This is a genomic window from Streptomyces sp. R818, assembly GCF_056172735.1.
Map to the genome: position 1 here is coordinate 374,612 of NZ_JAOCNE010000004.1, position 90,281 is coordinate 464,892.

67 protein-coding genes, 2 tRNA genes and 4 pseudogenes (1 of these 73 cut by a window edge) are annotated in these 90,281 nt (G+C 72.4%); 31 read left to right on the forward strand and 42 right to left on the reverse strand.

Annotated elements, in window-relative coordinates; all coding sequences use genetic code 11:
* Both N5I75_RS14660 and N5I75_RS14665 read left to right on the forward strand, forming a co-directional pair.
* A protein-coding gene (locus N5I75_RS14660; protein ID WP_476677616.1) for an MGH1-like glycoside hydrolase domain-containing protein crosses the window boundary here: on the forward strand, positions 1-2,584 show its 3' portion. Its footprint begins 116 nt before the window's first position; only the last 2,584 of its 2,700 coding nucleotides appear in the window; the start codon falls outside the window, past its left edge; the stop codon is at positions 2,582-2,584.
* Entirely contained in the window at positions 2,581-4,068 is a 1,488-nt protein-coding gene (locus N5I75_RS14665; protein WP_476677618.1) for an alpha-amylase, read from the forward strand. The genes N5I75_RS14660 and N5I75_RS14665 overlap by 4 nt, the downstream gene beginning before the upstream one ends.
* On the opposite strand, the gene N5I75_RS14670 is transcribed toward N5I75_RS14665, so the two are convergent.
* The 4 genes and pseudogenes from N5I75_RS14670 to N5I75_RS14685 form a co-directional block, all read right to left on the reverse strand.
* Positions 4,065-5,759 (reverse strand): SulP family inorganic anion transporter, encoded by a 1,695-nt coding sequence (locus N5I75_RS14670; protein WP_476677620.1) that lies wholly within the window; start codon positions 5,757-5,759, stop codon positions 4,065-4,067. The two genes, N5I75_RS14665 and N5I75_RS14670, sit on opposite strands and share 4 nt — an antisense overlap.
* Before the next feature lie 133 nt (positions 5,760-5,892).
* A pseudogene (locus N5I75_RS14675) lies at positions 5,893-8,457 on the reverse strand (cation-translocating P-type ATPase); the annotation flags it as partial.
* Positions 8,454-9,407: a polyphosphate kinase 2 family protein gene (locus tag N5I75_RS14680; RefSeq protein ID WP_476677622.1), complete on the reverse strand. Its 954-nt coding sequence runs from the start codon at positions 9,405-9,407 to the stop codon at positions 8,454-8,456. The gene N5I75_RS14680 and the pseudogene N5I75_RS14675, both read right to left, overlap by 4 nt.
* A 51-nt stretch (positions 9,408-9,458) precedes the next feature.
* The gene (locus tag N5I75_RS14685; RefSeq protein WP_476677624.1) at positions 9,459-9,878 is read right to left on the reverse strand and encodes a DUF7144 family membrane protein; all 420 of its coding nucleotides are present in this window, start codon (positions 9,876-9,878) and stop codon (positions 9,459-9,461) included.
* 159 nt (positions 9,879-10,037) lie between these two features.
* On the opposite strand from N5I75_RS14685, the gene N5I75_RS14690 reads away from it, so the two are divergent.
* Positions 10,038-11,417 (forward strand): MFS transporter, encoded by a 1,380-nt coding sequence (locus N5I75_RS14690; protein ID WP_476677909.1) that lies wholly within the window; start codon positions 10,038-10,040, stop codon positions 11,415-11,417.
* Between the two features lie 88 nt (positions 11,418-11,505).
* Here the strand turns inward: N5I75_RS14690 and N5I75_RS14695 are convergent, their stop codons facing one another.
* The 5 genes from N5I75_RS14695 to N5I75_RS14715 all read right to left on the reverse strand — a co-directional run bounded on the left by N5I75_RS14695 (position 11,506) and on the right by N5I75_RS14715 (position 18,353).
* Positions 11,506-12,123, reverse strand: a complete 618-nt coding sequence (locus N5I75_RS14695) for an RDD family protein (protein ID WP_476677626.1) — start codon at positions 12,121-12,123, stop codon at positions 11,506-11,508.
* Complete coding sequence (locus N5I75_RS14700) at positions 12,120-12,794, reverse strand: hypothetical protein (protein ID WP_476677628.1); 675 nt, start codon at positions 12,792-12,794, stop codon at positions 12,120-12,122. The genes N5I75_RS14695 and N5I75_RS14700 overlap by 4 nt, the downstream gene beginning before the upstream one ends.
* A 28-nt stretch (positions 12,795-12,822) precedes the next feature.
* A complete protein-coding gene (locus N5I75_RS14705) occupies positions 12,823-13,251 on the reverse strand; it encodes an STAS domain-containing protein (protein ID WP_476677630.1) in 429 nt (142 codons plus the stop codon).
* Positions 13,252-13,647: 396 nt separating this feature from the next.
* Positions 13,648-16,401 carry an AAA family ATPase gene (locus N5I75_RS14710; RefSeq protein WP_476677632.1) on the reverse strand — a complete coding sequence of 918 codons (2,754 nt, stop codon included), beginning with the start codon at positions 16,399-16,401 and terminating at the stop codon, positions 13,648-13,650.
* 65 nt (positions 16,402-16,466) lie between these two features.
* Positions 16,467-18,353 carry an ABC transporter ATP-binding protein gene (locus N5I75_RS14715; RefSeq protein WP_476677911.1) on the reverse strand — a complete coding sequence of 629 codons (1,887 nt, stop codon included), beginning with the start codon at positions 18,351-18,353 and terminating at the stop codon, positions 16,467-16,469.
* A gap of 104 nt (positions 18,354-18,457) precedes the next feature.
* Between N5I75_RS14715 and N5I75_RS14720 the strand changes: the two genes are divergently transcribed.
* The 3 genes from N5I75_RS14720 (at position 18,458) to N5I75_RS14730 (ending at position 20,447) form a co-directional block, all read left to right on the forward strand.
* Positions 18,458-19,234 (forward strand): crotonase/enoyl-CoA hydratase family protein, encoded by a 777-nt coding sequence (locus tag N5I75_RS14720; protein ID WP_476677633.1) that lies wholly within the window; start codon positions 18,458-18,460, stop codon positions 19,232-19,234.
* Positions 19,235-19,342: 108 nt separating this feature from the next.
* Positions 19,343-20,155: an SAM-dependent methyltransferase gene (locus N5I75_RS14725; protein ID WP_476677635.1), complete on the forward strand. Its 813-nt coding sequence runs from the start codon at positions 19,343-19,345 to the stop codon at positions 20,153-20,155.
* Between the two features lie 115 nt (positions 20,156-20,270).
* Positions 20,271-20,447 (forward strand): hypothetical protein, encoded by a 177-nt coding sequence (locus tag N5I75_RS14730; protein ID WP_394428759.1) that lies wholly within the window; start codon positions 20,271-20,273, stop codon positions 20,445-20,447.
* Between the two features lie 12 nt (positions 20,448-20,459).
* On the opposite strand, the gene N5I75_RS14735 is transcribed toward N5I75_RS14730, so the two are convergent.
* Both N5I75_RS14735 and N5I75_RS14740 read right to left on the reverse strand, forming a co-directional pair.
* The gene (locus tag N5I75_RS14735; RefSeq protein ID WP_476677638.1) at positions 20,460-20,603 is read right to left on the reverse strand and encodes a hypothetical protein; all 144 of its coding nucleotides are present in this window, start codon (positions 20,601-20,603) and stop codon (positions 20,460-20,462) included.
* A gap of 77 nt (positions 20,604-20,680) precedes the next feature.
* On the reverse strand, positions 20,681-21,592 hold the full coding sequence (locus N5I75_RS14740) for a YceI family protein (RefSeq protein ID WP_476677640.1): 912 nt from the start codon (positions 21,590-21,592) through the stop codon (positions 20,681-20,683).
* A gap of 374 nt (positions 21,593-21,966) precedes the next feature.
* Between N5I75_RS14740 and N5I75_RS14745 the strand changes: the two genes are divergently transcribed.
* The 9 genes from N5I75_RS14745 (at position 21,967) to N5I75_RS14785 (ending at position 32,279) form a co-directional block, all read left to right on the forward strand.
* The gene (locus tag N5I75_RS14745) at positions 21,967-23,193 is read left to right on the forward strand and encodes a hypothetical protein (protein ID WP_476677641.1); all 1,227 of its coding nucleotides are present in this window, start codon (positions 21,967-21,969) and stop codon (positions 23,191-23,193) included.
* On the forward strand, positions 23,190-24,428 hold the full coding sequence (locus N5I75_RS14750; protein WP_476677643.1) for a hypothetical protein: 1,239 nt from the start codon (positions 23,190-23,192) through the stop codon (positions 24,426-24,428). Before N5I75_RS14745 ends, N5I75_RS14750 begins: the two co-directional genes overlap by 4 nt.
* 217 nt (positions 24,429-24,645) lie before the next feature.
* Positions 24,646-25,809: an ROK family transcriptional regulator gene (locus tag N5I75_RS14755; protein WP_476677644.1), complete on the forward strand. Its 1,164-nt coding sequence runs from the start codon at positions 24,646-24,648 to the stop codon at positions 25,807-25,809.
* A 52-nt stretch (positions 25,810-25,861) separates the two neighbouring features.
* Entirely contained in the window at positions 25,862-27,127 is a 1,266-nt protein-coding gene (locus N5I75_RS14760; protein ID WP_476677646.1) for an ABC transporter substrate-binding protein, read from the forward strand.
* The gene (locus tag N5I75_RS14765) at positions 27,127-28,095 is read left to right on the forward strand and encodes a carbohydrate ABC transporter permease (RefSeq protein ID WP_476677647.1); all 969 of its coding nucleotides are present in this window, start codon (positions 27,127-27,129) and stop codon (positions 28,093-28,095) included. The genes N5I75_RS14760 and N5I75_RS14765 overlap by 1 nt, the downstream gene beginning before the upstream one ends.
* Entirely contained in the window at positions 28,088-28,924 is an 837-nt protein-coding gene (locus N5I75_RS14770) for a carbohydrate ABC transporter permease (protein ID WP_476677649.1), read from the forward strand. Before N5I75_RS14765 ends, N5I75_RS14770 begins: the two co-directional genes overlap by 8 nt.
* A 28-nt stretch (positions 28,925-28,952) precedes the next feature.
* On the forward strand, positions 28,953-29,969 hold the full coding sequence (locus N5I75_RS14775) for a Gfo/Idh/MocA family protein (RefSeq protein WP_476677651.1): 1,017 nt from the start codon (positions 28,953-28,955) through the stop codon (positions 29,967-29,969).
* Positions 29,966-30,988, forward strand: coding sequence for a Gfo/Idh/MocA family protein (locus tag N5I75_RS14780; RefSeq protein ID WP_476677653.1), 1,023 nt, complete (start codon positions 29,966-29,968; stop codon positions 30,986-30,988). Before N5I75_RS14775 ends, N5I75_RS14780 begins: the two co-directional genes overlap by 4 nt.
* 193 nt (positions 30,989-31,181) lie before the next feature.
* A complete protein-coding gene (locus tag N5I75_RS14785) occupies positions 31,182-32,279 on the forward strand; it encodes a mechanosensitive ion channel family protein (protein WP_476677655.1) in 1,098 nt (365 codons plus the stop codon).
* 85 nt (positions 32,280-32,364) lie between these two features.
* Here the strand turns inward: N5I75_RS14785 and N5I75_RS14790 are convergent, their stop codons facing one another.
* The gene (locus tag N5I75_RS14790; RefSeq protein ID WP_476677657.1) at positions 32,365-33,258 is read right to left on the reverse strand and encodes an aminoglycoside phosphotransferase family protein; all 894 of its coding nucleotides are present in this window, start codon (positions 33,256-33,258) and stop codon (positions 32,365-32,367) included.
* Between the two features lie 117 nt (positions 33,259-33,375).
* Here N5I75_RS14790 and N5I75_RS14795 point away from each other — a divergent pair, with 117 nt between their 5' ends.
* Positions 33,376-33,828, forward strand: a complete 453-nt coding sequence (locus N5I75_RS14795) for a hemerythrin domain-containing protein (RefSeq protein WP_476677658.1) — start codon at positions 33,376-33,378, stop codon at positions 33,826-33,828.
* Positions 33,829-33,901: 73 nt separating this feature from the next.
* On the opposite strand, the gene N5I75_RS14800 is transcribed toward N5I75_RS14795, so the two are convergent.
* Positions 33,902-33,975: transfer RNA gene (locus N5I75_RS14800), tRNA-Pro, on the reverse strand.
* A gap of 121 nt (positions 33,976-34,096) precedes the next feature.
* Here N5I75_RS14800 and N5I75_RS14805 point away from each other — a divergent pair.
* Positions 34,097-34,591 carry a DUF309 domain-containing protein gene (locus N5I75_RS14805; RefSeq protein ID WP_476677660.1) on the forward strand — a complete coding sequence of 165 codons (495 nt, stop codon included), beginning with the start codon at positions 34,097-34,099 and terminating at the stop codon, positions 34,589-34,591.
* Positions 34,592-34,726: 135 nt separating this feature from the next.
* Complete coding sequence (locus N5I75_RS14810) at positions 34,727-36,793, forward strand: MDR family MFS transporter (RefSeq protein ID WP_476677662.1); 2,067 nt, start codon at positions 34,727-34,729, stop codon at positions 36,791-36,793.
* Positions 36,794-36,803: 10 nt separating this feature from the next.
* On the opposite strand, the gene N5I75_RS14815 is transcribed toward N5I75_RS14810, so the two are convergent.
* The 5 genes from N5I75_RS14815 to N5I75_RS14835 form a co-directional block, all read right to left on the reverse strand.
* A complete protein-coding gene (locus tag N5I75_RS14815; RefSeq protein WP_476677664.1) occupies positions 36,804-37,595 on the reverse strand; it encodes a sulfite exporter TauE/SafE family protein in 792 nt (263 codons plus the stop codon).
* A gap of 39 nt (positions 37,596-37,634) precedes the next feature.
* Positions 37,635-39,152 (reverse strand): long-chain-fatty-acid--CoA ligase, encoded by a 1,518-nt coding sequence (locus tag N5I75_RS14820; protein WP_476677665.1) that lies wholly within the window; start codon positions 39,150-39,152, stop codon positions 37,635-37,637.
* A 77-nt stretch (positions 39,153-39,229) separates the two neighbouring features.
* On the reverse strand, positions 39,230-40,417 hold the full coding sequence (locus tag N5I75_RS14825) for a thiolase family protein (RefSeq protein ID WP_476677666.1): 1,188 nt from the start codon (positions 40,415-40,417) through the stop codon (positions 39,230-39,232).
* A gap of 329 nt (positions 40,418-40,746) precedes the next feature.
* Complete coding sequence (locus tag N5I75_RS14830) at positions 40,747-41,385, reverse strand: LuxR C-terminal-related transcriptional regulator (RefSeq protein ID WP_476677913.1); 639 nt, start codon at positions 41,383-41,385, stop codon at positions 40,747-40,749.
* Entirely contained in the window at positions 41,382-43,136 is a 1,755-nt protein-coding gene (locus tag N5I75_RS14835; protein WP_476677668.1) for a sensor histidine kinase, read from the reverse strand. Before N5I75_RS14835 ends, N5I75_RS14830 begins: the two co-directional genes overlap by 4 nt.
* 89 nt (positions 43,137-43,225) lie before the next feature.
* Between N5I75_RS14835 and N5I75_RS14840 the strand changes: the two genes are divergently transcribed.
* On the forward strand, positions 43,226-46,267 hold the full coding sequence (locus tag N5I75_RS14840) for an NACHT domain-containing protein (protein WP_476677670.1): 3,042 nt from the start codon (positions 43,226-43,228) through the stop codon (positions 46,265-46,267).
* Here the strand turns inward: N5I75_RS14840 and N5I75_RS14845 are convergent.
* From N5I75_RS14845 to N5I75_RS14860, 4 genes are read right to left on the reverse strand one after another with little or no spacing between them, the layout of a single operon-like run.
* Entirely contained in the window at positions 46,243-47,025 is a 783-nt protein-coding gene (locus N5I75_RS14845; protein ID WP_476677672.1) for an ABC transporter ATP-binding protein, read from the reverse strand. The genes N5I75_RS14840 and N5I75_RS14845 overlap by 25 nt on opposite strands.
* On the reverse strand, positions 47,018-47,827 hold the full coding sequence (locus N5I75_RS14850) for an ABC transporter permease (protein WP_476677674.1): 810 nt from the start codon (positions 47,825-47,827) through the stop codon (positions 47,018-47,020). Before N5I75_RS14850 ends, N5I75_RS14845 begins: the two co-directional genes overlap by 8 nt.
* On the reverse strand, positions 47,824-48,582 hold the full coding sequence (locus N5I75_RS14855) for an ABC transporter permease (RefSeq protein ID WP_476677915.1): 759 nt from the start codon (positions 48,580-48,582) through the stop codon (positions 47,824-47,826). Before N5I75_RS14855 ends, N5I75_RS14850 begins: the two co-directional genes overlap by 4 nt.
* A complete protein-coding gene (locus N5I75_RS14860; protein WP_476677675.1) occupies positions 48,582-49,568 on the reverse strand; it encodes an ABC transporter substrate-binding protein in 987 nt (328 codons plus the stop codon). The genes N5I75_RS14855 and N5I75_RS14860 overlap by 1 nt, the downstream gene beginning before the upstream one ends.
* Before the next feature lie 195 nt (positions 49,569-49,763).
* Between N5I75_RS14860 and N5I75_RS14865 the strand changes: the two genes are divergently transcribed.
* The 4 genes from N5I75_RS14865 (at position 49,764) to N5I75_RS14880 (ending at position 53,076) form a co-directional block, all read left to right on the forward strand.
* A complete protein-coding gene (locus tag N5I75_RS14865) occupies positions 49,764-50,621 on the forward strand; it encodes a TetR/AcrR family transcriptional regulator (protein ID WP_476677677.1) in 858 nt (285 codons plus the stop codon).
* A gap of 96 nt (positions 50,622-50,717) precedes the next feature.
* On the forward strand, positions 50,718-51,638 hold the full coding sequence (locus N5I75_RS14870; RefSeq protein ID WP_476677678.1) for a beta-keto acid cleavage family enzyme: 921 nt from the start codon (positions 50,718-50,720) through the stop codon (positions 51,636-51,638).
* Positions 51,638-52,606 carry a 3-hydroxyacyl-CoA dehydrogenase NAD-binding domain-containing protein gene (locus N5I75_RS14875; protein ID WP_476677680.1) on the forward strand — a complete coding sequence of 323 codons (969 nt, stop codon included), beginning with the start codon at positions 51,638-51,640 and terminating at the stop codon, positions 52,604-52,606. Before N5I75_RS14870 ends, N5I75_RS14875 begins: the two co-directional genes overlap by 1 nt.
* On the forward strand, positions 52,603-53,076 hold the full coding sequence (locus tag N5I75_RS14880; protein ID WP_476677681.1) for a thioesterase family protein: 474 nt from the start codon (positions 52,603-52,605) through the stop codon (positions 53,074-53,076). Before N5I75_RS14875 ends, N5I75_RS14880 begins: the two co-directional genes overlap by 4 nt.
* 70 nt (positions 53,077-53,146) lie before the next feature.
* On the opposite strand, the gene N5I75_RS14885 is transcribed toward N5I75_RS14880, so the two are convergent.
* The 7 genes from N5I75_RS14885 to N5I75_RS14915 all read right to left on the reverse strand — a co-directional run bounded on the left by N5I75_RS14885 (position 53,147) and on the right by N5I75_RS14915 (position 62,011).
* Positions 53,147-55,255 carry an MMPL family transporter gene (locus N5I75_RS14885; RefSeq protein ID WP_476677683.1) on the reverse strand — a complete coding sequence of 703 codons (2,109 nt, stop codon included), beginning with the start codon at positions 55,253-55,255 and terminating at the stop codon, positions 53,147-53,149.
* Positions 55,256-55,464: 209 nt separating this feature from the next.
* On the reverse strand, positions 55,465-56,121 hold the full coding sequence (locus N5I75_RS14890) for a response regulator (RefSeq protein WP_476677685.1): 657 nt from the start codon (positions 56,119-56,121) through the stop codon (positions 55,465-55,467).
* A 10-nt stretch (positions 56,122-56,131) separates the two neighbouring features.
* Positions 56,132-57,322: a sensor histidine kinase gene (locus N5I75_RS14895; protein ID WP_476677687.1), complete on the reverse strand. Its 1,191-nt coding sequence runs from the start codon at positions 57,320-57,322 to the stop codon at positions 56,132-56,134.
* Positions 57,323-57,440: 118 nt separating this feature from the next.
* Positions 57,441-58,391, reverse strand: a complete 951-nt coding sequence (locus tag N5I75_RS14900) for a TauD/TfdA dioxygenase family protein (protein ID WP_476677688.1) — start codon at positions 58,389-58,391, stop codon at positions 57,441-57,443.
* Between the two features lie 318 nt (positions 58,392-58,709).
* Positions 58,710-60,170 carry a glyceraldehyde-3-phosphate dehydrogenase gene (locus N5I75_RS14905; protein ID WP_476677690.1) on the reverse strand — a complete coding sequence of 487 codons (1,461 nt, stop codon included), beginning with the start codon at positions 60,168-60,170 and terminating at the stop codon, positions 58,710-58,712.
* Positions 60,171-60,204: 34 nt separating this feature from the next.
* Positions 60,205-61,401 (reverse strand): GDSL-type esterase/lipase family protein, encoded by a 1,197-nt coding sequence (locus N5I75_RS14910; protein ID WP_476677692.1) that lies wholly within the window; start codon positions 61,399-61,401, stop codon positions 60,205-60,207.
* Positions 61,402-61,405: 4 nt separating this feature from the next.
* On the reverse strand, positions 61,406-62,011 hold the full coding sequence (locus tag N5I75_RS14915; protein ID WP_476677694.1) for a TetR/AcrR family transcriptional regulator: 606 nt from the start codon (positions 62,009-62,011) through the stop codon (positions 61,406-61,408).
* A 76-nt stretch (positions 62,012-62,087) separates the two neighbouring features.
* Between N5I75_RS14915 and N5I75_RS14920 the strand changes: the two genes are divergently transcribed.
* Positions 62,088-62,579 (forward strand): FBP domain-containing protein, encoded by a 492-nt coding sequence (locus tag N5I75_RS14920; protein WP_476677696.1) that lies wholly within the window; start codon positions 62,088-62,090, stop codon positions 62,577-62,579.
* 157 nt (positions 62,580-62,736) lie between these two features.
* A pseudogene (locus N5I75_RS14925) lies at positions 62,737-63,852 on the forward strand (pectate lyase family protein); the annotation flags it as partial.
* Between the two features lie 23 nt (positions 63,853-63,875).
* On the opposite strand, the gene N5I75_RS14930 reads toward N5I75_RS14925, so the two are convergent.
* The 3 genes from N5I75_RS14930 to N5I75_RS14940 form a co-directional block, all read right to left on the reverse strand.
* Positions 63,876-64,667 carry a DeoR/GlpR family DNA-binding transcription regulator gene (locus N5I75_RS14930; RefSeq protein WP_476677698.1) on the reverse strand — a complete coding sequence of 264 codons (792 nt, stop codon included), beginning with the start codon at positions 64,665-64,667 and terminating at the stop codon, positions 63,876-63,878.
* Between the two features lie 100 nt (positions 64,668-64,767).
* Positions 64,768-66,126 (reverse strand): GntT/GntP/DsdX family permease, encoded by a 1,359-nt coding sequence (locus N5I75_RS14935; RefSeq protein ID WP_476677700.1) that lies wholly within the window; start codon positions 66,124-66,126, stop codon positions 64,768-64,770.
* On the reverse strand, positions 66,123-67,514 hold the full coding sequence (locus N5I75_RS14940) for a homoserine dehydrogenase (protein ID WP_476677701.1): 1,392 nt from the start codon (positions 67,512-67,514) through the stop codon (positions 66,123-66,125). Before N5I75_RS14940 ends, N5I75_RS14935 begins: the two co-directional genes overlap by 4 nt.
* 179 nt (positions 67,515-67,693) lie before the next feature.
* On the opposite strand from N5I75_RS14940, the gene otnK reads away from it, so the two are divergent.
* The gene (gene otnK / locus N5I75_RS14945; protein WP_476677703.1) at positions 67,694-68,980 is read left to right on the forward strand and encodes a 3-oxo-tetronate kinase; all 1,287 of its coding nucleotides are present in this window, start codon (positions 67,694-67,696) and stop codon (positions 68,978-68,980) included.
* 5 nt (positions 68,981-68,985) lie between these two features.
* Positions 68,986-69,618, forward strand: a complete 633-nt coding sequence (locus tag N5I75_RS14950; protein ID WP_476677917.1) for a class II aldolase/adducin family protein — start codon at positions 68,986-68,988, stop codon at positions 69,616-69,618.
* Here the strand turns inward: N5I75_RS14950 and N5I75_RS14955 are convergent.
* Complete coding sequence (locus tag N5I75_RS14955; protein ID WP_476677705.1) at positions 69,560-70,066, reverse strand: ATP-binding protein; 507 nt, start codon at positions 70,064-70,066, stop codon at positions 69,560-69,562. The two genes, N5I75_RS14950 and N5I75_RS14955, sit on opposite strands and share 59 nt — an antisense overlap.
* Positions 70,067-70,231: 165 nt before the next feature.
* Here N5I75_RS14955 and N5I75_RS14960 point away from each other — a divergent pair, with 165 nt between their 5' ends.
* Together N5I75_RS14960 and N5I75_RS14965 are read left to right on the forward strand one after the other, a co-directional pair.
* Complete coding sequence (locus tag N5I75_RS14960) at positions 70,232-71,077, forward strand: helix-turn-helix domain-containing protein (protein WP_476677707.1); 846 nt, start codon at positions 70,232-70,234, stop codon at positions 71,075-71,077.
* Positions 71,074-71,280 (forward strand): DUF397 domain-containing protein, encoded by a 207-nt coding sequence (locus N5I75_RS14965; RefSeq protein ID WP_476677709.1) that lies wholly within the window; start codon positions 71,074-71,076, stop codon positions 71,278-71,280. Before N5I75_RS14960 ends, N5I75_RS14965 begins: the two co-directional genes overlap by 4 nt.
* A 20-nt stretch (positions 71,281-71,300) precedes the next feature.
* Here N5I75_RS14965 and N5I75_RS14970 read toward each other — a convergent pair whose 3' ends face one another.
* Positions 71,301-78,062, reverse strand: a complete 6,762-nt coding sequence (locus N5I75_RS14970; RefSeq protein WP_476677710.1) for a glycoside hydrolase domain-containing protein — start codon at positions 78,060-78,062, stop codon at positions 71,301-71,303.
* A 525-nt stretch (positions 78,063-78,587) separates the two neighbouring features.
* Here N5I75_RS14970 and N5I75_RS14975 point away from each other — a divergent pair.
* Both N5I75_RS14975 and N5I75_RS14980 read left to right on the forward strand, forming a co-directional pair.
* A complete protein-coding gene (locus N5I75_RS14975; protein WP_476677712.1) occupies positions 78,588-79,232 on the forward strand; it encodes a mycothiol-dependent nitroreductase Rv2466c family protein in 645 nt (214 codons plus the stop codon).
* 213 nt (positions 79,233-79,445) lie between these two features.
* Positions 79,446-81,467: a GxGYxYP domain-containing protein gene (locus N5I75_RS14980; RefSeq protein WP_476677714.1), complete on the forward strand. Its 2,022-nt coding sequence runs from the start codon at positions 79,446-79,448 to the stop codon at positions 81,465-81,467.
* A gap of 27 nt (positions 81,468-81,494) precedes the next feature.
* Here the strand turns inward: N5I75_RS14980 and N5I75_RS14985 are convergent.
* From N5I75_RS14985 to N5I75_RS15020, 8 genes and pseudogenes are all read right to left on the reverse strand, one after another.
* Positions 81,495-81,569: transfer RNA gene (locus N5I75_RS14985), tRNA-Trp, on the reverse strand.
* A gap of 12 nt (positions 81,570-81,581) precedes the next feature.
* A complete protein-coding gene (gene mycP, locus N5I75_RS14990) occupies positions 81,582-82,925 on the reverse strand; it encodes a type VII secretion-associated serine protease mycosin (RefSeq protein ID WP_476677716.1) in 1,344 nt (447 codons plus the stop codon).
* 2 nt (positions 82,926-82,927) lie between these two features.
* A complete protein-coding gene (locus tag N5I75_RS14995; protein WP_476677718.1) occupies positions 82,928-84,598 on the reverse strand; it encodes a hypothetical protein in 1,671 nt (556 codons plus the stop codon).
* A gap of 58 nt (positions 84,599-84,656) precedes the next feature.
* Positions 84,657-85,124: a DUF2563 family protein gene (locus N5I75_RS15000; RefSeq protein ID WP_476677720.1), complete on the reverse strand. Its 468-nt coding sequence runs from the start codon at positions 85,122-85,124 to the stop codon at positions 84,657-84,659.
* Positions 85,125-85,314: 190 nt separating this feature from the next.
* Positions 85,315-86,600: pseudogene (locus N5I75_RS15005) on the reverse strand (GNAT family N-acetyltransferase).
* A 142-nt stretch (positions 86,601-86,742) separates the two neighbouring features.
* Positions 86,743-87,807 (reverse strand): peptidase C39 family protein, encoded by a 1,065-nt coding sequence (locus N5I75_RS15010; protein ID WP_476677918.1) that lies wholly within the window; start codon positions 87,805-87,807, stop codon positions 86,743-86,745.
* 14 nt (positions 87,808-87,821) lie between these two features.
* Positions 87,822-89,927, reverse strand: coding sequence for an iron ABC transporter permease (locus tag N5I75_RS15015; RefSeq protein ID WP_476677722.1), 2,106 nt, complete (start codon positions 89,925-89,927; stop codon positions 87,822-87,824).
* 83 nt (positions 89,928-90,010) lie between these two features.
* Positions 90,011-90,281: pseudogene (locus N5I75_RS15020) on the reverse strand (Fe3+-hydroxamate ABC transporter); the annotation flags it as partial.

Consider the following 90,281-nt stretch of genomic DNA (forward strand, 5'->3'; position numbering starts at 1 on the left):
CAGCCCCGGCGGGGACGCGTGGTCGTACTTCCCGCACGACCACGCGCGCTCGCGCGCGTACCGGTGGGGCGAGGACGGGCTCGGCGGCATCAGCGACGACAAGCAGCGGCTGTGCCTGGCGCTCGCCCTGTGGAACGGCCACGACCCGATCCTCAAGGAGCGCGCGTTCGGCCTGACCAACGGCGAGGGCAACCACGGCGAGGACGTCAAGGAGTACTACTTCTACCTCGACAGCACGCCGAGCCACTCGTACCTGCGCTACCTGTACAAGTACCCGCAGGCCGCCTACCCCTACGAGGACCTGCTCGCCGTCAACCGCTCGCGCGGGCGCCAGGAGTTCGAGTACGAGCTGCTCGACACCGGGATCTTCGACGACGATGCGTACTTCGACGTGACGGTGGAGTACGCCAAGGCGGACCACGACGACATTCTCATGCGGATCACCGTCGAGAACCGGGGCCCGCGCGAGGCCGCCCTGCACGTCCTGCCGACGCTGTGGTTCCGCAACACCTGGTCGTGGCAGGACCACCACGACGGCGACGCCAAGCCGCGCCTGTGGGCGGTCGACAGCCCGAGCCGCACCAGCGGCGTCCGGGTCGACCACCCCGAGCTGGGCTCCTACGACCTGCGGTGCGCGGGCGCGCCCCGGGTCCTGTTCACCGAGAACGAGACGCACAACGAGCGCCTGTTCGGCGTACCGAGCGCCTCCCCGTACGTGAAGGACGGCATCGGCCGGTACATCGTCGAGGGCGACGGGACGGCCGTGAACCCGGCCCGGGAGGGCACCAAGGCGGCGGCCCACTACTCGCTGGTGGTCGCCCCAGGGGGGTCCGAGACGGTGCGGCTGCGCCTCGGGCCCGCCGGCGGCAAGCTGTCGGTGGGGCGCGGCTTCGAGTCGGTGTTCAAGCAGCGCATCGCCGAGGCCGACGCGTTCTACCGCGAGCTGACGCCGCCGCGCGCGAGCGAGGACGAGGCACGGGTCCTCCGCCAGGCCGTGGCGGGACTGCTGTGGTCCAAGCAGTACTACGCCTTCGACCTGGAGACCTGGCTCGCCGAGCACGACCTCTCGCCGTGGAGCATGCCGCGCCCCGGCATCCGCAACCGCGAATGGTTCCACATGGTCAACGACGACATCGTCTCGATGCCGGACAAGTGGGAGTACCCGTGGTACGCCGCCTGGGACCTCGCGTTCCACACGGTGGCGTTCTCCGTCGTCGACCTCGACTTCGCCAAGCAGCAGCTCGAACTCCTGCTGCGCGACTCCTACTTGCACCCCAACGGCCAGATCCCGGCCTACGAGTGGAACTTCGGCGACGTGAACCCGCCGGTGCACGCCTGGGCCGCCTACTTCGTCTACATGATGGAGGAGCGGAACACCGGCCACGGCGACCACGCGTTCCTGGAGCGCACCTTCCAGAAGCTGCTCACCAACTTCACCTGGTGGGTCAACCGCAAGGACCCCTCGGGCCGCAATGTCTTCCAGGGCGGCTTCCTCGGCCTGGACAACATCGGCGTCTTCGACCGCAGCGCTCCCCTGCCCACCGGCGGCACCCTCGAACAGGCCGACGGCACGGCCTGGATGGCGCTGTACTGCCAGTCCATGCTCCAGATCGCCCTCGAACTCGTGCAGCACAACGACGCGTACGAGGAACTGGTCCTGAAGTTCGTCGAGCACTATCTGTGGATCGCCGCCTCGATGGACCGCATCGGCGACCTCGGCGACGAGCTGTGGGACGAGGAGGACGGCTTCTTCTACGACGTCCTGCGCCTCCCCGACGGCGAGGCCGTCCGCCTGAAGGTCCGCTCCATGGTGGGTCTGCTCCCGCTGTGCGCCTCGACCGTCTTCCAGCCCGACCAGCTCGCCCGCCTCTCCGGCCTCGGCGAACGGCTCCAGCGCTTCGCGACCCGCCACCCCTCGCTGTCGGTGACGCTCACCGCGGCGACGGCCGGCAAGGCGGGCGGGCCCCGGCTCCTCTCCGTCCTGGACGAGAAGAAGCTCGTACGGGTCCTCGGCCACGTCCTGTCGGAGGACGAGTTCCTCTCCCCGTACGGGATCAGGGCGCTCTCCCGGCACCACGCCGAGCACCCCTACCGGTTCTGGGTCCAGGGCCAGGAGTTCGGGGTCGGCTATCTGCCCGCCGAGTCCGACTCGGGCATGTTCGGCGGCAACTCCAACTGGCGCGGCCCCGTCTGGCTGCCGATGAACACGCTGCTCATCCGCGCGCTGCTCAACCTCTACAGCTTCTACGGCGACGACCTCACCGTCGAATGCCCGACCGGGTCCGGCGTGCACAAGAACCTGTACGAGGTCGCCGAGGAGATCAGCTCGCGCCTCACCCGCATCTTCCTGCGCGACGAGGAAGGGCACCGGCCCGTCTACGGCGGCCAGGCCAAGTTCCAGGGCGACCCGCACTGGCGGGACCTGATCAGCTTCTACGAGTACTTCCACGGGGACAACGGCGCCGGTCTCGGCGCCTCCCACCAGACCGGCTGGACCGGACTGATCGCCCCCCTCATGCAGCTCTTCGGCAGGCTGGGACCCGACGACTTCCGCTCCGGCACGGCGAGGAGGCAGAGCCGATGACCGCACTGCCCGCGCAACCCGTCATCCACGAGATCAACACCCGCGTCTGGCTGCGGGAGACCGGGGCCCGGGCAGGCCGCCCCGTGACCCTGGCCGACGTGCCGAAGAACGTGTGGGACGAGATCACCCCCGCCGGGGTCGACGCCGTCTGGCTGATGGGCGTCTGGGAGCGCAGCCCGCTCGGCCGCTCCATCGCCCTGGAGAACGCGTCGCTGCGCTCGGCGTTCACCGCGGCCGTCCCGGACATCGGCGAGGAGGACATCGCCGGGTCGCCGTACTGCATCCGCAGGTACGTGGCGGACGAGGCGCTCGGCGGCCCGGCCGGGATCGCCGCCGCCCGCTCGGCGCTCAACGACCGGGGCGTCGGCCTGCTGCTCGACTACGTGCCGAACCATGTGGCCCCTGACAGCCCCTGGGTCGCGGAGCACCCCGAGTTCTTCGTGCGCGGCGACGCGGCGGACGTCCGGCGCGACCCGGCGGCCTTCCTCGACACCGGCGGCTCCGTGCTCGCCCGGGGCCGTGACCCGTTCTTCGCCCCGTGGCCCGACGTCGTCCAGCTCAACGCGTTCGCACCGGAGCTGCGGCGGGCGACGGCCGACACCCTGCGCGGCATCGGCGACGTCTGCGACGGCGTCCGCTGCGACATGGCGATGCTGCTGCTCAACGACGTCTTCGCCCGGACCTGGGGCGAGCGCGCGGGCGCCGTGCCCGAGCGGGACTTCTGGACGCAGGTCATCGGGGACGTCCACGAGCACCACCCCGGGATGGTCTTCGCGGCGGAGGCGTACTGGGACCTCGAGTACGCGCTCCAGGAGCAGGGCTTCGACTTCTGCTACGACAAACGGCTCTACGACCGGGTGCTGCACGAGAGCGCCGCGTCCGTGCGCGGGCATCTGCACGCCGATGAGCGGTACCAGCGCCGGCTCGTCCGCTTCCTGGAGAACCACGACGAGCCGCGCGCCGCGCAGACCCTCCCGCCGGACAAGGAGCGCGCGGCGGCCGTCCTGATCGCGACGCTGCCAGGGGCGACCCTGTGGCACGAGGGCGAGTTCACGGGGCGCCGCGTGCACCTGCCGGTGTTCCTCGACCGCCGCCCCGACGAACCCCCGGACAACGCGCTGCGCTCCTTCCACGAGCAACTGCTCGCCCGCGTCCACCGCAGCGGCATGCGGACCGGCGCCTGGCGGCTCCTGGAGTGCGCGGGCTGGCCCGACAACCGCTCCTCGGACGATCTGATCGCCTCCTGCTGGACCGGCGACGCGGGACGCTTCCTGACCGTGGTCAACCTCTCCGGCCACCCGGCGCAGGCCCGCATCCCGCTGCCGTGGCACGAACTGGGCCCCGACACGTGGGAGTTGACGGAGCTGCTCACCGCCGCCGACCACTACGGGCGCTCCGGCTCGGAGCTGCTCTCCAGCGGGCTCTACGTCGACCTGCCGCCCTGGGGCACGCACGTGTTCTCGGTCGAGTCCAGCGGCCTTTAGGCCTCCCACCGCGCGCCGCTGGAGGCCCGGTACGCGGCGACCGCGGCCTCCAGCGTCGGGTGGAAGCGGCCGGGGTCGAAGGTACGGGTCAGGCCGTAGCGCTCGATCTTGCGGCGGGCCGGGTCCTTCAGCTCGGCGAAGACGAGGGTGACGCCGCGCTCCTGGAGCGCGGCGTCCAGCTCCTCCAGGATGTCGGCGGCCGTCGTGTCGACGTCGGTGACCGGTTCGGCCGCGAGGACCACCCGGCGCGGGGGCGGGCTGGTGTGCGCAGCGTGCAGCACCTCGTCGCGGAACGTCTTGGCGTTGGCGAAGAACAGGGGCGCGTCGAAACGCAGGATGACCAGGCCCGGCAGGTGCTCGGCGGTCGGGTAGGAGCGCACGTCGTGGAAGCCCTCGAGGCCCGGCACCCGGCCCAGCTCGGTGCTGTAGGGCCACCAGGAGCGCCGGAACACGTTCAGGATCGACAGGCCGACGGCGATCGCGATGCCCTGGAGCACGCCGAGCAGGGCGACCCCGAGGAACGCGGCGACCGACAGGCAGCACTCCGCCTTGCGCTGCCGCCACAGCCTCCGCACACCGGGCAGGTCGGCGAGGGACAGTGACGCGGTGATGACGACGGCGGCGAGCGCGGGCTGCGGCAGGTCGCGGAAGAGGCCGGGCAGCAGGACCAGCATCAGGAGGATGAGGACGGCGCCGACGACACCGGTCAACTGGGTTTTGGCGCCCGCGCGTTCGGCGACCGCGGTGCGTGAGCCGCTGGTGCTGACGGGGAAGCCCTGGAAGAGTCCGGCGGCGGCGTTGGCGGCGCCGATGGCGATCATCTCGTCGTTGCCGCGCACCTCCTGCCCCGTACGGGCGGCGAACGCGGAGGCGTTGGAGATGGTGTCGGCGAGCGAGACCAGGGCGATGCCGAGCGCGCCGACGCACAGCGGCCCGAGGTCGTCCCACCGGATGTCCGGGACCGTGAACGGCGGGAGCCCCTCGGGCAGCCGGCCGACGGTGCGCACGCCGTGGTCGCCGAGGTCGAAGGCGAGGGACGCCGTGATCGCGACGACGACCATGACGAGGACCGCGGGCACCTTCGGCAGCCACCGCTGCAGCAGCAGGATCAGGGCGATGCAGCCGATGCCGACCGTCACGGCGGCGGGGACCGTCTCGCCGTCGCCGAGCGCGCCCGCGAAGGCGCCGATCTCGTCGATGAGCCCGTCCGCGTCGGTGGAGAAGCCGAACAGCTTGGGCAACTGGCCGATGAGGATGGTCAGGGCGAGCCCGTTCATGTAGCCGATCATGGTCGGTTTGGAGATCAGGTCGGCGACGAACCCGAGCCGCGCCACGCCCGCGAGGAGCGTGATGCCGCCGACCATCAGGGCCAGGACGGAGGCGAGCGCGACCGCCCGGTCCGGATCGCCGTCCGCCGCGACCAGCGGCACCACCGTGGCGGCGATCATCGGCCCGAGGGAGGAGTCCGGGCCGAGGACGAGGATCCGGGACGGGCCGGCCACCGCGTACGCGAGGAGGCAGAGCACCGAGGTGTAGAGCCCGGTGATCGGCGGGAGCCCGGCCAGCTCCGCGTAGGCCATGCCCTGCGGCACGAGCAGCGTGCTCAGGACGATGCCCGCGACGACGTCCTTGACCAGCCACGCCCGCCGGTACTCCCGCACGGCCCGCACCCCGGGCGGCGTCCAGCCCATCCGCCTCACCCGGCGAGCCGGCGGCGGGCGAGCAGCTTGCCCAGCTCCCACAGGCCGAGCAGGGCGAGCGGGGCAGCAGGGCCCAGCCGAACTGGCCGAGGTGGAGCGGTGTCGTGTCGAGGAGGCGGTTGAAGACGTCGGTCTGGATGACGAGGATCGCGAGCACGAACTCGCCGAACACGGTCCAGTTGAGCTGCTTGCTGTCGAAGGTGTCGACCGTGAGGGCGGTCCGCGTCTGGTTGCGGCATTCGAGCGCGGCGACGATCAGGCAGAGCGCGAACGCGGTGAAGGCGATGGAGTTGCCGATCTCCGTGCTGTCGTAGCGCGCCCTGCCGAGTGCGAGCAGGGCGAGCAGCGAGGCGGCGATCACGACGCCGACGAGGCCGACGGTGAGCATCAGGCCGCCGGTCATGACGGGTTCGCCGCGCGGGCGCGGGCGGCGGTCCATGAGCCCGGCGCTGATCCGGTCGAAGCCGAGGGAGAAGCCGAAGGCCGCGTTGACGAAGAAGTGGATCCAGAGCACCTGGGCGGGGGTGAACGGTTCGCCGCCCGCGATGTCGAAGAGCGTCGCGCCGAGGAAGGTGAGCACGAAGACGACGAGGAGGACGAGGACGAACCGGATGTACTTGGTGAGGTTGTCGTAGATCTTCCGGCCCTGCTCGACGGCGTGGACGATCGTGGCGAAGTTGTCGTCGGAGAGGATCATGCGTCCGGCGTTCTTGGCGACCTCGGTGCCCGATCCCATGGCGATGCCGATGTCGGCGGCCTTGATGGCGGGCGCGTCGTTGACACCGTCGCCGGTCATGGCGACCACGTCGCCCTTCTCCTTGAGCACCTCGGCGAGCAGCACCTTGTGCTCGGGGGCGACCCGGCCTACGACCCCGATCCGGTCGATGCGGGCGAGGCGCTCCTCGGGCGGCAGGGCGGCGAAGTCGGCGCCGAGGATCGCCTCGCCCTCGATCCCGACCTGCTCGGCGACGGCCGCGCCGGTGACGACGTCGTCCCCGGTCACCATCCGTACGCGGATGTGGGCGGCCTGCGCGGCGGCCACGGCGGCGCGGGACTCCTCGCGCGGCGGGTCGACCATGCCGACGAGGCTGGTGACGCTCAAGTCCCGGACCAGGGCGAGGAGGTCGCCGTCCGGCGCGAAGAGCGCCGGGTCGATGTCGCGGGTGGCGGCGGCCATCACCCGGCGGCCCGCGCGGCTGATGCGGTCGATCTCGTCCTGGGCGCGGTCGCGCAGCGCGTCGTCGAAGGGGACGGCCTCGCCCCGGGACAGGGCGGTCGTGGTGCGCGCGAGGACGGCGGGCGCCGCTCCCTTCACGAAGCAGCGCACGACCTCCTCGCCTCCGCTGCCGCGGGCCGTGTGGAAGGTCGCCATCAGCTTGTACGCCGGGTCGAACGGCAGGGTGGCGAGGCGCGGGAGCCGTTCCCGGGTGGCGGTGACGTCGAGGCCCGCCTTGTGGCCGAGGACGAGCAGGGCGCCCTCGGTGGGATCGCCGACGACGTGCCCGTCGACGAGGGCCGCGTCACTGGCGACGAGGTAGGGCAGGATCGCCTCCTCGATGCTCGGCGTGGACCCGGCGGCGTGGTGGACGCGGCCCTCCAGGGAATAGCCGGTGCCGGAGACCGTGTACCGGTCGTAGGGGTCGACGACCTCGACGACGGTCATCTGGTTCATGGTGAGCGTGCCGGTCTTGTCGGAGTTGATCGCCGAGGTGAAGCCGAGTGTCTCCACCGACGGGAGGTCCTTGACGATGGCGTGCCTGCGGGCCAGGTCGAGTCCGCCGAGGGAGAGGATCGTCTGGGTGACCGTGGGCAGCGCCTCGGGGACGGCCGCGATGGCGAGGGAGACGGCGCTGACGAACAGCGCGTCCCACGCCTCGTCCCGCGAGCGCCCCAGGGCGAACATCACGACCATGGTGAGTCCGGCGGCGCCGACGATCCACAGCGTCAGCCGGTTCAGCTCGGTGGTCAGCGGCGACGGCTCCGGCCTGGTGGTCGTCAACATGCCGGAGATGCGGCCGAGTTCGGTGCCGGAGCCGGTGGCGGTGACGACGAGGACGGCGCTGCCGTGCGTGACCGGCGTGGTCATGAACGCCATGTCCGTCTGGTCGGCGGGCCCGAGCCCGTCCCCCCGCACGGGCGCGGCGTCCTTGGCGGCGGGCACGCTCTCCCCGGTGAGCGCGGACTCGTCGATCTGGAGGGCGCTCGCGCTCAGCAGGCGTCCGTCGGCCGGGACTTCGTCGCCCGCCGTGAGCAGCACGATGTCGCCGACGACGACCTCCTCGGCCGGAATCTCGGCCTCGGCGCCGTCGCGGCGCACGCGCGCGGTGGCCTTCGTCATCTCCTTCAGGGCGTTCATGGCGCTCTCCGCCTTGCCCTCCTGGCGGAGCCCGATCACCGCGTTGACGACGGTGAGGACGAGCAGCACGACCGCCGTCCCCCACTCCTGGATGGCCAGCGACACCACGGCGGAGGCGAGCAGGATGATCTGCATGTGCGAGGTGTACTGGCCGAGGAACCGGGACAGCGCGGACCTCGTGCGCTCCTGCGGCAGCGCGTTGGGCCCGTCCTCGCGCAGCCGCGTGGCCGCCGCCTGTGAGCTGAGACCCGTGGCCGGGTCGACCCCGAGCTCCCCGGCCACGGTCTCGGCGGGCCGCGCGTACCAGACGCGGGCCTCGGCTTGTGCGGTCATCGTCCGCCCCTCCGCCCGCCCCGGCCGCCGGGCGCCTCCTGCTCCAGGCGCCCCCGCTCCCGGGCGAGGGCGGCGCGGCTCTTGTCGTCGACCTCCGGGTAGCGCGGGTCGATCTCCATGAGCGTGTGGGCGAGGACGGCGGCCGCGCAGATCCGCGCGAACCACTTGCGGTCGGCGGGGATCACGTACCAGGGCGCCCACGGGGTGCTGGTGGCGGAGAGCATCTCGGCGAACGCGTCCTGGTAGGAGTCCCAGAACGCGCGCTCGCGGACGTCGGCGGCGGAGAACTTCCAGTTGCGCTCCGGCACGTCGATGCGTTTGAGGAAACGGGTGCGCTGCTCCTCCTTGGAGAGGTTCAGGAAGAGCTTCACGACGTGGAAGCCGTTCTCGGTGAGGTAGCGCTCCCAGTCGTTGATCTGGCGGTAGCGGCGCTGCCAGATCCTCTTGTCCGTGGCCTCGTCCGGCAGCCCCTGCCGGGTGAGGTGCTCCGGGTGCACGCGGACGACCAGGACCTCCTCGTAGTGCGAGCGGTTGAAGATGCCGATCTCGCCCCGGCGCGGGAGGTCGCGGGCGTAGCGCCAGAGGTAGTCGTGGCTGAGTTCGTCGGTGGAGGGCACCTTGAACCCGGCCACCCGCACGCCCTGCGGGTTGACGCCGCTCATCACGTGGCGGATGGTGCCGTCCTTGCCGCCCGCGTCGAGCGCCTGGAGACAGAGCAGGACGCCGTGGCTGCCCTCGGCCGCGAGGCGCCGCTGGTACTCCGCGAGCAGCGTGACGCCGGAGCGCAGCAGCTCCTCGCCGGCCTTCTTGTTCTTGACGCCCGCCTTGTACGCGGGGTCGTAGTCCTTGGCCAGGCGGACCCGGGTGCCGGGTTCCACCCGCAGCGGCGCGATGAACCCGGCGATCCGCTCGGCCCTCTCGTCCGTCGTCCGTGCCGGTCCGTCGCGCATGCGTCACCTCGCCTGGTCAAGGAGTTCTTCCGGTCGGACACGGGTGTCCCGTCAGATGAGGGTGTCCCGACGCACCACGCAGAGCGCCCAGATGATGAACGCGTTCAGGGCGATCAGCGTGATGGACCAGAACGGGTAGTACGGGATGGAGAGGAAGTTGGCGATGATCAGGAGTCCGGCGAGGGCGACGCCGAGGACGCGGGCCCATTTGACGGCGGCGAAGAGGCCGAGGCTCACGGCGACCGCGACCGCGCCGATCAGCATGTGGATCCAGCCCCAGGCCGTCAGGTCGAACTGGAAGACGTAGTCGCGTGTCGTCAGGAAGACGTTGTCCTCCAGGACGCCCATGAGACCGCGGCAGAAGCCCAGGATGCCGGAGATGAAGAGCATCACCGCCGCGAAGACGGTCAGTCCGCCGGCCGCCGCCTCCTTCGCGCTGGTGCGGTGGTGCGGGGTCGTCGAGGTGGCCATGACAGGACCTCCGTGCGTGTGGAGGGTGCCCGATGCACCGCTGCGGAACGAGTGTTGCTCCCGGTGGGCCCCCTCGGTCGTCACCCTCCGAGGGTGACGACCGGGCGGAGGGCGGCCACGACCCTGGCGGTCGTCCCGCCCCCGATCGGAGGCAAGCCGATGACCGTGCCGTCCCGTCCGAGCGGAGCGGGCGCCGAGCGCGCGTGGCCGCGCCGGCTCCTCGCGCCGCTCGCCCTCGCGCAGTTCATCTGCAGCTTCGCCGGGTCGAACATGAACGTGATGATCAAGGACATCAGCGAGGACCTGGACACCACGGTGCAGGGCGTGCAGACCGCGATCACCGTGTTCCTGCTGGTCATGGCCGCGCTGATGATCCCCGGCGGTATCCTCACCGACCGCTACGGCCGCAAGCGCTGCCTCATCGCCGGTCTGCTGATCTACGGGGTCGGGGCCCTGCTCAGCGCGGCCGCGCCCGGCCTCGGCATCCTCATCCTGGGCAACTCGATCCTGGAGGGCATCGGCACGGCGCTGCTCATCCCGCCCGTCTACATCCTCACCACCCTGCTGTTCACCGAGGTCTCCGACCGGGCCCGCGCGTTCGGGGCGATCATGGCGCTGGGCGGCGTAGGCGCGGCGGCCGGTCCGCTGATCGGCGGCCTCATCACCTCGGCGATCAGCTGGCGGGCGTCCTTCGTCTTCCAGGCCCTGGTCATCGCGGTCATCATCCTGCTGACCCGCAAGCTGGAGGATCCGCTGCCGCCGGACCCGCACTGTCACTTCGACACGGTCGGCGCGGTGCTCTCGGCCGGGGGCCTGGTCCTGCTCGTCACCGGCATCCTCGTCACGGACGACAACGGCTGGCTGGCGCTCGGTCTGCTGGCCGTCGGCGCCCTGATCCTGGTGGCGTTCTTCGGCTGGGTCCGCTCGAAGGAGCGCAAGGGCCAGAAGGCGCTGCTGCCGACGTCCCTGTTCCACAACCGCACCTCCAACCTCGGCCTGATCACGCAGCACGTGCAGTGGCTGGTGCTGATGGGCGTCTCGTTCGTGGCGGCCACGTACCTCCAGGTCGTACGGGGCTACGACGCGATCAGCACCGGCGTCATCTTCACCGCGTCGACCGTGGGCCTGCTCGCGTCGTCGCTCGGCGCGGAGCGCTTCGCGAAGCGGCGGGCGCAGCGCACGCTCGTCATGGCGGGCTTCCTCACGACGGTCACCGGCATCGGTGTCCTGATCGCCCTCGCCGAGGTCACCAACAAGGCGTGGGCGTTCACCCCCGGTCTGCTCCTGATCGGCCTGGGCCTCGGCCTGATGCTGACCCCGTCGGTGAACGTCGTCCAGTCCGCCTTCCCCGACGATCTCCAGGGCGAGATCTCGGGCCTCTCCCGCTCGATCTCCAACCTCGGCTCCTCGGTCGGCACGGCGGTGGCAGGCACGATCCTGGTGGCGAACCCGGCGACGGGCCCGTACGTCACGGCGCTGGTGGTCCTCGGCGCGATCGGCCTGGGCGGCCTGGCGGCGGGAGCGCTGCTGCCCCGCTGATCAAGGCCCTCCGGCGATTTCGGAGCCGGGTCCGGGGCGGAGCCCCGCGGTCTCCGCGACAGCCCGGCCCCGCGGACGCGGCAGCGTCTCAGCGCCCGTCGTACCGCACGCCGCTCCGGACCACCAGATCGGGCACCGACGCCCGCCGCCTGCTGCACGGCACCCACAGCAGCCCGAGCGGGAACAGCAGGCTGACCAGGGCCCGTAGCAAGGAGCGCGGCGCGCCGAGCCGGCCGCCCGCGCGGTCCCCCACCCGCACCCCCATCAGGCGCGCCCCCACGGTCTGCCCGGTCGTGGCCCACGAGCCGCCGAGATAGCAGAGGGCAAAGGCCCACCCGAGCACCCCCGACAACCACCCGGGCACCTCCGGCACCCGGAACGGCGGCCCCGAGACGAGCAGCAGCGTGCAGGCGGCGCCCAACTGCACGACGACGGCGGTGAGTGCGACGACGACCGCGTCGACGAGCGCGGCGACCCCGCGCGACACGATCCCGGCGATCTCCGTCCCGGGGGCGGGCGCGATGGCGCGGGCCCCGCCGTCCCGGTGGACGGCCGGACCGCTGCCCCGGTGGACAGCCCGCCCGCTGTCCCTCCCCGGCGCACGACCACCGCACCACCCCTCGCCGTCCCGGTCGGCGACCGGATCGCCGTTCCTCCCCTGGGCACGACCGCCGTGCCATGCCCCGCTGTCCCGGGCGGCGGTCACGGAGGCCCGCCGTTCCCGCGCGGGGCACTGTTGTCCGCCCGCCCGGCCGGAGGCCCCCCGTTCCGTCCGAAGGCCCGGTCCGCCAGCCGGTTCACGGCGTGGTCGCCGCGCCTGCCGAGGACGCGGATCGCCGCCCCGGTGTCGGCGGCCATCCCGCCGCCGGTCTCCCGTACGATCCGCCCGAGATCGATCTCCCGCAGCACGTCACGGGTGAGCCCGACGAGATCGATCCGGGCGATGACCCGGTCGATGTCGACCTGGTCGGCGACCCGGTCCACGTCGACCCGGTCGGCGACCGCCGCCACGTCGATCCGGGCCGCGACCCGGTCCACGTCGACCTGATCCGCGATCCGGTCCACATCCACGCGGGCCACGATCCGCGCCACGTCGACCCGGTCGGCCACCCGGTCCACGTCGATGCGGGCCGCGACCCGCTCCACGTCCACCCGATCGGCCACCCGGTCCACATCCACCCGATCCGCAACCCGGTCCACATCCACCCGCCCGGCGACCCGCTGGACGTCCACGCGGTCCGCGACCCGGTTCACGTCCACCCGGGCCACCACCGCGTCCAGGTCGATCCGGTCGAGCACCGAGTCGACCACCACCCGTACGGCGGCGCTCGCCACCCGGTCGACGGCCCCGAGGGCGCATCGCGCCGGCCACGTCATCAGAGCCGTCCACCCGTACCCGTCCGCGTCATGTCCCAGCCTCATCACCAGACCGCAGCAGCCGGTCGGGCGCGGGGCATCCTCCGTTGCGGGTGAGCCGGGACGGCGGCGGCGCCAACTCCGCCACCCACCGCGGGAGTTCGGGCACGCTCTCCTCCCGGACCACGGCGAACGCCAGCCCGTGCCGGTCCGCCAGGACCCGCGCCAGGCTCAGCGCGCTGAGCCCGCCGGGTCCGACATTCCCCACGCGCCGCAGGTCGAGGAGGACGGCGCTGCTGCCGGGGCGGATGACGCCGTGCAGCAGACGCCCGAGGGACGCCTCGGCGGCGGGCCCCAGCTCCGCCCGCAGTTCGATCACCAGGCACCCGGCGACGTACCGCACGGCGACCGGCGACGGACGGTCCGAGAGCCGTGCGGTCCGCAGGCGGCGCAGCCGCAGCGCGGGCGTCCATGCCATGGTGGCCCCCCTGAGAGCCGGTCCCCGAAACACGAGGCGAACACGAAAGGCGAACACGAACGGCCACGAAGCGCGCGGCGGACGCACACCGTGGCGCCCTGGCCACAGGCGGGGCAGGGGCCGTTCGGCCCTCACCCGCAGGGCCGTTCGGCCCCGCTCCCCCGCCCTCCGGCGCGTACAGCAACCGCCGTACGCCCCTGGTCCGCGATCCCAGGGTTTTCACCGTGGCCCGCAAGGCCGCCCGGGTCCATCGTGGAGACACGGAAGCGCACGGGGCTTTCGACCGCGGGGGGATCTACGGGGGTCTCAACGGGGGACAATCGGGGGACGGGGGTGCCCATCAGGGCACCCCCGCTGTTCTGTGCCGAGGCGTCTTCGCCAGGACGAGAACGCGGTTCACGCCTCACTGGAATGGCTCAGCAACCGCACGAGCTGCGCTCTGCGATGCACCCCGTCCAGCTTCCGGTAGATGTTGCCCAGGTGGAACTCGACCGTCTTGACGCTGAGGAAGAGCTGTTCGGCGGCCTCGTGGTTGGTGACGCCACGGCCGACGGCAAGGGCGACGCGCAGCTCCTGCGGGGTGAGGCCGTCCAGCGGCGCGGGGCCCGTACGGACCTGGTCGCCACCGGCCGCGTGCAGCTCGGCCGCCGCCCGCGCCGCCCACCCGGCCGCCCCGAGCCGCTCGAACGTGGCGAGCCCGCGCCGCAACCACCGCCGCGCCTCGTCACGACGCCCCTGCCGCCGCAGCAGCTCCCCCCGCGTGAACTCGGTGCGCCCCCGCTCGAACGGCGCCACCACTCCCCCGAGATGGAGCAGCGCCCGGTCCAGGTGCCGCTCGGCGTCGCCCGGTTCGAGCATGGCCCGGCAGCGCGCGGCAGCCGCGGCGGCGATGGGGCGGTGCCCGCGCCCCGCCTCGTGCTCCAGGACGCGCAGCACGTCGTACGCCTCGTCGGTGCGGTGGAGGTGGGCGTAGGCGTCGGCGAGGTCGGCGGCCCAGGAGAGGTAGAGGCCGTCGCCGCGCCCGTTGGCGACGGAGAAGTCCCGTACGTTCTCCAGGTGGCGGGCGGCTTCCTCGTGGCGGCCGAGGCCGAGTTCGAGGAGGCCGAGGGCGCCGTGGGCGCGGGCCGCGTCCATGGGCAGGTCCGCGGCGGCGGCGAGCGCGGCGGCCTGGGCGCCGTGGCGGCGGCAGTCCGTCTCGCGGTGGAGGGCGGCCTCGGCCTTGGCCTGCGCGGCGAGCGCCCGGCACACCTCGATGACGCGCCCGGTGTCCTCGCCGAGCCGCGCGGACTCGTCGGCGTGGGCGAGCGCGGAGGTCCACTGGCCGCGCCAGAACTCGATCACCGACAACGTACCGAGCAGATGCGCCAGCAGCCCGACCGTGCTGGCGGCGCGCGCGGCGTGCACGGCCCGGTCGAGCAGGGCGTGCCCCTCGTCCAGCTCCTCGGCGGCCAGGTAGCAGAGGCCGCCGACGCCGGAGACCGGGTACGGGAAGGACAGGTCCGGTTCGGCGAGGGGTTTCTCCAGTTCGTGGAGCAGGGCCCGGCCGTCCTCCGCGTCGCCGCCGAGGAGCTGGACGAGCGCGTGCAGGAGGCGTACGGGCAGGGCGGCGGGCGCGTCGGTGAAGGCCTCGACGATGCGCATGGACTCGTCGGAGGTGGCGCGGGCGGCGGTGAGGTCGCCGACGGCGAGTTCGGTGAGGGTGACGCCGCCGAGCATGACGGCGGCGAGCGCGGGGTCGACGCTCCGGGCCTCGTCGACGGCGGCCCGCAGCTCCTCGCTCGCACGGGCCGGGCGACCGCGCTGGATGTCGACGTAGCAGAGCAGTTGGCGCACGTCGAGGCGGGTGCGCGGCCGGGTGGCGTGGCCGAGGGCGCGGTCGAGGAGCCCTGCGGCCTCGTCGAGCGACCCGGCGGCCTGCGCGGCGCGGGCGGCGGACAGCAGGCGGCCCGCCTTGTGCTCGCCCTCCGGGGTGAAGCGGGCGGCGTGCGCGTAGAGGCGGGAGGCGAGCGGGAAGGCGAGGCTCGCGGGCCCAGCGGAGGCTGCGCGTTCGAGGGCGGCGGCGACCTGTTCGTCGGGGTCGGCGCCGGACTCCGCGAGGTGCCAGGCGTACCGCTCAAGGGCGGTGGGGGCCTGGGCGTCCTGGAGCGCGCGGGCCACGGTGCGGTGGGCGCGCCAGCGGCGCACGGCGCTCGCCCCGTGGTAGACGCCGGAGCGGACGAGCGGGTGGCGGAAGACGTACGCGCCTTCTTCGACGGTCACCAGGCCCGCGCGCTCGGCGGGTTCGAGCGAGGCGTAGGTCAGCCCCTGGTCGCGCAGGACGCGTTCGGTACCGGCGAGGGGGCGCGGGCCCAGGACGGCGAGCAGCAGCATGGCGTCCTGCGTCCGGACGGGCAGCCGGGCGATGGCGCTGTGGAAGGTGCGGGCGAGCATCTCGCCGATGGGCAGCGGGGCCCCGGTGTCGCGCCGGTGGCCGCCGCGCGCGAGCAGGGCGGGCAGTTCGACCAGGGCGAGCGGGTTGCCGCGCGCTTCGGAGAGGAGCCAGGTGATGTCGCGCGGGGACAGTGGCTCGTCGGCGACCAGGGTGCGCGCGGCGTCGGTGTCGAGCCCGCGCAGGGTGAGGGTCTCCACGGGGGCGAGCCGGGAGGCGGCCTCGTCGGTGTCGCGGGTCGCGAAGAGGGCGACGACCCCTTCGCGGCCGAGCCTGCGCGTGGCGAAGGCGAGGGAGTCCAGGGAGTACGGATCGAGCCATTGCGCGTCGTCGACGACGACCAGGACGGGCCCGGACTCGCTGACCGCGCCGAGCAGGCTGAGCGTCCCGGCGGCGACGGCGAACCGGTCCTGGGCGACGGCCGGGCCGAGCGCCAGCGCGCCGGTGAGGGCCGCCGCCTGCCGGCCCGGAATGCGCTTCAGGTGGTCGGTGACCGGCCGGAAGAGGTCGGCGAGGCCCACGTAGGGCAGTTGCGACTCGGTCTCGATGCCGTGGGTGCGCAGCAGGGTGAGGTCACCGGCGACCGACTCGGCGTAGCGGAGCAGGCTGCTCTTGCCGATACCGGCCTCGCCCCGGATGACAAGTGCCGCGCTCCGCCCCGTACGCGCGTCGTCGATCAGGTCGGCGATCCGAGCGCATTCCGCTGTACGACCCAGCAGCATGGACTCAGGGTAACCGCGCTCCCGCCGCCGTCCCATAGGTCAACTCGGCCGATCTGCACGGGAGTTCAGGCCGCTTCCGGCGCGGCCTCCTCCGGGGCGAACTGGGTGCGGTACAGCTCCGCGTAACGTCCGCCCGCGGCGAGCAGGGCGGTGTGCGTGCCGCGCTCCACGATCCGGCCGTCCTCCACGACGAGGATCTGGTCGGCGGAGCGGATGGTGGAGAGGCGGTGGGCGATGACGATGGCCGTGCGGTCGGTGAGCGCCTCGGTCAGGGCCTCCTGGACGGCGGCCTCGGAGGTGTTGTCGAGGTGGGCGGTGGCCTCGTCGAGGATGACGACGCGCTGGCGGGCGAGGAGGAGGCGGGCGATGGTCATGCGCTGGCGTTCGCCGCCGGAGAGCCGGTAGCCGCGCTCGCCGACGACGGTGTCGAGCCCGTCCGGCAGTTCGCGCACCAGGTGGTCGAGGCGGGCGCGGCGCAGGACGTCCCAGAGTTCGTCCTCGTCGGCGTCCGGCCTGGCGAGGAGCAGGTTGGCGCGGACCGTGTCGTGGAAGAGGTGGCCGTCCTGGGTGACCATGCCGAGCGTTCCGCGCAGGGCGGGTGCGCTCAGGTCGCGTACGTCGACGCCGCCGATGCAGACGGCGCCCGCGTCGGTGTCGTAGAGGCGGGGCAGGAGTTGCGCGATGGTCGACTTGCCCGCGCCCGAGGAGCCGACGAGGGCGACGGTCTGGCCGGGTTCGGCGCGGAAGCTCACGCCGTGCAGGACCTCGGCGCCACCGCGGGTGTCGAGCGTGGCGACCTCTTCGAGGGAGGCGAGGGAGACCTTGTCGGCGGAGGGATAGCCGAAGCGGACGTCGTCGAACTCGACGGCGACGGGCCCGTCCGGCACCTCGCGGGCGTCCGGTTTCTCGTCGATCAGCGGCTTGAGGTCGAGCACCTCGAAGACCCGCTCGAAGCTGACCAGGGCGCTCATCACCTCGACGCGGGCCCCGGCCAGGGAGGTCAGCGGCGCGTACAGGCGGGTGAGGAGCAGGGCGAGAGAGACGACGGCGCCCGCTTCGAGGGTGCCATCGAGGGCGTAGTAGCCGCCGAGGCCGTAGACCAGCGCCAGGGCCAGGGCCGAGACGAGGGTGAGCGCGGTGATGAACGCGGACTGCGCCATCGCCGTCCGCACCCCGATGTCGCGGACGCGGCGCGCCCTCGCGGCGAACTCGGCGGACTCCTCCTCGGGTCGGCCGAAGAGCTTCACCAGGGTGGCGCCGGGCGCGGAGAACCGCTCGGTCATCCGCGTGCCCATGGCGGCGTTGTGGGCGGCGGCCTCGCGCTGGAGGCGTGCCATGCGGCTGCCCATGCGGCGCGCGGGCAGCACGAAGACGGGGAGCAGGAGCAGGGCGAGGAGGGTGATCTGCCAGGACAGGGTGAGCATGACGGCCAGGGTCAGCACGAGCGTGACGATGTTGCCGACCACGCCGGACAGGGTGTTGCTGAAGGCGCGCTGGGCGCCGATCACGTCGTTGTTGAGACGGCTGACGAGCGCGCCCGTACGGGTGCGTGTGAAGAACGCGACCGGCATCCGCTGCACGTGGTCGAAGACAGCGGTCCGCAGATCCAGGATGAGGCCCTCGCCGAGGTTGGCCGAGAGCCAGCGGGCGAGCAGACCGATGCCCGCCTCGCCGAGCGCGATGACGGCGATGAGTACGGCGAGCCGGACCACCTCGCCCTGGTCCTTGCCGCCCACGATCGCGTCGACGACGTGCCCGGCGAGGACCGGCGTCGCCACCGCCAGCAGCGCCCCGACCACGCTGAGCAGCACGAACTGGATGATGCGGCGCCGGTGCGGCCGGGCGAAGGCGGCGATCCGGCGCAGGGTCGCGCGGGCGAAGGGCCGCTTGTCCGGGCCGCCGTTCTGGGCGTTCATGACGCTGTGGAGCTGCGTCCAGGCTGTGGTTTCCATGCTCATGCGGACGACAGTAGGACCTCAACCAATCTTGAGGTCAAGGAAACGGGGGCGGTGCCGAGGGGTGGGGCCGGGCAGGCGGACCGTGGCAGGATGCGCGCATGTCGACCGCCCGTTCGTCCGTCCGCGTGGAACGCCGAGGTCATGTCAGCACCGTCGTCCTGGACCGCCCCGAGGCGCGGAACGCGGTCGACGGGCCGACCGCCGCGCAACTGGTTGCCGTCTTCCGGGAGTTCGAGGCCGATGACACGGCGCGGGTGGCGGTCCTCTGGGGCGCGGGCGGCACGTTCTGCGCGGGCGCCGACCTCAAGGCCGTCGGCACGGAGCGCGGCAACAAGGTCACCCAGGAAGGTGACGGGCCGATGGGCCCGACGCGGCTGCGCCTGACGAAGCCGGTGATCGCCGCCGTCAGCGGGCACGCCGTCGCGGGCGGCCTCGAACTCGCCCTCTGGTGCGACCTGCGGGTCGTCGAGGAGGACGCCGTGTTCGGCGTGTTCTGCCGCCGCTGGGGCGTCCCGCTGATCGACGGCGGCACGGTGCGGCTGCCCCGCCTGATCGGCGAGAGCCGCGCCATGGACCTCATCCTCACCGGCCGCCCGGTCCCCGCGCAGGAGGCGTACGAGATCGGGCTCGCCAACCGCCTGGTCCCGCCGGGCCGCGCGCGGGCCGCGGCCGAGGCCCTCGCCGCCCAGCTGGCCGCCTTCCCCCAGGCGTGCCTGCGCAGCGACCGGGCGTCCGTACGGGAGCAGGGCGGGATGGACGAGGAGACGGCGATGCGGGCGGAGCTGCGGCACGGGGCGGGCGTCCTGGCGGAGGGGGTCGAGGGGGCGGGACGGTTCGTGGCGGGGGAAGGCAGGCACGGCGCTTTCGGAGCCTGAGCGGCCGCCGCGCTGCGGCTCAGCCGATCACGCCCCGCACGGCACCCCCGTACGGCAGGATGATCGGACGCACGCGCGAACAGGCCACGACGAAATCGGAGTTGTCTCATGACCGACCCGTCCCCCGTCGCCCCGTCGGCCATCGACACCAGTAAGGCGCATCCGGCGCGGGTGTACGACTGGTTCCTCGGCGGCAAGGACAACTACCCGGTCGACGAGGAGATCGGGCGGCAGATCACGGCGATGGAGCCGACGGCCAAGTACGGGGCGCGGCACAACCGCTGGTTCATGCAGCGGGCGACGCGGATGCTCGCGGCGCGGCTCGGGGTGCGCCAGTTCCTCGACATCGGCACGGGCATACCGACCGAGCCGAACCTGCACCGCATCGCCCAGACCGCGGCGCCCGAGTCGTCCGTCGTCTACGTCGACAACGACCCGATCGTGCTCGCTCACGCGGAGGCGTTGCTGCGCGGAACGCCGGAGGGCGTGACGCGGTACGTGCAGGCCGACGCCCGGGACCCGCAGAAGATCCTGGAGCTGGCGGGCGAGATCCTGGACCTCGACCGCCCGGTCGCGCTCTCGCTGATCGCGCTCCTGCACTTCATCCCGGACGACCAGGGGGCGTACGACATCATCCGTACGCTGGTCGACGCGCTCCCCTCGGGCAGCCACCTGGTGCTTTCGCAGCTGGCGTCGGACTACGACCCCGAGCGCACGAAGGCCGCCGTGGCGATGTACGCGGCGGGCGGGGTGACACTGGTGCCGCGCTCCCGCGAGGAGATGACGAAGTTCTTCACGGGCCTGGAACTGCTCGACCCGGGCGTGGTCTGGCTGCCGGACTGGCACCCGGAGCTGGCCGTCGACGAGGAGCGGGACGGCACACCCGTACCGCTGTACGCGGGGGTGGCACGCAAGCCGTGAGGCGAGACGGGCGCGGACCCGGTAAGGGTTGCCCGACATGGCGAACATCACACATGGCGATGCCCACGTGACGGAACGGAGCGCACAGCCGTACCGATCCCCTACCCTCTTTCACATGTCCTCCACTCCCACCCCGCGCTCCGCCCGTTCCGCCGATGTGGTCAACCAGCAGATCCGCGACCTGTGGGCGCGCACTGGTGGCCAGTTGACCGCCGAGGACAGGGCGGAGTACGAGGCATTGGTCACGGAGTGGGCGACGGTGGCCGGTGAAGGACTCGTGCAGAGGGCGTGACCCCGGCGCGGATCAGGACTGCGGCCGGCTGCCGTGGTTCGCGGCGTGCTTGCGGCGGGCCTTCTTCTTGCGGCGACGCTTCGAGGACATGACTGCCTCCGGTGGCTCTGCGGGCGTGACTGAGCGCGGCTTCTCACCGCACGGCGAACTGGACATTTCGCCCACTCATCACCATTCCACAGCCTCTGGCGCGCCGCGATGTCAGCGCCACCCGCGCCGCCACTGGAGAACTCCTACTCCGGCGGCGTCGGCGTGTCGTGGTTGCGGTGCATCGCCTGGACGTCCAGTTCGAGCTTGACCGTGGGGCCCACTACGGCGATGCCTCGGGCCAGCATGGTGCGCCAGTTGAGGGTGTAGTCCTCGCGATGGAGTTCGGCCGTGGCGAGGGCCGCGCAGCGGAGTTCTTCGGCGTAGCCGCCGTTGACGACGCCGAGGTAGTTGGTGTCAAGGTCGACGGTGCGGCTGACGCCGTGCATGGTGAGGGCGCCCTGGAGGGTCCACTTGGAGCCGCCGCGGTAGAGGAAGCGGTCGGAGGAGAAGTGGATGTAGGGGTAGTTCTCGACGTCCAGGAAGTCGGCCGAGCGCAGATGGTTGTCGCGGGTGTTGTTGCCCGTGTCGATCGACGCCGCGTCGATGCGGACCTCCACCCGGGAGTCCGCCATGTCGGGCGCGACGTGGATGCCGCCCTCGAAGCGGGTGAAGCGGCCGTGGACGTGGGCCATGCCGACGTGCTTGGCGATGAACCGGATCGCGGTGTGCGGCGGGTCGAAGAGCCAGGTGCCGGTGGAGGGGAGTTCCGGGGCGCGGCCGGGGTGGAGCTGGACGGAGGTGAGGGGGACGGTCGTGTCGGCGAGGACGTCGATGGTCTGCTGGTGCGGCTGCAGCCCCTCCGCCGCGAGCAGCACGCCGTAGCGCCCCGCGCGCAGCGTGAGGAAGACCAGGCCGTACGGGTCCGTCGTGGCCTTCGCCGCGACCTGTCCCGTGCCGGTGTCCGTGACGGTGACCTCCGCGCCCGGCATCGGCTGCCCGACCGGGTCGGTGACCTGGCAGTGGAAGGCGCCCGCGCCCGACGGCACGGGGTGCGCGAGACCGGCTCCGCGCGCCGCGGAACGGGCCCGTTTGCGGCGGAACAGGGCAAGAGGCATGACAGCGGCCTTTCCGGGATGATCAATCGACCCCCGACACCCTGCCATGGCCCTGACCGGCGCAAATAAGGCGGAATCTCGTATTCCGCTCCCTCGCGCCCACCGTTTCACAACATCTCCTCAAACGAAGATTCGAGACAAGCGCGCCCTTTTCCCAAGCTCACCCGGCTCACCCGGCTCACCCAGCTCACTTGGCTCACCCGACTCACCCCGGCACCGACGGTGCGGACAGCGCCGACGCGCCCGGCGTATGTTCCGCGCCACATGTGCGCGGCCCCGGCGCGCGGCGTTGACTGTGTCCGAACGGCTCTGCCAAGGTCACCACTCCCGTCACGCCGCCCCCCGAACGAGGGATTGAGGAGATCCCGGCCCCCATGAACCGCCACGACCCCGCGCTCGCCCCCGTGCCCGCCCCCCAGGCCACGGCTGCCGCCCCCTGGCGTCACTTCGCCACCACGTACTGGTCGAACTGGGCGAAGGAACCGGTGGTCGTGCCGGACGCGCCCGGCCCCGGCCTCGACGCCGCGCAGGCGCACCGCCTCCTGGTGGCCGCGGCCACCGCCCCCGAGCCGACCGTGACGCGGCTCGCCGTCGCGGACGGCGTGCTCCGCCACCCCGGACCGCTGCTGCCGTCACCGGCCGACCGGAGCACCGCCGACTATGCCGCCCGCCTGGCCGGGCACCGGCAACTGGGCTCCACGGGCTGGCTGTTGACCGCCCGGAACGCCTTGCACCTCGACTTCTCCCTCTGGTCGCGCGTCCGTGCCGCCGTGGCGGGGTTGTGGCCGCACGTCGGTCTGCCCCCGCTGCCCGTCACCGCGGAGCTGGCGGTCGGCACCCGGCACCGGACCGCCGAGGACCCGCACGAACGCCCCGACGCGGCAGTGCTCATCTGGGTCCTCGACGGCTCGCTCACCCTGCGGGTGCGGCCCGAGCACACCGGCACCGAGTACGAACTGCACGCCACGCAGGGCGACTTGGTGTACTGGCCCGCGGGCAGCACCCACCTTGAGGACCGTACGCGGCTGTGCACAACCCTGCGACTGACCGTGCCGACGCGCTCCACCTCGGCCCTCACCCACGTCGGCGACGTGCTCGCCGACGTCCTGCGCCACCACCCGCTCCCCGGCGACGACCAGGCCACCCTCCCGCACCCCGCACCGGCCGCACCCGACGGACGCCTCACACCCGCACCCCGGTTCACCGAACCCGCCCGGCGCTACGTGGCCGCCCTGACCGGTGACGAACCCGAACGCGCGCTGCTGCTGCGCTGGGCCGCCCTGCTCTCCGCCGCCGGACTGGACCCGGCCCCGCCGCCCCGTCCCGGCGTCCCCTTCGCCCCGGGCCGGCGATTACGGCGCACAGCGGAGATACTGCGCCTGCGCCCCGACACGGGCCCGCCGCTCTGGGCCGCCAACGGGCACGCGGGGCACCTCACCTCCCCCGCCGCACAGCGCGCCCTAACCCGCCTCGCCGACGCCGCGCGGACCACCGCCCTCGCCCCGGCCGCACTCCGCGACGGCACCCATCCCGGCGACCCGCACGTGCACCGCCTGCTCGCCGCGTTGTACCGGGTCCGCGCCGTGGAGCTGGTCGCATGACCCCCTCCGCGGCGACCGGTGTCGACGTCCTGGAGACCTTCGACTGGGACCTGTTCGTCGACACGTACTGGGACCGGCGTCCGGTGCTCATCACCGGCGGCGCGCTCGCCACCGCACCCGTCGACGCCCAGGGAGTCAATTCGCCCTTCGACGCCCGCAGAGTCACCGGCACAGTCACCGCTCCTTTCGACGCGCACGAGGTCTTCGAGAGCGCCGTCACGGCCGCGCGGCGCCCCGCCTCCCCGGACACCGGCTTCTCGCTCGGCCCGCGACGCCTCACCGACCCCGGGGACCTGCTGCCGCAGCCCGAGGACGGCTCCTTCGCCCGGTACGACCGGCGGCTCCTCGTTCGGACGGGCTCCGAGCCGTTCACCCTCCTCGTGCGCGGGCTGCACACATATCACCACCCCGTGTGGCTCAGGGCGCGGAATTTCCTGTCCGGCCTGTGGGACCGCACGGGCCAGCCGCTGCTCGGCGCGAGCACCACCCTGCACCATGGGGTGTGCGGTCCCGCCGCGACTCCGTACGGCCGCCCGCACACACGTGTCGCCACGTTTCTCTTCACCCTGCTCGGGCGGCCCCGGCTGCGCCTCGCGCGGCACACCGCATGGTCGACCGTCCACCTCGCACCCGGCGACCTGCTCTACCGGCCCGCCGGTCAGCGCTACGAGGTCGAGGCGAGCGGCGCCCCGGCCGCCGTCGTGCGCCTCGGCATACCCCGCGCCGCGCCCCGGCCGGGGCACGGGTTGCGTTCCCTGCTCGTGCCCGCGCCCGACCCGGCGTCCCCGCAGGGAGGGCAGGGCGGCGCCGACATCCTCGTACGCGCGTCGTCGGAGGCCGGGGCGGACCGGTTGCCGGCCGTGCTCGCCGAGGCGCTCGGCCACTACCGCGAGGCCGCGCGGCCCGCGGCGCTGCGGCGGCGGATGGTGCGGGAGGCGCTGCTGCACGCCACGGACGGCGGGCTGCGGCCGGTGCCGCCACCCGCCCGGCCCGGGCGCTTCACCGAGGACGACTCCGTACGGGCCGTCGAGCGGGTGCTCTGGGCGGAGGCCGGCGGGCGGTGCCTCGTGGCGGCGTGCGGGCACGTCATCGAGACGGAGCTGACGGCGCCCGAGCTCTCCGCCGTGGTCGGTCTGCTGAACGCCGGGGTGACGGTGGGCGTGGCCGAACTCGCGCCCTCGGCCCGAGCGTTGCTGTCGCGGCTGGCTGGTTTCCGGGCCGTCGAGCGGGTGTGAACCCCGCCTGAGCTCGGCTCAACTGCCCCTCATCCGCCCCTCATCCGCCCCTCTCGTACTGCGCGGACGTATTGCGAAACAGCTCTGCGTAATTTTCGTGCGGGCAGACTTCCCAAGGTGCCGTGGTTATGCAACAGTCCTGCGCATTACGGTCGACAGGTCGGCCGTACGGACGGTCGGACGGTCGGACGGGGTCGGCCCGGGAGGGGAACAGGCCATGACGGTGCACGACAGGGCCCGCGGGCACGACCTCGCGGCGCTGCGCGGTCTCAACACCGCCGTGGTGCTGCGGGCGTTGCGGCGCGAGAGCCCGCAGACCGTCAGCACCCTCGCCACCAGCACCGGGCTCTCCCGCCCGACCGTCGAGGCGCTCGTGGAGGAGCTGGCCGGGCAGGGGTGGATCGCGGAGACCGACATCCCGGCGGCCGGGCGTGCGCCGGGGCGGCCCGCGCGCCGCTTCCGGTTCCGCGCCGAGGCCGGGCACGTGATCGGCGTCGACATGGGTCTGCGGAAGCTGGTGCTGCTGCTCGCGCGGCTCGACGGCGAGGTGGTCGCCCGGCACCGCGAGGAGTTCCCGGCCGAACTCTCGGGCGCCGAGCGCATCGAGCTGCTCCGCTCCAGGCTGCGGCGGTTCCTCACAAGGCAGGAGCTCGGCCCGGACGACGTGTGGTCGGTCGGTGTCGGTGTGCCCGGCATGGTCGACGACACCGGGCGGATCCTGTCGGTGGTCGTCCCCGACTGGACCGATCTGGACCTCGCGCGGCGCCTCGCGGACGACGTCCCCTGCCGTGTCTTCGTCGAGAACGACGTCAACCTCGCCGTCCTCGCCGAGCACTGGCGGGGCGCCGCCGTGCTCGCCGACGACGTGGCGTGCGTGCTCGTGGGGCGGCGCATCTCGTGCGGCGTGATGATCGACGGCAAGCTCCACCGGGGCCGCCGCGGCGGCGCGGGCGAGCTGGGCATCCTGCCCCAACTCGGCCTGGAGGAAGCCGGAAAGGTGCTGGCCTGGGACGGTGAGCGGCGCGACGGCGAGTCCGGCTCGGACGCCCTCGCGCGGGCCGTCCGCGCCGGGGACCCGGCGGCCCTCGACGTCCTCGACCGCTACCTCGCCGGGGTCGCGCCCGGGATCGCGGCGCTCGTCCTCGCCCTCGACCCCGAACTGCTCGTCCTGTCCGGCGCCCTCGCCCCCGTCGGCCCGCCCCTCGGCCCGCTCCTCACCGAACGGCTGCGCCCCCTCACCCTGCACGTGCCGCGGATCGCGGTCAGCACGCTCGGCCGCGAAGGCGTGGCCCTGGGCGCGGTGCGCCGCGCCCTGGACGCGGTCGAGGCACACCTCCCCGACGTGGCGGGCCCGTTACGGCCGTCCGCCGCCAAGCACTGAACTCCGCCAGGCAGCAGACACCCCGACTCCATCGACCCGACCGGAGACGCGTATGCGCAGGAGAACGCTGATCGCCGGTGCGCTCGCGGCGACCCCGATCGTCGCGGGCTGCAGCAGCGGCGGCACGATGTCCGACTCCACCGCGGCGGGAGGCCGCACGACCCTCTCGTACGGCATCTGGGACCCCGCGCAGGCGCCGGGCGTGGAAGCCATCATCAAGGAGTTCGAGCGGGCAAACCCCGGGATCACCGTCGAGATCCAGGTCACGCCCTGGTCCTCGTACTGGACGACGCTGCGCACCTCGATGCGCGGCGGCACCGCCCCCGACGTGTTCTGGATGAACGCGGTCAACATCCAGCTCTACGCGGCCAACGGCGTCCTGGAACCCCTGAGTGCACACATAGCCCGGGACAACACACCCGTCGGCAAACACCCGAAGGCGCTCGTCGACATCTACGCGTACCAGGGCAAGCAGTACGGCCTCCCGAAGGACTTCGACACCGTCGGGCTCTGGTACAACAAGGCGCTCTTCGACAAGGCGGGTGTGCAGTACCCGGACGAGAGCTGGACCTGGGACGACGTCCGGGACGCGGCGCGTGAGCTGACGAACCCCAGGACGCGGGTGTACGGGATCGCCGCCGAGATGGACCGGCAGGCCAAGTTCTATCCGACGATCTTCGGCGCCGGCGGCTACGTGCTGCGCGACGGACGCTCCGGGTTCTCCGACCCCCGTTCCCTCGAAGGGCTGCGGTTCTGGACGGACCTGGTCGACCGGGGCTGGTCACCGCCGCAGAGCGCCATGTCGGAGGTGCGGGCCCGCAACCTGTACCTCTCCGAGCAGGTGGCGATGAACTACGACCTCTCCGCGATGGCGTCGTTCATGTACGCGGCGCCCGCCATCAAGGACCACGGCGGCGTCACCGTCCTGCCCAGGGGCCGCGAGCGGGCCACCGTGATCCACGGCCTCGCCAACGTCATCAGCGGCAAGTCGACCAAGAAGGAAGCGGCCTGGAAGTTCGTGGACTTCATGGCGCGGCGCGAGGCCGCCGAGATCCAGGCCAAGGGCGGCATCACCATCTCCAGCTACGAGGGGACGCAGGACGCCTGGCTGAAGTCGATGCCGGAGTTCGGCCTCAAGTGCTTCATCGACATGCTCGACTACGCGGTCCCGTACCCGAGTTCGCGCAACACGGCCGTCTGGGAGGACCAGGAGTATCTACTCCTCGGTGCCCCCTTCAGCGGCAAGGGCGGCGTCGAGCAGGCGGCACGCACACTCGCGCAACAGATGGACCGGGCCCTCGACGAGGAGGACAAGTGATGGCCGTGTTCCCGTCGACGGCCGCCGCGGAGGCGGAAGGACGGATCAGGAAACCCCGCACCAAGGCCGGCCCCGACGGCGCGGCGAGAGGCCCCAACTCACGGACGCAGAAAGCCGCGTACCTCTTCATAGCCCCGATCGGCATCGGCTTCCTGGTGTTCTACATCTGGCCGCTGATCCAGACGTTCGGCTTCAGCTTCACCCACTTCGGCCCGTTCGGCGGCAACACCTGGACCGGCGGCGACAACTACGCGCGGGTCGTCGGCGACGTCACGGTGTGGCGCGCGCTCGGCAACACACTCCTGTACGGGGCGATCGGCCTGATCACGCTGCCGCTCTCCATCGTCGTGGCGGCGCTGTTGAACCGGCGCGGGCTGCGCGGCGTGGGCGTCTACCGGGCCCTGTACTTCATCCCGTTCGTCACGCTCCCGGTCGCCGTCGGCCTCGTCTGGAACTGGCTGTACAACGGGAACTTCGGCCTCCTGAACGAGATGCTGTCCTGGTTCGGCGTCTCGCGGCACTTCTGGGCCTCGGACCCGTCGACCGCGCTGTGGGCCATCGGCCTCGTCTCGGTGTGGCAGAGCGTCGGCTACTACCTCATCATCTTCATCGCGGGGATCAAGGGCATTCCGCAGGACTACTACGAGGCGGCGGAGCTGGACGGGGCGGGCCCCGTGCGCCGCTTCTTCACGATCACGCTGCCGCTGCTGAGCCCGAGCATCTTCTTCGCGGCGGTCATCTGCGTGATCAACTCACTGCAGATGTTCGACCTCATCTACGTGATGATGTCCCCCACCAACCCGGCGCTCGGCTCCACGCAGTCCGTGGTCAGTCTCTTCTACCAATGGGCGTTCCAGCAGAACAACCAGGGCGCGGCGGCCGCGCTCGCGTTCCTCCTGATGCTGCTCACCGCGGCGCTGACCCTCCTCCAGTTCCGCCTCCAGAAGAAGTGGGTGCACTATGCGTGACCGCCTGCGCGGACTGAACGGCGGCTCTGTCGCCACGCACGCCCTGCTCTCCCTCGGCGCGCTCGTCATGGTCTTCCCGTTCCTGTGGCAGCTCCTGACCGCGCTCAAGACGCTGCCGGAGGCCGTGCACGTACCGACGACGTTCTTCCCCGAGAGCTGGAACTGGACGGCGTTCCACGACGTGTTCACGGCGCTCCCGTACGGGGAGATGCTGGGCAACAGCCTCATCAACACGGTCGGGCGGACCGTGGGCCAGCTCGTGTTCTGCTCGCTCGCCGCGTACGCCTTCGCGCGGATGCGGTTCCGGGGCAGGAACGTGCTGTTCGCGCTGTTCCTCTCGGTCCTTCTCGTCCCGTCGTCGCTGCTGATCCTTCCGCAGTACGACATCATCCAGCGGCTCGGGCTGCTGAACTCGCCGCCCGCGCTGTTCCTCCCCGGCATGTTCAGCGCGTTCGGCACGTTCATGCTCCGCCAGTTCTTCCTCTCCCTGCCGCGCGAGCTGGAGGAGGCGGCGCGGATCGACGGCGCGGGCCCGTTCCGGATCTTCTGGTCGATCATGCTGCCGCTGATCCGGCCCGCGCTCGCCGCGCTCGCCGTCATCACGGCGATGTGGTCCTGGAACGACCTGCTGTGGCCGCTCGTCGTGAACACCGACCCGGCGAAGATGCCGATCAGCGCGGGACTGACCTCCCTGGAGGGGCAGTTCGAGACCAACTACCCGGTCATGATGGCCGGTTCGCTCATCGCGAGCCTGCCGATGATCCTGCTCTACCTGTTCCTTCAACGGCACTTCGTGCAGGGCGTCGCCCAGAGCGGCACGAAGGGCTGACCCCCACCCCCGCAGAGAGAGGACTTACATGGCACGCCTCGACGTGGGCCTGATCGGCGCCGGCGGTATCGCCCGCGCCCATCTGCCCGCCTGGACGGAGCTGGGCGCACGCGTCACGATCCTGTCCACCGACGGCCACGCGGAGAAGCTGGCGGCGCAGTACGCCGCGTTCGGCGTGACGGCCGTGCACAGCCTCGGCGAACTGCTGGAGCGCAGCACCGTCGTCGACGTCTGCACCCCGACCTTCACCCACCGGCATCTGACGCTCGAAGCCATCGCCGCGGGCCGGCACGTCGTGTGCGAGAAGCCGCTCGCGCTCACCGTCGCCGAGGCCCAGGAGATGGTGGACGCCGCCGAGGCCGCCGGGGTGCTGCTCTTCCCGGCGCACGTCGTGCGGTACTTCCCGGCGTACGCGGCGCTCGCGCGGTCCGTGGTCGCGGGCCGCGTCGGCCCGCCCGCCGTCCTGCGGTTCACCCGCTCGGGCCGCTACCCGGTCTGGGCGCCCTGGTTCAGCGACCCGGCGCTCTCCGGCGGCATCCTCGTCGACCAGATGATCCACGACTTCGACTTCGCACGGCTGCTCGCGGGCGACGTCGTCCGCGTCCACGCCCGGGTCAGGGGCCGCCAGGAGCCGGGCGCGGCCGACGGGGACGTGGCGACCGGCACCGCCGTCCTCACCCACGCGTCCGGCGCCATCAGCCACGTACTCGGCGTGTGGGGCCTGCCGGACCTGCCCTTCCGCACGACGTTCCGGGTGGCGGGGCCCGGCGGCTTCCTGGAGCACGACTCGACGGCCTCCCCCGGGTTCCGCGTCCTCGCGCAGGGCGCGCGGGCGCCCGGTGAGGGCATCCCCGGCAGCTTCATGACGGAGAGCCCGTACCTGACGGAGCTGCGCGAGTTCGCGGCCGCCGTCGCGGGCGGGCCCCCGCCGCGGGTGTCGGCGCGCGACGGCGTCGAGGCCGTCCGGATCGCGGCCGCGGCGGCCGAGTCCGCGCGCACCGGAAGGCCCGTCCCACCCCACGCGATCGAGGGAGCCGCACTGTGAAGGACCTGAAAGTCGGGGTGCTGTCGTTCGCCCATGTCCACGCGGGCGGCTTCGCGCGGCTGCTCGCCGCCATGGACGGCGTCCGGGTCCTCGCGGCCGACCCCGAGACGGACCTGGCGGCACCGGGCGAGGTCCGCGGCAAGGACTTCGCCGCACAGCTCGGCGTGGACTACGTCGACACTTACGAGGAGCTGTTCGCCTGGGGGCCCGACAAGGTCGTCGTCTGCTCCGAGAACAGCCGCCACCGCCCCCTGGTCGAACTCGCCGCCGCGCACGGCGTGGACGTGCTGTGCGAGAAGCCGCTCGCCACCACCGTCGAGGACGGGGCGGCCATGGTCGAGGCGTGCCGGGCGGCCGGGGTGCGGCTCGCGGTGGCGCACCCGGTGCGGTTCAGCCCCGCCTACCTTGCCGTACGGGAGGCGGTGCGCAACGGTACGGCGGGTGAGGTGCTCGCGGTGTCCGGCGCCAACAACGGCTACATGCCGGGGGCGCGCCGCCGCTGGTTCACCGACCCGGAACTCGCGGGCGGCGGCGCCCTGATGGACCACACGGTGCACATCGCGGACCTCCTCGACGACCTCTTCGACGCCTCCCCCGTGACCTCGGTCTACGCCCAGACCAACAACATCCTGTACGCGGACGACGAGGACGTCCCGGTCGAGACGGCGGGCCTGCTCACCCTCACGTACGCGAACGGCGCCGTGGCCACCGTCGACTGCTCGTGGAGCCAGCCGCAGCACCACCCCGCGTGGGGCGGCCTCTCGATGCAGGTGATCGGCGACCGGGCCACCCTGGAGATGGACGCCTTCGACCAGAAGGTGCACGGCTTCAGCGAGACCTCCCGCTCCGGCATCGAACTGCCCTACGGGGTCGACCTGGACGCGCTGATGCTGCGCGCGTTCCTCCACGGGGACGGTCCGGTCGGGGTCACCGACGGTGAGGCGGGGCTGCGGGGGCTGCGGATCGTGACCGCCGCGTACGCGTCGGCACGGGAGGGGCGCACGGTGACCTTGGGGTAGCGGAGGCGGGTCCGCGAGGGGCGGACCGGGCGGGTGGCGCGGGACGGGCCGAGAGTGCGGCAGGATGTCCCGGCGTGCGGTGCTCTGCGGACGCCGCACCCGCCCCACCCCCTGCCTAGCTACCCGAGCGAGAACACGTGACCGAACATCACATAGCCGCCCCACGCATCGCGTTGTCTGCGGGAGGCGCCCGATGACCCGCGGCGTCGAACTCCACGACCTGATCATCGCCGGTGTCGCCCTCGTCACGGGCCTCCTGGCCGGACTGCTCCTGAAGATCCTGCTGCGCTGGCTCGGCGAGCGGGCCAAGCGGACGCGCTGGGGCGGCGACGACGTGCTCGTCGACGCGCTGCGCACCCTCGTCCCCTGGGCCGCCGTGGCCGCGGGCGCCGCGGTCGCCGCCGCCGCGCTGCCGCTGACCTCCCGCACGACCCGCACCGTGAACATGACGCTGACGGCGTTCCTCATCGTCGCGGCGACGCTCACCGCCGCACGCATCGTCACCGGGCTCGTCCGGGCGGTGGCGCAGTCCCGCGCGGCGGTCGCCGGATCGGCGACGATCTTCGTGAACATCACGCGGGTCGTGGTCCTCGCGATGGGCTTCCTGGTCGTCCTGCAGACGCTCGGCATCTCCATCGCGCCGCTGCTCACCGCCCTCGGCGTCGGCGGTCTCGCGGTGGCGCTCGCCCTCCAGGACACCCTCGCGAACCTCTTCGCGGGCGTGCACATCCTCGCCTCGAAGACGGTCCAGCCCGGCGACTACATCAGGCTGAGCAGCGGCGAGGAGGGCTACGTCGTCGACATCAACTGGCGCAACACCGTGGTCCGCGAGCTCTCCAACAACCTCGTGATCATCCCGAACACGAAGCTCTCGGGCACGAACATGACCAACTACAGCCGTCCCGAGCAGGACATGACGCTGACGGTGCAGGCGGGCGTCGCCTACGACAGCGACCTGGAGCACGTCGAGCGGGTGACCGTCGAGGTCGTCGCGGAGACCATGAAGGACGTCGAGGGCGCGCTGCCGGAGCACGAACCGGCCGTCCGCTTCCACACGTTCGGCGACTCGCGGATCGGCTTCACGGTGATCCTCGGCGTCGGCGAGTTCAGCGACCAGTACCGGATCAAGCACGAGTTCATCAAGCGCCTCCACCGCCGCTTCCGCGAGGAGGGCATCCGGATCCCGGCGCCGACGCGCACGGTGGCGCTCGCGCAGGGCAGCGCGCCGGTGGTCATCCCGCACCAGCGGGAGGCGTACCAGGCCCCCGACTCGATCACCCCCGCCGGGTGACCGGCCGGCCCCCGGGGCGCGGCTCCGGGGCGTGGCTCCGGGGTTCCGGGCCCGCGGCCGGGGAGCCGTTCGGTGACCGTGCCGCTCAGTCGCGGAGCTCGGCGACCACCTCGTCGATCACCCGTTTCGCGGTGCGCGCCATGAACGGGTTCCTTCCCTCGTAGTAGGTGAGCTCGGCCGCGGCGGTGCTCAGCGCCCAGCCGCGGCCGCGGGCCCAGGTGTCCTCGTCCTCACCGGCGGCGGCCCGGAACACCTTCCGCTCCGGCTCGCCGAGCACGTACCAGGCGCAGATCAGGTCGGCGGCCGGCTCGCCGAGACCCATGCAGTCGAAGTCGATGACGGCGCTCAGCCGCCCGTCGGCGACCAGGAGGTTGCCGGGCTGGAGGTCGGAGTGCAGCCACATCTCGCGCGGGGCGGAGCGCGAGGCGCTCAGCGCGGCGTCCCATACGGCGAGCGCGGCGTCGGTGTCGATCTTTCCGGCCAGTTCGCCGATGTGCCGGCGGGTCGTCGCGTCGCGGTCCGGGAGGCGGCCGTCGCGGTAGGACCGTGGCGCGCCCGTCGGGTCGACGCCGCGCAGCGCGATGACGAACGCCGCCAGGTCCTCGGCGAGGCCCTGCGGATCCTCGAGCCGCCCCACCTCGGGGACCGCGCCGGTCAGCCAGCGGTGCACCAGCCATGGGTACGGGAACCCGCGCCCCGGCTTCCCCTCGCCCACCAGCACCGGCACGGAGACCGGCAGCGCCGCGGCCAGCAGGGGCATCCAGCGGCGCTCGCGCGCCGCGTCCGGCGCCTCCCCCGGCACCCTTGGCATCCGGACCACGAAGGCGTCGCCGAGCCGGAACAGGACGTTCTGGGTACCGTGCGCGTCGACGTACCGCAGCGGCAGTCCGGCCCACTGGGGGAACTGGTCCTCGATGAGCGCGCGTACCAACGCCTCGTCGATGTCGGGTTCGTCGTCGTGCAGCTTGCGCAGGCCCATGGTCACCTTTCGGCTCAAAGAAAGCGGGGCGAGACTACCGGGCCCAGCGGGCACACCGCGCCCCGATTTCCGCGCCGTCGGCCCGCGCGCTTTCCGCGCCTGACGTATCACTGACCCATGTGCCATTACTGCGGTTGCCGGGAGATCCCCCTGATCAAGGAGTTCATCGCGGAGCACGAGCGGGTCACGGACGCCGCCGGCGACGCGCTGCGGGCCCTCGACGCGGGAGACCCCGCACGGGCCCGCGCCCTCGTGGACGCCATGGCGAGGGAGCTGGCGGCGCACTGGAAGGGCGAGGAGGACGGCCTGTTCCAGGTGATGAGCGCCGACCCGGAGTACGCGGAGTACATCGCGGCGCTGGAGTCCGAACACCGCGAACTGGCCGCGCTGTTGCCCGCGTTGGACCTGGCGGACCCCGCCGACGTGGCCACTTTCACGGAGGCGGTCCACGCACTGCACCGGCACATCGCGAAGGAGGAGGACGGCTTGTTCCCGGCGTCGCTGACCGCGTTGTCGGGGGACGAGTGGAACGTGTCGATGGCGGCGTGGCGCGCGGCGCACCCGGGCTAGGGCCGCCCGGGAACGACTGCGGGGCCGGTGCGGATCTCTCCGCTCCGGCCCCACACCCTGCGACTTCGTAAAGTCGGGACGACAGGATTTGAACCTGCGACCCCTTGACCCCCAGTCAAGTGCGCTACCAAGCTGCGCCACGTCCCGATGTCGGCTGCTGTCCGGTTTGGGTCCCGTCCGGCGGCGACAGACAGAACAATACCCCAAGCTCACGGGTGGTTTGAAACCGATTGCGCGGGCGCCGCGTGACCTGCGCGAGAATCGGCATATGAGCACTTCGCAGAGCGGTGGCCGGGACCGGGACGAGGAGGGCCGGGCGCGCAACGCCCGCCCCCGCGACGGCCTCGGCCGCCCCCTCCCCTACGGCTCCCCCGGCGTCGAGCGCCAGCCGGAGGGGGTCGTGCGCACCCCCGCCGAGACCGTCACGGAGGCACAGGCCCTGCTCGACGCGGGCCGCCCCTTCCACGCCCACGAGGTCTTCGAGGACGCCTGGAAGTCCGGCCCGCCCTCCGAACGCCCCCTCTGGCGAGCCATGGCCCAGGTGGCGGTAGGCCTCACCCACGCGGCCCGCGGCAACGCGCGGGGCGGCGCCCGCCTGCTCCGCAGAGGCGCGGAGGGGTTGAACGACTGGGACGGCGAGGCCCCGGCCGGCCTGGACACGGCAGGGGTGGTCGAGTGGGCACACCGCCTGGCAACCCAGGTGGACGGGGGCGCCCCGGTAGAGGCATCCGCCTCGGCACCCCGATTGCGGAGAACCGCCTAGGGGCGCGGGGAACTGCGCGACCAGCCACCCACGGTCCGCGCTCGCCACCGGAGAACCACCCCCACGGCGCCAGGGCGTCACCAGTCCGGCCGCAACGAACATGCGCACCGGCCCACCCCAGTGGACCCTGCATAGGTGACAGCCACCCCGGAAACGCAGGCCCCGCCCTACCTGGACAAGCGCCGCCGCAACATCGTCTTCGCCACGATCGTCCTCGGCATGCTCCTGGCTGCCCTCGACCAGACCATCGTCGGCACCGCCCTGCCCACGATCGTCTCGGACCTCGGCGGTGCGGCGCACATGTCGTGGGTGGTCACGGCGTACCTCCTCGCGGAGACGGTCGCCACGGTCCTGGTCGGCAAGTTCGGTGACCTGTTCGGGCGCAAGGTGGTCTTCCAGGTCGCGGCGGTCGTCTTCATCACGGGCTCGTTCCTGTGCGGCCTCGCGGGCAACATGACGCTGCTCATCGCCTGGCGGGCGATGCAGGGGATCGGCGCGGGCGGCCTCATGGTGACGTCGATGGCGCTGATCGCGGACGTCATCCCGCTGCGGGAGCGCGGCAAGTACCAGGGTGCGATCGGCGCCGTCTTCGGGGTGGCGACGGTGATCGGCCCGCTCCTCGGCGGCCTCTTCACGGACCATCTGACCTGGCGCTGGGCGTTCTACGTCAACGTACCGATCGCGATCGTCGTGGTGATCGCGGCGGCCCGCACCATCCCGGTCGTGAAGTCGGCGGCCCGGCCGGTCATCGACTATCTGGGCATCGCGCTCGTCGCGGTCGGCGCGAGCGCGCTGATCCTGGCGACGAGCTGGGGCGGCAACGAGTACGCCTGGGGCTCGCCGACGATCATCGGCCTGTTCGCGGGCGGCGTCGTCGCGCTCGCCCTGTTCTGCTGGGTGGAGACGCGGGCGGCGGAGCCGATGCTGCCGATGCGCCTGTTCGCCAACCCGGTCTTCACGGTCTGCTCGATCCTCAGCTTCGTCGTGGGCTTCGCGATGCTGGGCGCGATGACGTTCCTGCCGACGTACCTTCAGTACGTGGACGGGGACTCGGCCACGATCTCCGGCGTGCGGACGCTGCCCATGGTGATCGGCCTGCTCATCGCGTCGATCTTCTCCGGCAACGTGGTCAGCAAGACGGGGAAGTACCGGCTCTTCCCGATCGTCGGCTCACTCGTCATGGCGCTCGGCCTGTTCCTCCTGTCGCGGATGGGGCGGTCGTCGGGCGTCTGGCTGGAGTCGCTGTACATGTTCGTGCTCGGTGTCGGCATCGGCCTGTGCATGCAGGTCCTGACGATCGCCGTGCAGAACACCGTGGACTACGCGGACCTGGGCACGGCCACCTCCGGCGTCACCTTCTTCCGTACGCTCGGCAGCTCCTTCGGCACGGCCGTCTTCGGGACGATCTACGCGAACACCCTCACGCCGAATCTGTCGGACGGGGTCGCGGAGGCGGCCCGCGCCGGTTCCGGGGTCGACCCGGCGGCGCTCGCGAAGGCCGCGCAGAACCCGGGCGGCCTGCACGCGCTCCCGGACGCCGCGCGGCTGCCGATCGTCGACGCGTACGCGGACTCGCTGCACACGGTGTTCCTGTGGACGGTGCCGGTGGCGCTGATCGGGTTCGTGGTGGCGCTGTTCCTCAAGCAGGTGCAGTTGCGCGACAGCGCGCGGATGGGCTCCTCGGACATGGGCGAGGGCTTCGCGCAGCCGACCACCGGGGACAACGCGCACCTGCTCGAACGGACCGTCGGCTCCATCGTCAAGACGACCGACCTGGAGACCGCCCGGCGCATCCTCAGGGACTCCGACACCCGTCTCGACATCGCGGGGGCATGGGCGGTGATGCAGGTGGAGTTCTTCACGCGGATGGTCGGGCACGCCAGCCTCGGCATGATCTCGGCGCGCCGCATGCTGCCGCCTGAGGTCCTGGTGCCGGTCTTCCAGCGCATGGTCGACGAGGGCTATCTGTCCCGTACCGGGGTGTACTTCTCGCACACGGCGGCGGGGCGCCGCGAGGCCGGGGTCATCAACCGGGCGTGGGGCGCGTGGCTGTCCGACAAGGTCGAGGCGGACCTGGGCCGGCCCGCCGACGACGAGCTGCGAGCGGCGGTCGACACGATCGCGAAGCGGCTGCTCGCGGAGGACCTGCAGCAAGGGCTCCCGAACCAGCCGGGCTCGGACCGCACCCTCAGCCCGACGTGACCCGGACCGGCTAGCGCAGGAGGAGCTGAAGGCCGCCGACCACCGTCGCGGCGATGACGAGGCGCTCGAAAAGCAGCTGGTTGATGCGGTTCACGGCCCACTTGCCGAGCAGTGCGCCGGGCACGACGAACGCCACGAGCGCCGCGTCGAGCAGCAGCGAGCGTCCGTCGATGAGCCCGAGGCCGACGCTGAACGGCACCTTCGCGCTGTTCACGATGAGGAAGAACCAGGCGGAGGTGCCGAGGAAGCCCAGCTTCCGGAAGCCCGCCGAGAGCAGATACATCGACATGACGGGGCCGCCCGCGTTGGCCACCATCGTGGTGAAACCGCCGAGGACGCCGTAGGAGCCTGCCTTGACGCGGGCCGCGCGGGTGGCGGTCCGCTCGGTCTCGGAAGCCTCGGAAGACTCGGCAGACTCGGGGGCGTCGGCCCTGCGGCGCCGCCACACCGAGACGCCGGCCATCAGGAGCAGGATCGCGCCGATGGAGGTCCGCACGGCCCCGTCGCCGGCGAACGCGAGGAAGGCCGTGCCGAGCACCACTCCCCCGGCGACGGCCGGGAACAGCCGCCACAGCGTCGGCCAGTGGGCGTGGCGCCGGTAGGTGAGGACGGCGAGCACGTCGCCGAAGATCAGGATCGGCAGGAGGACGCCGGTGGAATCGCGGGCGGGCAGGATCGCCGCGAAGACGGCGAGGCTGACCGTGTTGGCGCCGCTGACGGCGGTCTTGGAGAAGCCGACGAGCAGCGCCGCGGCGGCGAGGGCGGTGAACCCCCAGGTGGTGACCCCGAATATGTCGTGCATCGCGGGTCGATGGTAGCCCCACCGACCCGGCCCCGGGCCCTACCGGCCCGCGTACGCCGTCCGCAGCTCGCGCTTGAGGATCTTCATGCTGGGGCCGAGCGGCAGCTGGTCCGTGAACTCGACGCGGCGCGGGTACTTGTGCTTGCCGAGGTGCTCCTTGGACCAGGCGGTGACCTCGGCCGCGTCGAGGGCGGCGCCGGGCTTCGGGACGATGACGGCGCAGATCTCCTCGCCGTGCACGGCGTCGGGGAGGCCGATGACGGCGGCGTGGCCGACGCCCGGGTGGCGCATCAGGACCTCCTCGACCTCGCGCGGGTACACGTTGTAGCCGCCGCGGATGATGATGTCCTTCTTGCGGTCGACGATGCGCAGGTAGCCGTCGGCGTCCTTGGTGCCGAGGTCGCCGGTGCGGAACCAGCCGTCCACCAGGGCCTCGGCGGTCGCCTCGGGGCGGCCCAGGTAACCGGTGAAGACGCAGTGCCCGCGCACGACGACCTCGCCCAGCTCGTCCGTCGGCAGCAGCTCGATCCGGTCCTCGACCTCCGCCCGCGCGATCTCCACGTCGACGCCCCACAGGGGCTGCCCGATGGTGCCGGGCCGTGCCCCGAAGATCGGCTGGTTCGCGGCGGCGGCCGGGGAGGTCTCGGAGAGGCCGTACCCCTCGTGGACGGTGGCGCCGAACGCCTTCTCGAAACCTTCGAGGACGACTACGGGCAGGGAGGCGCCGCCCGATATGCAGATCTTGAGCTGCGGCAGCTTCTCCGCGTCCGGCGCCGCCGCGAGGAGGTTCACGTACATCGTCGGGACGCCGTGGAAGGTGTTGACGTTCTCGGTGACCATGAGGTCGATCGCGCGGTCCGCGTGGAAGCGCGGCAGGAGGACGAGGGTGGCGCCCGCCCGCCAGGTCGCGTTCAGGGAGACGGTCTGGCCGAAGGCGTGGAAGAGCGGCAGCGCGCCGAGGGCGACGTCGTCGGCGCGTACGTCGTTGGCGTCGAAGGCGCTGACCGTCGCGTTCATCACGAGGTTGAGGTGGCTCAGCTCGGCGCCCTTGGGGACGCCGGTGGTGCCGCTGGTGTAGAAGATGACGGCCGGGTCGTCGGCCTCGCGGGTGACGTACGACGCCAACGGCTCGGCGGCGGCGGTCAGTTGCTCCAGTTCGCCGACGGCGGTCAGCTGCACCATCCGGACGCCCGTCGCCTCCGCGGCGGCCGCGCCGACGGCGGCCTGCGCCGGGTGGCACAGGAGCAGCGTCGCCCCGCTGTCCTCGAGGACGTGCCGGACCTCTTCGGCCGACAGGAGCAGGTGGACGGGGACGACGACCGCGCCCGCCGCGAGCGCCGCGTAGTAGGCGCGCGGGAACTCGGCGGTGTTGGGCGCCATCAGGGCGACCCGGTCCCCGGGGCGGACGCCGAGGCCGACAAGGGCGGCGGCCTGCTTGCGGGCCTGGAGCCACAGCTCCGCGAAGGTGAAGCGCTGTTCGCCCTCCACGAGGCCGACCTTGTCGGGGCGGCGGCGGGCGGACTCGGCGAGGATCGCGGCGAGGGAGAGGGTTGCCATGGTGGGTGGTGCTCCGTTCGGTGCTGACTTCTGGTGCGGCGCTGGACCAGGTCGCGGTACGTGCGGGCGCGGGGTGCTCAGCCGCGCTCGACGAGGACCGCGCTGCCCTGGCCGACGCCGACGCACATGGTGGCGAGGCCGCGGGCGGCGCCGGTGCGGCGCAGGCGGTGCAGGAGGGTGGTGAGGATGCGGGCGCCGGAACAGCCCAGGGGGTGGCCGAGGGCGATGGCGCCGCCGGTGGGGTTGACGAGCTCGGGGTCGATGCCGAGGCCGTCGACGCAGGCGAGGGCCTGCGCGGCGAACGCCTCGTTGAACTCGGCCTCCTCGATGTCGCCGACGGTCCAGCCGGCGCGGCCGAGCGCCTTCCGGGTGGCGGGGACCGGGCCGATGCCCATGACGTCGGGGTGGACACCGGCCGAGGCACCGGCGACATAGCGGCCAAGAGACTCGAGGCCCAGGTCGTTCAGGGCTTCCTCGCTGACGAGGAGGAGTCCCGCCGCGCCGTCGTTCATCGGCGAGGCGTTGCCCGCGGTGACCGAGCCGCCCTTGCGGAAGACGGGCTTGAGGCCGCCGAGCTTCTCCAGGGAGGTGTCGGGGCGGATGCATTCGTCGGCGTCGACGACCACACCGTCCGGGCGGGTGACGGGCAGGATCTCGGCGTCGAAGAGGCCGTCCTTGCGGGCGGCGGCGGCCTTCTGGTGGCTGCGGAGCGCGAAGGCGTCCTGCCGCTCGCGCGAGATGCCGTACCGGTCCGCGACCTCTTCCGCCGTCTCGCCCATCGCGAGGACGCCGTGCAGGTCCTTCATCGCGGGGTTGACCAGGCGCCAGCCGAGGCGCGTGTCGTACGTCTGCATCTGGTGCGGCAGCGCCTCGTCCGGGCGGGGCAGCACGAAGGGGGCGCGGCTCATGGACTCGGAGCCGCCCGCGAGGACGATGTCGGCCTCTCCGGCGGCGATGGTGCGGGCCGCGGTGGTGACGGCCTCCATGCCGGAGGCGCAGAGCCGGTTCACGGTCGCGCCGGGCACGGACTCGGGCAGGCCCGCGAGGAGGGCGGCCATGCGGGCGACGTTCCGGTTGTCCTCGCCCGCCTGGTTGGCGGCGCCCCAGTAGATGTCGTCGATCCGGGCCGGGTCGAGTCCGGGCACGTCCGCGAGCACGCCCCGCACCACCGAGGCCGCGAGGTCGTCGGGCCGGATCGTGGAGAGCGCTCCGCGCAGTTTCCCGATCGGGGTGCGGCGGGCGGCGGCGAAGTGGACGGAACGCACGGTCAGCTCCAGGGGCCATGGCCGGGGCCAGCGATTAATTAGCACTGCTAGTTTTGGACTATAGACCCGGCGCGGGGCAGCTGTGAAGAGGAGCCCGGACGATCACTCCGGTGATCAAATGGGGACATGCCGTGATCAAAAAGATGGACCCGGTTCCGGATCTCAGGGCTGACCCTGATGTACCGGCAAATGGCCCCGCCTACATTGGTGGTCCGGCACCGCTCCGCGGACGACGACGGGGGACCACGGGGGAAAACGGGGGACGACGTCGTCTCCGGAGCGGGCAGCCGGAACCACGCACGTGTCTGTACGCGGCTGAGCTGGGGGGCTCAGCCGCGCAGATACGTGAGGACCGCCATGACGCGGCGGTGTTCGAGCAGGTCGGGTTCGAGGCCCAGCTTGCCGAAGATGTTGCGGACGTGCGTCTCGACGGTCTTGCCGCCGATGACCAGCTCCTTCGCGATCGCCTCGTTGGAGCGGCCCTCGGCCATCAGCGTCAGGACGTCGCGCTCGCGGCCGGTCAGCTCGTCCAGGGGGCCCGCGGCGCGCGGCGCGTTCATCAGCCGGGCCACGACCAGCGGATCGAGCACGGTCTCGCCCGCGGCGACCCGCTTCAGCGCGCCGTGCAGCTCGTCGATGTCGGCGACGCGCTCCTTGAGCAGGTAGCCGAACCCGTCGGGCCGCTCGGCCAGCGCCTGCACGGTGGACGTCGTCTCCACGTACTGGGAGAGGAGCAGCACCCCGGTGCCGGGGTGGGCGGCGCGGATCGCGGCGGCGGCGACCAGGCCCTCGTCGGTGTGGGTGGGCGGCATCCGGATGTCGAGCAGCACGGCGTCCGGCTCGTGCACCGCGACGAGCGCGAGCAGCGGCCCGGTGTCCGCGCACTCGGCGGCGACCTCGATGCCCTCGTCGGTGAGGAGCCGCACGATCCCCTGCCGGAGGAGCGCCGAGTCCTCGGCCACGATCACCCGCACGGAAGCTCCGCCCTGATCCGGGTCCCGCCGCCGGCGGGACTGTGTATGTGCAGCACGCCGTCGACGGCGGCGAGCCGGTCGGCGAGGCCGCGAAGGCCCGTGCCGCGGGTGGTGTCGGCCCCGCCGACACCGTCGTCGACGGTCTCGACGACGAGCCGCCCGTCCTGGTGGCGGGCGGAGACGCTGACGGCGCGGGCCCCGGCGTGCTTCGCCGCGTTCGACAGCGCCTCGCAGACGGTGAAGTAGGCGGTGGTCTCGACGAGGGCGTCGTAGCGGCGCGGCTCGGCGGCGACGACCACGGGCAGCGCCGCCTCCTTCGCGAGCGCGGAGAGCGCGGGCCCGAGCCCCTCGCGGGTCAGCACCGCCGGATGGATGCCCTGGGCCAGGCCCCGCAGCTCCTCGATGGCGAGCCGCAGGCTGGACTCGGCCTCGCCGGCGGCGGCGCGCAGCGCTTCGTCCGGGTGGTCCGCGAGGCCGCGCTGGACGCGCCGCACGGACATCAGGGCGAAGACGAGGCGGGCCTGCGCCCCGTCGTGCAGGTTCCGTTCGAGCCGGCCGCGCTCGGCGTCGGCGGCCTGGACGATACGGCTGGCGACGTCCTTGGCGCGGGTGCGCAGCCAGACGTTCTCCAGGGCGAGCCGCAGCGCGGCGGCGACGGACTCGAGCAGCTCCGGATCCTCGTGCAGCGCCGGGTCGTGGTGCAGCAGCGCGAGCGGCCGCCCGTCGGCGGCGCGGACCCGGGTCCGCCCGGGCCCCTCGGGACTGATCTCCCCGCCGGCCCCGTCCACGTACGCCCGCCGCTCCTCGCGCCACAAACCCATCCGCAGCGTCGGATCACCGAGGACGCGGACGAGCGCCTCGCGCACCTTGGAGGGGTCGGGGTCGGTGCCGACGTCGATGACGAGCCCGCTGACCTCGGCGCGCTGCAGGTGCATCCGCAGCAGCCCGGCGAGGAAGGCGAACGGGACGGCGACCTGGGCGAGGTCGGAGAGCAGATAGACGGCCTGCTCGGCGACGGACCCGACCTCGCCGAACCACGGCACGACATAGAACAGCATGTCCCACATCAGGAACACGACGGCGATCCCGATGCCGATCCACGCGGGCAGCAGCGCCCTCCTGCGCGCGGCGGACGCGTGGCGCCAGCGCAGCACGATCGCGACGGCGGCCACCACCGAGAGCGCCCACCCCGCCGCGTGGTAGACGGCGTCGAAGGCGTCGAACGCGCCGTGCCACGACGGTACGAGGATGAGGTTCGGCCCGCAGTCGCGGCAGTCCAGATAAGTCGCCCCGGTGTCGGCCGCAGGGTCGAACATGAGGGTGCGCAGCAGACCGCCGACGGCGACGAGCCCGTACGCGCACTGCACCAGGCGGCGGGTCAGGACGGTGGTGAGCCGCCCTTCCGGGAAGGAGAGGACGAGGTGAAGCAGCACCGCCATGTTCAGCGCCTCCCACCACGCGCCGAACGTGAACAGGGCGGGTACGGCGGTCCCCTGGAGGTTCCCGAAGAACCACGTGATGCCTTCCAGGACCATGAGCCGCCCGGTGTTGTTGGCCGGCCTGCGCCGCCACGCCATCATCCCGGCGACCACGTACGCCCAGCCCACCGCGAGGTCCCGCACCAGATCCCCCGCGGACGCGCCCGCCCGCGCGTACGCCCACGACCCCGCCGCACCCGACACGACGGCAACCCCGGCGGCCCCGGTCAGGCGCAGCCGAACCGCCCGCTTCCCCTGACTGTCCACGCGCCACACGGTAAGCCATTCGGGTGCGGGGGGTGCAACGCGTTCGTAGGGTAGGGCACACGTGGTAGGCCGGGACGGGGGCGGGATCGGTGGGGTCACGAAGGTTGCTGTCGTTCGCGGACGCGCTTGGTCTGCTGGGGGTCGACTCGGAGCGGGTCGCCGCGCTTGACCGGGCGTTGGGTGGGGCGCTGAATGTGGCGACGGGTGGGGTGAGCGGGACCGTGCTCGGGGTGGTCTCGGCGCGTGGGCGGATCATCGGCGTCGGCCGGGACGCGGTGCGGGCGGTCGGGGACCGGCTGGGGCGGGCCGGGAGCCGCGCCGAGCGCACCGAGGTACTGCGCGCCGCGCACACGGTCGTCGTGATCGTCGCGTGGTTCCAGGCGCTGGAGGAGGCGGAGCTGCCGTTCGACCTGGACCGGGTGGAGCTGACGCGGACCGAACAGCTCGCCCTCGCGGGCGGCAGCGGCAGCGCGCTCGACACGCTGCTCACCGCCGCCGCCCCCTGTCCCGCGCCGCACACCCCGCCGGAGAGCCTCGTAGCGCTGCTCGTCGCCTGGTACGACCGGTACTCGTACGCGTTCGTCCGCTTCGTGCGCGGGCTCGCCGTCTGGGAGCGGCTGACGCGGACCGAGCGACAGACGGCGGAGGAACGCATTCACCGGGTGAGCCGTGACGCGCACGCCAAGTACGAGGATCTCTACGCCCAACTGGTCCTGCAGGCGCCGGAGTTCGCCCTGTGGGTGACCCGGCACGAACACCAGGCGACGCGTGCCGAAGTGCGCCGCGCGCTGGACGGCATCGACTCCCTCCTCGCCGCCACCGCCGATGCGCTCCCCGCGCCCGTCGACGTCGCGGCCGCGCTGGCCCGTTCCCACGAGGCGGCCCTGTCCCGCCCGATCCTCGAGGGCATCCGCGTTCCCCTGCTCTCGGAGGCGTACCTCGACCCCGACTTCCGTGTCGCCACACCGCAGGGGCAGTCCGGGCCCGCCGACGAAACCTGGTGGGAGGGGATCGGCGTGCGGTACGACCTGACGCGTTACCTCGCCGGTGCGCTCACCAACCCGGTGCTGGCCGAGGCCCCGCTCCTCGTCCTCGGCCAGCCCGGCGCGGGCAAGTCCGTGCTGACGCGGGTGCTGGCCGCACGGCTGCCCGCCGCCGGGTTCCTGCCGGTCCGGGTCCCGCTGCGGGACGTCCGCGCGGAGGACGAACTGCAGGACCAGATCGAGCAGGCGATCCGGACGGCGACCGGCGAGCGGGCGTCGTGGCCGGAGCTGGTGCGCGCGGCGGGCGGAAGCACGCCCGTACTGCTGCTTGACGGGTTCGACGAACTGCTCCAGACGACCGGCGTCCACCACACCGACTTCCTGGAGCGCGTCGCCCGCTTCCAGCGGCGCGAGGCGGACCAGGGCCGGCCCGTGCCGGCACTGGTGACGAGCCGGATCGCCGTCGCCGACCGGGCCCGTTACCCGGACGGCATGGTGGCCCTGCGCCTGGAACCGTTCAGGCCCGAGCAGGTGCGTCGGTGGCTGGAGATCTGGAACGACGCCAACGCCCCTTCCTCGCACACGCTGACCTGGGAGACGGTGTCCCGGCACGCCGAACTCGCGGCGCAGCCCCTGCTGTTGACCATGCTCGCGTTGTACGACGCGACCGAGGGCGGGCTCGACCGGGGCGACAGCGAACCGCTCGCCGTCACCGAGCTGTACGAGGAGCTGTTGTCGTCGTTCGCGCGCCGCGAGGTCGACAAGACGACCCGCGGTGGCGTACCGGACGAGGGGACCGGTGAACGGGTCGAGCGGGAGCTGCAGCGCCTGTCCCTCGTCGCGTTCGCCATGACCAACCGGCGCCGCCAGTGGGTGTCGGCGAGCGAGCTGACCGAGGACCTGGCCGCGCTCCTCGGCAAGGAGGCCGTCGAGACCTCCGGTTTCCGGGCACCCATGGACCCGGGCGAGGTGGCGCTCGGCCGCTTCTCCTTCGTGCAGCGGGCCCAGTCCATCCGTGACGGACAGACCTTGTCCACGTACGAGTTCCTGCACGCCACGTTCGGCGAATACCTGGTCGTCCGGCTGGCGCTGCGGCTGCTCGGCGACCTGGCCCCGCGCCGGTCCCTGGCCTTCGGCGAGAGCCGCGTCGACGACGACCTGGCGTACGCGCTGCTGTCGTACTCCCCCATCGGATCGCGTCAGATGCTGCGATTCGCGCGGGGACTCATCGACCAGATCGACACGGCGGAACGGAACCGACTGGCCGCCCGGCTGATCCGCGTCCTGTCCGAGCATGTGACCCGGACCGGCGACCAGCATCCGGGGTATCGGCCCGCCACCCTGCGCACCGCCGCGCGGCACGGCATCTACGGCTCGAACCTGGTGCTGATGATCCTGGCGCTGGCCGGCCCGATGACGGCGGCCGAGCTGTTCCCAGGGAGGAGCGATCCGGTGTACACGTGGAACCGCCACTGCATGCTGTGGCAGTCCTCTCTGGACGGCCAGCAGTGGACGGACGTGGCCCTGGCGCTCATCACCCACCCCACCTGGGACGAGGAGGGTCGCCGGGTGCTGGAGATCTCGCTGCGGGAGGGCGAGCTGCGGGCCCCTGACCCCGTCGACCCCAATTGGCTGTACCAGTATCCGAGGGGCCGCGGCGGAGCCGTCTGGCAGCGGGCGTACTGGGACGAGGTGTGGCACAAGCTGTCCCTCGGCGGGATGACGAACGACGGGGTGATACGGCTGGCGATGGACCCCGTGTTCCGCAATCTGGGTCCGGCCGTGCTGACGTTCGTGCCCGAGGAAGGGGCGCCGGCCACGTCCCTCGCCCATGACCTGCTGCGGCTGCTGCTGGAGGACACCCTCACGCTCTCCCCCGCCGAGCTCGACGGGCTGTACGGCCGGGTGCTGCGCGGCCTCGACATGGTCCCGGTCCGCTTCTCCGCATTCGACCGCGTCGTGGCCCTGATGCTCACCGCGCACGAACGCGATGGGGAGCGTCTGGCCCCCGCCACCAGGGGGCGGATCGACGCCTTCGTCAGGAACACGGTGCACCGGCTCGGCGAGGACTCCCCCATACCTCCAGCAACCCGGTTGGCCCTCCGCCGCGTCATCGCCCACCACTACCCCAACCTCTTGTCCCCCTGACCCCCACCCCGAATCAACCCGAGCACCCGGCTCCGCAACCCCACGAACCGCTCATCCGCCCGCGTCACCAACTGATCCCGCTCGACCGGAAGCGGGATCATCACTTCCTCCCGCACCACCGTCGGCGAAGCGCTCAGCACCAGCACCCGCTCCCCCAGATACACCGCCTCGTCGATGTCATGCGTGACGAAGAGCACCGTCATCCCCCGCTCCCGCCACAACCCGCGCACCAGATCCTCCAGCTCCGCCCGCGTCTGCGCGTCGACCGCCGCGAACGGCTCGTCCATCAGCAGCACCTCGGGCTCGTAGGCAAGGGCCCGCGCGATGGCGACGCGTTGCTGCATGCCGCCGGAGAGTTCCCAGGGGTAGGCGCGGCCGACGCCGCCGAGGCCGACCGCGTCGAGCGCGTCGGTGACCCGGGCGCGGCGGGCCGTACGGCCAAGGGAGCGGCGCAGCGGCAGCTCGACGTTCTCCGTCACCCGCATCCAGGGGAACAGGCTCCGCCCGTACTCCTGGAAGACGACGGCGAGCCCGGGGCGTGGGCCGGTCACCGGGGAGCCGTCGAGCATGACCGTGCCGTCCGTCGGGCGGAGCAGGCCGGCCACGCATTTGAGCAGGGTCGTCTTGCCGCAGCCGGACGGGCCGACGACGCACACCAGCTCGCCCTCCGGCACGCGGAAGGTCAGATCGCGCAGCGCCTCCACGCTCCGGTGCCCGGAACCCTCGTAGACCTTGCGCAGCCCTTTGACCTCAAGCACCGCCGCCGCCCGCCTTCCGTCGTGCGCCCCGCGAACGGTGGTACCAGGCGAGCGCCCGCCGCTCGACGAGGGTGAACAGGAGCGCGAGGGCGACGCCCAGAAGGCCGAGGACGAGGATGCCGGTCCACATCTCCGGGATGGCGAAGCCGCGCTGGAACTGGACGACGGCGTAGCCGAGGCCGTTGCTCGCGGCGAACATCTCGCTGATGACCATGAGGATGACGCCGATGGAGAGGGCCTGGCGCAGGCCGGTGAAGATCTGCGGGCTCGCCGAGGGGAGGATCAGGGAGCGCAGGCGGGCCGCGCCATTCACGCCGTACGCGCGGGCCGTCTCCAGTGCGACCGGGTCGACCGCCCGCACCCCGGCCACCGTGTTGAGCAGGACCGGCCAGACGCAGCCGGACGCGATCACGGCGATCTTCATCGTGTCGCCGATGCCCGCGAAGAGCATGATGACGGGGACGAGCACCGGCGGGGGCACGGCGCGCAGGAACTCCAGGGCGGGTTCGCAGACGGCGCGGGCCGTGCGGGAGAGGCCGATGCCGACGCCGAGGACGACGCCCGCGACCGCCGCCGACGCGTAGCCGGCCGCGAGCCGCAGCAGGCTGGGGACGACGTCGGTGCGGATCCGGTCCGCCGTCCATACGTCGTCGAAGCGGGACAGGATCGTGCGCAGGGGCGGCGCGTAGACGCTCGTACTGGAGTCGGAGGCCAGCCACCAGACGGCGACGAGGAGGCAGGGCAGGGCGAGGGTGAAGAGGACCGTGCGCACCGATCTCCGCGCCACCGTCTTCGTGATCACGCGGGGGCCGCCTCCCCCCGTACCGACTGGTGCCACGCCAGGACGTGCCGCTCCACCAGCCGCGCCCCCGTGTTGATCAGTACGCCGAGGCAGCCGGTGACCACGATCAGCGCGTACATCTCGGGCACCGCCTGCGAGGTCTGCGCGACGGCGATCCGCGTACCCAACCCCGGTGCGCCGATGACGAGTTCGGCCGTGATGGCGAGGATCAGCGCCACGGCTGCCGCGAGCCGTACGCCCGTCATCACGTACGGCAGCGCGGTCGGCCACACGACGTGCCGGACGCGGGCCCAGGCGCCGAGGCCGAAGGCGCGGGCGGTGTCGTCGGCGACCGGGTCGACATCGCGGACGCCGTACAGGACCTGCACGAGGACCTGCCAGAAGGAGGCGTAGACGACGAGGAGAAGGACCGAGCGCAGCTCCGTGCCGTAGAGGAGGACGGCCAGCGGGATGAGCGCGACGGACGGGATCGGGCGCAGGAACTCGATGGTCGAGGCGGTGATCTCGCGCAGGTACGGGATCGTCGCGACGACCACTCCCGCGACGGTCCCGGCGAGGGTCGCGAGGGCGAGGCCGACCCCCCACCCGGTGAGGGTGGAGCCGAGGGCCGTCCAGAAGGCCGGGTCGGCGAGTTCGTCGCCGAGGGCTCTCATGGTGGTGGTGAAGGGCGGGAAGTAGGCGTCGTCGACGAGACCGGTGCGCGCCACCGTCTCCCACAGCGCCGCGCACGCGAGCAGTCCCAGGGCGCCGAGGATCACGGAAGGAGCGCGTCGACGTCGGGTGCCTTCCTGAACTGGCCGTCCTGTTGGCCGAGTTCGGCGAGTTTCTCGATCGAGGCGCGGTTTGCGGTCTCGGGCCAGCGCGGCAGGATCAGTTCGCCGCGGAGGGACGAGGGGATCTTGGTGTACGTGGTGAGGATGTCCCTGACCTCGTCGGGGTGCGCGTCGGCGTAGGCGAGGGACTCCTTGGTCGCGGCCGTGAAACGTTCGACGATGTCGGGGTGGTTCTTGGCGTACGTGGTCGAGGTGAAGTACATCGCCACGGTGAGGTCGGGGGCGGTGTCGGTGAAGTTGGAGGCGATGACGCGGCCGCCGTCCGCCTTGACGGTGGCGAGGGCGGGCTCGACGACCTGCGCCGCGTCGACCTGGTCGCCGGTGAGGGCGGCGGGCATCTGGTCGAAGGCCATCTCGACGAACTTGACCTTGGAGGGGTCGCCGCCGGCCTTGCGGACGGACTCGCGGACGGTGGTGTCGTTGATGTTCTTGAGCGTGTTGACGGCGACCGTCCTGCCCTCAAGGTCCTTGGCGGTCTTGAGGGGGCTGCCCTTCTTGACCACGACGCCGCCGAAATCGGCACCCGGTTTGCCGGTGGAGTTGACCCCGTTGACGACACCCTCGACGGGGACGCCGTTGGACTGGGCGATCATCAGCGACATGACGTTGGAGAAGCCGAACTGGGTCTGCCCGCTGACGACGGCGGGCACGATCGCGGCGCCGCCCTGCGCCGTGGAGAGGGCGAGCCGGAGCTTCTGCTTCTTGTAGAAGCCCTTCTTCTGGCCGAGGTAGACCGGCGCGACGTCGAGGATCGGGATGACGCCGAGCTTCACCGTCGTCTCCCCCGCGGCGTTCGTGGGCGAGCGCGAGCCGCTGGAACCGGAGTCGGAGTCGGAACCGCAGGCCGCCGCGGCGGTGAGCAGGGCGGCGGCGGTGAGCGCGGTGAAGGTGCGCCGGGTGCGAGACATGGATCCCCCCTGGGACTCAGCGGGAACATAGAGCCCGCGTCTTGAGGGGTCAATGCCGGTGACCGCGCACCTTCACACAGGACCGCTTGTTGCCAAGCGGACTGATGCACCAGTCAGCATCGCAACAGCGGACTGGTCGCGCGGATTGCGGATCGTGTGTTGAGTTCTTCTCAACACCTGGTTAGGGTCGTGCCCGTGGAAACCAACGACGCCACCGGCGCAGCCGCGGGCACCGACACCGCCGCCCGGGTCCGCGAGGTCATCGCGGCCGCGGGCGTCAGTCAGCGCGAGTTCGCGCGCCGCATCGTCATGGATCCGTCGAAGCTCTCCCGGTCGCTGAGCGGCACCCGCCGCTTCACCGCCGCCGAGCTGGCGCGGATCGCCGACGAGGGGCGCGTCGACGTCGGGCGGCTGCTCGGCACCCGGCCGCCCGAGGAGCGGGCTCCGGCCGCCGCCGTCCCCGTCGAGGGCGGGCGGCCGCTGCAGATCGTCCGCGAGACGGTCCGGCTGATCGCCGAGCACGGTTTCCACGCGGTGCGGGTCGCGGACATCGCCCGCGCCTGCGCCACCAGCACCGCCGCGATCCACTACCACTTCCCCGGCCGCGCCGACCTCCTCGAGGCCGCCGTGCGCTGGTGCATGGACGAGGACACGGCACGCCGCGCCGCACGGCTCGCCTCGGCGGACGACGCGGTCGCGGAGCTGGCCCAGCTCATCGCGTTGCAGACGCCGCGCACCGCGCAGCAGCGCCGCCAGTGGGCGGTCTGGCTCGACCTGTGGGCGGAGGCGGCGCGCTCCACGGCGGTGGGCCGGCTGCACGCCGAGTACTACCGGCAGTGGCGCGAGACCGTCGCCGACGTCGTACGGAGAGGGGTCGCGCAGGGCGTCTTCCGCGCGACGGCCGACCCGGAGGCGGCGGCCCTGACCCTGACCGCCCTCATCGACGGCCTGGCAACGCAGGTACTGGCATCGGGCACCCCCCACATCTCCCCGGATGCCATGCAGAAAGCCCTGGAGACACACGTAGAGACGGCGCTGCTGCAAACCCCCTGAGGGGCGCGGGGAACGGCGCGAGCGACCACACACGACCCGCACCCACGAACACACACAACAGCCCTACGGCGAGAAGGCCACATGGGAGGCCCCCACATGCCCATCACCGAGAACGTCATCATCACCTGCGCCCTGACCGGCGCGGGCGACACGGTCCGCAAAAGCCCCCACGTCCCGGTGACCCCGGAGGAGATAACCCGGAACGCGGTGCAGGCCGCGGAGGCCGGCGCCGCCGTCGTCCACATCCACGTACGCGACCCGGAGACCGGGGCTCCGTCCCGTGACCCGAAGCTGTACCGCGAGGTGGTCGAACGGATCAAGGAGACCGGCACCGACGTCGTCATCAACCTCACCGCGGGCATGGGCGGCGACCTGGTCATCGACCCCGACGACCCGCTGACCCACCTCCCCGGCACCGATCTGGTCGGCGGCCTGGAGCGGCTCCCGCACGTCGAGGACCTGCTCCCCGACATCTGCACGCTCGACTGCGGCTCCCTGAACTTCGGCGACGGCTCGAACCTCTACGTCTCCACGCCGGACATGCTCCGCACCGGCGCCCGCCGCATCCAGGAGCTGGGGGTCCGGCCCGAACTGGAGATCTTCGACACGGGTCAGCTGTGGTTCGCCAAGCAGTTGCTCGCCGAGGGGCTGCTCGACGACCCGACCGTGTTCCAGCTGTGCATGGGCATCCCGTGGGGCGCCCCCGCCGACCCCGGGGTGCTGCAGTCGATGGTGAACATGCTGCCGGACGGCGCCCGTTGGGCGAGTTTCGCGCTCGGGCGGATGCAGATGCCGTGGGTGGCGCAGTCGATCCTGCTCGGCGGCCACGTCCGCGTGGGCCTGGAGGACAACCTCTACCTCGGCAAGGGCAACAAGGTGACCAACGCGCAGCTCGTCGAGCGGGCCGTGACGATCACCGAGTCGCTCGGCACGCGCGTCGCGACGCCGGACGAGGCGCGCGAACTGCTCGGCCTCAAGGCCCGGCAGGCCCGGCATGCCCGGAAGGAGAACCGCTGATGGCCCTCCCGACCAACCCTGAAGAGGTGCGCCGCGTCGCCTGCGTCGGTGCCGGTGTGATCGGCGGCGGCTGGGTCGCCCACTTCCTGGCCCGCGGCTACGACGTCACGGCGTGGGACCCGGCGCCCGACGCGGAGCCGAGGCTGCGCCGCCTTGTCGACGCGGCCTGGCCCGCGCTGACGCAGCTCGGCCTCGCGGAGGGCGCCTCCCGCGACCGCCTCACGGTGGCGCCCACACTCGAACTGGCTGTCTCCGACGCGCAGTTCGTGCAGGAGAGCGCGCCCGAGAAGCTGGACCTCAAGCGGGACCTGCTCGCCCGCCTGGACGCGGCGGCCCCGCCCGGCGTCGTCATCGCCTCCTCCACGTCGGGCTACCCGATGACGGACATGCAGACGACGGCCGCGGACCCGTCCCGCCTTGTCGTCGGGCACCCGTTCAACCCGCCCTACCTGATCCCGCTGGTCGAGGTCGTCGGCGGCGAGGGCACCGACGCGGCGGCGGTCGCGTGGGCGTCGCGCTTCTACGAGGTGGCGGGCAAGTCGGTGATCACCATGGACCGCGAGGTGCCCGGCTTCATCGCGAACCGGCTCCAAGAGGCGCTGTGGCGCGAGGCGTTGCACATGGTCGCCAACGGTGAGGCGACGGTGCGGGACATCGACGCGTCGATCACCGAGGGTCCCGGGCTGCGCTGGGCCGTGATGGGCCCGATGCTCACGTTCGCCCTCGCGGGCGGTGAGGGCGGGATGGCGCACATGCTGGACCACTTCGGTCCGTCCCTGAAGGCGCCCTGGACCCGCCTCGACGCACCCGAACTCGACCGCGCGCTCTACGACGCGGTGGTCGCCGGGTGCGACGACGCGGCGGACGGGCGCACCATCGCCGATCTCGTGGCCGAACGCGACCAGGGCGTCATCGACGTCCTGCGCGCGACGGGCCGCCTGGACGGCGGGAAGGGGGAGCCCCGGTGATTCCTCTGCTCCACCGCACCGTCCGCCCCGAGTGGATCGACTACAACGGTCACATGAGCGAGGCATTCTACGTCCTCGCCTTCGGCCACGCCACGGACGCTCTGATGATCGAGACGGGCCTGCACTCCGCCTACCGCGAGTCGACCGGCTGCTCCCTCTACACGGTCGAGTCCCACATCCGCTTCCTCCGCGACGTGCCCGAGGGCGCCCATCTCGCCCTGCGCACGCGGGTGTTGGGCGCCGCCGCGAAGAAGGCGCGCTTCACGCACGAGATGTACGTGGTCGACGCCGCGTCCGCCGAGCCGGACCCGGACGCGGCCCCGGTGGCGACGACGGAACTGCTCGCGCTCCACGTCGACCAGCATGCGGGCCGGGCGACCCCGTTCCCGGACCCGATCCGCGACCGCTTCACGGAACTGACGGAACCGGCACCGGAGTGGGCGGGGCGGTCGATCGCGGCGGTGGGCTGAGAACGGCCCACGGGCGCCGGCCACGCGGGCGGGGCCCCAGAGGGCCGCCCAGCGTGGCCGGCGCCCGCTCTCACACCCCGGCCCGCGTCCGCTGACCTTCCTCGGCCTCCTCCCGCACCCCGAACCGTTCATGCAGCCGCCGCAAGCCGCTCGGGGACCACCACGCCCGGCGGCCGAGGAGCGCCATCGACGCCGGTACGAGCAGCAGGCGCACGATGCTCGCGTCGATGAGGACCGCCAGGGTGAGGCCCAGGCCGATCTCCAGGATCGGGGCGAAGCCGCCGGTCATGAAGGCGCCGAAGACGACGGCGAGGAGCAGCGCCGCGCAGGTGACGACGCGGCCCGAGCGGCGCAGGCCCGACACCACGGCCTCGGTCGGGTCGCCGGTCGCGAGCCACGTCTCCCGCATCCGGGCGAGGATGAACAGCTCGTAGTCCATGGCGAGCCCGAACGCGATCGCGATGATCAGCGGCGGCGCGGTCAGGCTCAGTGCGCCGAGCCCCTCCCCGCCCAGCCAGGAGACCAGATGCCCGTCCTGGAAGACCAGGACGACGACGCCGAGCGCCGCGCCCAGACTGAGCAGGGTCGTGAGGACCGTACGCACGGGAATGAGCACCGAGCCGGTGAACGCGAACAGGAGGACCAGGATCCCCGCGAGGACGGTGAGCGCCGCCCAGGCCGTGCGGTCGGCGAGCATCTGCCGGAAGTCGACGAGCCGCGCGGCCGTCCCGGCGACGACGACCGGCTCGGAGCCCCGCAGCTCCCGTACGTCCGCGACCAGCCGGGTAGCGGTGGCGCCGTCGACGGACCCCGCGGGTTCGACCCGCAGCACGCGCGTGCCGTCGCTCACCGTCCGCGCCCGCGCCGACGCCACGCCCGGCAGCTTTGCCACCCGCCGCTCGAACGCCGCGTCCGCGCCGGGCCGCACCACGACTGTCACCGGGTCCACGCCCACGCCCGCCGGATAGTGCGCGTGCACCGCGTCGTACACCTGCCGCGCCTCGGTCGACGCGGGCAGCTGGCGGGCGTCCCCGATGTCGATGCGCAGGTTCGTTGCGGGCAGGGCCAGGGCGAGCAGCGCCAGCACGCTCAGTGTGAGGACGGCGACGGGGCGGCGGCCCGCGAACCGGGCGATCCGCGCGAAGACCCGGCCCTCCTCGCCGGCGGCGCGCGGCTTCGGCGGGGCGATGCGCTTGCCGAAGAGCGCCAGGAGCGCGGGCAGCAGGGTCAGCGCGGCGAGCATGTCGACGACCACGACGGCGGCGACGGCCAGACCCATGCTGCGCAGGAACGGGCTCGGGAAGACGAGCAGCCCGCTGAGGCTGACGGCGACGGTGAGCCCGGAGAAGAGGATGGTGCGGCCCGCGCGGTCGACGGTGCGGTGCACGGCCTCGGCGACATCGCCGCCGGCGCGGCGCTCCTCACGGAAGCGGACCACCATCAGCAGGGCGTAGTCCACGGCGAGGCCGAGCCCGAGCATCGTCGTCACCTGGACCACGTAGACGGAGATCTCGGTGACTTGGCTGAAGCCGAACAGGGCGAGGAACGCGCCGGCCACGCCGCTCACCGCCACGAGCAGCGGAAGCCCGGCCGCGCGCAGCCCGCCGAAGACGAGGAGCAGCAGTCCGAGCACTACGGGCAGGGAGAGCAGTTCGGCGCGCTGGACGTCTTCCTGGGCGCGTTCGCCGAGCTGTTTGCCGAGCAGCGGGCCGCCGCTGATGTGCGCCTCCGGGCCGTCGATCTCCTTGACGCGGTCGGCGGCCGCGTCCACGGCGGCGTCCTCCGCGTCGTCGTCGAGCCCGCCCTTCAGGGTGACGGGGACGATCAGCGCCCGGCCGTCCTCGGCGGCGAGGCCGCGCTCGGCGTAGGGGTCGGGCACGTCGGCGACGCCGGGGACGCGGCGCAGATCGGCGACGGCGCTGTCGACCGTCGCGCGTACGGCCGGGTCGGTGACGCGGGGCGCCTCGACGACGGCGGTCAGCGATTCACCGCGCGGGTCGATGCGTTCAAGCAGCGCCTCGGTGCGGTCGGACTCGGTGCCGGGCACGTCGGGGACGGCGTCCGAGAGCCGGCCGAACACACCGGCGCCGAGCCCGAGACCGAGCGCGATCAGGGCCAGCCAGATGAGGATCACGGTACGGGGGCGGCGGGTCGCCGTCCGGGCGAGTGCGCTGAGCACGGCGCCTCCTCGGAGGTCCGATGGGCCGGATGGACCCGGTCAGCGTGGCGTCCCGGAGGGGGTCGGCGGATCGCCGGGGCGAGCGGTTGCCGGGCTCGCCCGCGCGAGTGAGGTGCCAGGGCCCGGCTCGCCCGTGGGCGGGAGGCCGGCCGGCGCCCCCGTACGCCTGACGGGTCGCCTGTACGGGCCGCCTGTACGGGTGTACGGGGTCAGTCGGCGGCCGGCGTCACGAGCCCGGACTCGTAGGCGCGGATCACCGCCTGCACCCGGTCGCGCAGGCCCAGCTTGCTCAGCACATTGCTGACGTGCGTCTTGACGGTGTGCTCGCTGACGTGGAGGGTCCGGGCGATCTCTGCGTTGGTGAGGCCGCGCGCGAGGTGGCGCAGCGTCTCCGTCTCGCGGGCGGTGAGGGCGGCGAGGCTCGGCGGCGTGGTGGTGCGGTGCCTGCGGCGGATGATGTCGGCGACGAGGCGGCGGGTCACGGACGGGGCGAGCAGCGAGTCGCCCGCGGCGACGACCCGGACCGCGTGCACGAGGTCGTCGCGGCGGACGTCCTTGAGGAGGAACCCGGAGGCGCCGGCGTACAGGGCCTCGTACACGTACTCGTCGAGGTCGAAGGTCGTCAGCATGACGACGCGGCAGCTGGACTGCGCGCACACGCGGCGGGCCGCCTCCAGGCCGTCGGTGCGGGGCATGCGGATGTCGAGAAGCGCCACGTCGGGGGCGTGGCGCAGGACTTCGGTGACGGCTTGGTCGCCGTCGCCCGCCTCGGCGACGACCTCGATGTCGGGCTGCGCCTCCAGGATCATGGTGAAGCCGCTGCGGACGAGTTCCTGGTCGTCGGCGACGACGACGCGGATGCTCACGGTGCGGCGCTCACGGTGCGGCCAGACGGTGCCGGGCGGCGGGCAGCCGGGCGCGCACGCGGAAGCCGCCCCGGGGCCCGGGGCCGCCGTGGGCGGTGCCGCCGCAGGCCGTGGCGCGTTCCCGGATGCCGATGAGTCCCTGGCCGTGCCCGGTGCCGTTCGCGCGCGGTCCGGGCCCGGTCCCGTCGTCCGTCACGGTGATCGTCAACTCCCGCTCCGTCCAGTCGAGTTGTACGTCCGCGCGGGCAGCGTACGCGTGCTTGACCGTGTTGGTCAGGGCCTCCTGGACGATGCGGTACGCGGCCGTCTGCGTGTCGGGGCCGAGGGGGCGCGGGTGGCCGGTGGTGCGCAGGGTGACGCACAGGTCGGTGGTCGTGCCGACGCGGCGGATCAGCTCGGGCAGATCGTCGAGTCCGGGCTGCGGGGCGCGGGCGCCGGAGTCACCGAGATCCGCCGGGTCCCGCAACACCCCGAGAATGCGCCGGAGTTGCACCATGGCGTCGCGCCCCGCGCCCGCGATCGCGTCGAAGGCGGCCTCCGCGCGCTCGGGGCGGCTGCGCACCACGACCGGCCCCGCCTCGGCCTGCACGACCATGAGGCTGACGGCGTGCGCGAGGACGTCGTGCATGTCGCGGGCGATCCGGGCGCGTTCGCTGGCGGCGGCGCGGGCCCGGTCGATCTCCCGCTCGCGCTCCAGGGTGCGGGCGTGCTCCTCCAGGGTGGCGGTGTGGGCGCGCTGCAACCGGGCGAGGATGCCGAACCCGTACGCGCTGAGGAAGCTCAGCAGGTGGAAGGCGTACTCGAACGGTTCGGCGTGCTCTTTCATCGCCATCGTCGTCGAGCCGAACACCACCCAGCCACTGAGCATGAAGCGGCGCGGCCCGCTGCGGGAGTAGGCGGCGACGGTGTAGAGGGCGACAAGACCGCCGTACACGACGTCGGGCGGCGGCGCGTGGTACAGCGCCATCGCCGTAGTGCAGAGTGCGACGGCGTACGCGCAGGTCATCGGCGCCCGGCGCCGCCACACCAGCGGCACGGCGGTGCCCGCGCCGAGCAGGAACCCCTGCCAGGACAGCGGGTCGCCGTCCCGGTCGGGGAAGAGGAACTGCAGCGACACGGCGAACAGGACGAGGGCGGCGAGGGCGCCGTCGACGACGTACGGCGAGGTCAGGTACGGGGAGGTGGTGCGCGGCAGACGCATGGGACGGCTCCTCGCGACGCGTGGCGGGACCCTTGCGGGCGGGGCCAGTATCGGCCGCCCGGCCGGAAGGGTCCTCGCCGGTGCGAGGGATATTTCCGCCCCTGTTCCCCAGGCTGCGTCAGTAGGGCCGGTCCCCCGCGATGGCGACGCGCTCGGCGACCCGGCGCGCGTCGCCGTAGTCCGCGACCGCGTAGTGCTGCGTGGCCCGGTTGTCCCAGAACGCGATGTCGCCCGCCTGCCACCTGAACCGGACCTGGAACTCCGGCACGTGCGCCTGCTGGAAGAGGAGCCGCAGCAGCCGGTCGCTCTCGGCGCGTTCGAGGCCGACGATCCGGGTGGTGAAGGAGGTGTTGACGAAGAGCATGCGCCGGCCGGTCTCGGGGTGGCGGCGGACGACCGGGTGGAGCACGGGCGGGAACGCGTCCTGCCAGCGGGCGAGGCGCTCGGGCCCGTAGAAGCGGCGGAAGCCGGGCAGGAAGTCGTGCTCGGCGACGGCTCCTTCGATGCGGGTCCGCACGTCGTCGGGGAGGTTGTCGTAGGCGGCGGCCATGTCGGCCCACATGGTGTCGCCGCCGGACGGCGGGACCTCGCGCAGCTGCAGCACGGCGCCCATCGCGGGGCGTTCGCGGAAGGTGACGTCGGTGTGCCACACGTTCTCGAACGACGGCGTGTCCGCGGCACCCTTGTCGAACCGTACGACGTCGTCGCTGTCACCGCGTTCGAGGAGCGGGTTGGTCTCCAACTCGCCCCAATGGAGCGCGAATCGGCGCTGGTGGTCGCTGCTGAGGTGCTGGCCGCGGAAGAACAGCACCTTCCATTCGAGCAGCGCCCGGTTCAGGTCTTCGCGCACGGCGTCGGTGAGCGGCCGGGAGAGGTCGAGGCCGCGGATCTCGGCGCCGATGGTGGCCGCCTGCGGGACGACCTCGAACCGCTCGTACGGGCGCTCGTGCCACCCGTCGGGGGTACGGCGCAGGACGCGCCGGCCCTCATAGAGGCCGTCGGCGGGGATGCGGGCGGGGCGCAACTGGGCGAGGGCAGGGGTTTCGGGGGAAATATCCGTCACGGACATGGGCACTCTCCGATGGGCGCGCGGTGAACGCGATCCCGCACCAAAGGTGGGAACGCGCAGGTGAGCCGTACGCGCGCGACCTACTGGAACGAGACAGAGAGACCCGCGGGACGTACGGGGAAGAAGCGACGAGGGACCGGCGGTCCGCTACAAGCCGCTGCGCGCGCAACCACATCGGTCCGGCGCGGTGGCCGTTCCGAAAGCGTGGGCGCGGTAGGTGAACATGGACTCATCCTGCGCCGTGGATGATCTTCGCGTCAAGAGCGCGCCGCCCCCGCGTTCGGCGGGGGCGGCGCGCACGGTGGTGCACCGTGCGGTTCAGGCCACCGGGACGGGCACCGGGAAGGTCGGGTACTCCACGCCCGAGACGTGCTGGACGACGCGGATCACCTGGCACGAGTAGCCGAACTCGTTGTCGTACCAGAGGTAGAGGATCGCGTTGTCGCCGTCGACCTTGGTCGCGCCCGCGTCGACGATCGAGGCGTGGCGGGAGCCGATGAAGTCGCTGGAGACGGCGTCGGGCGCGCTGATGAAGTCGATCTGCCGCTTGAGCGGGGAGGTCAGCGAGACCTGGCGGAGGTAGTCGAGGACCTCCTCGCGGGTGGCCTCGCGGCCCAGGCGCAGGCTGAGGATGGCGATCGAGACGTCCGGCACGGGCACACGGATCGAGCTGCCGGTGATCGGCGCCTTGAGGTCGGGCAGCGCCTTGGCGACGGCGGAGGCGGCGCCGGTCTCGGTGATGACCATGTTGAGCGGCGCGGAGCGGCCCCGGCGGTCGGCCTTGTGGTAGTTGTCGAGCAGGTTCTGGTCGTTGGTGAACGAGTGGACCGTCTCGACGTGGCCGCGCTCCACCCCGTACTCGTCGGCCATCGCCTTCAGCGGCGGCACGATGGCGTTGGTGGTGCAGGAGGCGCAGGACAGGATCTGCTCGTCCGGCTTGATCGTGTCGTGGTTGACGCCGTGCACGATGTTGGGCACGTCGCCCTTGCCGGGGGCGGTCAGGACGACCTTGTCGATACCGGGGCGCAGGTGCTGCGAGAGGCCCTCTCGGTCGCGCCACTTGCCGGTGTTGTCGATGAGGATCGCGTCGCGGATGCCGTACGCGGTGTAGTCGATCTCCGACGGGTCGTTGGCGTGGATCACCTTGATGACATTGCCGTTGGCGTTGATCGTGCGGTTCGCCTCGTCAACGGTGATCGTGCCCTGGAACTGGCCGTGGATGGAGTCGCGGCGCAACAGCGAGGCGCGCTTCACGATGTCCTCGGCGGCCCGGTCGCCGCCGCCGCGCACGACGATGGCGCGCAGGCGCAGGCCGTTGCCCGAGCCCGCCTTCTCGATGAGGAGGCGGGCGACGAGGCGGCCGATGCGGCCGAAGCCGTAGAGGACGACGTCGCGTCCGGCGCCGCGCTCGATCTTGGCCGCGCCGACGGCTCCCGCGACGGCCTCGGCGGTGAACTCCTCGACGGAGAGCCCGCGTTCGTCGCTTCGGTACGTCGTCGCGAGCATGCCGATGTCGATCTGCGAGGGGCCCAGGTCGAGCGTGGACAGGGCGCGCAGGAACGGCATCGTGTCGGTGACCGAGAGTTCGGCGCCGGCTATCTGCCGGGCGAACCGGTGGGTCTTGAGGATGCTGACCACCGACTTGTTCACCAAGGAGCGGCTGTGCAGCAGGACGTTCACGTCCCGCTCCCTGTGCAGCTTCCCGATGATCGGGATCATCGACTCCGCGGTCTCCTCGCGGTGCTTCCAATTGGTGAACGAGTCGTCATTGACAGTCACGTGCGTCTCTTTCGAGCTAGGCGGCGCTCATATGCTAACCCGCCCGCTCAGCGGCCTTCCCGAAGGGTCCGCCCGCGCCGAACGCCAGCTCCGCGAACCGCTCCCCCATGCGGCGGTGGGCGGCCGCGTCGGGGTGGATGTCGTCGGGCAGCGGCAGCTCGGCGTGGTCGTCCTCGCCGTACAGTTCGCGGCCGTCGAGGTAGTGCAGGTGCGGGTCGTCGGCGGCGCGCTGCTCGACGATGCGGGCCAGCTCCGCGCGGACGATGTTCAGGGTGAGCTTGCCCTGGGCGCGTTCGGCGGGGTCGCCCATGGCGCGGAACCTGAGCCGACCGCTGTCGGCGAGCGTCTCCATGTCGGGGGCGGCCGGGCCGGGGGTGTCCTCGTGGATCGGGCACAGGATCGGCGAGACGACGAGCAGCGGCGTCGTCGGGTGGCCCTCCCTGATGGTGTCGAGGAAGCCGTGCACCGCCGGGCCGAAGACACGCAGCCGCATACCGTCGTAGTTGACGATGTTGATCCCGACCTTGACGCTGATCAGGTCGGCGGGGGTGTCGCGGATGGTGCGTGCGGTGAAGGGGTCCAGCATGGCGCTGCCGCCGAAGCCGAGGTTGACCAGATGGGCGTCGGCGCGCGCCGCGGCCAGGGCGGGCCAGATCGTCGTGGGGCTCGCGGCGTTGGAGCCGTGGCTGATGGAGCTGCCGTGGTGCAGCCACACAGGGCGGCCCCGGTCCTCGGCGGGCTCCACGGGGGCGTCCGAGCGCAGGGCGAGGAGTTCGGTGGTCTCGTCGTGCGGGAGCCAGATCTCGACGTCCTTCATGGCGTCGGGGAGGTCCTCGAAGCGCAGGGTGCCGGGGGCGCCCGGGGTGCGCTCGAAGCCGCCGGTGGCCATGTCGATGGTGAGGGTGTCGCCGCCGGAGACGCTGCCCTGCCGCGCGAGCCGCCCGTCGACCAGGAGGTCGTAGATCCCGTCGGGCCTGCCGGGCAGACCCGCGTAGGTGCGCTTGGCCGGCAGGGTGTCCAGCTCGATGACGGTCGCGCGGGTACGGAAGGCGAGCCGTACGCCCGACGGCTGGGCCTCGACCATGGCGAGCTGGCCGTCGGTGTTCTGGGCGCGGGCCCAGGCGGGCAGCCGGTGCGGGAGCATCCCGCGCTCGGTGCGCTCGATGTCGAGGGCGCCGTGGAGGAGATCGGCGGTGAGCGGGGTGGTGACCCAGGGGTTTTCGGTACTCAAGACCTCATGCCTTCTTTCCGTGCTCGGGGCTCTGCGCAGGCCCTTGCTGCGGCCAGTTCCGCAACAGCGCGTCCAGCGCGTCCAGCGTCCGCCGCCACGTCACGTCCGAGTCCGGCGCGCTGTGGCTGAAGCTGCCGGCCATCTCCAGGCTCACGTAGCCGTGGAAGACGCTGCCGACGAGGCGGACGGCGTGGGTCTGGTCGGGCTCGTCCAGGTCGTAGCCGCGCAGCAGCGCACGGGTCATCCGGGAGTGCCTCGGCCCCGCGCTCGCCGCGGCCGATTCGGGGTCGAGGCGGAACTGGGATGCGGCGTAGCGGCCGGGGTGTTCACGGGCGTAGTCCCGGTAGACGTCGCCCAGGGCGCTCAGCGCGTCCTTGCCCGCGCGTCCGGCGAGCGCGTCGGCGGCGCGGTCGGCCATCTCCGCCAGGGCGATCATCGCGATCCGGACCTTGAGGTCGTGTGAATTCTTCACATGCGAGTACAGGCTCGCGACCTTGACGTCGAACCGCCGGGCCAGCGCCGAGACGGTGACGTGCTCGAACCCCACCTCGTCGGCCAGCTCGGCACCGGCCTGCGCCAGCCGCTCCGCGTTCAGTCCCACTCGCACCATGCCCGTATGTCCTCTCCGACGGCCCATACGCATTATGCGTTTGCCTAAAACCTTTAGGCAAATTAGCCTCGCTGTTATGAAGCCACTGACCGAACGGGAGATCCGTTCCGCATTCGTGAACACCACCAAGGGCGAGGCGACGCGGATGAACATCCCGCGCGATCTGGCCGACCGCCCCTGGGACGACCTGGACTACTTCGGCTGGCGGGACCCGCAGGCCCCCGACCGCGCCTACCTCGTCGCCGAGCTCGACGGCCGCCTCCAGGGGGTCGCGCTGCGCGCCTCGCACACCGGGGCGTCGCTGACGCGGCGCAGCATGTGCTCGATGTGCGTCACCACGCACACCGGCGGCGTCACGCTGATGGTCGCGCCCAAGGCGGGCAAGGCCGGGAAGCAGGGCAACTCGGTGGGCGCGTACATCTGCAGCGACCTCGCCTGTTCGCTGTACGTGCGCGGCAAGAAGGACGCGGGGATGGGCTCGCGGCTGCACGAGACGCTGACGGTCGAGGAGAAGGTGGAGCGGACGATGGCGAACGTGGCGACGTTCGTCGCGAAGGTCACCGCGTAGCCGTCCGACAGACCGAGGCAACCGTCCGACGGGCCGGAGCAGCCGTCCGACAGGTCGAACCGTCCGCCGCCGACCCGGCAACCCATCGCCCCCTCGCGACCACTAGGGGCTGGACCGGCACCCGCCGGGACGGGACGAGACGATGCGGGAGACCAGGATGAGCCGACCCACCACCGCGCGCCCCCTAGCGCTGCGGCTTTCCGCGACACTGACCGCCGCGGCCCTCGCCGCGGGCGCCGGAGTGGCCCTGTCGATGCCGGAGGCGTCCGCCGCGGCGGCCGGCGCCACCGGGTACGCGACCCAGAACGGCGGCACGACCGGCGGCGCGGGCGGCGCCACCGTCAAGGCCACCACGGGCACCCAGATCCACCAGGCACTGTGCGGCCGCGCCGCCGACGACACCCCGATCACGATCCAGGTCGAGGGCACGATCAACCACGGCAACACCGCCAAGGTCTCCGGCGACAGCTGCAACACCGCCGCCGGGGTGATCGAGCTGAAGCAGATCAAGAACGTCACGATCGTCGGCGTCGGCGGCGGCGCCGTCTTCGATCAACTCGGCATCCACATCAGGGAGTCGAGCAACATCATCATCCAGAACGTGACGGTCAGGAACGTCAAGAAGTCCGGCTCCCCCACCTCCAACGGCGGCGACGCCATCGGCATGGAGAAGGACGTCCGCAACGTCTGGGTGGACCACGTGTCCCTGCTGGCGTCCGGCGGCGAGTCCGAGGGCTTCGACGGCCTCTTCGACATGAAGAACAACACCCAGTACGTGACGCTGTCCTACAGCACGCTGCGCAACTCGGGCCGCGGCGGCCTGATCGGCTCCAGCGAGAGCGACCTGTCCAACGGCAACGTCACGTTCCACCACAACCTGTACGAGAACCTGGACTCGCGCGCGCCCTTGCTGCGCGGCGGCACGGCCCACATCTACAACAACGCGTACACGAGCCTGAACGAGTCCGGCATCAACTCGCGGGCCGGCGCCAAGGCCAAGGTGGAGAACAACTACTTCAAGAACTCCAAGGACGTCCTCGGCACCTTCTACACCGACGAGAGGGGCTACTGGCAGACCAGCGGCAACGTCCTGGACAACGTGACCTGGTCCGCGGCCGGGGACGAGAACTACCCGGCCGGCCCAGGTATGCAGTCCACGACCACCGTGTCGGTCCCGTACTCCTACACGCTCGACAAGGCGAGCTGCGTCCCGTCGATCGTCAGCCGGACGGCGGGCGCGGGCAAGGGCCTCGCGGTGTCGGACGGCAGCTGCTAGGAGCTAGGACCGCACGCCGGTCACGGACGCGCCACGCACAGCTCGGCCCCGCCCGCCCGGACCCCCTCCGCGGCGGCCTCGGTCAGCGACGCGTCCGTGATCACCGTGTCGAACGCCGACAGCGGCGCGACCCGGTACTTGCCGAACGTGCCGAACTTCGCCGATCCCGCGACGAGGACCGACGAGGCCGCCGCCTCCATCGCCACCTGCTTGACCTCGACCTTGGGCTCCGAGGGGGTGGTGACCCCGCGCAGCAGGTCCCAGGAGCTGGTGCTGATGAAAGCGATGTCGAGGGCGAGCTGGCGCAGGGTGGCGGCGGCGAGCCGGCCCACGCTGGAGCGGTTGTCGACGTCGACCTGGCCGCCGATGTGCACCAGCTCCAGGTGCGGGGCGGCCATCAGCCGGTCGACGGTGGTGAAGTCGTTGGTCACCACCGTCAGGGAGTCCAGACGGGCGAGCGCCGGGACCATGGCGAGCAGGGTGGTGCCCGCGTCGAGGTAGACGGTCATGCCCTCCTGGACGCGCTCGGCGGCCCGCGCCGCCATGGCCTCCTTCTCGTCCTTGTCGACCAGGGACTTGTCCTGGAAGCTCGGCTCGCTGCTGACATGACTGGCGATCCGGACGCCGCCGGGGACGGAGAAGACGAGGCCCTGCCGCTCCAGTTCGGCGATGTCGCGGCGGACGGTCATGTGGGAGACGCCGAAGAGCTGGGTGATCTGCTGGACGCTCAGCACCCCCTCCCTGCGCAGGTGCCGCAGGAGTTGCTCGCGCCGCTGGTCGGGGATGAGCGGCAACGGCTCCTGAGCGGTCATCGCCGCTCTCCTCTCTTTCGTGTTCTTCAGGTGCGACGTCTCTCGCGTACGCGACGGTAGCCGATGATCTTCTTTTCCGGCCCCGCGTCCCCGGCCGGGCTCAGCCGCCCACGAACGTGCTGAGCAGCAGGACTCCGCCGAGGCTGAGCAGTGACTGCAGGGACAGCATCAGCGTCCAGGTGCGGAACGTCTGGGAGACGGACAGCTGGAAGTACTCCTTGAACAGCCAGAACCCGGAGTCGTTCACGTGCGAGAGCATCACGGCGCCGGACGCGGTGGCGAGCACCATCAGCTCGGGCGAGACACCCGGGTAGGCGGTGAGCAGCGGGGCGACGATGCCGGTGGCCGCGGCGGTGGCGACGGTGGCGGAGCCGAGGCAGATCCGCAGGAGCGCGGCGACGACCCAGGCCAGGAGCAGCGGCGGCACCGACCAGTCGACCGCGTAATCGCTGATGATCTTGTCTATGCCGGTCGCGGTCAGCATGGCCTTGAGGCCGCCGCCCGCGCCGAGGATCAGCACGATCGCGCCGACGGGGCCGAGCCCCTTGCCCGCCATCTTCTGGAGCTGGCCGAGGCCGAACCCGGAGCGGACACCCAGCGCGAAGAAGGCGAAGACGACCGCCGCGAGCAGGGACAGGACCGAGGAGTCGCATGCCTCGAAGAAGTAGTACGGCAGCGTGCCCTTGGCGGTGTTGGACGTGCCGAGCGTGCCGATGAGCATGAGGACGGGCGGCAGCAGCACGGTGATGAGCGCGAGCGCGAAGGACACCGGGCGGCGCTGGTTGTCCGGCGCCGGGTCGGCCTGCGGCACGGGTCCGCGGTCCAGGTCGGGCGCGGGGCCGAACCACCGCGAGGCGACCTTGGTGAGCAGCGGCCCGGTGACGATGGCCAGCGGGATGCCGATGAGCAGCCCGTACAGGATCGTCAGGCCGGTGTTGGCGTCGTAGGCGGAGACGGCGAGCGTCGGCGAGGGGTGCGGGGGCAGCAGGCCGTGCGAGACGTACAGGCCCGCGGCCATCGGCAGGCCGACGTAGAGCAGGTGGGTGCCGGTGCGCTTGGCGACGGCGTACACCAGCGGCACGAGCATGACGAAGCTGACGTCGAACAGGTGCGGCATGCCGATGAGGAGCGCCGCCGCGGTGATCGCGGTCGGGATCCAGACGACGGGCCGGGAGCCGATGAACACGGTCGCGATGCGGTCCGCGCCGCCCGAGCCGAGCAGGATGCCGCCCAGGAGCGTGCCGAGGCCGATGGTCGGGCCGCTGCTGGAGAGGGCGTCCCCGAAGCCGTCCTGGAAGTGCTCCACGGTGGCGCCCGGCGCGATGCCGGCGGCGAGTCCGAGGCCGAGCGCGGAGAGCGTCAGGGCGAGGAACGGGTGGAGCTTGAACTTGGTGATCAGTACGACGAGGACGACGACGGCCCCCGCGCCGAGGAGCAGATGCTGGACGTCGGTGCTCACTTGGTCACCACCGGACGGGCCGCGCGGCCGGCCGCCCACGCCTGGGCGAGGTCGGCGTCGGCGTCGGCGAGGTCGCCGAGCCGGATGAGCTCCCCGGCCGCCACCGGGCGGGCCAGGGTCGTATGCGCGGCGAGGTAGAGCGGCGCGATGTCGCCCGGCGCGTCCTCGTCGCGCAGCAGGACGGCTTGCACACCGGTCACGTCGTGGTGGTGGCCGCCCATGTCGAGGACGGTCCCGGCGGGCAGGTCGTGGCGGGCCCGCCCGGCGAGGACCGCGTGGCCGCGCGGGTCGGTGCCGCCGGAGGGGCGGTTCTGCCGTACGGCGGAGAGCAGCGAGACCGGCGTCTCGACGCCCATCAGGTGGTACGGGAGGTAGATCGCGGCGTACTTCCCGTCGCGGCTGACGACGTGGCCCTTGCCGCGCAGCGTCTCCCAGGTCTCCGGGTCACCGGTGCGGACGACGACGAAGACGCCGCCCGCGAACGACGCCTCGCCGGGCAGGCGCAGCGCGCTGAACACGTCGACGGCGCCGGGCCTGTGCAGGACACCGCCGTCCTCGCGCGGCCGGTAGATGTCGGCCAGCTCGGCGATGCGGGCCACCGGGTAGTGGAGGCGCTCGGTGTCGGGCTTGAAGCCGGTGTTGGTGGCGACGACGGCCATCTCGCAGTAGTCGGCGGTCGCGCCGACGGGCAGCGCGGAGACGGTACGCGCGCGTGCCGCGAGGGTTTCGGCGACGTCGTCCCCGAGGTCGAGCAGCTCGCTCAGCCCCGGCGCCTCGACGGTGGTGTCGAGCTGGGTGACGGTCCCGTTCTCCGGGTCGAGCACGAGGTCGTACTCGCTGGACTTGCCGATCGCGACGATGTCGAGGCCGAGCAGTTCGGCCCAGGTCACCAGGCCGATGAGGTTGGCGGGCTGGTCGCCGTCGGCGGTCGTGTAGACGAGCCCGGACCGCTCCGCGAGCTCGGCGAGGTGCAGCCCGGCGACGGAGTCGACCTCCTTGCTGACCATGGCCACGTGGCGCCCGGCGAGGAGCGCCTCCTTCGCCATGGCGTAACCGTGCACGGGGCTGCCGGTCGCCTCGACGAGGATGTCCCAGTCCGCGGCGGTGAGCAGCGCGCCGTCGGCCACGAGCACGAGGTGCCCGTCGCGTACGGCGCGCTCGACCTCGGCGGCGTCCGCGCACTCTCTCACCTGGGCGTCCTCGTAGCCGAGCTCACCGAGCATCGCGCGCAGCCCCGGCAGGTCCCGGTCGCACAGCACGGCCGGGCGGAGCGCCGGGATGCGGAGCGTCTGGGCGAGAAGAGTCCGGGCGAAGCCGCCGCCGGCGCCGGACAGTGCGTAGCGCACCGGCCCGGCGTCGGCGCTGGCGAACAGATGGTGCAGGTTCATGGGCTCTCCTCGTTGAGCGCGAAGGCTGGAGTGCGGTGATGGAAGCGTGTGACTGGCTGGAAACACTCCGCCGATTAACAACATGTATCAGGCGTTCTCATTGGAGTAAAGCTTGTTAACATAACTTCACACGCCGCCCGTGCTGGACGACGACCGTCAAACGACTCAAGGGAGGTCCGATGCCGCTGCTCGGAGCCATCGCCGACGACTTCACCGGTGCCACCGATCTCGCCACGGCGCTCGTCGCGCGCGGCTTCCGCACGGTGGTGGCCGTCGGCGCGGAGGGCCTGACGGGCGACGGGCCCGCCGCGCGGGAGGTGGGCGAGGCCGACGCCGTGGTCGTCGCGCTGAAGTCCCGCACCGCGCCGGTCGAGGAGGCCGTCGAGACGTCCCTGGCCGCGCTGCGCGCCCTGGCCGACGTCGACTGCCGGAGCTTCTACTTCAAGTACTGCTCCACGTTCGACTCGACGCCCCGGGGCAACATCGGCCCGGTCACGGACGCCCTCCTGGACGCGCTCGGCGAGAACGCGACGGTCGTCGTCCCCTCATTTCCGGCCACCGGCCGCACGGTCTACAAGGCGCGCCTCTTCGTCCACGACGAACTGCTCGCCGAGTCCCCGATGCGCGACCACCCGCTGACGCCGATGCGCGACTCCCACCTCGTACGCCTCCTGGAACCGCAGACCCGGCGCCCGGTGCGGACGATCGGCCTGGACACGGTGCGCGCGGGTGTCGAGGCGTTGCGCGAGGCCCTGGCCGCACCGGAGCACACCGGCGCGCTCACCGTCGTGGACGCCACCGAGGACGAGGACCTGCGCACGATCTCCGCCGCGACCTCGTCGATGCGCCTGGTGACCGGTGCGGCCGGGCTCGCCCTCGGCCTGACCGGCCCGCACGAGGGCACCGCGCGGGCCGCGGCGGCCTCCCGCCCCGGCGACTTCGGCGCGGTCCTGGCGGGCAGCGCGTCGGCGGCGACCCGCGCCCAGGTCGCCCACGGCCGCGCACACCTGCCGCACCGCAAGCTGGACCTGGCGGCGCTCCGGGCGGACCCGGCGGCGACGGTCGCGGGCCTGGTGGACTTCGCCCGCGCCCGCTGGCGCGAGGACCCCACGCGCCCGCCCCTCCTCTACGCGGTCGGCTCCCTGGACGACCTGGAGCACGACACGCCCGAGGGCGCACTCCCCGCGGCCGAGCTGATCGAACAGGCGCTCGCCTCATGCGCCGTGGAGCTGGTACGGGCAGGAGCGCGCCGCCTGCTGGTCGCGGGCGGGGAGACCTCCGGCGCCGTGACCACCGCGCTCGGCGCCCGCACGCTGGGCATCGGCGCGCAGATCGCCCCCGGCGTCGCCTGGGCCCGCGCGCACCTCACCGTCGACGGCGCCACCGAGGCCGTCGACCTGGCCCTCAAGTCCGGCAACTTCGGCGGCACGACCATCTTCACCACGGCCTGGGACGCACTCGCATGAGCACCATGACCCCCCACGACCTCGCGGCGGCCGGCGCGCACCTGGCTTCCCTGGGCCTGAGCCCCGGCTCCTCCGGGAACCTCAGCATCCGCGAGGACGACCGCATCCTGATCACCCCGACGGGCGCGGACCTGGCGGCGATAGACGCCGACGCCCTCACCGTCCTCGCCCTCGACGGCACCCACCTGGACGGCCCCCGCCCGTCCAAGGAGTTCCCCCTGCACACCGCGTTCTACCGGCGCGACCCGGCGACCCGCGCGGTGATCCACCTCCACTCCCGCCACGCCGCCGCCCAGTCCTGCCGCCCCGCCTGGTCCCCCCACAGCGCGCTCCCCCCACTCACCCCGTACTTCGTGATGCGCGTGGGCCAGACCCCACTCCTCCCCTACGCCCCGCCCGGCGACGCGCAACAGGCGGCGGACCTGGAGGAGTTGCCGTTCCCCTTCCGCGCCGCGCTCCTCCAGAACCACGGCCCGGTGACCGCGGGCCCGTCCCTGGAGGCGGCCATCGCGGCGGCGGTCGAACTGGAGGAGACATCAGCCCTCCTCCTCACCCTCGGCGAACTGCCCGCGCGAGTCCTCACGCAGGAGGAGGCGCGGGCGATGGCGGAGAAGTACGGGATGCCGTGGTCCGGCTAGACGGGCGGAGCGGCATCTCGGCCCAGACGGTCTTGGCATACGCGTCATGAACGGTGCAGCCCCAGCGGTCCGCGTACGCCGCGACAAGGATCAGCCCGCGGCCTGACGTGGCGTCGGCGGACGAGGGCGGGGACGCCGTCCGGGGCGGTGTCGCATCAGGGCGGGTGTCGGCCACCTCTACGCGGAACGCGTGGGGCAGCAGACGCAGCGTCAGACGGAAATTCCGCCCCGGAATGCTCCCATGGGTGACGGCGTTGGACGCCAGCTCGGCCGTGACGACGGCCACCGCATGCGCGGTCTCGGAGCCGTGCGGCACGTCGCACCAGTCGTTCAGTTGCTGCACGGCGAGCGTACGGGCCAGCCGGGCGCCGCGTCGGGTACTGCTGAGCAGCAGCCTGAACTCGGCGGCCGGGGCGGCGAGGGCGGAGGTGGTGGCCTGTCGTTTCACGGCACCAGAGTGAGCGGCCGCGCTCGACGCCGACCAGGTACGACGCCCGTACCGGTGGCTCCCGTACGGCCGTGACACATGCGCTTGTACGGGTGCGGCCCCGTGTCCGCTGCCGAGCGCCCTGCGTTGAACCATGCCCCGTCACAACGGAAGGGCGTGAGGGCGATGCGGGACACGCAGAAGGGCCGCGCGGTGAAGGCGCGGGAGGAGAGTGACCTGCCGGGCGCGTGGGCGGCGTACGGTGCGCTGCTGCGGCACCTGCGCAAGCGTGCCGGACTGCGGCAGCAGGAACTCGGGGAGATCATCGGTTACTCGCTCGAACAGGTCGCCTCGGTCGAACAGGGGCGTCGCCCGGCGAAGGCCGTGTTCACGACGGCGGCGGATCGAGCCCTGGAGGCGCGGGGTTCGCTCGAAGCCCTCCAGGACGAGGTGGACCGGGGAAAACTACCGCGCTTCTTCCGCAACTTCGCATCGATCGAGGCGGAGGTGGTGAGCCGCTTCTCGTACGACCCGCTGCTGGTGCCGGGATTGTTGCAGACGGAGGAGTATGCGCGGGCCGTTTTCGCCGGGCACTGTCCGCCGTTGAGCGACGAGGTCATCGACCAGCGCACAGACGCGCGCCTGGCCCGGCAGAGGCTGATGATCCGGGTGCCGCCTGCGCAGTTGTCCTTCATCATCAGCGAGGAGGCGCTGTGCGATCCGGTGGGTGACGCCGGGACCATGCGCGGCCAGTGCCGGCACTTGCTGGAGGTGGGTGCTTCGCGCAACGTGGAGGTGCAGATCATGCCCGCCCGACGGGGATTCCACCCCGGCAAGAACGGCCCGTTCGTCGTGGTGGAGTCCGAGGAGCACCAACAGCTCGGGTACTTCGAATCCCAAGGCGTCGGATGCGTCGTCGGAGATGCCGCAGAGGTCAGCGCCTTCGCATTGCGCTATGGCAAGCTGCGATCGCAGGCGCTGAACGTCGAGGAATCTGCGCGCCTCATCGAGCGGATGGTGGGAGAGACGTGAGCGTGGAGCAGGTAACCGAGAACGCGAACAGGCTGCGGTGGCGGAAGAGCAGCTACAGCGGGTCGGACGGCGGCGACTGCGTCGAGGTCGCCGCCGAACCCGACGCCGTCTACGTACGGGACTCCAAAGCCGCAGGCGACGGCCCCGTACTACGAGTCAGCCGAAACCAGTGGGCCGCGTTCATGGCGCTGCCGCGCCCCTGAGGGCGCGGCAGCGCACATGATCACCGGGTGCGGTGGAAGGCGACCGTGTAGGTCCGGGTGGTCGCGCCGTTCGCCGAGGTGATCGTGATGGTGCGTGCCGTCGGGTGCGTGCCCTTCGACGACACGACGTCACTCCCCTCCCGCACCTTCACCCGCGCCCCGGGCGCCGCCGCCACCGCGCCGACCGCCGGAATCCGACCGTTCCTCGGCCAGTCCACGACGTACGTGGAGACGGCCGGGTCGAAGCCGTCGAGCGCGGTGCCGGACACCGTGAGGGCGGAGGCGTCGGCGACGCTCGCCTTGGTCGCGTCGGAGACGTTGGTGACCGTGACCGTTCCGTCGGCGGCGACGCGGACGTCCGCCGCCATGGCCGCCGCCAGATTGATGCGCTGCCAGCTCGCCTCGCCGTCGGCGGTGAGGTCGAGCGGGTAGCCGGAGTCGGTCGCGGTCTGCTCCAGGATCTGGGTGCGCTGGTCGGCGGTCAGGTCCGGGAACGCCGTGAGCAGCAGGGCCGCCGCGTCGGACGGGGCCTTGAGCGTCTGTCCCGCCTTGCCGACCCGGGAAAAGCCGTAGGTGAGGCGCTGCGTGTACGTGTCGAGGTGCTGGGCCGTGCTCCGGCCCGCGTACGGGTCGCCCGCGCAGGCGGTGAGCGTGGTGCCGTAGCCCTGCTTCTCGCACCGGGCGAGCAGCACGTTCTCCATCTCGGTGTGGGCCTGCGTCAGGAGCTTCGCGAAGTCCGGGTCCGCCCAGCGGTGCGCCACCGTGGCCTGGGCGCCGATGCGGCCGCCCATCACGTCGAGCGGGTAGTGGAAGCCGAGGACCAGCCGGTTGTTCCCGTACTCCGAGGTCCGCGCGAGGATCGACGGGGCCAGTTCGGGCACCAGCGTGGCGAGGATGGTGCCCGCCTCGTAACCGCTGTAGGTGTGGCCGCTCGGGTACGAGCCGCTGGTGGCGAGTCCGGCGTACGAACCGTCCTGCGACTCGCGGATCCGGCCGCCGTCCCCGACGAACCCGAGCCGCACGTACGGGCGCAGGTAGTCGTAGTGCTCCTTGGCGGCGTCGTGGGTGTCGAGGTTCTTGGTGACGCGGGAGAACAGGGCGCTGGTCTTGGGCAGGTCGCCGCCCTTGAGGGCGTCGAGGTAGAGCCCGCCGAGGCGGGCACCCAGGCCGTCGGCCATGGTCTGCGTCGCACTGTTGGTGGCGTCCGTCTCGGCGCGGTCGACCTCCTTCTGCGTCGCCGCGTTGTTGACGGCGACGACGATCTTGTCGTTCTCGGCGGTCAGCGAAGCCTCTCCGGACAGCTTGGCGTCGGCGCCGAGCGTCGTGGGCTTCAGGTCGCCGAAACCGCTGAGCAGGTCGGTGAAGTAGTCGCTCCCGTCGTCGGTCTCGGGCCAGGCGTCCGAGGCGTACTTCGCGTTCAGTACGTCGTCGGGGAACGGGGACGGTTCGTACGCCGCCGGGTCGGCGGCGGACGCGGACGCGGTCATCGTCACGGCCGTGTCCGAGGACGTACCGGCCAGGGTCACCGCCTCCACCGTCGCCGCGTGCGCCTTCGCCGCGCTCCGGCCGCCGATCGTGAGCAGCGCCGTGCGTGTGCCGCCGGGCACGTGCGCCGTCGTGCCGTTGTCGAGGGTCACCGTGTAGCCGAGGACCGGGAAGCCGCCGTCACCGGCCGGCCGCCAGTCCACCCGGACCCGCTTGCCGTCGGTGACGACACCCGTCACGTGCGGCGTCTGCGGACGGCCGGCGCCGACGACCACGGGCTGCGTGGCGGCGCTCGCGGCCGAGGCGCCACGGGCGTTCACCGCGCGGACGCGCGCCGTGTACGGGGTGCGGGACTTCAGCTTGGTGAAGGTCACGCTCCTGCTGTCGGGGTCGCGGACGGTCAGCTGGTGGCCGCCGCTCAGAGTGATCTCGTAGCCGGTGACCGGTGAGCCGCCGTCGTCCCGCGGGGCGGACCACGCGACCTTCACGGCCGTCGTCCCGGAGGCGGTCGCCGCGACCGCGTCGGGCGCAGTAGGTACTGTCGTGCGCTTCAGCTTGAGCGCGGCAACGGCGCCGTCGAGGGACTCGTACCGAGTGGTGAGGGTCCTGTCGGTCGCCGTGTCGTCCGCGACGGCGGCCTCCGCCTTGGTGAGCGCGTCGGTGAACTTCGCCCAGGACGCGTCCGTGTAGCGGCCCTTGTCGAGCGCCGACGCGGTGGTGACCAGGTTCTCCAGGCGCAGCCTCGGCAGCGGGACGAGCTGCTTGGCGGCCAGGGTGAGGCTCCGGGTCCGCGTGTCCGCTTCGAGCTGGGTCGCGTCGTCGGCGTCCAGCAGGGCGCGCGCGGCGGCCAGTTCGCGCTGGAACACCGCGAAGTCGACGGCGCCGTAGCGGTCCGCGTCGTCGGCAAGACCCTCGTAGGTCTCGACGGCCTTGCGCAGCGCGGTCAGGTCCGTCTCCGCCGGGGCCTCGACGTGGCTGAACGTGATCCGGCCCAGGTTCGCGACGTACGGGTGCGAGGCGTCGGCCTTCGTCGTCAGCCGCAGGTGGACGGAGTGCTTGCCGGTGATCGCTTTCGGCAGGGTCAGGCTCGTCGTGCCGCCCGTCGACCAGGAGGAGCCGGTGACGGGGAGCGGGACGGTCGCGTACGGGGTGCCGGGCGCGTCCTTGTCGAAGCCGTCCAGGTGGATCTCGACGGCCGAACCGGCGCCGGAGCGCGCCGAGTTGTTGACGTACGTGAGCGTGACGGTGTTCTTCGCGCGGCTGCCGAAGTCGATGTCGCCGTAGTCGAGCCAGGCCCCGTCATACGTACCACCCAGCGAGGTGGTGGACCCGGCCCCGCTCCAGGTGGCCGTCTCGCTCTTGAGGCCGCCGCCGCTGTGCGCCTTCCACGCCGTGGCGTCGAAGCCGACCGGGGTGTCGGCGCTCCGCGTCAAAGTCAGCGAGTAGACGTTCGCGACGTACGGCTGGGCGTCGGTCTGCGTGCTGGAGACGAAGGCCGCGTACACGTCCTGGGCGCCGGAGAAGACGGCCGGGTCGAGCGTGACGCTCGTACTGGCCACGGTCCCCCAGCCCGAGCCGGTGTAGTCGAGCGGGACGTCGGCGGCGGCCGGGCCGTCCTTCGTGCCGAGGCGCAGTTCGATGTGCGAGTCCGACGCCGCGCGGGAGCGGGGCTTGTCGTAGCTGATGGTCACGGTGTCCGCGCCGTCGGCGAGAGCGGTGCTCTTCCACTCGGCCCACGCGCCGTTCGTCACGTTCTCGAAGATGCCGCCGGACAGTTTCAGCGGCGACGAGCCGCCGCCCGTCGCCGTGGTGCCGGGCGCGGTCAGCGTGGCGAGCGTGGTGGTCCCGCCGGACGACGGGGCGTCGTAGGGCGAGAACTGGAACCAGTCGAAGTTCGACACCCACTGCTGCCCCGAGGGCGCGTGGAACACCATCGTCGCGCTGCCCGCGTCGAGCAGCGCCTGCGCATCCCTGAGGGGTGCCTGGACGGTCGTGTAGGTCGACCAGGCTCCGGTGCCGGGGAGCTTGACATTGGCGACGACGGGCCCGTCCTTGTCACCGGCATGGATGTCCACGCTGCTCGGTGCGGCGGTCGTGGCCTGGGAGTTGGCGTAGCGGACGGAGACGCCGCGCGGGGTGACGCCGCCGAAGTCGAGGCCGGTGAACTGCTCCCAGGAGCCCTCGGTGACGCCGCCGAGGTCGCCGTCCGAGTAGTACGCCTCCTTGACCAGGCTCGGCCCCTCCATCCGGGCGGGGTCCTCGGCCTGGAGGAGCGCGTAGCCGCCCTCGTCGAGGGTGAGCGCGTCGGCGGCGGACCGCAGCGCGTCGTGCGCGGCCATCAGCGTGCCGGTGGCGGAGGCGGGGTCGGCGAGGACGGTCCGGGCACGTTCCAGCGCGGTGCGGAACAGGCCGTACGAGCCGTCGGAGTAGCTGCCGGGACGCACCAGCAGGGCGTCGTCGACGAGCGACTTGAGTGCCGCGCGCCGCACCGCCGCCGCCGAGATGACGAGCGGGTCGGTCACGGAGACGCCGGTGCCGCTCACGGAGGAGGCCGGGACCTTGTGGGCGAACGCCGCGTCGCGGAAGGTCAACCCGAACCGTACGTCGGTCTTCGTCGAGCCCTCGAGCGTGAGCGTCGCCTTGCGCGAGCCGGCGACACTGAGGTCCGCCGTCACCCCGTCCGGCAGTCCGGTGACGCTCGCGGCCCCGCTGCGGGTGAGGCTGCTGCCCTTGCGCGCGGCGAACGTCGCCTTGCCGGTCAACGTCAGTTCAACACGGCCGTCGACCTTGCCGTTCGCGGCGGTGGCGACGGTGTCCGGGCGGGCGGAGAGTACGGTCTCGCCCTTGCCGGGGTTCCCGCTTCCGGGCGCGCCCGTATCCGTGTTCAGCGAGTACGCGGGCTCGGTGTCCTTGCCCCAGGCGGACGGCTCGGGCCCCATGGTGAAGTCCAGGGTGCCGCCGCTGATGATCTGCGCGTAGTCGAGCCAGGTGTTGCCGAAGCGCTTGCCGTTGTACGTAGCACGCTGGACGTAGTAGTTGTCCGCAGAGACGCCGTCCGCCCGCACCGAGAACTTCTTGCCGTTGGCGTAGGTGATCGTCGTGGAGTCGAAGAACGGGCTGCCGATCTGGAACTCGCTCGAACCGGCCGTCACCGGGAACAGGCCGAGGGCCGCCGCGACGAACATGGTCGACATGGTGCCCGCGTCGTTGTCCATGGTCGGCAGGAAGCCGTCCGGGGCGAGCTTGTAGACCTTGGTCTTGACCGGGGGCCGGAATTCGCCGCCGGAACTGGGGGCTTCGCCCGTGGAGCCGGTCGCGATGTACCGGTTCCAGGTCTCGCCGGTGTAGATCGAGCGGACCCATTTCTGCGTCAGGCTCGGCTCACCGACGTAGTTGAAGAGGTAGGGCGCCTGGAGGTCGATCTCGTTGGCGTTGGAGTGCAGCATGGTCGAGCCGTCATCGGCGTCGGAGTCCTCGCCGAACATGTGCAGGACCGCGGCCCTGCCCGCCTTGTCGCCGCCCATGGCCTCGATCAGGCCGCCCATGTCGTACGCGTCGTACCAGTGGTACTGCCACAGGGTGCCCTGGTAGAGCTTGGCCTCCTCGAACTTCTCGTGGTCGGCGCTCTGCCAGTTGCCGTCGCCGTCGCGCGGAGTGAGCAGCCCGACCTTCGTGCCGTCCTTCGCGGTCCACGCGCCGGACTTCACGAGGTGGTCGGTCGCCATGGTCGCCTGCTCGCGCAGCTCCTCGGCGTCCTCGTCCTTGCCGAGTGCGTCGGCGATGATCGACAACGCCCACTGGTCGTATCCGCGCTGCACGGTCGTGCCCGGGTCGCCCGCGATGTAGCCCTGCCGGAGCTGCTCGCCCGTGTAGTACCCGGCGTAGGACTTCAGCGCGGGGTAGGCCTCGTCGAGCCGGTCGAAGCCGTCGTAGCCCTTCGAGAGCGCGTCCGCGACGACGACGGGCAGCCGCTCCCAGCGCACGGTCGGCACCGAGTGCGTGATGCTGCCGAGGCTCTTGCCCGCGGTACGGGTGTCGGCGAAGAGGATGATCGCCGACTGCACCATGTCGCGGTACGTGGCGGGGTCGATGTACGCCTCGACGGAGAACTTGCGGAAGTCGTCCCAGGAGGACCAGCCGTCGTAATACGTATAACCGTTGGCCTTGTGCACCGCCCCGTCGGCGCCGCGGTAGGTCCCGCTGGTGCTGGTGGCGTTCACCGGCAGCGCGTACATGCGGTACAGGTGCGTGTAGAAGAGCTTGGTGAGCGACGCGTCCGGGTCGGCCTTCTTGGACGCCTGCACGGCGACGGCGCCGAGGGTGCGGTTCCAGTCGGCCTCGGTACGCGCGCGTGCCTGGTCGAAGGAGAGGCCGCCGACCTCGACGGCCTGGTCGGTCGCGGCCTGCTCGGCGCTGATCGGCGACAAGGTGACGCGCAGCTCGACGGCGGTCGTGCCGCCGCCGTCCGCCGGGTCGAAGGCGAGGACGGCGCCGGTGTCGGTGCCGTCCTGCGCGGTCGCCCCGCTCAACTGCCCCTTGTTCCCCCAGGTGCGCAGGGACTTCACGGGGACGTTCGTGGTGGCGTGGTAGTACATCCGGTACGCGGCGCCGTTGAACGACCCGGCGATGATCCCGCTGATCGCCGTCGTGCCGTCCGCCTGCTTCTTCGCGTCCAGGGTGGCGCGGGTGCGGCTGGTGAAGTTGTTGGCCAGGTCGAGGACGAGCTTCGGCTCGGACCCGGCGGGGAAGCGGTAGCGCTCCAGCGCCGTCCGGGTCGTCGCCGTCATCTCGGCGTCGATGGTCCCGGCGGGCGAGTCGAGGCCCACCTGGTAGTGGCCGGGCGCGGCCGTCTCGTCGTCGTGGCTGTACGCGTGCGCGTAGCTGCTGGTCGCGGGGCGGCTCTCGTACGTCTCCGAGGTGGGCACGACGAGCAGGTCGCCGCCGCCGCCCGAACCGCCGACCCCGTCGAGGTTGGTGGCCGTGAACCCGGCGATGTGGTCCTCGTTGTGGTCGTAGCCGCTGTGGTTGCGGTCCGGCGTCGTCATCGGGTTGACCTTGGCGAGCCCGTGCGGGGCCTGGGCGCCCGGCAGGTCGTTGCCGTCGTCGCCGGCGGTCGACACGAAGGGATCGACGAGCCGGGTGTAGTCCGTGCCGCCGGCCGGACCGGAGGCCGTCCCCGAGGACGTCACCGCGACGGGCGCCGCCGCGGCCGGGGCGCCGCTGGCCGTCAGCACGGCGAGGCCGAGCGCACCGGCGAGCAGGGCTGCGAGGGCGGCGCGCGGCCTGGTGCGTTGCATGCGTCTTGCGGGTCCTGAGGGCCCCGAGGGTCGTGCGGGTCTTATGGGCACGGACTTCTCCAGCGTCGCGGTACACGCGCATCGTCGGCCACGCCATTGGACAACGTTGTCAGGTGGCGGCCTGTGGGTGCGCAATCGGGATCATCACATACGGAGAATTCGTACAACGGGCGAACAGGATCCGTACAGAGGGTGCGCACGAAAAGGATCAGGCGCTCGCGGGCAGGCCGAGCCGATGGTGGTGGCGGGGCCGAGGCCAAGGCCGAGGCCGGGGCCAAGGTCGATGGGCTGGAAGGCATGGGTCGTCGGCGACCGCGTAGCCGTTCCCTCCCCCGGCCCCCGGCCCCGCCTCGCCCTGGCCCCACCAGCTCAACTCCCCTCACACGCGGCCGGATCGCCCCCACGACCCCCCGGATGCACGGCGTTCCGAACAGGCCGCACAGGCGCTCCGCACGCGAATTGGCCCAGCCGCCCCAGAGTCGATTGGCCCCACGTCACGGGCCAATAGCCACCTACGCTGCACCCATGACCGAGACACCAACCGCACCCACGACCCCCTCCGGACCCACGACCCGGGTCGACTTCTTCTTCGACCCCGCCTGCCCGTTCGCCTGGATCACCTCGCGCTGGCTCCTTGAGGTGGAGCCGCTGCGCGACCTGGACGTGCGGTTCCACGTCATGAGCCTCTACCTGCACAACGAGGGCAATGAACTGCCCGCCTGGTACCGCGACCTCGTCGACCGCTCCCTCGGTCTCGTCCGCGTCGCCGTGGCCGCCGCGCGGCACAGCTCACCCGGCGTACTGCGCGACCTCTACACCGCTCTCGGCACCCGTATCCACACCCGCGGCGAGAAGGACTTCGACGCCGTCACCGCCGACGCCCTCGCCCAACTCGGCCTGCCCGCCGCCCTCGCGGACGCGGCCCGCACGTCCGAGCACGACGACGCCCTGCGCCGCAGCCACGACGCGGGCAAGGACCCCGCCTCGGACGGCTACGTCGGCACGCCCACTCTGCACATCGACGGCACGGCCTTCTTCGGCCCGGTGCTCAACAGCATTCCCCGCGGCGAGGAAGCGGCCCGCCTCTTCGACGCCGTACGCACGCTCGCGAAGCACCCGGACTTCTTCGAGCTCAAGCGGGAACGGACCGGAAGCCTGCGCTTCGACTGAGGACTCAGCGGAGGACTCGGCTGAGGACTAAGCGGAGGACTCGGCTGAGGACTCGGCTGAGGACTAAGCGGAGGACTCGGCTGAGGACTCGGCTGAGGACTGTCTTGATCGCACCATGGACAACTGCCGTGTCCCGTCGTTACGTTCGGCGACGGCTGACAACGATGTCGACATCCGAGCGCGGAAACCCGCGCGGGGGAACGGAGATCATCGATGGTGACTCGGCGAGGTCTGCTGCGCACGGGCGGCGCGGTGCTCGCGGCGGGCGGACTCGGACTGTCCCTGCCCCCGCACCAGGCGATCGGCACACCCCGGACGGCCGCCGGCCGCCTGCTCCCCTCCTTCGGCCGCCCCACGAAACTGGACGTGTCCGACGTCAGCGCGCTCGACGGCCACGACCAGTTGCTGCTCACGACCCTCCAGGGCGTCGTCAACCGCCGCGCGCCCCGCCTCTACTTCAGCTACGACGCCGGTGACGCCGACCTGCGCTGGCTGACCGGCACCGGCGCGGCGGTCACCCACCACGACCACGCGCTCGACCTCCTCGACCGGTACCGCGGCGAGGTGCGCGGCGCCGTGCTGACCGACCCGGACGTGCCCGACTCGGTCAACGTCGCGACGACCCTGGCGGGCCTCTCGGACGCCGTGGCGGCCACCGCGGAACAGGCGCGCACGCACGGCCTGCGCACGGTCGCCGACCTGCGCGGCCGCTTCGACCCCGACGACGTATCGGCCACCTACCGCTGGCAGTTGGGACACCTTTTCCCGCGGTGCGCCCGCACGCTGGTGGCCGGGCTCCCGCCGACCCGTACCGTCCGCGTCCCGGGGGTGCGGTGGCGCGAGGTCGCGCGGGAGACGACGCGGGTGCGCGACAGCTCCAACCGCCGGGTACGCGCCCTCGACCTGAGCCCGGAACTGACCGGCGCCGACCCGGTGGACGCCGTCTACCTGCGGTTCCAGGACTCCTTCGGCGACGACGGCTGGGGCGCGTCCGTGGGCGCCGTGGTCGTGACGGCCGACGACGGGGCGGAGGTCGCCCGTTTCACGCCGGGCACCGAGGCCGAGGCCCCGTACCTCTTCGACGGTCTGAACTCCTCGATCGGCGGCGACTCCAACCGTTTTGGAGACGGCAGCGGCGGCTACTTCGTCTACCGCTTCCCCGTCCCCGCCGGCACCGGGCGGCTGGTCGCCGAGGTCGATCTGTGGAACCAGTACCTCGTCACCGCCACCACCACGGCGCCGACCCGCACCGAGCCGTTCCCCAACTTCCGTGACTACGTGGTCGCGAGCAAGGCCATGGTCGTGTGGCTGCCGCCTGCGGGCGAGACGGGCGAGCTGCTCGACGACACGCTGAGCCGCTACGCCCCGACCACCCCGTACACCGGCTGGTTCCCGAACGACGTGGCCGGGGAATGGGGCGGCGTCGACCGCGCCTCGCGCCACGGCATCGAGGTCGTCGCCACGGACTTCTACATGAACGCGACGGTCCACGCGGGAGCGCCCGCGAAGATCGACTCGCGGGTCCGTACGCGGCCGAGGACGCGACTCCGCAATCGCGTCTACGTCACCTTCACCGTCGGCGAGGGCGACAACGCGCAGTACTGCCAGCGCCGGATGCGGGACATCTGGGACGACCCGGCGCGCGGCACCGTCCCCGTCAACTGGACCGTCAGCCCCCTCCTCGCCGACCTCGGCCCCGCGCTCCTCGCCCACTACCAGCGCACCGCCACCGCGAACGACCTCCTCATCTGCGGCCCGTCCGGCGCCGGTTACACGTATCCGGCGTCCTGGCCCGAGGAGCACCTGGCGGCCTACACCGAACTCACCGGCCGCTACCTGCGCCGTACGGGCATGGACCTCGTGTACGCCTACAACCCGCGCAACGCGGCGGGCGACCACTGGGTCCCCCTCGACGAACGCGTCGTCACCTCCTACGCCCGCCACACTCCCCTGCGCGGCATCATCCAGTCCTGGGAGACCGGTGACCTCCGGACCGGGGCCGCCGGGATCCCGGTGATCGGCAACTTCTACCCGCAGGGCAAGGGCGCGGAGTTCCGCGACGCGCTGCTGCGCCACATCGAGGGCCGGGACGCGTCCGCCCCGTCCTTCGTAGCGGCGGCCATCAACGCGTGGAGCTGGACGCCGAGCGACATCGCGGAGGTCGCCGCCCTGCTGGAGGAGCCGTTCGAGGTGGTGCGCGGTGACGTGTTCTTCGATCTGCTGAAGAAGGCGTGACGCGGGGCGGCCTCGGCGGCCCCGGCGGTCGGGTGGCCGGATTCGAACCGGCGTCCTCGCGGTTGTGGAGACCGCGCGCGTCGACCTCTGCGCTACACCCGACCGCGGGCAAGCCTAACGTCCGGGCCCGCCCGTCCGATCGGTGCCCTGATCGCCCTGGTAAGGCCAAGCCTGCTGTTGCTGTCGCTGCTGCTGCTGAGCGGGGTACGGGGGCTGCGCCCAGTTCTGCTGCGGCACCGGCGCCGCCCGGCGCCTACGCCCGCGTACGGCGAGCGCCCCGCCGGCCGCGCCGAGCAGCACGAGCCCGCCGACGCCCGCCGCGATCCACGGCAGCGCGCCCGACGAGCCGTCGCCGGACGACGCGGCCGGGGCCGTCGCCGCCCCGTCCGACTGCCCGGCACTCGCGCCGCCGCCCTGCGCCGCCGTGCCCCCGGCCTTGTAGTCCGGCAGGGGGTACTCGTCGGCCGGTCCCGGGTCGCCGGGGTCGGTGAGCGCGATCCGGGGACGCAGGGCGCCGTACCCGATCTCGTCACTGCGCTCCTTGCCACTGACCGGGCCGCTCGCCGTGTTCAGCATGACCCGCAACACCTGGTTGTTCGTCCAGTCCGGGTGCTTGGACCAGATCAGGGCGGCCGAGGCGGAGGCCAGGGCGGTGGCGTCGCTGGTGCCGTGGGTCTCGCACAGCCCGGTCTTCCCCGTGCAGGCGGCGATCATCTCCGCACCGGGGGCAACCAGGTCCACCTGCGGCCCGGACTGGGACTCCTGCGTCTTCTTCAGGTCCTTGCCGATGGCGCCCACACCCACGGCCCCCGGACTGGCCGCCGGGTACTGGAGAGGGTTGGTGCCCGCGCCGAGATTGCCGACGCCCGCGAAGACCAGCTTGTTCTTCGACAGCGCGTAGGCGATGGCCTTGTCCAGCTCCGCCGAGGTCCAGGTGCTGGCTTGGGAGATGTTGATGACCCGGGCGTCCGAGTCGGCCGCGTAACGGATCGCCTTGGACATGTACGTCGGATAGCTGTCCGGGTTGCCGTCCTCGCGGGCGTTCTCGATGAAGTCCGGAATCCGGATGGGAAGGATCTTCGCTCCGGGGGCCAAGCCGTACGAGCCTGTGGTGCTCCCGCGTGCGCCGGTACCGGCGATCAGCACGCTCATGCCGGTGCCGTGCCCGTCGTAGTCCGCGTGCGCGTCACCGGAGTGCTTCGAGTAGTCCTTGCCCGGCAGGACCTGGCCGCGCAGATCGGCTAGGTCCGCGTCGACGCCGGTGTCGATGACGGCGACTGTCACGCCCTTGCCGGTGCTGGTCTTCCACATCTGCTCGGCGTGCATGGCGGTCAGGTACCACTGACGAGCCCGGACGGAGTCGGCACTCGCGGGCGTCACCGCGACGCCCACCAGCACGACACCGGCCAGGACCGACGCCAGCCGCAGCCTGCGGACCTGCTTGGTACGGAAACCCATGATCATCCTTCGCTGTCACGCCGGGCCGTCGGGGGCGGGCCCGGCCGGCGCGGCTCTCCGGACGCCGCGTCCTCGCGCGACGACGCGTCCTCGCGGGTCCGCTCCTCCGCGGCGCTCCGACGGCCATCCTTGCGTGCCGCCCGCTGAGGCACACCGGCAGGGCCGATCACCCCGCCGCGCGTGCCGTTTCCCGACGGCTGCGCCGACGAGTACGACGTCGCGCGGCGCGCGTTGGGGCTCTGCTGCGGCCTGCCGCCGACGACGCCGTCCGAACCCGCCGACAGATGTCCACCGGGCCGGCCGGTCCCCCGGCCCGTCGCGCCCGGCGTGCTGCCCGCTGTCGCTCCCGTACGTGCTGCCCCCTCCGCCGTGCCCGAACGCGCTCCGGGCCTTCGCTCCTCGGGGGACCCTCCGACGACCGTCCCCCGGGGAGGCGAGGCCGCGCCGCGCCCTGTCTGCTGCGGGACCGGACGACCGCCTTCGATGCCGTTCGACGCGCGCCCCGGGCTCGCGCCGCCCGGGCCGCGTACCTGGGAGGCTGTGCCGCCCTGGACGCCCGGGATGCCCGGCCGTCCCGTGGCGGGGACACCTCGTTCGGCCGTAACCCCCCGGGCCGCGGCGGGCGGGCCCTGCCTACCGGTTCCCTCCGTGACGCCGAGCGCTCCGCGCACGCCGAACGCCGACGGGGCGCGGTTGCTCACGGGCCCGCGAGGCGACGGCGTGGACCGGCCCGCCCCTCCCGACAGGGGCGGTGCTCCCGGCGGCGGCACACTGAGCCCCGACGTCCCGCTCGGCACTGCGGGCGAGGGCGTCGGCGCCGTGGTGGGAGCGGTCGTCGGCGGAAGCGTCACGGCTCTGTCCAGGGCGACGCCCGGTCCGCCGATCGGCATGCTCGGGGCCTGCCTCGCCGACGGTGCGGCGCTCGTGTGATGCCCGCCTTCTGCCAGGGAGGCGCTGCGGGCCGCCTCCCCCAGGCCTGCGGCGCCGACCGCGGCGACACCGACCCCGACGACCGCGGCGGATGTCCCCGTGTCCTCGGACGGCATGGACCTGTCCTCGGAACTGTCGATCCGTTTGGGCACGAACTGTTCGGGGAGCTTGGGGAACTCCGGTGCCTCCAGCGCGCCGATCTGTTCCGTCGAAGCCGCGTACGACTGCGCGAGCTTCGTCATCAACATAGCCGCTTCGGCGCGATCGTTGTCGTACCGCGTCCTGGCCGTCTCGACCGAGGCCGTCGACGGGCCACCGCCGTGGTTGCCGACGTCCTTCGCCGCCGCGTCGTGCGCGTCCAGGATCGAGCGCGCCGAGGCGCTGGACTTCTTCAGCGCCTCCAGCTGCGGCCTGACCTCGTGCAGCGTGTCCGCCGCGTGGCCCAGCCATTTTCCGGCGCTCTCGCTGAAGTCACCCAGGCTCAGCGTCGCCCGCGCCGCCTGGTCGACCCACTTGTGGAACGCGTCGGCGCCCTCGCCCTTCCACTCGACCGCCGTACTGTGCGTCTTGAGGTCGCCGCCGATCTCCTTGATCGTCTTGGCGGCGGCCGTCAGCAGGGCACCCAAATCCGTCGCGGTGGCACCGTCCGCGGGCTCGACCATCGTCCACAGCTCCTCCGGGCTGTGCACCGCGAACCGGTAGGACTTGGCCATGCCCCACACGTGGGAACCGAAGTCGCTCATACCCCGCGCCTCCCCTCGACAACGCCGACGCCGACGTCACCGCACGTACGGGGCGCCATCACAGACCACCCGCTTCGCCGTCCGCGGCCGTCGCCTTCGGGCCCGCGCCCGTGCCTCTGTGGTCGGAGCGGGGCGTCAGCGCGTCGGCCTGGGTCCGGATGCGGTTGAGGCGTGCGCGCACCTCGTCGTCGAGGTTGTCGTAACCGGTCTTGGACGCGTCGACCGTCGCGACGAGCCCCTCGATCTGCAGGGCCAGCATCTTGGAGAGGTTCTCCAGCTGGCCGTGGACCTTCGTGTACGCCGAGTGCAACCCGTCGGCCTCGTCGAACGCGCCCAGCCGGCCGCTCGGCAACGTCCCGCCCGCGATCGACTTCGGCGCGGCCCGGGAGTTCTCCAGGTCGCGCAGCAGCGCGTCGACCCGGCGCTTGAACGTCGAGAGCGTCTCGCCCTCGACGAGCATGGCCTTCGCCGCGCCGGTCCGGGCCGCGGCTGCCGCCCGCGCCGTACCCCCCGTGCCGTCGGACACGATCCGCCCCTCCCCGTACGACCCGTACGACCCGTACAACGTTCGTCAGCGATGCTTCCGCCCCGCGGACGCTTGTCGCGGGCGTCCCATCTTTAGCACGAGCAACCGACACGGGGCACTTGGAGCCTCCGTCCGGTGCGGGCGGCCCTGCGGGAGAGGTTGACGGAGCGCCGGGCCGCCCGTCGGCCCGTCAGAACCAGTGCAGGCAGTGCGGAGCCCGCTCCGTACGGAACAACGCGTCCGCGCGCGTGGCGGCCTCCGCGTGGTGAGCCAGGACGTGTCCCGCGCGCACCAGCGTGCTCGGCGTCACGCCGCCCAGGTAGAGCGAGCCCAAGTCGCTTACTTCCAGGGAGAGATCGGGCTCGGCGGACGTGGGGACGCAGGCCGCCTCGCCGTCGCGCGCGGTCAGCAGGTACCGGCCGTGTTCGGCCAGGAACGGGTCCTCGACGTCGAGGACGAGTTCGCCGTCCGTGGACCAGCCGCGGGCTTCCATGGCGCGCGGGATGTCGAGGAGGCGTACCCAGAGCCAGTCGTCGGGGCCGCCGGCCTCGCCCGCGCGCAGGTCGGCGAGTTGCCAGCGCAGCGGGTGGTCGGGCGGGACGTGCCGGAAGACGACCTGTGTCACCAGGTCGTGCCCGAGGGCGAACCGGGCGAGCGCCGTGAAGGCCGCGTCGTCGGTGGTGACGGTCTCGTCGACCGTGAGGGTGGTGGGGTCGCCGCCGAGGGAGTAGCTGGCGTAGCCGTCCGGCACTCCGTTCGCGTCTCTGTGCACGGCTACGTAGCGCGGCGTCCGTGCGACCGGCGGCTGACCCGCGCCCCGTTCCCACCAGCGGTGCGGACGGGACAGCGCGCCGGGCCGAGCGCGGCGGTAGCGGTCGTAGACCTCCTCAAGCAGCTCACCGCAGTCGGAGCGCCGCAGCACCTCGACCGACCCGGTGTCCGCCACCGCGTCCCCGCTGCCCCCGGTCCCCCCGGCGTCCTCCGCGTCCCCCACGCCCCTCGCGCCGTCCCGCGTCGTCGTACGGGCCGTGGAGCCGCCCACTCCGCTCGGTGGCGCGGCACCGTCACGGGGCCCGTGAAGGTCGCGGGGCCGTACCCGAACCTGCCGTAGATCCGCGCCTCGGACGCCAGCAGCACGGAGAGGAACTCGCCCCGGGCCCGGACGTCGGCGAGCTGACGCCGCATCAGCGCGCTGAGCACGCCGCGCCGCCGGTGCGAGGGCACGACGCCGACCGTCGTCACCCCGGCGACGGGGGTGAGCGCCCCGCCCGGCAGGGTGAGGTCGAAGGAGTACGCGGCCGCCGTGCCGACGGGCCGCCCGTCCGCCTCCACCGCCATCAGGCCGCGCTCCATCTCCAGCGCCGACCACCAGCGCCCGCCGTCCGCGACCGGGGTCTCCGGGAACTTCCCGAACGCCGTGTGGACCGTGTCGACGAAGACGTCCAGGTCGTCGTCGGTCGTGGGGCGTATATCCATTGTCGTTCCAGCTCCCTCTCCGCGAAGCCTCAAGTATCAACACCTCACACACATCCAGGTCTCAGGGCCCCATCGCCCAGCACCCCATCGCTTCAGGCCCCCAACGCCCAGCACCCCATCCCTTCAGGACCCCGTCGCAGCCTCAGGCCCCCATCGTCACAGCCCCACGGAAACCGTCCGGACCGATCGTCGCCATCGCTTCGAGCGCCGCGTCGGGGACCGGCAGCAGGTGCGCGTCGACCCAGGTGTCCCCCGTCGCCGCGTTCGCCCACGGGTCCTCGATGACGACCGCTCCGGGGGCGAGGCCGTGGCACAGCACCCAGTGCGGTACGTCGAAGCCCTGCATCTCCGCGAGGGAGAGGAGGAGCAGCACATGGCCCCGCCCGGCTTCGAGCGTCTCCCGGATCGCGGGCAGGGAGAGGCGGTCCGGGTCGACCGGGATTCCGGCGCGTTCCGCCTCCGTACGGGAAGCGCGCTGGAGGACGGCGCGCCACTCCTGGTCCGCCTCCGGGAGGTGGTCGAGCATGACCGGGCGGTCCGTGTCGAGGTGGACCGTGACGGGGGACGCGGGCCAGGCGCGGCGCAGGGCGACGCCGAGGCCGACGGGCTCGCACGCGTTGAAGTTGGTGGCGTCGCGCCACAGCGTCAGCTCGGCGTGCCGGTCGAGCGACTGCCGCGGCAGGCTCCCCGCGTGCGCCCGCGCGACCAGGGCGGTGACGGCGCCGCAGGTGAAGTGGGTGCTCTGGCCGTAGTACGGGGGCTCGGAGGGGGCCGGGGCGGCTGTGGCGTCGTGCAACCAGCGGACGTACCCGGCGGCCGGGCCCTTCGCCCCCTCCGACTGCGCAACCGGGGCGTCCAGAGGCGTGAAGCCGGCGGCAGCGGCGTCCTCGCGACGCGCCGTCCAGCCCTCCCACTTGAGCTGTGCCAGCCTGCGCCGACGGGCCTCGGCCTCCACCGCCCGCACGGCCGCCCGTACGTCGCCGACGGCATCGACGATCTTCAGATACGCCGTGCCCGGTCGCGACGTCACCAGCGCGGCGGCCGTCCAGTCCTCGCCCGTCCCGGCGGTCACGGCCACGAGGTGCGGGGCGTGCGCCGAGCGGTCGACAGAGCGCCAGCGGTCAAGGACCGCGTCGTCGGCGAGCCGCGCCAGTTGTCGCGGCAGGTCATCGGCCTCGTAGCGCACCACCATGTGTTCCGCGTCCATCCCTGCACCTTCGTTCACGTCCCGGACCTCCTCATCACCCACACGAAGTACGGCGCCCCCACCAGCGCGATCATCAGCCCCGCCGGGACCTGCGCGGGCGCCACGACCGTGCGGCCCAGCGCGTCCGCCACGCACACGAGGACTCCGCCGAGCAGCATCGCGACCGGGATCGAGCGGCCGTGGCGCGCGCCCACCAGGGAGCGGGCGAGGTGCGGCGCGACCAGGCCCACGAAGCCGACGACGCCGACGGCGATCACGCTGAACGCGGCGAGCACCGCCGCGATCGCCAGGGCGGCGAAGCGGGTGCGGCCCACGCGGACGCCGACGATGCGCGGCGTGTCCTCGTCCACGGCGAGCAGGTCGAGTTTCCCGCGCATGAGCAGCAGGACGGGCAGGGCGAGCGCCAGGGCGACGGCGACCGGTACGACGTCGGGGAACGTGCGCCCGTACGTCGTGCCGGAGAGCCACGTGAAGATGCGGGGCGTGTCGTACGGGTCGGCGCGCAGGAGCAGGAAGGTGGTGACGGAGCTGAGGCCGTAGCCCATGCCGATGCCGATGAGGACGAAGCGGTCGGGCAGGAAGCCGCCGCGCCAGGACAGCAGGGCGATCACCGCGAACGTGGCGAGGCCCGCCGCCACCGCGACGGCGACGAGCACGGGCTGTCCGCCGCCCAGGCCCGATGTCGCGACGGCCGCCGCGCCGAGCCCCGCGCCCGCCGTGATGCCGAGGACGCCCGGTTCGGCCAGCGGGTTGCGCACCGCGCCCTGCACGACGCATCCGGCGAGTCCGAGCGCCGCGCCCGCGAGGATCGCTGCGGTGACGCGCGGGACCCGGTCGTCGAGCGCCTGCCCGATCAGGTCGGGCGCCCCGCCCTGGGCCCACTGCACGACGTCCCCCGTGCGCAGCCACAGGCTTCCGGCGAGCGTGCCGGCCAGGGCGGCGATCGCGAGCAAAACCACCGCGCCGGACGTGACGAGGAGGAAGGCGCGGCGGGAGCGTACGGCGACCCGCGCGCGTGGGGGCTGTCGCAGGTGACCGGTGTCGCGCAGCCGCAGCGCGAGGACGACGATGACGACGGCGCCGAGCAGCGCGGTCGGGACGCCGGTCGGGATGGCGGCCGCTCCGTCGGCGCCCTGGACCGCGCGCAGGGTCGCGTCCGCGAGGAGGACGAGGAGCGCGCCGAGCAGTCCGGCGGCGGGGACCAGGCAGAGGTGGCGGCGGAGCGCGCCGACGCGTCCCGCGACGATGCGGGCAAGGACGGGCGCGCCGAGGCCGACGAAGCCGATCGGGCCCGCGAGAGTGACCGCTGTGCTGGTCAGGAGCACCGCGCAGAGGACGGCGAGCACGCGGGTCGAGCGGATCGGGACGCCGAGGGTGGCGGCGGTGTCGTCGCCGAGGTTCATCACGTCGAGGCGCCGGGACAGCGCCAGGGCCGCGCCGAGGAGCACGACGACGAGCGGGACGGCGCGCATCGACGCGTCGATGTTGAGCTGGGCGAGCGAGCCGCTGCCCCAGGCGTAGAGGCCGGTGGTGTTCTTGCTGAAGAGGATGAGGAGCATGCCGGTGGCCGCTTCCAGCGCCATCGCCGTCGCCGATCCGGCGAGGATGAGGCGGGTGCCCGCGGTCCCGGCGGCCCGTCCGGCGAGGAGCAGGACGAGCGCCGCGGCGGTGAGGCCGCCCGCGAAGGCGACGGCGCCCGACGCCCACAGCGGGACGGACAGGCCGAACGCGGCGACGAGGGTGAGCGTGAAGTAGGCGCCCGCCGTGACCGCGAGGGTGTCGGGCGAGGCGAGCGTGTTGTGCGTGACGGACTGCAGCAGCGTGCCCGCGCAGCCGAGGGCGAAGCCGACCGCGACGCCCGCGAACAGGCGCGGCAGGCGCGAGCCGGTGAGGATCTCGCCGACCGGCGCCCCGTCCGCGTCCTGGTGCCCGGCGAGGTGGCGCAGCAGGTCGCCGACGCCGACGCCCGACGTGCCCTGCGTCAGGTGCCACATGCCGACCAGGACGGTCGCGAGGACCAGGGCGCCGAGGACGGCCGCCCCGGCGAGGCCGCCACCGGCGCGCTCGGCGCGTGGCAGCGGCCCGCCGTCCGGAACCGCCGCTGTGCGTACGGTGCTCACTTCTTGTCGCTCACTTCTTGTCGCTCACTTCTTGTCGCTCATTTCGCCTCGCCCGATTCCTCTTCCGCCTGCTTCTGCTTCGGTTACTTCTTGTCGAGCACGTCGACGTACGCGTCGATCGCCTGCTCGGTGGAGCGCGGGCCGCCGGCGCCCCACACGCGCGCGGGGAACGCGTGGGCGCGGCCTTCCTGCACGGCCGGGAGCTTCTTCCAGATCGGGTTCTTGGCGAGCGCGGCGACGTACCCGCCCGCGCCCTCGTCGTTCGCGTAGAAGAGGTTGGCGTCTCCGACGGCGGTGAGGCCCTCGACGTCGGTCTGCGCGAGGCCGTAGGCGGGGTCGACGCCGCCGTCGCCG

Bases quoted from the DNA above. Each gene is read 5' to 3' on its own strand.
- N5I75_RS14820 (WP_476677665.1), bottom strand. From the start codon at position 39,152: ATGGCAACCCTCTCCCTCGCCGCGATCCTCGCCGAGTCCGCCCGCCGC.
- N5I75_RS14775 (WP_476677651.1), top strand. From the start codon at position 28,953: ATGGCACGCCTCGACGTGGGCCTGATCGGCGCCGGCGGTATCGCCCGC.
- N5I75_RS14870 (WP_476677678.1), top strand. From the start codon at position 50,718: ATGCCCATCACCGAGAACGTCATCATCACCTGCGCCCTGACCGGCGCG.
- N5I75_RS14690 (WP_476677909.1), top strand. From the start codon at position 10,038: ATGACCGTGCCGTCCCGTCCGAGCGGAGCGGGCGCCGAGCGCGCGTGG.
- N5I75_RS14860 (WP_476677675.1), bottom strand. From the start codon at position 49,568: ATGTCTCGCACCCGGCGCACCTTCACCGCGCTCACCGCCGCCGCCCTG.
- N5I75_RS14920 (WP_476677696.1), top strand. From the start codon at position 62,088: ATGAAGCCACTGACCGAACGGGAGATCCGTTCCGCATTCGTGAACACC.
- N5I75_RS14715 (WP_476677911.1), bottom strand. From the start codon at position 18,353: ATGGAAACCACAGCCTGGACGCAGCTCCACAGCGTCATGAACGCCCAG.
- N5I75_RS14685 (WP_476677624.1), bottom strand. From the start codon at position 9,878: ATGGCCACCTCGACGACCCCGCACCACCGCACCAGCGCGAAGGAGGCG.
- N5I75_RS14680 (WP_476677622.1), bottom strand. From the start codon at position 9,407: ATGCGCGACGGACCGGCACGGACGACGGACGAGAGGGCCGAGCGGATC.
- N5I75_RS14710 (WP_476677632.1), bottom strand. From the start codon at position 16,401: ATGCTGCTGGGTCGTACAGCGGAATGCGCTCGGATCGCCGACCTGATC.
- N5I75_RS14765 (WP_476677647.1), top strand. From the start codon at position 27,127: ATGGCCGTGTTCCCGTCGACGGCCGCCGCGGAGGCGGAAGGACGGATC.
- N5I75_RS14720 (WP_476677633.1), top strand. From the start codon at position 18,458: ATGTCGACCGCCCGTTCGTCCGTCCGCGTGGAACGCCGAGGTCATGTC.
- mycP (WP_476677716.1), bottom strand. From the start codon at position 82,925: ATGGGTTTCCGTACCAAGCAGGTCCGCAGGCTGCGGCTGGCGTCGGTC.
- N5I75_RS14670 (WP_476677620.1), bottom strand. From the start codon at position 5,759: ATGGGCTGGACGCCGCCCGGGGTGCGGGCCGTGCGGGAGTACCGGCGG.
- N5I75_RS14980 (WP_476677714.1), top strand. From the start codon at position 79,446: ATGGTGACTCGGCGAGGTCTGCTGCGCACGGGCGGCGCGGTGCTCGCG.
- N5I75_RS14795 (WP_476677658.1), top strand. From the start codon at position 33,376: ATGTGCCATTACTGCGGTTGCCGGGAGATCCCCCTGATCAAGGAGTTC.
- N5I75_RS14750 (WP_476677643.1), top strand. From the start codon at position 23,190: ATGACCCCCTCCGCGGCGACCGGTGTCGACGTCCTGGAGACCTTCGAC.
- N5I75_RS14755 (WP_476677644.1), top strand. From the start codon at position 24,646: ATGACGGTGCACGACAGGGCCCGCGGGCACGACCTCGCGGCGCTGCGC.
- N5I75_RS14725 (WP_476677635.1), top strand. From the start codon at position 19,343: ATGACCGACCCGTCCCCCGTCGCCCCGTCGGCCATCGACACCAGTAAG.
- N5I75_RS14700 (WP_476677628.1), bottom strand. From the start codon at position 12,794: ATGACGTGGCCGGCGCGATGCGCCCTCGGGGCCGTCGACCGGGTGGCG.
- N5I75_RS14895 (WP_476677687.1), bottom strand. From the start codon at position 57,322: ATGCGTCTGCCGCGCACCACCTCCCCGTACCTGACCTCGCCGTACGTC.
- N5I75_RS14785 (WP_476677655.1), top strand. From the start codon at position 31,182: ATGACCCGCGGCGTCGAACTCCACGACCTGATCATCGCCGGTGTCGCC.
- N5I75_RS14960 (WP_476677707.1), top strand. From the start codon at position 70,232: ATGCGGGACACGCAGAAGGGCCGCGCGGTGAAGGCGCGGGAGGAGAGT.
- N5I75_RS14745 (WP_476677641.1), top strand. From the start codon at position 21,967: ATGAACCGCCACGACCCCGCGCTCGCCCCCGTGCCCGCCCCCCAGGCC.
- N5I75_RS14740 (WP_476677640.1), bottom strand. From the start codon at position 21,592: ATGCCTCTTGCCCTGTTCCGCCGCAAACGGGCCCGTTCCGCGGCGCGC.
- N5I75_RS15010 (WP_476677918.1), bottom strand. From the start codon at position 87,807: ATGGACGCGGAACACATGGTGGTGCGCTACGAGGCCGATGACCTGCCG.
- N5I75_RS14815 (WP_476677664.1), bottom strand. From the start codon at position 37,595: ATGCACGACATATTCGGGGTCACCACCTGGGGGTTCACCGCCCTCGCC.
- N5I75_RS14760 (WP_476677646.1), top strand. From the start codon at position 25,862: ATGCGCAGGAGAACGCTGATCGCCGGTGCGCTCGCGGCGACCCCGATC.
- otnK (WP_476677703.1), top strand. From the start codon at position 67,694: ATGCCGCTGCTCGGAGCCATCGCCGACGACTTCACCGGTGCCACCGAT.
- N5I75_RS14940 (WP_476677701.1), bottom strand. From the start codon at position 67,514: ATGAACCTGCACCATCTGTTCGCCAGCGCCGACGCCGGGCCGGTGCGC.
- N5I75_RS14900 (WP_476677688.1), bottom strand. From the start codon at position 58,391: ATGTCCGTGACGGATATTTCCCCCGAAACCCCTGCCCTCGCCCAGTTG.
- N5I75_RS14770 (WP_476677649.1), top strand. From the start codon at position 28,088: ATGCGTGACCGCCTGCGCGGACTGAACGGCGGCTCTGTCGCCACGCAC.
- N5I75_RS14975 (WP_476677712.1), top strand. From the start codon at position 78,588: ATGACCGAGACACCAACCGCACCCACGACCCCCTCCGGACCCACGACC.
- N5I75_RS14790 (WP_476677657.1), bottom strand. From the start codon at position 33,258: ATGGGCCTGCGCAAGCTGCACGACGACGAACCCGACATCGACGAGGCG.
- N5I75_RS14875 (WP_476677680.1), top strand. From the start codon at position 51,638: ATGGCCCTCCCGACCAACCCTGAAGAGGTGCGCCGCGTCGCCTGCGTC.
- N5I75_RS14735 (WP_476677638.1), bottom strand. From the start codon at position 20,603: ATGTCCAGTTCGCCGTGCGGTGAGAAGCCGCGCTCAGTCACGCCCGCA.
- N5I75_RS14930 (WP_476677698.1), bottom strand. From the start codon at position 64,667: ATGACCGCTCAGGAGCCGTTGCCGCTCATCCCCGACCAGCGGCGCGAG.
- N5I75_RS14915 (WP_476677694.1), bottom strand. From the start codon at position 62,011: ATGGTGCGAGTGGGACTGAACGCGGAGCGGCTGGCGCAGGCCGGTGCC.
- N5I75_RS14805 (WP_476677660.1), top strand. From the start codon at position 34,097: ATGAGCACTTCGCAGAGCGGTGGCCGGGACCGGGACGAGGAGGGCCGG.
- N5I75_RS14995 (WP_476677718.1), bottom strand. From the start codon at position 84,598: ATGAGCGACTTCGGTTCCCACGTGTGGGGCATGGCCAAGTCCTACCGG.
- N5I75_RS14665 (WP_476677618.1), top strand. From the start codon at position 2,581: ATGACCGCACTGCCCGCGCAACCCGTCATCCACGAGATCAACACCCGC.
- N5I75_RS14705 (WP_476677630.1), bottom strand. From the start codon at position 13,251: ATGGCATGGACGCCCGCGCTGCGGCTGCGCCGCCTGCGGACCGCACGG.
- N5I75_RS14950 (WP_476677917.1), top strand. From the start codon at position 68,986: ATGACCCCCCACGACCTCGCGGCGGCCGGCGCGCACCTGGCTTCCCTG.
- N5I75_RS14970 (WP_476677710.1), bottom strand. From the start codon at position 78,062: ATGCAACGCACCAGGCCGCGCGCCGCCCTCGCAGCCCTGCTCGCCGGT.
- N5I75_RS14730 (WP_394428759.1), top strand. From the start codon at position 20,271: ATGTCCTCCACTCCCACCCCGCGCTCCGCCCGTTCCGCCGATGTGGTC.